At 70.4% G+C, this 106,492-nt stretch carries 97 protein-coding genes and 1 pseudogene (1 of these 98 running past the window's edge); 47 read left to right on the forward strand and 51 right to left on the reverse strand.

Annotation, left to right across the window (positions count from 1 at the left end):
* The 3 genes in view from FK268_RS17575 to FK268_RS17585 are tightly spaced (each overlapping or abutting the next) and all read right to left on the reverse strand, a layout consistent with a single transcriptional unit that may run on beyond the window.
* Positions 1-674, reverse strand: partial view of a glycosyltransferase family 4 protein gene (locus FK268_RS17575; protein ID WP_146436410.1) — the 5' portion only. The gene continues 394 nt to the left of window position 1, outside the view; only the first 674 of its 1,068 coding nucleotides appear in the window; the start codon lies at positions 672-674; its stop codon lies off the left edge, out of view.
* On the reverse strand, positions 671-2,011 hold the full coding sequence (locus FK268_RS17580; RefSeq protein ID WP_146436412.1) for a glutamate-1-semialdehyde 2,1-aminomutase: 1,341 nt from the start codon (positions 2,009-2,011) through the stop codon (positions 671-673). The genes FK268_RS17575 and FK268_RS17580 overlap by 4 nt, the downstream gene beginning before the upstream one ends.
* Positions 2,008-3,111 (reverse strand): methyltransferase domain-containing protein, encoded by a 1,104-nt coding sequence (locus FK268_RS17585; RefSeq protein WP_146436414.1) that lies wholly within the window; start codon positions 3,109-3,111, stop codon positions 2,008-2,010. The genes FK268_RS17580 and FK268_RS17585 overlap by 4 nt, the downstream gene beginning before the upstream one ends.
* Before the next feature lie 14 nt (positions 3,112-3,125).
* Here FK268_RS17585 and FK268_RS17590 point away from each other — a divergent pair, with 14 nt between their 5' ends.
* The gene (locus FK268_RS17590; protein ID WP_146436416.1) at positions 3,126-3,680 is read left to right on the forward strand and encodes a dTDP-4-dehydrorhamnose 3,5-epimerase family protein; all 555 of its coding nucleotides are present in this window, start codon (positions 3,126-3,128) and stop codon (positions 3,678-3,680) included.
* A gap of 35 nt (positions 3,681-3,715) precedes the next feature.
* Here the strand turns inward: FK268_RS17590 and FK268_RS17595 are convergent, their stop codons facing one another.
* From FK268_RS17595 to FK268_RS17610, 4 genes are read right to left on the reverse strand one after another with little or no spacing between them, the layout of a single operon-like run.
* Positions 3,716-4,732: an NAD-dependent epimerase/dehydratase family protein gene (locus FK268_RS17595; protein ID WP_146436418.1), complete on the reverse strand. Its 1,017-nt coding sequence runs from the start codon at positions 4,730-4,732 to the stop codon at positions 3,716-3,718.
* A complete protein-coding gene (locus tag FK268_RS17600; protein ID WP_146436420.1) occupies positions 4,729-5,382 on the reverse strand; it encodes a PIG-L deacetylase family protein in 654 nt (217 codons plus the stop codon). Before FK268_RS17600 ends, FK268_RS17595 begins: the two co-directional genes overlap by 4 nt.
* Positions 5,379-6,161, reverse strand: a complete 783-nt coding sequence (locus FK268_RS17605) for a glycosyltransferase family protein (protein WP_146436422.1) — start codon at positions 6,159-6,161, stop codon at positions 5,379-5,381. The genes FK268_RS17600 and FK268_RS17605 overlap by 4 nt, the downstream gene beginning before the upstream one ends.
* A gap of 2 nt (positions 6,162-6,163) precedes the next feature.
* Entirely contained in the window at positions 6,164-7,411 is a 1,248-nt protein-coding gene (locus FK268_RS17610; RefSeq protein WP_146436424.1) for a class I SAM-dependent methyltransferase, read from the reverse strand.
* A gap of 429 nt (positions 7,412-7,840) precedes the next feature.
* On the opposite strand from FK268_RS17610, the gene FK268_RS17615 reads away from it, so the two are divergent.
* The 3 genes from FK268_RS17615 to FK268_RS17625 are packed head-to-tail and all read left to right on the forward strand — an operon-like array spanning position 7,841 to position 10,196.
* Positions 7,841-9,406, forward strand: coding sequence for a sugar transferase (locus FK268_RS17615; protein WP_158636139.1), 1,566 nt, complete (start codon positions 7,841-7,843; stop codon positions 9,404-9,406).
* Positions 9,407-9,426: 20 nt separating this feature from the next.
* Positions 9,427-9,840 carry a hypothetical protein gene (locus FK268_RS17620; RefSeq protein ID WP_146436428.1) on the forward strand — a complete coding sequence of 138 codons (414 nt, stop codon included), beginning with the start codon at positions 9,427-9,429 and terminating at the stop codon, positions 9,838-9,840.
* Positions 9,837-10,196, forward strand: a complete 360-nt coding sequence (locus FK268_RS17625; protein ID WP_146436430.1) for a hypothetical protein — start codon at positions 9,837-9,839, stop codon at positions 10,194-10,196. The genes FK268_RS17620 and FK268_RS17625 overlap by 4 nt, the downstream gene beginning before the upstream one ends.
* Here FK268_RS17625 and FK268_RS17630 read toward each other — a convergent pair.
* The 10 genes from FK268_RS17630 to FK268_RS17675 all read right to left on the reverse strand — a co-directional run bounded on the left by FK268_RS17630 (position 10,174) and on the right by FK268_RS17675 (position 23,467).
* Positions 10,174-11,238, reverse strand: coding sequence for a threonine aldolase family protein (locus tag FK268_RS17630; RefSeq protein ID WP_146436432.1), 1,065 nt, complete (start codon positions 11,236-11,238; stop codon positions 10,174-10,176). The two genes, FK268_RS17625 and FK268_RS17630, sit on opposite strands and share 23 nt — an antisense overlap.
* Positions 11,235-11,939 (reverse strand): SDR family NAD(P)-dependent oxidoreductase, encoded by a 705-nt coding sequence (locus FK268_RS17635; protein ID WP_146436434.1) that lies wholly within the window; start codon positions 11,937-11,939, stop codon positions 11,235-11,237. Before FK268_RS17635 ends, FK268_RS17630 begins: the two co-directional genes overlap by 4 nt.
* The gene (locus FK268_RS17640; RefSeq protein ID WP_231707131.1) at positions 11,936-14,044 is read right to left on the reverse strand and encodes a DUF6421 family protein; all 2,109 of its coding nucleotides are present in this window, start codon (positions 14,042-14,044) and stop codon (positions 11,936-11,938) included. The genes FK268_RS17635 and FK268_RS17640 overlap by 4 nt, the downstream gene beginning before the upstream one ends.
* Before the next feature lie 107 nt (positions 14,045-14,151).
* Complete coding sequence (locus tag FK268_RS17645) at positions 14,152-14,712, reverse strand: YdcF family protein (protein ID WP_146436438.1); 561 nt, start codon at positions 14,710-14,712, stop codon at positions 14,152-14,154.
* 54 nt (positions 14,713-14,766) lie between these two features.
* Complete coding sequence (locus FK268_RS17650; protein WP_146436440.1) at positions 14,767-16,224, reverse strand: NAD-dependent succinate-semialdehyde dehydrogenase; 1,458 nt, start codon at positions 16,222-16,224, stop codon at positions 14,767-14,769.
* Positions 16,221-17,573, reverse strand: a complete 1,353-nt coding sequence (gene gabT / locus FK268_RS17655) for a 4-aminobutyrate--2-oxoglutarate transaminase (RefSeq protein ID WP_146436442.1) — start codon at positions 17,571-17,573, stop codon at positions 16,221-16,223. The genes FK268_RS17650 and gabT overlap by 4 nt, the downstream gene beginning before the upstream one ends.
* Complete coding sequence (locus FK268_RS17660) at positions 17,570-19,144, reverse strand: APC family permease (RefSeq protein ID WP_146436444.1); 1,575 nt, start codon at positions 19,142-19,144, stop codon at positions 17,570-17,572. Before FK268_RS17660 ends, gabT begins: the two co-directional genes overlap by 4 nt.
* Positions 19,141-20,007 carry a universal stress protein gene (locus FK268_RS17665; protein ID WP_146436446.1) on the reverse strand — a complete coding sequence of 289 codons (867 nt, stop codon included), beginning with the start codon at positions 20,005-20,007 and terminating at the stop codon, positions 19,141-19,143. The genes FK268_RS17660 and FK268_RS17665 overlap by 4 nt, the downstream gene beginning before the upstream one ends.
* Positions 20,004-21,989, reverse strand: a complete 1,986-nt coding sequence (locus FK268_RS17670) for a primary-amine oxidase (RefSeq protein WP_146436448.1) — start codon at positions 21,987-21,989, stop codon at positions 20,004-20,006. The genes FK268_RS17665 and FK268_RS17670 overlap by 4 nt, the downstream gene beginning before the upstream one ends.
* 50 nt (positions 21,990-22,039) lie before the next feature.
* Positions 22,040-23,467 carry an aminobutyraldehyde dehydrogenase gene (locus FK268_RS17675; RefSeq protein WP_146436450.1) on the reverse strand — a complete coding sequence of 476 codons (1,428 nt, stop codon included), beginning with the start codon at positions 23,465-23,467 and terminating at the stop codon, positions 22,040-22,042.
* 115 nt (positions 23,468-23,582) lie between these two features.
* On the opposite strand from FK268_RS17675, the gene FK268_RS17680 reads away from it, so the two are divergent.
* Entirely contained in the window at positions 23,583-25,091 is a 1,509-nt protein-coding gene (locus FK268_RS17680) for a PucR family transcriptional regulator (RefSeq protein WP_146436452.1), read from the forward strand.
* Here FK268_RS17680 and FK268_RS17685 read toward each other — a convergent pair.
* Entirely contained in the window at positions 25,062-25,700 is a 639-nt protein-coding gene (locus FK268_RS17685; RefSeq protein WP_146436454.1) for a TetR/AcrR family transcriptional regulator, read from the reverse strand. The genes FK268_RS17680 and FK268_RS17685 overlap by 30 nt on opposite strands.
* A gap of 119 nt (positions 25,701-25,819) precedes the next feature.
* On the opposite strand from FK268_RS17685, the gene FK268_RS17690 reads away from it, so the two are divergent.
* Both FK268_RS17690 and FK268_RS17695 read left to right on the forward strand, forming a co-directional pair.
* Positions 25,820-26,797, forward strand: coding sequence for a nitrilase-related carbon-nitrogen hydrolase (locus tag FK268_RS17690; RefSeq protein WP_146436456.1), 978 nt, complete (start codon positions 25,820-25,822; stop codon positions 26,795-26,797).
* Complete coding sequence (locus tag FK268_RS17695) at positions 26,794-27,813, forward strand: agmatine deiminase family protein (RefSeq protein ID WP_146436458.1); 1,020 nt, start codon at positions 26,794-26,796, stop codon at positions 27,811-27,813. Before FK268_RS17690 ends, FK268_RS17695 begins: the two co-directional genes overlap by 4 nt.
* Positions 27,814-27,819: 6 nt before the next feature.
* On the opposite strand, the gene FK268_RS17700 is transcribed toward FK268_RS17695, so the two are convergent.
* Positions 27,820-28,407, reverse strand: a complete 588-nt coding sequence (locus FK268_RS17700; protein ID WP_146436460.1) for a TetR/AcrR family transcriptional regulator — start codon at positions 28,405-28,407, stop codon at positions 27,820-27,822.
* 156 nt (positions 28,408-28,563) lie between these two features.
* Between FK268_RS17700 and FK268_RS17705 the strand changes: the two genes are divergently transcribed.
* From FK268_RS17705 to FK268_RS17715, 3 genes are all read left to right on the forward strand, one after another.
* Complete coding sequence (locus FK268_RS17705) at positions 28,564-30,627, forward strand: alkyl/aryl-sulfatase (protein WP_146436462.1); 2,064 nt, start codon at positions 28,564-28,566, stop codon at positions 30,625-30,627.
* Positions 30,628-30,693: 66 nt separating this feature from the next.
* A complete protein-coding gene (locus tag FK268_RS17710; RefSeq protein ID WP_146436589.1) occupies positions 30,694-31,413 on the forward strand; it encodes a sulfite exporter TauE/SafE family protein in 720 nt (239 codons plus the stop codon).
* 77 nt (positions 31,414-31,490) lie between these two features.
* A complete protein-coding gene (locus tag FK268_RS17715) occupies positions 31,491-31,700 on the forward strand; it encodes a sigma factor-like helix-turn-helix DNA-binding protein (protein WP_146436463.1) in 210 nt (69 codons plus the stop codon).
* Between the two features lie 3 nt (positions 31,701-31,703).
* On the opposite strand, the gene FK268_RS17720 is transcribed toward FK268_RS17715, so the two are convergent.
* From FK268_RS17720 to FK268_RS17730, 3 genes are read right to left on the reverse strand one after another with little or no spacing between them, the layout of a single operon-like run.
* Entirely contained in the window at positions 31,704-33,170 is a 1,467-nt protein-coding gene (locus FK268_RS17720) for a flavin-containing monooxygenase (RefSeq protein ID WP_146436465.1), read from the reverse strand.
* Positions 33,167-34,084, reverse strand: coding sequence for a patatin-like phospholipase family protein (locus tag FK268_RS17725; protein ID WP_146436467.1), 918 nt, complete (start codon positions 34,082-34,084; stop codon positions 33,167-33,169). The genes FK268_RS17720 and FK268_RS17725 overlap by 4 nt, the downstream gene beginning before the upstream one ends.
* A complete protein-coding gene (locus FK268_RS17730) occupies positions 34,081-34,962 on the reverse strand; it encodes an SDR family oxidoreductase (protein WP_146436469.1) in 882 nt (293 codons plus the stop codon). The genes FK268_RS17725 and FK268_RS17730 overlap by 4 nt, the downstream gene beginning before the upstream one ends.
* Before the next feature lie 60 nt (positions 34,963-35,022).
* Between FK268_RS17730 and FK268_RS17735 the strand changes: the two genes are divergently transcribed.
* A complete protein-coding gene (locus FK268_RS17735) occupies positions 35,023-35,640 on the forward strand; it encodes a TetR/AcrR family transcriptional regulator (RefSeq protein ID WP_146436471.1) in 618 nt (205 codons plus the stop codon).
* A gap of 7 nt (positions 35,641-35,647) precedes the next feature.
* Here the strand turns inward: FK268_RS17735 and FK268_RS24275 are convergent, their stop codons facing one another.
* Positions 35,648-35,794: a hypothetical protein gene (locus tag FK268_RS24275; protein ID WP_158636140.1), complete on the reverse strand. Its 147-nt coding sequence runs from the start codon at positions 35,792-35,794 to the stop codon at positions 35,648-35,650.
* Positions 35,795-35,956: 162 nt separating this feature from the next.
* Between FK268_RS24275 and FK268_RS17740 the strand changes: the two genes are divergently transcribed.
* Positions 35,957-37,255 carry a lipase family protein gene (locus FK268_RS17740; RefSeq protein WP_158636141.1) on the forward strand — a complete coding sequence of 433 codons (1,299 nt, stop codon included), beginning with the start codon at positions 35,957-35,959 and terminating at the stop codon, positions 37,253-37,255.
* Here the strand turns inward: FK268_RS17740 and FK268_RS17745 are convergent, their stop codons facing one another.
* Entirely contained in the window at positions 37,256-38,476 is a 1,221-nt protein-coding gene (locus FK268_RS17745) for an HNH endonuclease (RefSeq protein ID WP_146436474.1), read from the reverse strand.
* A 182-nt stretch (positions 38,477-38,658) separates the two neighbouring features.
* Positions 38,659-40,116 carry a hypothetical protein gene (locus FK268_RS17750; RefSeq protein ID WP_146436476.1) on the reverse strand — a complete coding sequence of 486 codons (1,458 nt, stop codon included), beginning with the start codon at positions 40,114-40,116 and terminating at the stop codon, positions 38,659-38,661.
* Positions 40,117-40,291: 175 nt separating this feature from the next.
* Here FK268_RS17750 and FK268_RS17755 point away from each other — a divergent pair, with 175 nt between their 5' ends.
* The 7 genes from FK268_RS17755 to FK268_RS17785 all read left to right on the forward strand — a co-directional run bounded on the left by FK268_RS17755 (position 40,292) and on the right by FK268_RS17785 (position 47,372).
* Positions 40,292-41,002 (forward strand): hypothetical protein, encoded by a 711-nt coding sequence (locus FK268_RS17755; protein ID WP_146436478.1) that lies wholly within the window; start codon positions 40,292-40,294, stop codon positions 41,000-41,002.
* Positions 41,003-41,082: 80 nt separating this feature from the next.
* Complete coding sequence (locus FK268_RS17760) at positions 41,083-41,835, forward strand: hypothetical protein (RefSeq protein WP_146436480.1); 753 nt, start codon at positions 41,083-41,085, stop codon at positions 41,833-41,835.
* 5 nt (positions 41,836-41,840) lie between these two features.
* Positions 41,841-43,181, forward strand: coding sequence for an O-antigen ligase family protein (locus FK268_RS17765; protein ID WP_368732151.1), 1,341 nt, complete (start codon positions 41,841-41,843; stop codon positions 43,179-43,181).
* A gap of 10 nt (positions 43,182-43,191) precedes the next feature.
* Complete coding sequence (locus FK268_RS17770; RefSeq protein WP_146436483.1) at positions 43,192-43,647, forward strand: hypothetical protein; 456 nt, start codon at positions 43,192-43,194, stop codon at positions 43,645-43,647.
* A 56-nt stretch (positions 43,648-43,703) separates the two neighbouring features.
* The gene (locus FK268_RS17775; protein ID WP_146436484.1) at positions 43,704-44,426 is read left to right on the forward strand and encodes a hypothetical protein; all 723 of its coding nucleotides are present in this window, start codon (positions 43,704-43,706) and stop codon (positions 44,424-44,426) included.
* A gap of 10 nt (positions 44,427-44,436) precedes the next feature.
* On the forward strand, positions 44,437-46,266 hold the full coding sequence (locus tag FK268_RS17780) for a cytochrome c oxidase assembly protein (protein WP_146436486.1): 1,830 nt from the start codon (positions 44,437-44,439) through the stop codon (positions 46,264-46,266).
* Positions 46,267-46,346: 80 nt separating this feature from the next.
* Positions 46,347-47,372, forward strand: a complete 1,026-nt coding sequence (locus tag FK268_RS17785; RefSeq protein WP_146436488.1) for a TPM domain-containing protein — start codon at positions 46,347-46,349, stop codon at positions 47,370-47,372.
* On the opposite strand, the gene FK268_RS17790 is transcribed toward FK268_RS17785, so the two are convergent.
* From FK268_RS17790 to FK268_RS17805, 4 genes are all read right to left on the reverse strand, one after another.
* Positions 47,369-49,606 (reverse strand): heavy metal translocating P-type ATPase, encoded by a 2,238-nt coding sequence (locus tag FK268_RS17790; protein ID WP_146436490.1) that lies wholly within the window; start codon positions 49,604-49,606, stop codon positions 47,369-47,371. The genes FK268_RS17785 and FK268_RS17790 overlap by 4 nt on opposite strands.
* Positions 49,607-49,843: 237 nt before the next feature.
* The gene (locus tag FK268_RS17795) at positions 49,844-50,923 is read right to left on the reverse strand and encodes an alpha/beta hydrolase (protein WP_146436492.1); all 1,080 of its coding nucleotides are present in this window, start codon (positions 50,921-50,923) and stop codon (positions 49,844-49,846) included.
* Between the two features lie 22 nt (positions 50,924-50,945).
* Entirely contained in the window at positions 50,946-51,551 is a 606-nt protein-coding gene (locus tag FK268_RS17800; RefSeq protein ID WP_146436494.1) for an FMN-binding negative transcriptional regulator, read from the reverse strand.
* Complete coding sequence (locus tag FK268_RS17805) at positions 51,551-51,943, reverse strand: DUF5313 domain-containing protein (protein ID WP_146436496.1); 393 nt, start codon at positions 51,941-51,943, stop codon at positions 51,551-51,553. Before FK268_RS17805 ends, FK268_RS17800 begins: the two co-directional genes overlap by 1 nt.
* Positions 51,944-51,979: 36 nt before the next feature.
* On the opposite strand from FK268_RS17805, the gene FK268_RS17810 reads away from it, so the two are divergent.
* The 4 genes from FK268_RS17810 to FK268_RS17825 are packed head-to-tail and all read left to right on the forward strand — an operon-like array spanning position 51,980 to position 55,142.
* Positions 51,980-52,612 (forward strand): TetR/AcrR family transcriptional regulator, encoded by a 633-nt coding sequence (locus FK268_RS17810; RefSeq protein WP_158636142.1) that lies wholly within the window; start codon positions 51,980-51,982, stop codon positions 52,610-52,612.
* Positions 52,609-53,106: a GNAT family N-acetyltransferase gene (locus FK268_RS17815; RefSeq protein ID WP_146436500.1), complete on the forward strand. Its 498-nt coding sequence runs from the start codon at positions 52,609-52,611 to the stop codon at positions 53,104-53,106. The genes FK268_RS17810 and FK268_RS17815 overlap by 4 nt, the downstream gene beginning before the upstream one ends.
* Positions 53,106-53,747: a 5,6-dimethylbenzimidazole synthase gene (bluB, locus tag FK268_RS17820; protein ID WP_146436502.1), complete on the forward strand. Its 642-nt coding sequence runs from the start codon at positions 53,106-53,108 to the stop codon at positions 53,745-53,747. Before FK268_RS17815 ends, bluB begins: the two co-directional genes overlap by 1 nt.
* 39 nt (positions 53,748-53,786) lie before the next feature.
* Positions 53,787-55,142 (forward strand): L,D-transpeptidase, encoded by a 1,356-nt coding sequence (locus FK268_RS17825; protein ID WP_146436591.1) that lies wholly within the window; start codon positions 53,787-53,789, stop codon positions 55,140-55,142.
* A 52-nt stretch (positions 55,143-55,194) separates the two neighbouring features.
* Here the strand turns inward: FK268_RS17825 and FK268_RS17830 are convergent, their stop codons facing one another.
* Positions 55,195-56,409, reverse strand: coding sequence for an MFS transporter (locus FK268_RS17830; RefSeq protein WP_146436504.1), 1,215 nt, complete (start codon positions 56,407-56,409; stop codon positions 55,195-55,197).
* 104 nt (positions 56,410-56,513) lie between these two features.
* On the opposite strand from FK268_RS17830, the pseudogene FK268_RS25280 reads away from it, so the two are divergent.
* Positions 56,514-56,687: pseudogene (locus FK268_RS25280) on the forward strand (ArsR/SmtB family transcription factor); the annotation flags it as partial.
* 10 nt (positions 56,688-56,697) lie between these two features.
* Here FK268_RS25280 and FK268_RS25065 read toward each other — a convergent pair.
* On the reverse strand, positions 56,698-57,438 hold the full coding sequence (locus FK268_RS25065; RefSeq protein WP_146436507.1) for a DUF998 domain-containing protein: 741 nt from the start codon (positions 57,436-57,438) through the stop codon (positions 56,698-56,700).
* Positions 57,439-57,447: 9 nt separating this feature from the next.
* Positions 57,448-58,332, reverse strand: a complete 885-nt coding sequence (locus FK268_RS17845; protein WP_146436593.1) for a cytochrome c oxidase assembly protein — start codon at positions 58,330-58,332, stop codon at positions 57,448-57,450.
* A 59-nt stretch (positions 58,333-58,391) separates the two neighbouring features.
* On the opposite strand from FK268_RS17845, the gene FK268_RS17850 reads away from it, so the two are divergent.
* The 7 genes from FK268_RS17850 to FK268_RS17880 all read left to right on the forward strand — a co-directional run bounded on the left by FK268_RS17850 (position 58,392) and on the right by FK268_RS17880 (position 65,963).
* A complete protein-coding gene (locus FK268_RS17850; RefSeq protein WP_146436509.1) occupies positions 58,392-59,096 on the forward strand; it encodes a response regulator transcription factor in 705 nt (234 codons plus the stop codon).
* Positions 59,093-60,019 (forward strand): sensor histidine kinase, encoded by a 927-nt coding sequence (locus FK268_RS17855; RefSeq protein ID WP_231707132.1) that lies wholly within the window; start codon positions 59,093-59,095, stop codon positions 60,017-60,019. The genes FK268_RS17850 and FK268_RS17855 overlap by 4 nt, the downstream gene beginning before the upstream one ends.
* Positions 60,020-60,107: 88 nt before the next feature.
* Positions 60,108-62,258, forward strand: coding sequence for a solute carrier family 23 protein (locus FK268_RS17860; RefSeq protein ID WP_146436511.1), 2,151 nt, complete (start codon positions 60,108-60,110; stop codon positions 62,256-62,258).
* 144 nt (positions 62,259-62,402) lie between these two features.
* The gene (locus FK268_RS17865; RefSeq protein WP_146436513.1) at positions 62,403-63,053 is read left to right on the forward strand and encodes a phosphatase PAP2 family protein; all 651 of its coding nucleotides are present in this window, start codon (positions 62,403-62,405) and stop codon (positions 63,051-63,053) included.
* Positions 63,025-63,714 (forward strand): winged helix-turn-helix domain-containing protein, encoded by a 690-nt coding sequence (locus FK268_RS17870; RefSeq protein ID WP_146436515.1) that lies wholly within the window; start codon positions 63,025-63,027, stop codon positions 63,712-63,714. Before FK268_RS17865 ends, FK268_RS17870 begins: the two co-directional genes overlap by 29 nt.
* Positions 63,711-65,150 (forward strand): sensor histidine kinase, encoded by a 1,440-nt coding sequence (locus tag FK268_RS17875; protein WP_146436517.1) that lies wholly within the window; start codon positions 63,711-63,713, stop codon positions 65,148-65,150. Before FK268_RS17870 ends, FK268_RS17875 begins: the two co-directional genes overlap by 4 nt.
* 9 nt (positions 65,151-65,159) lie before the next feature.
* Entirely contained in the window at positions 65,160-65,963 is an 804-nt protein-coding gene (locus FK268_RS17880) for a glutamate racemase (protein ID WP_146436519.1), read from the forward strand.
* A 151-nt stretch (positions 65,964-66,114) separates the two neighbouring features.
* Here the strand turns inward: FK268_RS17880 and FK268_RS17885 are convergent, their stop codons facing one another.
* The 5 genes from FK268_RS17885 to FK268_RS17905 all read right to left on the reverse strand — a co-directional run bounded on the left by FK268_RS17885 (position 66,115) and on the right by FK268_RS17905 (position 70,689).
* On the reverse strand, positions 66,115-66,618 hold the full coding sequence (locus FK268_RS17885) for a hypothetical protein (protein WP_146436521.1): 504 nt from the start codon (positions 66,616-66,618) through the stop codon (positions 66,115-66,117).
* A gap of 114 nt (positions 66,619-66,732) precedes the next feature.
* A complete protein-coding gene (locus tag FK268_RS17890) occupies positions 66,733-67,236 on the reverse strand; it encodes a hypothetical protein (protein WP_146436523.1) in 504 nt (167 codons plus the stop codon).
* Positions 67,237-67,261: 25 nt separating this feature from the next.
* Positions 67,262-67,981, reverse strand: coding sequence for an MspA family porin (locus FK268_RS17895; protein WP_158636143.1), 720 nt, complete (start codon positions 67,979-67,981; stop codon positions 67,262-67,264).
* A gap of 234 nt (positions 67,982-68,215) precedes the next feature.
* Complete coding sequence (locus FK268_RS17900; protein ID WP_146436526.1) at positions 68,216-69,796, reverse strand: ABC transporter permease; 1,581 nt, start codon at positions 69,794-69,796, stop codon at positions 68,216-68,218.
* Positions 69,793-70,689 (reverse strand): ABC transporter ATP-binding protein, encoded by an 897-nt coding sequence (locus tag FK268_RS17905; protein ID WP_146436528.1) that lies wholly within the window; start codon positions 70,687-70,689, stop codon positions 69,793-69,795. The genes FK268_RS17900 and FK268_RS17905 overlap by 4 nt, the downstream gene beginning before the upstream one ends.
* Positions 70,690-70,754: 65 nt before the next feature.
* On the opposite strand from FK268_RS17905, the gene FK268_RS17910 reads away from it, so the two are divergent.
* Both FK268_RS17910 and FK268_RS17915 read left to right on the forward strand, forming a co-directional pair.
* Positions 70,755-71,216 (forward strand): GbsR/MarR family transcriptional regulator, encoded by a 462-nt coding sequence (locus FK268_RS17910; protein WP_146436530.1) that lies wholly within the window; start codon positions 70,755-70,757, stop codon positions 71,214-71,216.
* Positions 71,217-71,337: 121 nt separating this feature from the next.
* Positions 71,338-72,219, forward strand: coding sequence for an aldo/keto reductase family oxidoreductase (locus tag FK268_RS17915; RefSeq protein WP_146436532.1), 882 nt, complete (start codon positions 71,338-71,340; stop codon positions 72,217-72,219).
* On the opposite strand, the gene FK268_RS17920 is transcribed toward FK268_RS17915, so the two are convergent.
* Positions 72,213-72,992, reverse strand: coding sequence for an ABC transporter permease (locus FK268_RS17920; protein ID WP_146436534.1), 780 nt, complete (start codon positions 72,990-72,992; stop codon positions 72,213-72,215). The genes FK268_RS17915 and FK268_RS17920 overlap by 7 nt on opposite strands.
* Positions 72,993-73,211: 219 nt before the next feature.
* On the opposite strand from FK268_RS17920, the gene gltB reads away from it, so the two are divergent.
* From gltB to FK268_RS17935, 3 genes are all read left to right on the forward strand, one after another.
* Positions 73,212-77,819 (forward strand): glutamate synthase large subunit, encoded by a 4,608-nt coding sequence (gene gltB / locus FK268_RS17925; RefSeq protein ID WP_146436536.1) that lies wholly within the window; start codon positions 73,212-73,214, stop codon positions 77,817-77,819.
* Positions 77,812-79,278: a glutamate synthase subunit beta gene (locus FK268_RS17930; RefSeq protein WP_146436538.1), complete on the forward strand. Its 1,467-nt coding sequence runs from the start codon at positions 77,812-77,814 to the stop codon at positions 79,276-79,278. Before gltB ends, FK268_RS17930 begins: the two co-directional genes overlap by 8 nt.
* Positions 79,279-79,365: 87 nt before the next feature.
* The gene (locus FK268_RS17935) at positions 79,366-80,619 is read left to right on the forward strand and encodes a cation:proton antiporter domain-containing protein (RefSeq protein WP_146436540.1); all 1,254 of its coding nucleotides are present in this window, start codon (positions 79,366-79,368) and stop codon (positions 80,617-80,619) included.
* An 18-nt stretch (positions 80,620-80,637) separates the two neighbouring features.
* Here FK268_RS17935 and FK268_RS17940 read toward each other — a convergent pair whose 3' ends face one another.
* The gene (locus FK268_RS17940) at positions 80,638-81,159 is read right to left on the reverse strand and encodes a DUF937 domain-containing protein (protein ID WP_146436542.1); all 522 of its coding nucleotides are present in this window, start codon (positions 81,157-81,159) and stop codon (positions 80,638-80,640) included.
* 197 nt (positions 81,160-81,356) lie between these two features.
* Here FK268_RS17940 and FK268_RS24280 point away from each other — a divergent pair, with 197 nt between their 5' ends.
* On the forward strand, positions 81,357-81,500 hold the full coding sequence (locus tag FK268_RS24280; protein ID WP_158636144.1) for a hypothetical protein: 144 nt from the start codon (positions 81,357-81,359) through the stop codon (positions 81,498-81,500).
* Here the strand turns inward: FK268_RS24280 and FK268_RS17945 are convergent.
* Positions 81,463-82,344 (reverse strand): alpha/beta fold hydrolase, encoded by an 882-nt coding sequence (locus tag FK268_RS17945; RefSeq protein ID WP_158636145.1) that lies wholly within the window; start codon positions 82,342-82,344, stop codon positions 81,463-81,465. The two genes, FK268_RS24280 and FK268_RS17945, sit on opposite strands and share 38 nt — an antisense overlap.
* A gap of 1 nt (position 82,345) precedes the next feature.
* Here FK268_RS17945 and FK268_RS17950 point away from each other — a divergent pair, with 1 nt between their 5' ends.
* Positions 82,346-82,573, forward strand: coding sequence for an RNA-binding S4 domain-containing protein (locus FK268_RS17950; protein ID WP_166443500.1), 228 nt, complete (start codon positions 82,346-82,348; stop codon positions 82,571-82,573).
* Positions 82,574-82,648: 75 nt separating this feature from the next.
* Here FK268_RS17950 and rraA read toward each other — a convergent pair whose 3' ends face one another.
* On the reverse strand, positions 82,649-83,140 hold the full coding sequence (rraA, locus tag FK268_RS17955) for a ribonuclease E activity regulator RraA (RefSeq protein ID WP_146436547.1): 492 nt from the start codon (positions 83,138-83,140) through the stop codon (positions 82,649-82,651).
* Positions 83,137-83,352 (reverse strand): hypothetical protein, encoded by a 216-nt coding sequence (locus tag FK268_RS17960; protein WP_146436549.1) that lies wholly within the window; start codon positions 83,350-83,352, stop codon positions 83,137-83,139. Before FK268_RS17960 ends, rraA begins: the two co-directional genes overlap by 4 nt.
* Positions 83,353-83,478: 126 nt before the next feature.
* On the opposite strand from FK268_RS17960, the gene FK268_RS17965 reads away from it, so the two are divergent.
* Positions 83,479-85,029 (forward strand): succinic semialdehyde dehydrogenase, encoded by a 1,551-nt coding sequence (locus FK268_RS17965; RefSeq protein WP_146436551.1) that lies wholly within the window; start codon positions 83,479-83,481, stop codon positions 85,027-85,029.
* 56 nt (positions 85,030-85,085) lie between these two features.
* Here the strand turns inward: FK268_RS17965 and FK268_RS17970 are convergent, their stop codons facing one another.
* Positions 85,086-85,439: a nuclear transport factor 2 family protein gene (locus FK268_RS17970; protein WP_146436553.1), complete on the reverse strand. Its 354-nt coding sequence runs from the start codon at positions 85,437-85,439 to the stop codon at positions 85,086-85,088.
* A 125-nt stretch (positions 85,440-85,564) separates the two neighbouring features.
* On the opposite strand from FK268_RS17970, the gene FK268_RS17975 reads away from it, so the two are divergent.
* Positions 85,565-86,326 (forward strand): helix-turn-helix domain-containing protein, encoded by a 762-nt coding sequence (locus FK268_RS17975; protein ID WP_193560301.1) that lies wholly within the window; start codon positions 85,565-85,567, stop codon positions 86,324-86,326.
* Here FK268_RS17975 and FK268_RS17980 read toward each other — a convergent pair.
* On the reverse strand, positions 86,309-87,235 hold the full coding sequence (locus tag FK268_RS17980) for an SGNH/GDSL hydrolase family protein (RefSeq protein ID WP_146436554.1): 927 nt from the start codon (positions 87,233-87,235) through the stop codon (positions 86,309-86,311). The genes FK268_RS17975 and FK268_RS17980 overlap by 18 nt on opposite strands.
* A gap of 85 nt (positions 87,236-87,320) precedes the next feature.
* Between FK268_RS17980 and FK268_RS17985 the strand changes: the two genes are divergently transcribed.
* Positions 87,321-87,812: a hypothetical protein gene (locus tag FK268_RS17985; protein WP_146436556.1), complete on the forward strand. Its 492-nt coding sequence runs from the start codon at positions 87,321-87,323 to the stop codon at positions 87,810-87,812.
* A 12-nt stretch (positions 87,813-87,824) separates the two neighbouring features.
* Here FK268_RS17985 and FK268_RS17990 read toward each other — a convergent pair whose 3' ends face one another.
* The 7 genes from FK268_RS17990 to FK268_RS18020 all read right to left on the reverse strand — a co-directional run bounded on the left by FK268_RS17990 (position 87,825) and on the right by FK268_RS18020 (position 97,938).
* Complete coding sequence (locus FK268_RS17990; RefSeq protein WP_306461496.1) at positions 87,825-88,454, reverse strand: VC0807 family protein; 630 nt, start codon at positions 88,452-88,454, stop codon at positions 87,825-87,827.
* Complete coding sequence (locus tag FK268_RS17995; RefSeq protein WP_146436560.1) at positions 88,451-89,311, reverse strand: glycosyltransferase family 2 protein; 861 nt, start codon at positions 89,309-89,311, stop codon at positions 88,451-88,453. Before FK268_RS17995 ends, FK268_RS17990 begins: the two co-directional genes overlap by 4 nt.
* A 78-nt stretch (positions 89,312-89,389) precedes the next feature.
* Entirely contained in the window at positions 89,390-93,478 is a 4,089-nt protein-coding gene (eccCa, locus tag FK268_RS18000) for a type VII secretion protein EccCa (protein WP_158636146.1), read from the reverse strand.
* 106 nt (positions 93,479-93,584) lie between these two features.
* The gene (locus FK268_RS18005) at positions 93,585-94,310 is read right to left on the reverse strand and encodes a lysozyme family protein (RefSeq protein WP_146436564.1); all 726 of its coding nucleotides are present in this window, start codon (positions 94,308-94,310) and stop codon (positions 93,585-93,587) included.
* A 299-nt stretch (positions 94,311-94,609) separates the two neighbouring features.
* The gene (locus FK268_RS18010; RefSeq protein WP_146436566.1) at positions 94,610-95,968 is read right to left on the reverse strand and encodes an EsaB/YukD family protein; all 1,359 of its coding nucleotides are present in this window, start codon (positions 95,966-95,968) and stop codon (positions 94,610-94,612) included.
* Between the two features lie 54 nt (positions 95,969-96,022).
* The gene (locus FK268_RS18015) at positions 96,023-96,319 is read right to left on the reverse strand and encodes a hypothetical protein (RefSeq protein WP_146436568.1); all 297 of its coding nucleotides are present in this window, start codon (positions 96,317-96,319) and stop codon (positions 96,023-96,025) included.
* Positions 96,320-96,366: 47 nt separating this feature from the next.
* A complete protein-coding gene (locus FK268_RS18020; RefSeq protein ID WP_158636147.1) occupies positions 96,367-97,938 on the reverse strand; it encodes a glycoside hydrolase family 183 protein in 1,572 nt (523 codons plus the stop codon).
* Positions 97,939-98,363: 425 nt separating this feature from the next.
* On the opposite strand from FK268_RS18020, the gene FK268_RS18025 reads away from it, so the two are divergent.
* The 6 genes from FK268_RS18025 to FK268_RS18060 all read left to right on the forward strand — a co-directional run bounded on the left by FK268_RS18025 (position 98,364) and on the right by FK268_RS18060 (position 106,011).
* Entirely contained in the window at positions 98,364-98,696 is a 333-nt protein-coding gene (locus tag FK268_RS18025; RefSeq protein WP_068627341.1) for a WXG100 family type VII secretion target, read from the forward strand.
* A 97-nt stretch (positions 98,697-98,793) separates the two neighbouring features.
* On the forward strand, positions 98,794-99,081 hold the full coding sequence (locus tag FK268_RS18030) for a WXG100 family type VII secretion target (RefSeq protein ID WP_074850883.1): 288 nt from the start codon (positions 98,794-98,796) through the stop codon (positions 99,079-99,081).
* A 51-nt stretch (positions 99,082-99,132) separates the two neighbouring features.
* Positions 99,133-99,726: a hypothetical protein gene (locus FK268_RS18035; RefSeq protein WP_146436572.1), complete on the forward strand. Its 594-nt coding sequence runs from the start codon at positions 99,133-99,135 to the stop codon at positions 99,724-99,726.
* Positions 99,727-99,823: 97 nt separating this feature from the next.
* Positions 99,824-104,032 carry a hypothetical protein gene (locus FK268_RS18050; protein ID WP_158636148.1) on the forward strand — a complete coding sequence of 1,403 codons (4,209 nt, stop codon included), beginning with the start codon at positions 99,824-99,826 and terminating at the stop codon, positions 104,030-104,032.
* A gap of 70 nt (positions 104,033-104,102) precedes the next feature.
* On the forward strand, positions 104,103-104,912 hold the full coding sequence (locus FK268_RS18055; protein WP_146436580.1) for a hypothetical protein: 810 nt from the start codon (positions 104,103-104,105) through the stop codon (positions 104,910-104,912).
* Positions 104,913-105,477: 565 nt separating this feature from the next.
* The gene (locus tag FK268_RS18060; protein ID WP_146436582.1) at positions 105,478-106,011 is read left to right on the forward strand and encodes a hypothetical protein; all 534 of its coding nucleotides are present in this window, start codon (positions 105,478-105,480) and stop codon (positions 106,009-106,011) included.
* The last annotated feature ends 481 nt before the right edge of the window (positions 106,012-106,492 follow it).

The raw sequence follows: 106,492 nt of genomic DNA on the forward strand, positions 1-106,492 counted from the left end.
ACCTCGGCGACCTCGCCGTCGCCGGCGAGCGTCAGGTGCAGCCGGTCCCGGACCTGCGGCGGGAGTGCCGCGACGGCGGCGACGAGGTCGTAGCTGCCCTTGCGCACGCCCAGCCGGCCGAGCGCCACGGCCTCGACCCGCGCGGGCCCGTCGGTGCCGCGCGACGGGGGGAGTGCCGTGGGCGGAACCGGGTTGTACAGGACCTCCACGCGTGCCGGGTCGAGCCGCAGCGCGGCGGCGTACTCGGCGGCGAGGCCGGTGCCCAGCACGAGCCAGCGGTCGGCGGGCAGTGCCGCGCGCACCAGCGCGCGGACGGGGGCCGGCAGCCGGGCCATCCAGCCGTCGAAGTCGAAGCTGTGCCCGTGCACCACGGCGGGGACGCCGCGCAGGCGCGCCGCCCACAGCAGCGGGGCCTTCCGCAGCACGCTGCCGCCGTGCGAGAGGTGTACGTGCAGCACGTCCGCGTCGCCCCGCACCACGGCGACGGTGCCGCGGGCCATCCCGGCGAGCCCCACCCGCAGGCGTTCGGTCGCGGGCGCGTCGACGTAGGTGGTCAGCAGCCGCACCTCGATGCCCGGATCGTCGATCGCGGCCATGTGCCCGATGACCGTCGCCATCCCGCCGCGGCTCGTCGGCCCGGGCGGCGCGGGGCCGACCACGAGGATCCGGGTCATCGCGCGAGCCGCCGCGGTGCCGCGGTCCGTCGCAGGGCGGGCGCCACGGGTCGCCCCTCCAGCAGGCCGTCGACGGTGCCCGCCTCCAACGCCTTCCGGTACGGGACCAGGGCCCGCGCGACCGCGTCGACGGTGTGGTCGACGTCGGCGTCGGTGTGGGCCGCGGAGATCACGAAGGACTGCCCGAGGACGCCGCGGCGCAGCAGTTCCTGCAGGAACAGGGTCCGGTAGGCCTGCGACGGTGCGCCGTCGGCGTCCCCGGTGGTGAAGACCAGGCACGAGGGCCGGCCGATCGCGCGCACCGCGTCGCCCACCCCCGCGGCCTCGGCGGCGGCGTTGACCCCGTCGGCGAGGCGGCGCCCCGCCCGCTCCATCGCGGCCACCGGATCGCCCTCGCGGTAGGCCCGCGCGACGGCACGGAAGGCGGTGAGCGAGACCGACTCCGGTCCGTGCGTGGTCGAGAGCAGGAAGACGCGGTCGTCGTCGGTGTTCAGGCCGCCGCGCTCCATGAACTCGCGCTTGCCGGCCAGCGCGGAGATCGGGAAGCCGTTGCCCATCGCCTTACCCCAGCACGACAGGTCGGGCGTCACGCCGTACACGGCCTGTGCGCCGTGCGGCGACCATCGGAATCCGGTGATCATCTCGTCCAAGACCAGGAGCGCGCCGTGCTCGTCGCACAGGGCCCGCACGGTCTCGAGGAAGCCCGGCTCGGGTTCCGCGAGCGCGGTGGCCGCCTCGAGGAAGACTGCGGCGATCCGGCCGGGATGCTCGGCGAACCGCGCGCGGAGCGAGTCGGCGTCGTTGTAGCCGAAGCGGACGGTCAGATCGCGGGTGGCGGCGGGGATCCCGGCCGCCATGTCGGTGGCGCCGATGAACCAGTCGTCGGTGGAGAAGAAGGGCTGCTCGCACACCGCCACCAGATCGCGGCCCGTCACCGCGCGCGCCAGGCGCAGCGCCGCGGTGGTCGCGTCGGAGCCGTTCTTGCCGAACTTCACCATCTCGGCGGTGGGCACGAGTTCGAGGAAGTCCTCGGCCGCGGCCAGTTCCGTCGTCGTCGGTCGACTGAAGCTGAGACCGTCGTCGAGGCACGCGCGCACGGCCTCCACCACGGGCGCGTAGCCGTGGCCCAGGGTCACGGCGCGCAGGCCCATGCCGTACTCGACGTACTCGTTGCCGTCGGCGTCCCAGACCCGGGCGCCGTGTCCGCGGGTGAGCACGGGCGGCATGAACTCGGGGTACTGGTCGGCGCCGCGGGCGTAGGTGTGCGCGCCGCCGGGCACCAGGTGGTGGAGGCGGTCCTGCAGCGCGCGGGAGCGGGTGAAGTCGGGTTCGGTCATGGCTGGGTCACCAGTCTTCCGCGGAGGGCGGGCCAGGCCTCGAGCACCTCGTCGTGCAAGTCGGGCAGGGTCAGCAGGACGGGGCCGTCGAGACTCGCGAGGTGCTCCGGCGCGACGATGGGGATGTCGGTGCCCGGCATCCGGCGCCCCTGCTTCGACGGGGAGGCGTCGGCGACGCAGGTCACGAGCGCGCGGTCCAGGCCCGCCAGCGCGAACAGCGCCACGGCGCGGGAGGCGGCGCCGTAGGCCGCGACGGTGCGGCCCGCGGCGGCGTGTCCGACGGCCCACTCCCGCAGGGCGCGGGCCTGGTCGGCGGGCGCGGCCGCGAGCGCGCGCAGGCCCGCCGGCGTACCGAGCCGGGCCTCCGACTCCTCGGCCAGGATCCGCTGGACCACCGGGTCGGCCGCGCCGGCGCCGGGCACGACGTCCGCATCGCCACGGCGTCGCACGGCCAGCAGGACGGTGCCGCCGTAGAGGTCGAACTCGAAGGCGCGGGCGGGTTCCAGGCCCGACGCGGCGAGCAGGTGCAGCAGGGACGTCAGGGTGTAGTAGCCGAAGTGCCCGTGCCGCAGCGCGGTCCACTGCAGCTGCCGGACGATGGCGCCGAGCGGCTGGTACTGCAGCAGCAGAACGCCGCCCGGTGCCAGCGCGGTCGCGCGCTCGGCGAAGGCGGCCCGCTGATCGGGCTCGTGCATGATGCCGAAGCTGTCGAGCACGACATCGGCGGACCCGCTCGTCTCGTCGAAGCCCAGCTCCGCCAGCAACGGCACCCAGGTACCGCCGTGCGGGCTGCCGAACTCGCGCACCGTCGAACCGCGGAGGAGGCCGGCGGCGGCGACGCGGGCCACGGCGTCCGCGGCCTGATCGCGCAGAGCCCGCGGTTCCACGCCGCGCGGCTCGTCGGCCACGGTGTCGTCGTCCGCCAGCTGGGCGAGACCGCACGCCGCGCACAGGTCCATCGCGAGCGGATGCGCCGATTCGGCGGGGTCGACGGGAGCGCCGGCGGGTGGGAAGGCGTCCGCCGCGGGGGCACGGCCCAGGTCGAGCACCCGGGTGAGCTTGGGGGAGCCGCAGCCGCGGCACGTGCGGGCGTGTCTCATGGCAGCATGTCCCCATGCGCATCGAGCAGACAGACCTGGCCGACGTTCTGCTTCTCGTGCCGACCCCGCACGCGGACGACCGGGGCCTGTTCACCCGCACGTTCGACGCGGCGATCTTCGACGATCATCTCGGGGAGCCGGGCGCCGCAGCACGATTCGTGCAGGACTCGCAGTCCCGCTCGGTGCGCGGCGTGCTCCGCGGGATGCATGGCCGCTCGGGCCGCGGAGAGGCGAAGCTGGTGCGGTGCGCGCACGGCGCGGTGCACGACGTGCTGGTGGACGCGCGCCCCTACTCGCCCACCTTCGGCCGGAGCCAGGCCTACCGCCTGGACGACGAGGCCTTCCACACGCTGTACGTTCCGCCGGGCTTCCTGCACGGCTTCCAGGCCCTGACGGAGGTCGCGGACGTCTGCTACCGGATCGACCGGCCGCACGATCCGAGCGAGGACCTCGCCGTGCACCACGCGGATCCGGAGCTGGCGCTGCAGTGGCCGTTGGCCGCGTCGATCGTCTCGCCGCGCGATCGGGCGGCGGGTTCCTGGGCGGATCTCCGCGGCCGCCTGGGCTGACGCGGACCGTCCGCCGGCGGGGATGGGGCGCACCGTCATCGCCGGCGCATCGACGCGTCGATGGCGCCGTCGGCCTGCAGGCCCTTGAGGACGGCGAGCCGGGTGAAGTCGTCGTGGAAAGCGCGCTCGGTGAGCCCGTACTCGGTGTAGGCCTTGTGCAGTTCGACGGCACCGTCCGGCACCGTCCACTGCGCCTCGAAGCCCAGTTCGTCGCGGGCGCGCGAGAAGTCGACCCGGTAGGAGCGCGGATCGGCTCCGGCCTCGCCCGTGATCCGCACGGCGGCACCGGGCACCACGTCGACCACGGCCTGCGCGATCTCGGCGACGGTGACGTTGTTGCGTTCCGTGCCGATGTTGTACGCGCGTGCCGAGACGGTCTCCTTCGGCGCCGTGAGGCACGTGGCGAACGCCTGCGCGATGTCCCGGGCGTGCACGAGCGGCCGCCACGGCGTCCCGTCGGAGAGCACCAGGACCTCGCCCGTGAGCACGGCGTATCCCATCAGGTTGTTCAGCACGATGTCTGCGCGCAGGCGCGGCGAGAAGCCGAAAGCCGTGGCGTTGCGCAGGAAGACGGGGGTGAAGTCGGCGTCCGCCAGGGCCGCGGCGTCGTCCTCGACCCGCACCTTGCTGATCGCGTACGGCGTGATCGGATTGAGCGGCGCCTCTTCGTCGACCAGGCCGTCGCCCGCCGCGCCGTACACGGAACACGTGGAGGCGTAGAGGAACCGGGACACGCCGGCGTCCTTCGCCAGGCGAGCGAGTCGGCTCGACGCGGCGTGGTTGATGTCGTAGGTGATCTCCGGCGCGAGGGAGCCCAGTGGATCGTTCGAGAGCGCCGCGAGGTGGATCACCGCGTCGAAGCCCTGCAGTTCCTCGACGGTGATGTCGCGCAGGTCCGTGGTGAGCGTCGGCGGATCCGTGACCGCCGGGCCCAGGACCCGGTCGGCGAAGAGCCCGGAGTCGAGGCCGGTCACCTCGTGCCCGGCTGTCCGCAGGATCGGCGCCATCACCGTTCCCAGATATCCCTGACTGCCCGTCAGCAGGACCTTCATCGGTTTCCTCCGAAATCTACGAGAGCCTTCTCCAGCATGAATCCCTCGGCGTAGGTGGAGCGGCACTGGATACCGCGCAGCCGCGCCAGGCCGAGGAAGGATTCGTCGTCGAACCAGTCGTGCGCCACCTGCGACGGGTAGTGCTCCGTCAGCAGCCGCGCCTTCGCCATCGCGGCGTACGCCGAGAGCGGGTTGAAAACGGTGGGCCGCGGGGTGTCGGTCTCCCACTTGAGGATCTCGTAACCGAGGATCAGGTGGTCGCGGAACTCCGTGGGCACCAGCTCCGCGAGCTGGCGGTGGTCCTGGTGCGCGTCCCCGCGATGCGGAGCGAAGACGATATCGGGCGAGGTGGATCGCTTGAACTGCGCCAGAAGCGATTTCTGCCGCTGCCAATGGGCGGGGGCCCGGCCGTCGGGAAGGTCGAGCACCGTGACGTGCAGTTCGGCCTCGGGGGCGAAGGCGGCCAGCGCCGCCCGCTCCTCCGCCTCGCGGGGCGTGCCCGCTCCGCTTCCGACGAAGGCCCGCACCCGGAGCCCGGGGTTCGCCTCCGAGAGCTGCAGCAGGGTTCCGCCCATGCCGATCGCGATGTCGTCGCAGTGCGCGCCGAGCACCGCGATCTCGGAGATCCGGCCGGGGGAGAGCCCGATCATCCGACGGGGGCCTTCCACACCATCCAGGGGCGATCGCCGCGCGCGTAGCCCGCGTCGAGATCCGCGCGCTCCTTGAAGGTGTCGGCCGGCTTCCAGAAACCGCTGTGCTTGTAGCCCAACAGCTTCCCCTGCTTCGACAGCGCGGTGCAGGCGTCGGCCACCAGGTCGCCGCCGGGCGGCAGGTGGTCGAAGACCTGCTGGGTGAGCACGAAGTAGCCGCCGTTCTCCCAGATCGGGAACTCGGAGACGGGGGTGATCCCGGTGACCTTGTCGTCCCCGTCCACGTCGACGCAGTGGAAGGAGGACTGCGGCGGTACCAGGAGCATCGAGGCGGCGGAGCCGGTCTCCCGCACGCGGTCGATGATGGTGTTCATCGGGGCGTCGCTGAGCACATCGGCGTAGTTCGCGAGGAAGTACTCGTCGCCGTCGAGGTAGGGCCGCACGCGCCGGAGTCGCTCTCCGATGGCCGATTCCAGGCCGGTGTCGACGAAGGTGATCGACCAGTCACGCATGTCGGCGCCGAGCAGCTCCACCTCGCCGCCGCGGATCACGAAGTCGTTCGACTCGGTCTCGCGGTAGTTGAGGAAGTAGTTCTTGATGTGCTGCGCGCCGTAGCCCAGGCACAGGATGAAGTCGGTGTGCCCGAAGTGGGCGTAGTACCGCATCACGTGCCAGATCAGGGGCCGCGGCCCGACGAGCTGCATGGGCTTGGGCACCATGTCGTCCGCCGTGTTGCGCATGCGCATGCCGTAGCCGCCGCAGAACAGGACAACCTTCATCGTCAGACCTCCTCGGCGACGGCCTGCGGCCGCGCGGTGTGCAAGTGGGGCATGGGATAGACCACCTCGGTGCCACGCTCGATCAGGGGACGCAGCTGCTCGGTGATCTCGGTCTCGAGGTTCCAGGGCAGCACGACGACCACGTCGGGCCGGTCCGCGTCGAGTCGTTCCGGGGCGTGGATCGGGATGCGCGTGCCGGGGGTGAACCGGCCGTGCTTGTACGGATTGCGGTCCACGGTGTACTCGAGCAGATCGGGCCGGATTCCGCAGTAGTTCAGTAGCGTGTTGCCCTTGCCCGGGGCGCCGTAGCCGGCCACCCGCTTGCCGGCGGCGCGGCACTCGAGCAGGAAGCGCAGCAGGTCCTGTCGGGCCCGATCGGCCAGCGCCTGCATCCCGGTGTAGCCGGACACCGTGTGCAGCCCGGCCTCCTCCTCGATCCGCAGCACCTCGCGCACGCGGTCCGACGGTGCCTGCGCCACCCCGTCGGGCCGGGCCCAGACGCGGATGGAGCCGCCGTGCGTGGGGATGAGCTCGACGTCGACGACCGTCAGGCCCGCGGTCGCGAGGGCCCGCTGCGCGCTGAGCACGGTGTAGTACTGGAAGTGCTCGTGGTAGATCGTGTCGAACTGGCCCTCGGCGACGAGCGCGAGCGCGTGGTGCACCTCGATGCTCAGCCAGCCGTCGTCGGCGAGCAGCCCGCGCAGGCCCTGGGTGAAGCCCAGCAGGTCGGGGATGTGGGCGTAGACGTTGTTGGCCACCACCAGATCGGCGGGACCGTGTTCGGCGCGGACCTGCGCGGCGGTCGCCGGTCCGAGGAAGGCGGTCACCGTCGGGACGCCGCGGTCGCGGGCGGCCTGCCCGACGTTGACCGAGGGCTCGATGCCGAGACAGGGCACGCCGGCGGCGACGGCGTGCTGCAGCAGGTACCCGTCGTTGCTGGCGACCTCGACGATGAGGCTGTCGCCGTTCAGTGCCAGGCGGTCGATGGAAGCCTCGACGAAGCGCCGGGCGTGATCGACCCAGCTCGCGGAGAACGAGGAGAAGTAGGCGTACTCGGAGAAGGTCTCCTCCGGGAGGATCAGCGCGGGGATCTGCAGCAGGAGGCACTCCTCGCAGATCCGCAGATGGAGCGGGTAGGTGGGCTCGGGTGCGTCCAACTGCTCCGCCGTGAGGAACATCTCACACGGCGGTGTGGCGCCGAGGTCGACCACGCTCCGCAGCTGCGACGAGCCGCACAAACGGCATTTCATGATGGGTTTCCGTAACTGTCGACGGGGCTTCGATGGATGAGCATAGACCTTCACAGCTTTTCTGGTTGCAAATGGTTAATGGGCTTGCGATCGCAATCATCAACGTCTACGGTGACAACCGATGATCAGTCGGATCCGACGCACGGAGCCGTGAAGACGCCGCGGCCCGGGTGTGGAAGGGCTCCAGTCCGAAGGTCGGCGAAGGACCTTGTGAACTGGGAGGATGTGGTTCCTCTCACAGGTGTTCCAGCGCCGCCCCCGAGGGCGGTCGTGAGTGTCGGTACACCCCGGCGTGCATCGCGGCCAGGAGGACCGTGACGGGTTCGATGCGAAGCGCGTTGGAGTCGGAGATTCGCAACTGCAATATGCAAATGGGCGATTCTCAATCGGCCTCGAATGCGCATTGCGGACGGATGTGAGGAGCGGGACATGTCGATCGACGTTTCGGCGACGACGCCTGCTCGCCCGGCGGAGGCACTCCCGGTGACCGTGCTCGCGTCCGAGCCCCGGCGCGCACCCGCGGTCGCCCCGATACCCCCGGCCACCTCCCCCGGCGAGGTCGCCTCTCCCGCGCCGGCGACAGCGCCCGCGCGGGCCGTCGCGCAGGCGCATCGTGCGCTTCTCGCGCGCCGGATCGCCGTGGCGGACGCCGTCGTCGCGGGTGCGGCCTCCGCTGCGGGATTCGTCGTCGGCTACGAGATGGGCGAGAGCGCCCCCGAACTGGCGGCCCTCGCGATCGGTGTGAACCTGCTCTGGTTCCTGCGGCTGTGGCGGTCCCGGCCACTGTCGGTGCCGCTCCTGCGGCTCGGCCCACCGGAACTGCGCCGCGTGCTCTCCACCGCCCAGCTCGTCTACGGACCGCTGCTGATCCTGGCCCTGCTGTTCCCCCAGCTGCTGCCGCACTCCCTCTTCTTCGCCTCGGCCCCCGTCGCCGTGCTCGGAGCGCTGCTCGTCCGCCTCCGGTTCCGCCGCCGGGCCGCCGCGGTGGCGCCCGTGCCGACGCTCGTCGTGGGTGGCTTCGCCTCGGCGAGCGCATCCGTCCGGGGTCTGCTGGCCGACGAGACGGCGGGAGCGCAGGTGGTGGGCGCCTGCCTGCCCGCGAACGACGCCGTCCTCGTCGACGTCCTCGAGGTGTCGGGGGTCCGTGTGCCCGTGGTGGGCACCGACCGCACGGTGCTGGAGGCGGTGCGTGCGACCGGGGCGGGCCTCGTAGTCCTCACCGCTACCGACGCACTCGGCCCCGACGACGTCCGAGAACTGCTGTGGAGCCTCGCCGCCGACGGCGTCGAACTCGTCGTCACCGCGGCGCTCCCCGACGTCGCGGGCACCCGTATGACGAGTGGGTCCGTCGGGCGCACGCCCATGACGCACGTCGCCGCGCCGCGGCCGGACCGGTCGCACGGCGCCGGGAAGCGCCTGCTCGACCTGACCGTCGCCACCGTCGGACTGCTGGCGACAGCGCCCGTGATGCTCGCGATCGCGGCCGCGGTCAAGCTCGACAGCAGGGGACCCGTCTTCTACCGGGCCGAGCGCGTCGGCGCCGGCGGCGAGACCTTCGCCATGATCAAGTTCCGCAGCATGTACGTCGACGCCGACGCCCGCCGCGCCGTCCTGGCCGAGGAGAACATGGGCGCGGGCCCGCTGTTCAAGGTCAAGAACGATCCGCGCGTGACCCGGGTGGGCCGGTTCATCCGCCGCTACAGCCTCGACGAGCTGCCCCAGTTCTTCAACGTGCTCGGCGGCTCGATGTCCGTGGTGGGGCCGCGCCCGGCGCTGGCCCACGAGGTGGAGCAGTATCCGCCGGTCATGCTGCGGCGCATGCTGGTCAAGCCGGGCGTGACCGGCGCCTGGCAGGTCAGCGGTCGGTCGGACCTGAGCTGGGACGAGTCGATCCGGATCGACGTGGGCTACGTCGAGAACTGGTCCCTCGGCACCGATGTCGGCATCATCGCCCGGACGGTGCGGACGGTGCTCACCTCGGACGGGGCGTACTGACGGGCCGTATCGTCGACGGGGTGCAGGAGACCCTTCCGGAGCGTCCGGAACCCGTCGGAACGAGGTTGCCCACCGACCGTCGCACCCTGGGGTGCGTCGCGCTCGGTGGCGCACTGGTCGCCGTCGCCACCACCGCGTTGTCCAACGCACCGGCGTGGCGGGCGCTGGAGTTCGACGTCCGCACGGCGGGCCTGTTCGTGGTCGCGGTGCTGGCCGGTGCGCTCTTCACCGTGCGCGCCGCCATCGGCGACCGGTGGTTCGCCTTCCTGGTCTTCGGGGTGCTCGCCGGGTTCGGCTCGGTGGGCGTCTACTGTCTCGTCTCGCTCCTCGGCATGCCGCCGTCGGCGGGCGTCCGCTTCCTGGTGAGCGCGCCGATCGCGGCGACCCTCGGCATCGGGGCCGGCCGAGCGATCGGCAGGAGGCTACGGCGATGACGCTGCTCGTCGCCCTCGCCGGAGCGTGCGGCTCGGTGCTCGGCTATCTGCTGCTCGCGCGCGGTCCGCGGTGGACGACGATGCTGTGCGTCACCGCCGGGGTCGCTCTCGTCCTCGGCGGCGTCGCGCGGATGGCGCGGATCGTCGGCGACGCGGGCTACGCCGCCGTTCCCGTCGCGCTCCTCGGCCCCGTCGTGACCTTCGTGGGCATCGGCTGGTGGCTCACCGAGAATCCGCGGCGGGACTGGTGGCGAGCCGTCCTGGTGGTGGGCGGGGGCGTCGCCGCCGCGGTGCTCGGTTACCTCTCGATCGACCTGCTCGGCCTCGCCTACATCAAATTCCCGCGGTTCGGGTGAGCTCCTCCGCGACCAACGCGGCGAAGGCGCGCACGTCGTCCTCGGTGGTGTCCCAGGCGCACATCCAGCGGACCTCGCCGCGGGCCTCGTCCCAGAAGTAGAAGGGCACCCGCTCCATCAGGGCCTCGGACGCGGCGTGCGGCAGCTCGGCGAAGACCGCGTTGGACTGCACGGGCTGGGTGAGCGTCACCCCGTCGACGGCCCCGACGAGCTCGGCCAGCAACCGCGCCATCGCGTTCGCGTGCCCCGCGACCCGCAGGTACCGGTCGTCGTCGAACAGCGCGAGGAACTGCGCGGCGAGGAAGCGCTGCTTGGACGCGAGCTGCATCGACAGCTTGCGCACGTACTCGATCCCGGGCGCCGCGTCGCCGCCGAGCACCACCACGAGTTCCGCGCCGAGCAGGCCGCTCTTGGTGCCGCCGACGCTCACGATGTCGGCGCCGACGTCGGTGGTGATCGCCCGGAGGCTCACGCCGAGGCTCGCGGCGGCGTTGGCGAGGCGCGAGCCGTCGATGTGCAGGAGCCAGCCGCGCTCGTGCGCGTACGCGGCCAGCGCCCGCAGCTCGTCCGGGGTGTAGACGGTGCCGAGCTCGGTGGACTGAGCGACCGACAGTACGCGCGGCTGCGCCCAGTGCACGTCGCCGGCGCGGTCCGGTACGGCGGCGCTGATCGCCTCGGGCGTCACCTTCCCCTCCGCGGTGGGCACGAGCAGGAGCTTGAGCCCGGCGAGCTTCTCCGGGGCGCCGCCCTCGTCGACGTGGATGTGGCCGGTGTCGGCGCAGACCACCGCGGACCAGCGGTCGGAGACCGCCGACAGCGCGACGACGTTCGCACCGGTGCCGTTGAAGACCGGGAAGGCGCGCGCCCCGGCGCCGAACAGCTCGACGACGCGCTCGCCGAGCGCCGCGGTGTAGGTGTCGGCGCCGTACGCGCCCTGGTGCCCGAGGTTCGCCTCCGCGATCGCCTCCAGGACCTCGGGCAGGACGCCGGCGTAGTTGTCGCTCGCGAAGCCGCGGTGGGCGGGATCGTGCAGGCGGGTCATGCGGTCACCTCCGGTACCAGGGTGTCGACGGTGCCGTTGACCTCGGCCGCGGGGGAGTCCCACAGCGCCACGAGGCGGTCGGCCACGTCGTCGATGGGCGTGTAGCGCGGGAACTTCCGCTGAGGGGAGTCGGCCTTCATCTGCGGGGTGAGCAGTGCCATGACCCGCAGGATCGTCGCGGCGGCTCCGGTGCCGCTGAAGCCGTCGGCGAGCGCGAGGGTCCACGCTTCGGCGGCGGCCTTGGCGGAGGCGTACATCGCGTTCGACGCGGTCGGCTTCGCCACCGAGACCGAGGAGATCACCGCCACGCGGGCGTCCGCGCTCGCGGCGAGCGCCGGGAACAGCGGCTGCGAGACGTTCTGCAGGCTGCGGATCAGGCCCGCCTCCAGGAACTCCCAGTCCGCGGGGTCGGCCTCGGCGATCGGGCTACCCCCGCGCCAGCCGCCCACCAGGTGCAGCAGGCCGTCGGCGCCGTCGTGCTCGGTGACGATGCGCCGCACCGCCTCCGCGGTGGCCTCGCGGTCCGCGAGATCCGCGCGGTAGGCGCTGACCCCGTCGAGGGCGGCGATCCCCTCCGCGGGGGTGCCGCGGGTGATGACGGCGACCTGCGCGCCCGCGCCGACGAGTCGCCGTACGACTTCTTGGCCCAGCGCCCCGTTCGCGCCCGTCACCACGACGGTGCGCCCTGCCACCCCGCTCATGCCGGGACCTCCGTCGCCGACGCGGCGGTAATGCCCTTCGCGCTCTCGATCACGGGTGCCATCTTGCGCCGTAGCGCCTCGTAGAACATGTTGAGGGGGAACTCGTCGGGGAGGACGAGGTCGACCAGGGCCTTGGGCGGACCGTCGAGCGGCAGCGCCTGCGGGCCCTTCGCCCAGGTGGAGCCGGGGCCCGGCGCGACGTACGAGGAGACGAAATCGTAGCTCGCGAGCCACTGGCCGACCTTCGAGCGATCGATGCCGGTGCGGTAGAGCTCCTCGATCTCCTCGGTGAGCCGGATCACCTGCAGCGGCAACTCCTTCCAGTCGAAGGCCAGCCGGTTGTCGCGCCACCGCAGGGCGCCGTGCCGGTGCAGGTAGGCGAAGAGCAGCTGCCCGCCGAGCCCGTCGTAGTTGCGCACCCGGTCACCCGTGATGGGGAAGCGGAAGAGGCGGTCGCAGAGGATCGCCAGCTGCACGGGCAGGCCGTACGGGTGCCCCTCCTGCTGCAGCCGGTAGGCCTCGCGGAAGGTGGTGAGGTCGCAGCGCAGCTCCTCGAGCGCGTACTGCCAGAAGGGCATCCGCTGCTTGATCATGAACGGATCGAAGGGCAGGTCGCCGCGGCTGTGCGTGCGGTCGTGGATCAGGTCCCACAGCGCGAAGGTCGACTGGGCCAGCGCCTGGGAGGCGAGGAGCCGGTCACCGTCGGGCGGGAGGCGGAGGGAGAGGATCTCGCTCGCCGCGCCGGTGACGCGGCGGAAGCGCGCCGCCTCGCGGTCGCAGAAGATGGCGCCCCAGTGGAACTCCGGCGTCCGGGCGACCGTCACGGTCTCCGGGAAGAGCACCGCGGAGTGGGTGTCGTAGCCGGGGGTGAAGTCCTCGAAGGCGACGGCGAGGAACTGCCGGTTGTCGAACCGCCGCTCCGTCTCCGAGAGCCACTCGGGCCAGACGACGCGGAGCAGTACGGCCTCGAAGACCTTGCCCGCGTTGCCGTTCTGGGTGTACATCGGGAAGACGACGAGGTGCTCGGCGCCCTCGACGCGCTCCAGGTCCGGCCGGAAGGCGGCCAAGGACTCGTCGAACTCGGGGCGGCCGAAGCCGCCGTCCGCCCAGCGACCGAAGTCCCGCGGCAGCGCCGCGAGGTACGCGGCGTCGTGCGGGAAGCGCGGTGCGAGCGCGTCGATCCGGGCGATGATCTCGTCCACCAGCTCCGCGGCCCGCGGACGGTCCTCGGGCGCCGCGACCGCGCCGTCCTCGGCCTGGAGGGCGCGCAGGTCCTCGACCGCGCCCTTGAGCGCGATCCAGTCGGCGCTGCCCGCGGCGCCGGTGCGGGCCTCGGTGGGAGCGTCCTCGTGCGTGCCGGCGGCCCACGTGACCGCATTGGTCCACAGCGTGCGCTGGTCGAGGTCGTCGATCGAGTCGTCGCCGAAGAGGTCCGAATCGGCGAAGACCACGACGCGGCCGCGGTCGACCTGCAGGGCGGCGGCCAGGGCGCGGCTCGCGGGGGCGGCGGTCTCACTGGTCCTCGCGAGGACGGTCGCGTCCGGCGCGCCCGTGAGGTCGAGGACGCCGGTGCGGTAGAAGCACGCGCCGTCGACGGCGGCGACGATGCCCTGCCCGTCGAGCTCGGGGGCGATCACGGAGCGGATCCAGGTCGCGTTGCCGCCGTGCCGCCGCTCGCCGGCGGCCTCCTGCACCACCACCGATTCGACGTGCACGCCGAATCGGCCGAGGAGCTCGTCGAGGTTGTTGCCCGAGGTCGCGGTGTCGCACTCCGCGAGGACGACGAGGCCGCCGCCGTCGCGCACGTACCGCTCGATCGCGTCCAGCTCGTCCGGCGCGTAGACGGGCGGGAGATCGCCGGTGACGCGCTCGATGCCCGGCCGCGCGAGGTGCGGGATGACGTAGACGTCGGCCGTCGCCAGCTCCTCGGCACCGAGGTGCAGGGCCTGCGCATCGGTCACCGTCATGCCGCGGCGCCGCAGCGCGTCGACCGCCTGGGCGAGGCTCGCGTCCGCCGGGTTCGGCGGCACCATCTCCTGCGCGCGGTCGAGCGACGTCGCCCACGCGCAGCTCCGGGCCTGCTCGATCTGTACGCGCGTGAACACCGCATCGTCTGACATAACCGTACCGGCCTTTCACCTCTTACGTCGATCTTGACGCAATCTTAACGCCCGAGAGCGTGCTGGGAAAGCGGAACGGCGGTCTTGGGCGATCAGCCGCAGCTGCCCTGGACCGCCGCTTTCGCGGTGCCCACGAACTGGTAGAGGTAGATCAGCTCCCAGTCGGCGGGGCCGTACCGGTACTCCCGCGGGACGGCGCGCATGAAGGTCTCGCCCGAGTAGCAGTTGTCGAAGATGTAGCGGGACCGGGTGAGGTGATAGCTCCAGCTGATCACGATCACCGACTTCCACCCGCGCTCGCGCGAGAGACGCTCGGTGAACATCGCCTCGCCGCGCGTCGTGCTGGGGGTGGGGACCTCGCAGGTCACGCTGATGTCGCCGACCCTGGTGTCGCACAGATCCCGCACGGTGGCGTCCCGGGGGCCGTACGGGTTCGAGAGGACGACGTTCGTCGACCAGCCCTCCTGGGCCAGGCGGATGCCGTACTGCTCGCGGCCGTCGTGCTCGCCGCCGAGCACGACGATCGCGTCGACCTTGCGCAGCGCGTCCTGCCGGTCGACGCCGAACAACGCGTATCCGGCACCGCCGACCGCGGCCAGCACGACGACCACGACGAGCGTCATGCCCCACAGGAGTCTTTGCAGTCGCCGCACGGCGCCACCCTACCGTCGAGGGTGACGCCGCCGGCCGTCGTGACCGGGCGACCGTCAGATCGCGGGCAGCGCGATGTACTTGGTGTTCAGGTACTCCTCGATGCCCTCGCTGCCGCCCTCGGAGCCGAGGCCGGACTGCTTGATCCCGCCGAAGGGTGCGGCCGGGTCGGAGATGACGCCGCGGTTCACGCCCACCATGCCGGCCTGGAGCCTGCGCGCGACGCGCTGCGCCCGGCCCACGTTCTCGGTGAAGAAGTACGCGGCGAGGCCGTACTCGGTGTCGTTGGCCATGGCGACGCCCTCCTCCTCGGTGTCGAAGCCGACGATGGCGGCGACGGGGCCGAAGATCTCGTCGCGGCGGATGCGGGCACCGTCGGGGATGCCGTCGAGGACGGTGGGCGCGTAGAAGAAGCCGGCACCGTCGACCTGCTTGCCGCCCGTGCGCACCGTGGCGCCCGCGGCGACCGCCTCGTCGACGAGCGCGGCGATGGAACCGCGCTGCTTGGCGTTGATGATCGGCCCGATGGCCGACGATTCCTCCCAGCCCGGTCCGGCGGTCATCGCGGCGACGCGCTCGGTGAGCCTCGCCGTGAAGGCCTCGCGAATGCCGTTCTGCACCAGGATGCGGTTGGCCGCGGTGCAGGCCTCGCCGCCGTTGCGCATCTTGGCGAGCATCGCACCGTCGACGGCCTTGTCGAGGTCGGCGTCGTCGAAGACGAGGAAGGGTGCGCTGCCGCCGAGCTCCATCGAGGTGCGCAGGACGTTGTTCGCGGCCTGGGCGAGGAGGATCCTGCCGACGCCGGTGGAGCCGGTGAAGGAGACCTTGCGCAGGCGGTCGTCGTCCATGAGTTCCTTGACCACGGCGGGCGCGTCGAGCGTCGGGAGCACCGACAGGACGCCGGGCGGCAGGCCCACTTCGGCGAAGACCTGCGCGAGCAGCAGCATCGTCAGCGGCGTGTCCTCGGCGGGCTTGGCGATGACCGTGCAGCCGGCCGCCAGGGCGGGCCCGATCTTGCGGGTGCCCATCGCCAGCGGGAAGTTCCACGGCGTGATCGCCAGGCACGGCCCGACGGGCTCCTTGACGACGGCGATCTCGCCGGTGCCGGCGGGAGCGGTCGCGGTGCGGCCGCCGATGCGCACGGCCTCCTCGGAGAACCAGCGCAGGAACTCCGCGCCGTAGGACACCTCGCCGCGGCTCTCGGGCAGGACCTTGCCCATCTCCAGCGTCATGAGCAGGGCGAAGTCGTCGGCGCGGGCCGTGACGGCGTCGAACGCGGCGCGCAGGACGTCGGCCCGGCGGCGGGGCGGGGTCGCGGCCCATTCGTCGGCGACGGCGGTGGCCCGGTCGAGTGCCGCGCGGGCATCGGCGGGGGTGGCGTTCGCGACCGCGGCCAGCGCCTCGCCGGTGGCGGGGTTGAGCACGTCGAAGGTGCGGCCGGACTCGCTCGGCGTCGAGCGGCCGTCCAGCCAGAGGCCGGTCGGGACGGAGTTCAGGAGGTCGGAGAAGTTCACGCCGCCGCCTCGCGGACCGCGGTCTCGAGCACCGACAGGGCGTCGTCGAGCAGCTCGTCGCCGATCACCAGCGGCGGCAGCAGCCGGATGACGTTGCCGTAGGTGCCGCACGTCAGGATCACGACGCCGGCGGCGAGGGCCTTCGCGGCGACGGCCTTGGTCAGGTCCGCGTCGGGCTCCGAGGTACCCGGGTGGACCAGCTCGATCGCGATCATCGCGCCGCGGCCGCGGACGTCGCCGATCACGCCGGTCTCCTCGGCGAGGGCCCGCAGCCGGGTCACCGCGCGCTCGCCGATGGCGCGGGCGCGCGCCGGCAGCCGGAGGTCCTCCATGGTGTCCAGCGCGGCGAGCGCAGCGGCGCAGGCGACGGGGTTGCCGCCGTAGGTTCCGCCGAGGCCGCCGGCGTGCACCGCGTCGAGCAGGTCTGCGCGGCCCGTGATCGCCGACAGCGGCATGCCGCCCGCGATGCCCTTCGCCATGGTGATGATGTCCGGCACGATGCCCTCGTCCTCACACGCGAACCAGGCGCCGGTACGGGCGAAGCCGGTCTGCACCTCGTCGGCGATGAAGACGACGCCGTTCTCCTTCGCCCAGGCCGCGAGGGCGGGCAGGAATCCCGGTGCGGGCACGATGAAGCCGCCCTCGCCCTGGATCGGCTCGATGATGACGGCGGCCACGGCGTCGCCGCCGATCTGCTTCTCGATCTGGCTGATCGCGCGGGCCGCGGCGGCCTTGCCGTCGGCGTCGAGTCCGGCGGCGGCGTCGCGGTACGGGTACGACATCGGCATCCGGTAGACCTCGGGCGCGAAGGGACCGAAGTCCTTCTTGTACGGCATGGTCTTCGCGGTCAGCGCCATCGTCAGGTTGGTGCGGCCGTGGTAGGCGTGGTCGAAGGCGACGACCGCGTCGCGGCCGGTGGCCAGGCGCGCGACCTTGATCGCGTTCTCCACGGCCTCGGCGCCCGAGTTGAACAGCACCGTGCGCTTGTCGTGGTCGCCCGGGGTGAGCGCGTTGAGGCGCTCGGCGACGGCGACGTAGCCCTCGTACGGGGTCACCATGAAGCAGGTGTGGGTGAAGTGGCCGGCCTGCGCGGCAACGGCTTCCGCCACCCGGGGATCGGAGGCGCCCACGCTGGTGACGGCGATGCCGGAGCCCAGGTCGATCAGCGAGTTGCCGTCGACGTCCACGATGACGCCGCCGTCGGCGTCCGCGGCGTACACGGGTACCGACGAGCCGACGCCGCCGGCCACGGCGGACCGCCGGCGCTCGGCGAGCCGGGCGGACTCCGGGCCGGGAAGGGTGGTGACGAGATTGCGCACCTGGGGGAGGCGGTAGCTCGGGGTGGTCACTGGAGGGTCTCCTTGTCGACGTCGACGGGGGCGGTGGTGCGGCGCAGGGTCTCGCCGCGGAAGAAGGCGGGGTGGGTGGCCCGCCGGATCAGCATCAGCACGGCGCCGAGGAGCAGCAGGCCGAAGCCGATGTAGAAGACGAGCCCGATGCCGAACAGCGAGGAGCCGCTGCCGTTCGCGGGATCGAGGCTCTCCTGGACCGAGATCACGAAGACCACGGCCAGGATGGTCCCGCCGAGCAGCGGGAACAGGAACTTGTAAACGATGTTGTGCGGGCCGGTGAAGAGCTCGCGGCGGAAGAACCACACGCACGCGAAGGCGGTGATCCCGTAGTACCAGCAGATCATGATGCCCAGCGCCGCGATGGTGTCGAGCAGCGCGCGGTCCGAGAGCAGCTTGACCACGGCGTAGAAGACGCCGGTCACGATGCCCGAGACCACCGTCGCGTAGGTCGGGACGAGGTAGCGCGGATGGATCGCGGCGAGCTTCGCGGGGAAGGCGCCGTAGGAGCCCATCGCCAGCATCGTCCGGGCGGCGGGCAGGAAGGTGGTCTGCAGGCTCGCGATCGACGAGGCGAAGATCGCGAGGAACAGCAGCAAGCCACCCGTCTCGCCGAGCACCGGCGTCGCCAGCGGCCGGAAGACGTTCTCGGAGTTGTCCGGATTGCCCAGGCCCACGCCCGCGGTACCGACGCCCGCGTACATCATGACGGCGACCGCCACGAGCAGGTAGGTGATGAGGATCGAGACCACCGCGAGCAGCCCGGCGCGGCCGGGGACCTTCGTCGGGTCCTTCGACTCCTCGCCGAGGGTGAGGCAGGTGTCCCAGCCCCAGAAGGCGAAGATGGAGCCCGTCAGGCCCACGACGAAGGCCGCGATGGTGATGCCCGTGAACGGGTTGAACCAGTCGAGTGAGAAGGACAGCCCGGTGGGCACGCCGCCGGACCGCACGATCGCGGTGACCGCGAAGGCCACCAGGACCACCATCTGGAAGCCGACCAGCGCGTACTGCACCTTGGCACTGGTGGTGATGCCGCGACCCGCGATGACGGTGGCGACCACGAGGAAGAGCAGCGTCGTCGCGATGTTCACGGGCTTGTTCGCCGCGAGGTCCGCGAGGGACTCCTTGCCCGTCACCTGGGCCAGGAACAGGTAGAAGTAGTCCACGGCGATCGCCGCCAGGTTCGACAGCACGATGATCGTCGCGAGCACCATGCCCCACCCGCACATCCAGCCGATGTACGGCCCGAAGGCCTTGGTGGACCACGTGAACGAGGCGCCGCAGTCGGGCACCCGCGAGTTCAGCTCGCGGTAGGCGTACGCGGTGAGGAACATCGGGATGAACCCGGCGATGAAGATCGCCGGCATCTTCAGGCCCACCGACGCGACGATGAGGCCGATGCTGGCCGTCAGCGTGTAGCCGGGCGCCACCGTCGAAATGCCGAGGATCGCGCCCGCGAGGGTGCCGATGCTGCCCTGCGCGAGTCCCTTGTCGACGATGTCCGCCGCACCCGCCGAGGTCGCGGGTGTCGCGTCCCCGGGGTCCTCGCGGCCCGTGCCGGCGGTGGTCATGCGAGGCCGGCTCGGGGGACGACGACCATCGGGACGTCGAGCACGCGGAGCATCCTGGCGGCGGTCGAGCCGAGGAACAGGCGCTTCGGCGCGGCGAGGCGGCTGGAGCCGACCATGATGAGATCGCCCGGCTGCCACTCGAGGCCGTTCACCGCGTCCTCGACGGTGTCGCCGAGGACGACCGTCGAGGTGACCTCGACGGTGCCCGACAGGCGGCCCGTGGCCTCCTCGAGCACGGCGGCCGAATGCGCGCGCGCCTTCTCGAGCGCTTCCTGATCGGCCTGGTGCACGCCGGGCATCAGGTCCACCGCGATGAGCGAGACGAGCCGCAGCGGGACGCCGGCGCGCTCGGCCCCGGCGATCGCCGCGTCGAGCAGTTCGTCGGCGCCCGCACGGGAACCGACGGCGCAGGTCACGGACCGCACGCGGTCGGCCTTGCTGTGCCGCTGCCCGCGCGGGGCCAGCGCCACCGCGACGGGCGAGGAGTGGATCAGGTCGTTGACGACGGCCCCCAGCGAGTGCCGGCCGAGGAGGCCGCCGCCGGTGCCTCCGGCGACCACGACGGTCGCCTCCAGGCGCTCGGCCTCGGCGATGATGCCGCCCGCGATCGAGTCGTAGACGCCGATGTGCGTGGTGACCTCCACGTCGTCCGGCACGAGTGCCTCGGCCTGCTTCAGCCAGGTCCGGGCCTGCGCGGTGAGGACCTGATCGACCAGGTCACCGGAGACGAAGGCGCCGGTCTGGTCGGGCGGGACGACCATGCCGAGGGCGAGTTCGGCGTCCAGGGTCCGGGCGAGCTGCACGCCGAGGGCGACCGCGTCACGGCCGCCGTCGGTGGCGAGGTAGGCGACGTAGATCTTCATTGTTCTCCCTCACAACAGGACGACGGTGCGGCACCGTCGGTTTCGGTGGAACAGCAGGACCCGGTCTTGGCGGGCGTGGGCGCGACGTCGATCGACGGGTTGCGGTCGAAGAAGCCGAAGGGCTTGAGCCAGAAGTTCACCGTGTCCGCCGGCATGATCGGCCAGTCCTCGGGGCGGGTGATGTGATGGATGCCGAACGTGTACCAGAGCACCACGTCGGTGTTCTCGATCGAGCGGTTCTGCGCGGTCCACGCGGGCAGGCCCATGCCGCCGCCGCCCTGGTTGACGAATTCGCCGGCGGGCCAGCGCTCCTCGCGGTCGTTCGGGGTGACCCACAGGGTGTGCTCGATGGCGCGGCAGCGGTCGAGGATCGGCGAGGCCGGGTCGAACATCGCGGGCACGTTCGCCGAGGCGACCAGCTTGTACGCCGGGGACGTGCCGAGGCCCGTCTTCACGTTGTCGTTGACCACCTTCCACGACCGCTGCGTGGGGTAGTGCGGGTCCTGCTTGCCCTCGGACTCGGTGCGCAGCGGGGTGTTCACCTGCTGCAGCGAGAGGCCGTACGGGTTGTCCGGCCCGGTGGGCACCATCCGCGTCTCGGACTGGTAGACGGTGTTGTTCTCGCCGTCCACGTCGAGGTCCATCCGCGCGACGATGAAGTGCTGGTGGAAGGGCGCGTAGGTGCGGTTGTCGACGAGCGTGCCGTGCGGGTGCGAGCCGCCCTCGGGGAAGTGGCTGACCACCATGATGCCGGTGGCGCGCACCTCGCACTCGATGTTGCCGTCCTCGTAGAACCGCCAGTAGGTGAGGTACTCGTAGTTGGCGACGGTGACGTGGAAGGAGACCGTCAGGCGGCGCATGCGGCGCACCTCGCCGCCGGCGTGGTGATCGACGTGCTTCCACAGGACGGCGTTGTCCTCCTCGTGGATGCAGATCGCGTTGGCGATGTCGTAGGGCTCGCCCTTGCTGTTGTGGAGGGTGGCGTCCAGGTACCGGATCTCACCGAGGCAGTCGCAGCCGAGCGCGAGCGAGGTGGTCATGAAGCCGAGGCCCCACTCGCCGATGTCGAAGGCGGTGCGGCGGTAGTGGTCCTCGCAGTGGTCGCGGTAGGGGACCATCATCTCGGCGAAGGAGAGCCGGTGCGCGATCTTGCGGACGTTCCCGTTGTCGTTGTAGGTGATCGCGTGCAGGGTCATGCCCTCGCGGTAGTTGAAGCCGACGCGCAGCGACCAGTTCTGCCAGGTCAGCCGGTTGCCCTCGAGCGTGAAGCCGGGACCCTCGGGCTGGGTGATCTCCAGGGGCTTGCGCTCCGGGCGGGTGGAGGCCTCGCGGATCTCCTTGGGCAGCATCCGCGGCACGTACTCGCCCATGATCTGCGGTCGTTCCACGTGGAACACGTCCTCGATCTTCAGCAGCTCCATGGTGTTCAGGTCGATCACGCAGTGGAAGCCGTTGACCGGCCCGGCGTAGGGGTTGGCACCGTCGGACGCCCGGACCCAGGTGTCGGACCAGCCGATCCGGCGGCCCGCGAACTCCTCGGGGATGAGCACCGCGCCGTAGGTCCAGGTGTCCATGAAGACCAGGGACATGTCGGTGATGCCCCGCGCGGCGAGCGCGGCGATCACGTCGGGGTGCGCGCGCAGGGCCTGATCGGCCTCGTCCCACTCGTCGACGGTGACGTTCGCCTGCACGTCCGGGATGTGGTCGAACGCGGTGACGGCGCCGTCCGTCAGGGACAGGCGGGCCTTGTAGGTGCGGTTCGTCGTGCGGTCGAAGAGGACGGCGATCGCGACGCGCTCGCACGGCGTCCCGTCGGTGTCGAAGGCGGCGATCTCGGCCTTGCTCGGCTCGAACATCTCGATCGAGGCGTAGCGCCAGTCGTCGTTCACGCCGTGCTCCTGTGCGAGAAGGGCGGTGACGGCGCGGATCTCGTCGGCGGTGAGCGGGTCGAGGGGGTGAGCGGTGGAAGCGGGGGTCGGCATCGCGGGGAGGGCCTTTCTCGGCGGGTGGTGATCGGCGGTCGGGCGGAGGGTCAGTCGTTGCTGCTCATGACGTGCTTGATTCGGGTGTAGTCCTCCAGGCCGTACGCCGAGAGGTCTTTGCCGTAACCCGAGTGCTTGAATCCGCCGTGCGGCATCTCCGCGACCAGCGGGATGTGGCAGTTGATCCACACCGCGCCCGCGTCGATCCGGATGCTCATCCGGTTGGCGGTGGCGTGGTCGGTGGTCCACACGCTGGACGCCAGGCCGTACTGCACGCCGTTCGCGAGGGCCACGGCCTCGTCCTCGGTGGCGAAGGACTGCACCGTGATGATCGGTCCGAAGGTCTCCTCCTGGACGATCGGATCGTCCTGTCGCACCCCCGTGATCACGGTCGGCGCGACGTAGAAGCCCACCTCGCCGACCCGCTCGCCGCCGGTCGCGACGTTCGCGTGCGCGGGGAGCGCGGCCAGTTTGTCGAGGACGGCGGCGAAGTGGCGGCTGTTGTTGAGGGCGCCGTAGAAGGCGTCGGGGTCGTCGGGCGCGCCGGGCCGGAGGGTCTGCGCCTGCGCGACGAGGGCGGCCAGGAAGTCGTCGTGGACGGACTCGTGCACGATCGCGCGGGTCGCGGCGGTGCAGTCCTGGCCGGCGTTGAAGAACGCGGCCTGGGCGATGCCCTCGGCCGCGCGGGCGACGTCGGCGTCGGCGAAGACGACGGCGGGCGCCTTGCCGCCGAGTTCGAGGTGGGCGCGCTTGACGTCGGCGGCGGCCGCGGTCGCGACGGCCATGCCGGCGCGGACCGAGCCGGTGATGGCGACCAGGCCCATCGCGGGGTCGCTCACCAGCCGGGAGCCGACGGCACCGTCGCCGAGGACGACGTTGAAGACGCCCGCCGGAAGGATGTCCTGCGTGAGCCGGGCGAGCACCAGGGTGGACTCGGGCGTGGTGTCGGAGGGCTTGAGCACCACGGTGTTGCCCGCCGCGAGGGCGGGCGCGATCTTCCAGATCGCCATCATGAACGGGTAGTTCCACGGGGTCACCTGCCCGACGACGCCGATCGGCTCGCGCCGCACGTACGAGGTGAAGCCCTCCATGTACTCGCCCGCCGAGCGACCCTCGAGCATCCGGGCGGCGCCCGCGAAGAAGCGCACCTGATCGGCGCAGACCAGCACCTCCTCGGACTTCACCAGGGCGGCGATCTGCCCGGTGTTGCGCACCTGGGCCGCGACGATCTCGTCGGCGTTCGCCTCGATGGCGTCGGCGAGCGTGAGCAGCGCCGCCTGTCGCGCGCTCGGCGTGGTGCGGCCCCAGGTGAGGAAGGCGCGCTCCGCGGCGGCGACGGCCGCGGCGATCTCGGCCTCGGTCGAGACGGGGGAGACGGCGACCACGGTCTCCGTGGCGGGATCGACGATATCGATCGAGTCGGGGGAGGCGGAGTCGACGAAGGCGCCGTCGATGTAGTTCTGGAGGCGGTCGGACATCGAGAGCTCGTTCCGGTCGGCGGTCAGGGGTCTTCCCACTGTGCGCTGGGTCACTGCGCCCCGCATCTGCCATAATGGCGAAATCATCGACGATGGTTCGACGAAATGGAGCGGCATGGCGGTCACGGTGCGCTGGCTGCTCGCGCAGCGCGACCTCGGGCTGGGCCTGCGCGCGGGGGCCGCGGCGATCGACGTCCCGATCTCCTTCGTCATGACCACCGAGCTCGCGGATCCCACGCCGTGGCTCACCGGCGGCGAGATGCTGCTGACCACCGGCATCGGCATTCCGCCGGGCGACGAGGGCTGTCGGGACTACGTACGGCGGCTCACGGGGCGCGGCGTCTCCGCGGTGGGCTTCGGCGTGGGCGTCTCGCGGGAGAGTGCCCCGTCGGCCCTGGTGGCGGCGGCCGACGAGGCGGGTCTCCCGCTCGTCGACGTGCCCCTGCCCACGCCCTTCGTGGCCGTCGCGCGCACCGTCATCGACGAGATCGCCCGGCGTGCGAACCGCTCCCAGGTGGCCGCGGGCCGCGCGCAGCAGAGGATGACCCGCGCGGCGGTGGCGGGCGGACCGTCGGCCACGCTGCGCGAGCTGGCGGTGGGCTGCGGCGGCGCGGCCCTGCTCCTGGATCGCGGCGGGAGGGTCGTGCAGTCGCACCCCGCCGACGTCGACGCCGTCGCCTCGCGCGAGGTCGGCGCGCAGGCGCGGACCCACCCCACGGCGTCGGCGGTCGGTCCCGGGACCTCCGGCGGCCGCGGGACGATCGTGACCCAGCCGATCCGCGTGGGCGACCGGGGGCACGGGCACCTCGGTGTGGTGCTGCCGCACGAGCCGCTCGCGACCGACCACGTGCTCATCGGCCACGCCAATTCGCTGCTCGCGCTGGACTTCGAGCGACCGCTCCGGCTGCGGTTCGCGCAGTGGCGGATGAACGCCGCCGCGCTGCGGCTCGTGCTGTCCGCGGGGACCGAGCTCGACGAGGCCGCGCAACTCGTGGCGGAGGCCGCGGACCCGTCGGGCGTGCGGGCGTTGGTGATCCGCGGCGGCGCCCCGGACGTCGTGGTCGCAGCGGTACGGGCGGCGCTGTACGACGCGGGCCGCCCGGTCTTCGTCGCGGACGCGGAGCGTGCGGGCGGCGTCGTGGCGCTGCTCGGCGGGGGCGACGGTCCGGGCTTCGCGGACGGGCTGGTCGCGGGCCTGACGCCCGCCGAACGCGGCCGGCTGCAGCTCGGCCTCGGGCCGTCGCATGGACCGGGCGCCGTCGCCGAGGCCGTCGCCGCCGCCGAGCTCGCGGCCCGCGCCGCCCGGCCGGGCGGCGGCACCGTCGACGCCTCCGCGCTGGCCGGGCGCACCCTCGTCACCGAGCCGGGCACCCGGGAGGCGCTCGCGCGGCTCGACCGGGCACTGCTCGAGCCGCTGCGCGCGCACGACGGCGGGCTGGTGGAGGCGCTGCGCGCCTATCTCGACCATCACGGGCAGTGGGAGGGCACGGCCGCCGCGCTAGGCGTGCACCGGCACACCGCGCGGGCCCGGGTGGCTCGGGCGGAGGAGCTCCTGGGCGTGGACCTGAAGTCGGCCCGGGTGCGGGCCGAGCTGCTACTGGCGCTGCTGCTCGGCGACGAGTAGCGCCCGCAGACCGTCGATCAGCGCCGCGAGACCCAGGTCGAAGGCCTGCAGGGACCGTTCCGGGCCCGACGGTGCCGCCGCCACCGCGCGCCGCAGGTCCTCGGTGCCGGCCTCGTCGTCGACGCGGATCGGCTCGTCGGGCGCCGAGACGTCGAGCGCGGCGCCGAGCAGGAAGTTCTCGACGGCCACGACGATGCCCATGACCAGTCCCTCGGGGAAGCCCGCGCGGAGCAGGCCCGACGTGGCGGCGCTGTACATCGCCAGGTTCTGATGGCCGCCGATGGTCTCGGTCGCGAGCAGCCGCACCGCGGACGGGTGGGCGGCGAAGGCGTCGCGGTAGGTGCGCGCCCAGGTGTCGAGCGCCTGGTCCCACGGCAGCGCGTCGAAACAGGTGGCGTCGATGTCAGCGGTCACGAGGTCGCGGACGAGGCCGATCACGGCGGCGCGGCCGTCGGCGTGGTGGTAGATCGACGAGACCGTCACGCCGAGCCGGCGGGCGAGGTTCGGCAGGCTGAAGTTGCCGTCGCGATCGACGAGTTCCAGCGCGGCCGCGCCGATCGAGGCCCGGTCGAGCTGCGGGGTGCTCGGGCGGCCGGCGCGTCTGCTCACCTGCGTGAACCTACCGGATCCCGGCACTAATCGAAAGGTTGTCGATTGAGGTCTTGTGGCGACGGCCACACCGGTCTATCTTTAATCGAAAGCCTATCGATTAAGCCTCAGGAGACGAGATGGAGCTCATCCTCGCGCCCGGTGTCCCGGTGTCGCCCGCCCGCGTCGAGCAGCCGGAGCGCGCCCCGCTCCGGGTGGGACTGGTGCAGCACCGCTGGCACGACGACGCCGCCCTCCTCGCCCGGGAGCTCACCGACGGGATCGGGCAGGCGGCCGCGGCGGGCGCCGAGGTGGTCTTCCTCTCCGAGATCACGCTGATGCAGTACCCCGCCTTCGAGCGCGGCGGCGCGCAGCCGAGCAGGCTCGCCGAGGACCTGCTCACCGGGCCGACGTTCACCTTCGCCGCCGCCGCGGCGAAGCAGCACGGCGTCGTCGTGCACGCCTCGCTGTACGAGCGGCATCCCGACGCCGAGCCGCTCGGCTACAACACCGCGATCATGGTCTCGCCGTCCGGTGAGCTGCTCGCGAAGACCCGCAAGCTGCACATCCCCGTGACCGCCGGCTACTACGAGGACACCTACTTCCTCCGGGGTCCGTCCCAGGCGGACGGCGCCGAGCCCTACCCGGTGCACACGCCTCCTGAGCTGGGCGGCGCGCGCTTCGGCCTCCCGACCTGCTGGGACGAGTGGTTCCCCGAGGTGGCGCGCGCCTACTCGCTCGGCGGCGCCGAGGTCCTCGCCTATCCCACGGCCATCGGCTCCGAGCCCGACCACCCCGAATTCGACACCGCCCCGCTGTGGCGGCAGGTGATCGTGGGCAACGGCATCGCGAGCGGCACCTTCATGGTGGTGCCCAACCGGTGGGGCGACGAGGGTGCGATCACCTTCTACGGCAGCTCGTTCATCTCCGACCCGTACGGCCGCATCCTGGTCGAGGCGCCGCGCGACGCCTCAGCCGTCCTCGTCGCCGACCTGGACCTGGACCAGCGCCGCGACTGGCTCACGCTGTTCCCGTTCCTCGCGACCCGCCGCCCCGACACCTACGGCGCGCTCACCGAGCCCGTCGAGGCCAACGGCCCGCTGGGAGGTGCGAAGTGAGCTGGCGCATGCCGTCGGAGACGGCCCCGCAGACCCGCACCTGGATGGCGTACCCGTCCGCCGGCTACTCGCTCGGCGACACCGCCGAGGAGCACCACGCCGCGCGCGCGACCTGGGCGGCGGTGGCGAACGCGATCGTCGACTTCCAGCCCGTGACGGTCGTCGTCGACCCCGCGGAGCGCGAGGCCGCGGGGCGGTACCTCTCGGACCGGGTCGACGTGGTGGAGGCGCCGCTCGACGACGCCTGGATGCGTGACATCGGCCCCACCTTCGTGGTCGACGAGGCGGGCCGGCTGGGCGCCGTCGACTGGGTCTTCAACGGCTGGGGCGGCCAGGACTGGACGCAGTGGGACCGCGACGGCCGGATCGGGCGGTTCGTCGCCGAGCTCGCCGGGGCCGAGTACATCGGGTCCGAGCTGGTGGGCGAGGGCGGCGGCATCCACGTCGACGGTGCCGGAACGGTCCTGCTCACGGACACCGTCCAGCTCGATCCGGGCCGCAATCCGGGGTGGACGAAGGAGCGGGTCGAGGCCGAGCTGGAGCGGACCATCGGCGCAACGCACGCCGTCTGGCTGCCGTACGGGCTCACCCGGGACTACGACACCTTCGGCACCCGCGGCCACGTCGACATCGTCGCGACGATCCCGTCGCCGGGCACCGTGCTCCTGCACGACCAGCGCGATCCGTCGCACCCCGATCACGAGCGCTCCACACACCTGCGCGACGTGTTGGCGGGCTCGACCGACGCCGCGGGGCGCTCCTTCGAGGTCGTCCCCGTTCCCGCGCCGACGGTGCTCCGCGACGACGAGGGCTTCGTCGACTACAGCTACATCAACCACGTCGTGATCAACGACGCGGTGGTGGCGTGCTCCTTCGACGACCCCAACGACGCCGTGGCCGTGGAGGTGCTGGCCGCGGCGTACCCGGGGCGCGAGATCCGCACCGTCGACGCGCGGCCGCTGTTCGCCCGCGGCGGCGGCATCCACTGCATCACGCAGCAGCAGCCCGCGGTCTGAGCGGGCTCAGTGGCCCGCGGAGGCCGCGAAGACCGCGCTGAGCAGGTGGGCCTGGATCCGCGTGCACTCGGCGTCCGGCAGGTGGAGCCGCTCGGCGAGGTGGAAGAGGGTGCTCCAGGCGAGGACGGTGTCGATCGCATCGAGCAGGCCGGGGTCGGCGGGACCGTCGAGCTCGGGGGCGAAGGTGCGGGCCCAGTTCGCCCGGATCCGCGACTCGGTGCCGGCCATGGACGCGTCGATGGCCGGCACGCGGGCGGCGGAGACGAGGCCCACGGCGCGGACGTGTCGCTGCAGCTCGTAGATCGCCGCGCTCTGCGCGACGGCGGCGTCGATCCGGAGCGCTAGCGGCTGGTCGGGAGCGATCTCGGCGATGCGCGCCCGGACGCGGTCCGCCTGGACGGCGGCCGCGGCGGTCTGGAGATCGTCCAGGGTGGGGAAGTGCACGTAGAGGGTGCGCTCGGAGGCGCCGGCGTGGGCCGCGATCTCCCTGGCCGTGGGATTCGCTCCCCCGTCCGAGAGCAGCGCGAGGGCGCTGTCCACGAGCGCAGCGCGCGTCTCCTCCGGGTTGCGGCGACGGCGCGCGGCCCGTGTCATCCGATGCTCTCCTCGTGGTGGATCCGGCGGGCGCGGTGCGCCCGGTCGCCACCATTGTGGCGGAATGCTGCTCGGATCGAGCTTATTGCAGGCATACTGCAGTAGTGACGTAATGCAGTGATACTGCAATATCCCTCGAGCCGAACCAGGACAGACATGCGCGACCGCAGCACCCCGCCCGCCGATCCGACCGTCGTCTCCCGCCGCCGCGTGGTGGGGCTCGGCGCGGCCGCCCTCGCCGCCCTCGGTGTGGGGGCCACCGCCTCGTGCTCGTCGGACAGCGGCTCGGGCGGTGCGGGCGGGAGAGTGGAGCCGTCGGCGAACCGGACGGAACCCACCACGTACGTCGCCGAGGCCAACCGGAAGGTCCGCGAGACCCTTCCCTTCTCCGACACCGCCGACTTCGCGAACGCCGACCGCGGCTTCCTCCGCGCGCTCGAGCCCGGCGTGATCAAGGACGCGCAGGGCAGGACCGTGTGGGACGTGAACGCCTACGGCTTCCTCCGGGGCGAGTGCCCGGATTCGGTGAATCCCAGCCTGTGGCGGCAGTCGCAGCTCAACACGCGGCAGGGCCTCTACGAAGTGGCTCCGGGCATCTACCAACTGCGCGGACTGGACCTCTCGGTGATGACGGTGATCGAGGGCGCGACCGGCATCGTGATCATCGACCCGCTGATCTCGAAGGAGACCGCGGCGGCGGGCCTCGCGCTGTACCGGGCGCAGCGCGGCGCCGAACGACCCGTCGTCGCCGTCGTGTACAGCCACTCGCACATCGATCACTTCGGTGGCGCGCACGGCGTCACGACGGCCGACGAGGTGGCGGCCGGGCGGTGCGCGGTGATCGCGCCCGCGGGGTTCATGGAGGAGGCCGTGGCCGAGAACGTCTACGCGGGAACGGCGATGACCCGCCGCGCCACCTACATGTACGGTGCGGCGCTGCCCAAGGAGGCGCGGGGCACCGTCGGGTCCGGTCTGGGGCAGACGACGTCCCTGGGCGACAAGGGCCTCATTCCCCCGACGGTGTCGATCGAGCGGACCGGGCAGACGGAGACGGTCGACGGCATCGAGATGGTCTTCCAACTGACCCCGGGGACCGAGGCGCCGGCGGAGATGAACATCCACCTGCCCGCCCTGCGTGCGCTGTGCATCGCCGAGAACGCCTCCCACACCATGCACAACGTGCTCACGCTGCGCGGCGCGCTGGTCCGCGACGCCCGGGTGTGGGCGCGCTACCTCACCGAGACGATCAACCTCTACGGCCGCCGGGTGGACGTGTGCTTCGGCCAGCACCACTGGCCCACCTGGGGCACCGACGAGATCGTGAAACACCTGACGGCGCAACGCGACATGTACTCCTACCTGCACGATCAGACGCTGCGGATGCTCAATCAGGGATACGTCGGCAGCGAGATCGCGGAGCGGATCGAGTTGCCGCCGGCGCTCGAGAAGACATGGTCGACCCGCGGCTACTACGGCTCCGTCAGCCACAACGTGAAGGCGATCTACCAGCGGTACATGGGCTGGTTCGACGGCAATCCCGCGCACCTGTGGGAACACCCGCCGGTGGAGGGCGCCAAGCGACACGTCGAGGCCATGGGAGGTGCGGACGCCGCGCTGCGCGTGGCGCAGAAGGCCTACGACGACGGTGACTTCCGCTGGGCCTCCCAGGTGGCGAACTACGTAATCTTCGCCGACGACCGGAACGAGACGGCGAAGCGGTTGCAGGCGTCGACCTTCGAGCAGCTGGCCTACGGCACCGAGAACGCGACCTGGCGGAACTTCTACCTCATGGGCGCGTACGAGCTGCGGCACGGGAAGATCCAGCCCTCGGCCGCCGCCGCGACGCCGAGCCTCACTGCGGCGCTGACGGTCCCGCAGCTCTTCGACTCCGTGGCCCTGCGGATCGACGGACGCAAGGCCTGGGACGTGGTGGCCGTCGCCGATTGGCGGATCACCGACGGCTCCGGCGAGATGTACCGGACCGAGCTCCGCAACGGCGTGTTCACGCACTTCCCGACCGCCGGGTACGAGGGCCTGCCCGCCGCGGGAACCACCGTGGAGGTCACCAAGCCGGCACTCGTGCAGCTGCTCGGCGGGAAGGACCCCGCAGATCTGGTGAAGAGCGGGCAGCTGACGATCACCGGGGACTCCGCGCCGCTCGCCGCCCTGCGCACCGTGACCGACAAGCCCGACCCGAGCTTCTCCATCGTCACCCCCTGACTGCGGTGTTCTCGCAGGTAGTGTGCGAGAGGTGAGGAGTCGAGGACGGTGCTGACGCTCGCCGCGATGGTGCTCGCCGGCTTCGGCGCCGGACTCATCGGTTACATCACCGGGCTGGCCTCGCTCGTCTCCTACCCGGCGCTGCTGGCTTTCGGCCTGTCCCCGGTCTCCGCGAACGTCACGAACACCGTGGCCATGGTCGCGGTGGGTGGTGGCTCGATCGCCTCGTCGGCGTCGGAGTTGCGGAAGAACCCCGCGCAGGTGCGCGTCCTGGCCGGCCTCGCGATCGCCGGTGGCCTGGTCGGCTCGGCGCTGCTCCTGCTGGCGCCGGGCAGCACTTTCGAGAACGTGGTCCCCGTGCTCATCGCCGTCGCGGCGATCGCCATCCTGCTGCAGCCACGCCTGCGCGAGCACCCCGACGTGGCGCGGCTGGCGCGGTTCTACCCGGCGGGCGTCTTCCTCGTGGCGGTGTACGGCGGCTACTTCGGTGCCGGTGCCGGCGTGATGATCCTGGCCCTGACGCTGCTGGCGACGAGTGAGCCGCTGTGGCGCGCGGCGATGCTCAAGAGCTACGTCCTCGGCCTCGCGAACCTGATGGCCGCCATCGGATTCGCGATCTTCGGTCCCGTGCACTGGCCCGCGGCGATCGCGATGGCCATCGGCGGCTTCGCCGGCGGCTGGTGCGGACCGCCCGTCGTGGCCCGGATCGATGCGGCTCGCCTGCGCGTCATCGTCGCCGTGTGCGGGCTCGGCCTCGCGGCGTGGCTCGCCCGGGTCTGGTTCTGACGGACTGCGACACGATCGCGACACGGCCGTGACGGCACGGAGGGGAGACCGCCGCACGCCTCTCGGAGGATCGGCGCATGATCGACTCCGACGCCGGACCCCGCCGCGGCCGGGGGTCCGCGGTGGACCGCCTCCCCGACGAGCTGCGGATCGTGCTCGTCCTACGGATCCTGCAGGGGCGCAGCGTGGCCGACTGCGCCGAGGTCCTGCTGATGACGGAGGACCAGGTGCGGCTCGTGCAGCACCGGGCCCTGTCCGTCCTCCGCGCCCACCTCGCGACGCCCTGAGCCTCAGGTGCGGTCTGCGGACCGTCGGACGTGGAAGTCCGCATCGTCGGGCGCGGAGAGCATGCGCACCATCGTCTTCCGATCGAAGGGCCACAGGTCGATGGATCCGCCCTCGGTGAAGTACCAGGAGTTGCAGCCGGTGTTCCAGACCGTGGGGCCCATCGCCTCGGCCACCTGCTCGTTGAACGTCTCGGTCGCCTCCTCGGTGACCTCGACCTCCGTGACCTCGCCACGACGGAACCGGTCCAGCCACTGCGCGATGTACCGCGCCGTGAGCTCGGCGGAGAACTGCAGGGAGATCGAGCCGGTCGGAGAGTTGGGGCCGAGCACGGTGAACAGGTTGGGGAAGCCCGGGATCGCCGTCATCCGGTAGGCACGCGGACCGTCGGCCCAGGCGTCGTCGAGCTTGCGCCCGTCGCGGCCCGTCACGCGCATGGGACGCATGTAGTCGTGCGCGCGGAAGCCGGTGGCGAGTACGAGCAGGTCCGCCTCGTGCAACCTTCCGTCGGTCGTCCGGACGCCGTCGGCCTCGATCCGCTCGATGCCCTCCGTCACCAGGGAGGCGTTGCGCGCCTTGAGCGCCGAGTAGTAGGTGCCGGAGACCACCTGGCGCTTGCAGAGCGGCTCGTAGTCGGGTGTCAGGTCCTCCCGCATCGACGACGGGACCTGGGCGCGCAGCGACAGCCGGGCGTAGGCCTGCACGGCACGACGGCGCCACGACGGCGTGGTCACGATGTCCGCGAGAATGCCCGAACCCCAGAGGAGGCCCTGGTGCACCTGGTCGAGCACCTTCGGCGCGCGGGAGAAGAGCTCGGAGATCAGTCCGAGCTGGGGCAGGCGCATCGGGGCCCACAGCACCCACTGCGGGGAGCGCACGAAGTGCGTGAGGTGCTTCGCCTTCGGCTGGAGCGCCGAGACCACCTGGACACCCGTTGATCCCGTGCCGATGACCGCGATCCTGCGGCCCTCGGTGCGGAGGGAGTCGTCCCAGCGGGCGGTGTGCACCACGTCGCCGTCGAAGTCGGCGAGGCCCTCGATGTCCGGGATCGCCGGGTTGTGCAGGACGCCGGTCGCGCAGACGACGACGTCGGCGCTCATGGTTTCGCCGGTGTTCAGTGTCAGCGTCCAGGTGGAGGTCGCGTCGTCGAACTCGGCGGCCAGAACCTCGGTGTTGCAGCGGATCCGGTCCGTCAGCCCCAGCCGGTCCACGACGTCGCGGTGGTACTGCTGGATCTGCGGGCCGGTGGCCCAGATCTTCTCCCAGTCCGGCTTCGGGGCGAAGGCGAACTGGTAGATCTGCGAGGGCACGTCGCAGGTCAGGCCGGGGTAGTGGTTCCAGAACCACACGCCGCCCACGTCGGCGCCCTTCTCCAGCACCACCCAGTCGGTGAAGCCCTGCTCCTGCAGCACGTACGCGGTGGAGATGCCGGCGACGCCGGCGCCGATCACCACGATGCGGGGCTCGGTCATCGTGCCTCCTCCAGGCCGCGGCGCACGGCGAGCGGGGCGGTGCGCCGCGCGGCCGCGAAGGCCGCCGCGCGCTTGCCACGGGCCATGAAGTTCGCGCCCAGGCCGGCGAGGTCGGCACCGTCGGGCGAGACGACGGTGACCTTCTGCCCCCGGGCGCGGGCCACGGCCACCTCGGACCAGAAGACCTGCGACATGGGGCGGCGCAGCACGGCGTACTCGAGCAGGCCCCCGACACCGGGGCCGCGGACGCCGGGCGCCGAGGCCATGGACACGACGGCGATGATCTCGTCCGCGTCGGCGGGCGTCACCAGGTCGACCGAGGCCGTCGAGGCAGCACCACCGTCGACGAAGGTGCGGCCGTCGATCTCGACGGGCGGCATCCACGCGGGGATCGCCCACGAGGCCCGGAGCGCCTCCCCGGCAGTGGCCTTCGGCGCACCGGGCGCGCCGAAGGCGACGCGCTCCCCGGTCGCGGGCTCGTAGGCCACCAGGCGTGCCTTGGGCGGCACGAGGGCCCCGGGCCCGACGGTGGCGTCGGCCAGCTCCTGCAGCCAGGTCGCATCGCCGCGGCCGCGCGGCGCTACGCCGGTGAGCGGGGCGTGCCCGCCGCGGCGGGTCCACAGTGTCGACGGATCGGCGGGCAGCGAGAACGGAATCCGCGGCAGCGGTGCCGGCGTCGCCGCCAGATGGTGCCGCAGCACGGGCGATTCCGCGCGGCCCTCCTGCATCGCGACGAGGTCCTGCACCGAGAAGGACTGCAGCGCCGTGATGATCTCCGAGCCCGCGGAGGTGCCCTGCAGCACGTCGAGGTCGCGGACGTCGATGCCGAGCTGTTCCTCGAGGGCGGCGAGCGCGGCGATGGTCCACGCCCCGCCGATGGTGCCGCCGCAGCCGATGACGAGCGCGCGGGTCACCGGGCCGCCTCCCCGTCGGCGAGCGCGGCGTGCTCGGAGGCCTGGCGGGCGATGCGGTCGGTGTAGGCCTTGCGGGCCTGCGCGTCGAGGTCGAGCGTCCGGCGGTCGTCGAGCAGCCTGCGGGCGAGCCGCTCGATCGGCTCGGGGACGAAGGCCTCGACGAGGCTCCAGCCCGGCGCGACCCACTTCGGCACCGAGGTCCGGGCCGCGCGGGTGCGGAGGGTGTCGAGGATCGCGGCGGCCACGTCCTCCGGGTCGACGGTCGGCATGCCCCCGCCGAGCTGTGCCCCGGAGGAGAGCTCCGTGCGGACCGCCGACGGCAGGATCGCACAGACGGTGACGCCGGTCCCGTCGTACTCGCGGCGAGCGGCCACGGACGCGCCGAGCGCGGCGAACTTGCTGGCGTTGTAGGTGACCATGCCGGGGATCGGGATCATCCCGGCCATCGACGCGACGTTGACGACGTGGCCGCGGCCCCGCTCGACCATGCCGGGGATGCCCGCCCGCATCCCGTTGAGCATGCCGCGCACGTTCACGTCGAGGATGAGGTCGGTGGTGTCCTCGGACTCCGCGTCGAAGGCGCCGAGCGGCATGACGCCGGCGTTGTTGACCAGCACGTCGATCGGCGCGTCGAGGTCGCCGATCAGCGCAGCCCAGGAGGCGCGGTCGGTCACGTCGAGATGCGCGGCGCGCGAGCCGGGGATAGTTGCCGCGGTGGCCTCCGCGACGTCGAGGTCCACGTCGGCGAGGACGACGCGGGCGCCGTGCTGCGCGAAGAGACGGCCGGTGGCGGCGCCGATCCCGCGCGCGCCGCCGGTGACGACGACGAGCGCACCGTCGAGTCGCGCGAGGTGGTCGGTGGAGGAGAACAGGTTCATGCGACCGACAGTATCCGAATACTAGCGGTTTTTGAATACCCTCTGACGTATTCTTCTCGCGTGGCCAGGCTGACGAGGACGGAACAACGCGCGCAGACGCGCGCCGACCTGCTCGTCGCCGCGCGGGACCGCTTCCTCGAAGTGGGGTACGCCGCCGCGAGCCTTGAGGACATCGCCGATCGCGCCGGGTATTCCAAGGGGGCCGTCTACTCGAACTTCGTCGACAAGCCGAACCTGTGCCGCGAGGTGCTGCAGGCGATACACGAGGAGAAGGCGGCCGAGATCGAGGCGCTGGCGACCGCGCCGGGGCAGGTCTCGGAACGGATCGACCGGTTCTCCGACTGGGTGGAGCGGACTCTCGGGGACGTCGGCTGGACGATGCTCGAGCTGGAGTTCATGGTGGTCGCGCGGAACGATCCCGAACTGCGCGCCATGGCGGTGGCGCTGCGGAACTCGCTGCGGCAGGCGGTGGTCGACGGGCTGACGGGCCTGCTCGATGTCGAGAACGCCGGGGCCGTGGACGGCGAGCAGATCGCGTACGCGGCCGACCTGATGCTGAGCGCGGGCGTCGGCATGGGCATCCACCGCGCGCTGGACCCGACCATTCCGACGGAGTCCCTGGTGGCCTCGTTGCGGACGACGCTGGCGCTCATGGGCGTCCAGTCGGTCTCCGGGTAGTGCGGGGTCAGAGCAGCACCAGTGCCTCGCGGTGCACCGCGACGGCGCGCCCGTCGTCGAGCTTGACCGAGACCGTCTCGTCGTCGTCGGCGAGCAGCACCGTTCCGTAGGTCAGCGCCTCGTCGCGGAGCTGCACTCGATCGCCGGGGGTCATGGCGTCACCTCTTCTGCCGTGTGAATGTGCAAACGTAGCCCGCCGGCCCGGATCTTGAGGCCGGTTCATCGGATGTTCACGAACGGCGAATGGGACAGATTCTTCAGATCTGTCCCAAATGCGTGTAGGGTCGCTCCGAACGCCCGATCAGGAGGACGCGACATGACGGCTGTGCAGAACCGCACGGACCTCGCCGAGCAGTGGCCCGCACCCGCGGAGCCGCAGATGGTGGGCTCCGACCCGTTCTTCGACGCCCCGTCGGGCTTCGAGGACGCCCCCGAGGGCACCGTGCTGCGGTACCGCGACGTGAGCATCGGCTTCCTCGGCCGGATCAAGCAGAAGGTGCGCGCGACGCAGCTGCTGTACCGCACGGTCAATATGCACGGCGTCCCCGAGGTCACCGTGACCACGGTGATCAGCCCGCTGCGCGGCGCGAAGGCCGGGGCCCCACTGGTCTCCTACCAGTGCGCGATCGACTCGCTGCACCCCAAGACCTTCCCCTCCTACGTGCTGCAGCACGGCGTGCGCACCGAGGACGCCTCGTTCCCGCAGATCGAGTACCTCTTCATCGCCGCGGCCGTCGCGAAGGGCTGGACCGTCTCGGTGCCCGACCACGGCGGCCAGGCCGGCCGCTGGGGCATCCCGCGCGAGCCCGGCTACATGGTGCTCGACGGTCTGCGCGCCGCGCTCTCGCACGAGCCGCTCGGTCTCGCCGCCGATACCCGCCTGGGTGTCTGGGGCTACTCCGGCGGCGGCCTGGCCACCTCCTGGGCTGCGGAGATCGCACCGTCGTACGCGCCCGAGCTGAACCTGATCGCCGGGGCCGTGGGCGCGCCCGTCTCCGATCCGGGCAATGTCTTCGTCTACCTGAACAACACCTTGTTCACGGGCCTGCCGACGCTGGTGATCGCGGCACTGGCCCGCGAGTACCCGACGCTGCGTGAGGTGCTCGCCGAGCACGTGAACGACAAGGGCCGCAAGCTCTTCTACGAGGACGCCCTCGACTGGTCGCCCGAGCGCGCCATCCGCAAGATGGCGCACAAGGACTTCGGGTACTACTGCGACATCCCCTTCGAGGACATCGCCCGGCTGCCCAAGCTGCTCGAGATCTTCGACGACATCCGGCCCGGCCAGTCCGCGCCCACGATGCCGATGCTCGTGGTGCAGTCCACCAAGGACCAGATCTCGCCGGTCACCGACGCCGAGGCGCACGTCGGGCGGTACTCCGCCGGCGGCACGCACGTCGAGTACGTGACCGACCAGTGGAGCGACCACTTCTCGATGCACTTCCTGTCGGCGCCGATGCTGCTCGGCTGGCTCGCCGACCGGCTCGACGGCAAGCCCGTCGCCGCCGCCGGGCACCGGCACAAGCGCACCATCATGGCCTCGCCGCAGCAGCTTGGCCGCACACTGCGCCTCGTCGGCACGCTGACCCGCGTGGGGCTCGGCCGCCGAATCTGATCACGCCGCCTGTCGCGGTGCCGTGGACCGGTGCACATGCCCCGTGGGTGTGCGGGTTTCGACGGTGTGCCGTCCGCTCGGGTCGGGGGTGACGGTGCTGTGCCAGCCGGCGGCTTCTTTGGCGTAGTTGCATGCTGCGCAGAGGCCTTGGCCGTTGTCGAACTCGGTGGGACCTCCCGCGGCGTGGGGGACGATGTGGTCGGTGTGGGCGATGGGTGCGTCGCAGTACGGGGTGCGGCAGTACCGGTCCCGCGCCCGGATCATCTCCGCCAGTCCGTCCGGGAAGCAGCGTTGCCGCGAATCCATCGCCACGACCGCACCGGACTCCGGGGCGATGTAGAGCCGTGTGACCCAGGCGATGCCGGCGGCGGTGGCTTTGCCGACGAGGTTGCGGGCGATCTCCGCGGGCATGGTGCCGCCGCCGTCGAGCTGCGCGGTGCCGGGCCGATCCCCGAGGAGCACGGTGGCGGGGATGGTCAGGTTCACCGTCACCGGCTGCCCGGCGGCTGCCTCGCGGCCGGTGATCCGCGCGAACGCGGTATCCGCCATGATCTGCCCGCGTGTGCGCAGGTCCACTCCGACGCCGAGGAGCGTGGCGGCGTGCTTGCGCAGCGCCGCATAGACGCCGACGCCCTGCGCGACGGGTAGCAGCAGCGACACCCGCGCCATCCCGTCCGGCAGCGGCAGGATGGTGACGGTGCGGTCCTTCTCCGCGGCGGCGTTGCGGTCGAGGGTCGCCTGGGCGTCGAGCTCGTAGGCGAGCTTCTTCACCAGATCCGAGATCCGGCCCAGCCCGCACCCGGCCAGAGTGGCGGGGTCGGCGCACAGCAGCTCGTCCGCCCGCTCCCGATCCGAGACGTTCAGATGAGACAGACCCGCCACCAGGATCGGGATCGCCTCCGGGGCCAGGTCACCGGCGTACAACCGTGCCCGGGTGTGCGGCAGGTGCTTCTCCAGCTCCACCGCCCGCGCCAGGAACCGAGCGGCCGTGTGCGGCGACATCCGCAGTGCCAGCCCGACCTCCGCCGCCACACCCTGCCGCCACCGATCCTGCGGCAACCCGGACGCAGCCCGTTCGCACACCCGCTCCCGCAGCAGATCCACTGCGAGCTCGTACTGTTCGAAAGCGAGCCGACACCGCCGCACATGACTCGAACGCAACCGTTCCGCCACTAGCGCATCAGGAGGCGGATCCACCTCTACCGCAACATCTTCTTCCATACCCGAACGCTACGCCGCCCCACCGACAAGTTTTCGATAGTGTGTGACGATTCGAATATTTCGTGAGTCGTGAGTCGTGAGTCGTGTGGCAGGTCAGAGGTGAACCGCGCCGACCCACGGTGACGCTCGGCTGCGGCTCGAGCCGGTCCGTCGCCCGGCCGGATGGAGAGCCCGCCGTCCGGTCAGCGCGCCGGAGTCGTCGTGGTCGTCGTGGCGGCCGCCGCGGTGGTGGTCCGCTTCGGCCGCGTGGTCGTGGTGGTCGCCGGCGTCTCCGCCTTTGTCGTGCTGGCCGGGGCCTCGGTCGTGGTCGTCTTCGGTGCGGTGGTCGTGGTCCGCGTCGCCGGAGGTGCCGAGGTCCCGGGGTTCGTCGTGGTGGTCGTCGTGGGCTTCGTCGTGGTGGTGGACGGCGCCTGAGAGGGCGTCGTGGAGGTCGTGCGATCGGTGGTCTGCGTGGTCGTCCTGGATTCCGTGCCGTCGGATTCGGTGCTCCGCGCGGCCGATGTCGCGGAGGTGCTCGCGTCCGTCGTCTTCGTCTTCGCCGTGGTGGTCGTCGTGGTCGTCGACGGTCGGGCGCGGCTCGCCGGGACGCTCACGTCGACGTCCTCGCCGAGCGCCCGCACCACGTCTGCGCGGGTGCCGTTGTAGACGCTCGCACCGGCGATGGCCCGGGCGGACGGGGCGAGAACCGTCTTGTCCCGGTTCGGGTTCCACTCCCCGTCGCCGCCCGGGAGCGCCGTCACGACGTCCGCCCGGCCCGACGCGGGCATCGCCGCGAGGACCGTGCCCGGGTAGACGGGCGGCGCGATGTAGCGGACCGTCGGCGTGGCGTCGTAGGCCAGCCAGGGCGTGACCACCCGGGCCTGATCCCGTGCCGCGACGGGGCGCCCGGGCGTGACCGCCCACACCGGCACGAACGGATCGTCCTGGAACCGCGGATTCGGCCGGGCGTGCGGATTCCGGGGAACGTTCAGGCCGATCGAGACGGAGATGATCGGCTGCAGCCGCGGACGTTTCCAGTCGCGCGGATACACCCACATCAGCGGGACGTCGGCGCGGAACCCGGAGTCGAACCAGGGCTTGGGCCACGACGGCCGTTCCCAGGGCTTCGGCTGGCCCGGGTACCACGGGCGCACGCCGAGCTGGCGCCCGTACAGCGTCCAGCAGGTCTGCGACTGCACCTCCGTACCCGCGACCCAGTCGTTCCACCGGCCGGTCTCGCAGATCTGCCGGTAGGCGGCGATCTGGTGCGGCGTGTAGTTCCACGGCCGCGTGTTGACGGGCCGCGTCAACTGCGGAGGCGGCGGCGCGACCTCCGGCGGCGCGACCGGCAGCCCGGGCACGGCGGGCGCCTTCGGGTAGTAGACGGTGGTCCCGTCGGAAGTCGCGGTGACGGTGCCCTGCTCGAGCCCCGCGTTCGCGACCGCCTGCGCGGCGACGGGGTCGCCGACCACCGCTACGTTCTTCTCCGGCACCGGGACACCGTCGGTCTGCCAGGCTCCCGGATTGGCGGAGAAGTCCTCGCCCTTGATCTGGGAGAAGGCGACGGAGCTGTCCTGGTGATCGTCGCTCGAACCGCAGGCGGTGAGCGAGGTCGCGGTGAGGAGGGCGGCGGCCACCGCACCCAGATGCTTCGCGTTCATGACGGATCCCGTTTCGATCGGTCGGAGCTGCAAGCGCTGGTTTCGTAACGCCGATTACCTGGGGCCAGTCGATCACGAGCGCCGGAGAGGGGTCAAGCGACGCGGGTTGGGCGCAGCCGCCGGCCGCGCTAGAGTCGGTTGCGATCGCGAAGACCGACAGAGGTGCTGAGGAAACGTGTGGACTGATCTGGCGCGGTGGCTCCGCGGATTGCGCGCCGGACTGGTGGCCACCGGAATCGTGCTGGTCGCGGCCGTCGCGGGCGGGTGCGTCGGATACACCACGACGCACCCGTACTACGCGACCCAGGGCGCGGTCGTCGTCCTGCCTCCGGGGGCGGGGAACCCGGACGCCGGGCAGAACCCCTTCGCGAACCTGTACAACTCGACCCAGTTCGCCGCCGTCGTCGCCACCAACATCACGTCGGAGTCGACCCGCGACCGCGTCGCCGCCGCGTCCGGGGCCCGCCGCGACTACATCATCGAGACCGTGGCGCGCGAGGTGCGGGCGAACTTCGCGCAGAACGCGGCGCAGATCGAGTACACCATCAACGCTCCCGACCCGGATTCCGCGAAGCGCGGCGCCGAGGCCCTGACCGAGGCCACGCGCGAGGCGGTGCGAACCATCCAGCTCGACAGTGGAGTGCCCGCGTCCAGGCTCGCCCAACTGCAGGTCACCGTGCCCGCGCCGCCGGCGCACGAGGTCACCGGGGGCAGGGTGATCGCCGCGATGACCGATGCCGGCATCGCCGCCGTGATCGCCGCCGCTGCGATGGTCTCCTGGCGACTGTTCCGACGGGCCCGCGCAGACCGAGCGCGGTCGTCCGCCGCACGCCGCTCGCCCCCGCCCATGGTGAACCGCGAGGTCGCGGGAGCGCGGTCGGACTGAGTACCGGCCGGACCCGGCTATCATTGCGATCGCATCGAGCAGTGGTCTACGCCCTGGAAGGGCGGCGGAGAGGAGATCGGATGGACATCGCGGGCATGGTCCGCGCGGTCTTCCTACGCCGCGTCGTGGTCGCCGTTGTGATCATCGCCGCACTCGTCGGCGGTGCCGCGGGGTGGAAGTCGGTGACCGTCGAATACGAATCGGTGGGCGCGGTCGTCGCGATCCCGCCGGGCGCCGGTAACCCGAACCCCGCGCTCAACCCGTTCACCAACCTGTCGAACACTGCTCAGCTCGCACACGTGTTGGCGACGGTCGCGTTGAGCGAGGACGCGCGCCGCGTCGTCGTGGCGAAGGGCGGCTCCCCGGACTACGTCGTCTCGACGGTGGCCGGTGAGGGCTCGTCCGCCCTGCTGTCGCCGCAGGTGCTGTTCGCTGTCCGGGCGCCGGACCAATGGGTCGCGCGGGAGGCGGCAGTCGCGTTGATCGACTTCTTACGCGCCCGTCTGCAGTCGATGCAGCGGGAAGCGGGTGCGCTCGAGGGCACCCTCGCCGACCTGCGCGTCACCGTCGAGCCGCGCGCAGGCACCCTGAGCGGTGCCGATCCGAAGCGGGCGGCCGTCGGATACGCGATGGGCGGCGTGCTGCTGACGTTGTTCGTCTTCGTGCTGATCGCCGGGCTGCGGAGCGCGGTCGCGGGCGCCGCGAGCCGCGATCCCGGGCCGGACGGGGAAGAGCCGGGCGGTGACGGCCCGGACGGGGATGAGCCGGGCGGTGACGCGGCACCGTCGGGTGGGACGGCGGAGATCCGGCGTCCGGACCGGGTCCGGCTGTGAACAGGATGCGCGACGCGCTCCCGACGGTGGACCCCGTCGAGGTCGGCTCGACGGTGACGCGGCGGATCGCGACGACGATCGGTCCGCCGGGAGCGGTGTTCGTGGCGGTCTGCGGCTTCGCGCTGCTGTCGATGCGACAGTCGATCCTCGTGCCCGCGACCTACGGGCTGACGCTGGCGCAGACGCTGTTCGCGGTCGGCGCGGTGGTCTGGGGCATGGCGGCGTTCACCGGCTACGCGCCGATGGTGCGCGACCGGACCGTCATCGCCGCGGTGCTCGCCTACGCCTTCGCCTCGTTCGTCTCCTACGGCGGGGCGATGGCGCGCGGGGTTCCCAGCGGCATCACCGTCGACGCGATGGACCGCTACGTCCTGGTCGATCTGCTCCTCGTCGGGATGGTGCTGCTGATCCTGGCGGTGGTGCGTTCGGAGCACGCGCTGCGCATCGTGCTCGCCGGGCTCGTCCTGGGGGGAACGGTCAGCGCCCTGTTCGGCCTGCTCTACGCCGCGACGGGCCTCGATCTCGCGCCGAACTTCCGGATCCCGGTGATCACCAAGGCGAGCGACTTCGTCCTCATCAAGAACTTCACGCGCGCCGGTCTCAACCGCCCGCAGGGCAGTGCGGGGCACGCGCTGGAACTGTGCGCGGTGCTCACGGTACTGATCCCGCTGGGTGTGGCACTGATCCTCAGCGCCCGTAAGCGCGGTGTGAAGACCTGGCCCTGGTCGCTGTGCACCGCGATCCTCGTCGCGGCGGACCTGGCCTCGCTGTCACGGTCGGCCATCGTCGGCGGCGCGGCGGCGGTCGCCGTCATGTGCTGGCGCTGGCCCGTTCGCCGCCTGCTGGTGATCGTCACCGGCGCGGTGACACTCTTCCTCGTCGGCACCGTCTTCCAGATCAAGATCATTCTCGCGCTGATCAAGACCTTCGCCGGATCGGGCAACGACTCGTCGCTGCAGTCGCGGGCCGTCGGCCAGGCCTTCGTCGCCGAGAACGTCTGGAAACGCCTCTGGTTCGGCCAGGGCGTGGGCGCGTACCCGACCCTCAAACAGCCCGTGCTCGACAACCAGTACCTCTCCCGGCTCATGGAAGCGGGCGTCTTCGGGCTGGTCACGTTCATCGCCGCCCTGGCACTCGCCCTCTATCTCGCGGTCCGGGCGTCGGCGCGGGCCACCGGCGTCACGGCGGAGCTGGCCAGCGGCATCAGCGGGTCCATCGCCGCGCTGATCGTGATCTGCCTGATCCTCGACACTTCCGGCTTCCTGCAGATCTGGTACCTGACCTGGATTCTCGCCGCTCTCGCGGGCGCCGTGTACCGACTTTCCGGTGCGGAACCACCCGGGTAGGATCGCGGGCGTGAACCACGCGCACGCCGACGCCGCCGGAACGTCCCGGACCATCCGCATCTGGGGGTGGGTCGGCGCCGCCGTCGCGCTCGCCACGTCGCTGGTGCACCTGCCGATGCTCGGCGACAACAGCTGGGTGGTCTCGCTGATCGTCGCGGCGATGCTGATCGGTTGCGCGCACTGCTCGGTGTGCCTGTTCCGCAACCCGACGGTGAGCGCCTGGGTGCGGACCGCCGCGATGGGCGCGATCATGATCGCGCTGCACCCGGTGCTGATGTCGGCGATGGACTCCGGCATGGCGGGTATGGACCACTCCATGCCCGGGATGGACATGGGTTCGATGGGCCATTCGATGAGCTCGATGCAGCCCTGGATGACCCTCATGATCGTCTTCGCCGCGGCGGAGATCGTGGTGGCCGTCGCGGCGCTCGGCACGATCGCGCTGCGCAAGCGGGCCGTGCGGTGACCACCGTCACCGTCGTCGCCCGTAACGAACGGCTCGAGACCGGAGATAGGTGAAGGATGAACGCGAAGACTGACCTCAAGCGAGCGGGCCTGCGTCGTGCCGCCACCCTCACCGCCGCGACCTCGCTGGTCGTCGGCCTGACCGGTGGTGTCGCCGTCGCCGACCCCGATACCACCACCAAGCCCACCGCATCGTCGGCGGAGCTGCTGCTGAACTCGAGCGATTTCCCGGGCGGCTACATCGTCGTGCCGTCGCCGCAGCAGCGGCTGGCGAACGAGCTCGGCGCCGACCCGCTGACCCTCGCGAGCTCGGCGAAGGTCACCCCGCCGGAGTGCAAGAACATCCTCGCCGCCGCCAAGGGCGGCCAGGGCGAGGGCGACACCGTCGCCGGCGTGCACGATCAGGACCGCAAGAGCCTGAGCGAGACGCTGGTCGCCAAGGACGTCGACGTGGACACCGTCAAGGTCGGCCTGCTCAAGATGTGCTCGGACGTGACCATCGAGACCAACGATCCGCGGGGCGGCACCATCAAGGTGCGCGCCATCACCAAGGAGGTCTCGTCGGACAAGCAGAAGGCCACCTTCGAGATCGCCCTCGACGGCACGCGCGCCAAGGGTGACGATTCCTTCCCGATCCACCAGAAGGTGCTCGTGGGCGTGGCCTCGCTGCGCGGCTACACCGTCGCGGTGCAGGGCACCAAGCTCGGCGGCGATCCGGACCGCGGCGAGTTCAACGGCTTCCTCGACAAGGCCGTGAAGAAGATCAAGGACGCGAAGTAGCTTGACCACGGTGGCGCAGGAGTCCGACGCCGCTGCGACCGAAGGATCTCCGGGCGCCCCCCGCGTGGGCGGCATCGCAGCGCTGTTCGTCGGCTCCGCCGCCGCCCTCGCCGTGGTGATCTGGCTCATCGCCAGTGAGGGCGAGCTGCGCTACCTCGTCAACGGCAACGCCTACCCCGGTGCGCTCACCGCCTACGGCGCCGCCGCCGGACGCCTCGTCGGCACCGTCGCCGCGGCCCTGACCTTCGGCGCGGTGGGCTACGCCGTCTTCCGCACCAGGGCGCTCGATACGGGCGAACTCGGCCTGCGCGGTTACCTCTCGCAGATCCAGGCCCGACGGTACGCCGCCGCCTGGGCGATCGTCTCCGTCCCGATGGTCTTCCTCGCGGCCGCGGAGAGCGCCGCCCAGGACCTCGTCACCACCTACCGGGTCGGCGGCCTCACCACCCTGATCTCGGCGTCGGACACCGCGAAGGGCTGGATCGTCTCACTGATCTGCGCGGTGCTCGTCTACGCGGGCCTGCGCACCGCGCTGTCCTGGGTCGCGCACCTGTGGATCCTGCTGCCCGCGGTGGTGGGCCTCCTCGCCACGGTCGTGACCGCCAACGAGGCCCAGAACTGGGATCACGACTACACCACGGCCGCGCTGACCACGCTCGCCGTCGTCGCCGCGCTGTGGCTCGGCGGCCTGTGGTCGGCCGTGCGGCTGCCGGCGCGGACCGAACGGCGATGGGTCGGCCCCTTGTACGCCGCGCTGGTGCTCGCCAACGGCGCCGTCATCGCCGTGGTCATGGCGCCCGGCTCCGACCTCTGGGTCACCTGGTACGGCCTGCTGCTTGTCGCCACCGGCGTCCTGCTGGCCGCGGCGGGAGCGGCGCACTGGCTGCGGGCGCTCCCCGCGGCCGCGGCGCTGCTGACGGCGGCGTTCGGCACCGCGATCGCGGCGTCCGAGCTGACGCCGCCGCCCTTCCTCCGCAGCAGGCCCACGGTGGGCGAGAACTTCCTCGGCTACAACCTGCCGGACCCGCCGAGCGCGATGGCCTTCCTCGGCAACTGGCGTCCCGACCTGAACCTGGCGCCCTTCGCCATCGCTCTCGCCGTCGGCTACCTGGTCCTGGTTCGCCGCACCCGGAACTGGCCCTGGTACCGCACGGTGCTGTTCGTCCTGGGCTGTGCCGCCCTGCTCACCCTGACCAGTTCCGGGCTGCGCACCTACTCCAACGCGATGTTCAGCGTGCACATGGTGGTGCACATGCTGATGACCTCGATCGTCCCCGTGCTCCTGCTGCTGGGCGCGCCCGTCACGCTGATGCGTCAGACGCTCACCGGGGCGCCCGCGCGGTGGTTGTCGATGATGCTCCAGTCGCGGTCCTTCGCGGTGCTCATGCGCCCTGCGGTGCAGCTCGCGCTGTTCGCTGCCGTGCTCTACGGCCTGTACTTCACGCCGCTGTTCGACGCCATCGGCCGGTACCACTGGGGCCATCTGGCCATCTACTCGGCGCTGCTGTTCACCGGTTTCCTATTCTACTGGCGCGTCTTCCAGATCGATCCCGTGCCCGGTGAGCTGCCGTTCATCGGCCGCATCGGCATGCTGCTCGCGATGATGCCGATCACGATGGTCTTCGCGCTCATCGTCATGACGATGGACGGTCTCGTCGGCTCGCGCCTGTACCTGTATCTCGACTTCCCGTGGATGACCGACCTGCACCGCGACCAGTTCGTGGGCGGTGTCGTCGCCTGGGCCACGGACGAGGCCGCGATCGCGCTCGTCACCCTCGGCCTCGTCCTGCACTGGGCCTGGCGCAACCGCGACGAGGACTCCGAGCCCGAACTTCTCTGAGACTCGCGGTTCCCGGCGCGCTACGGCGCGGTCTGTCGATAGTGTAGCGCTGCGTCGCGATCGTTAACTACGATCCGATCATGAAACGGATCTTCGCCATCCTGGTGGCAGCGGTGCTCGCGCTGCTGGCCGGCACGGGCGTGGCGACAGCGGACCCGGCCGGCGTCGTCGACCGGGCCGGGTTGTTCGGCGATCGGGCCGCCGACGTCGAGGTGGCGCTGGACGACTTCCAGTCGCGCACGGGGATGGTCGGCACGGTCGTCACCGCGAACGGCATCGGCGGCCAGGACATCCGGGCGTTCGCCACCACTGCGGGCGCGGTGCTCGGCCGGGACCGGGGCGAGGCCGTCGTGATCGGCGTGGACCTGCAGACCAGGAAGGTCGGCGTCTACACCACCCCGGCGGCGATGGCGCGGATCCCCGACGCCGAGATCACCCGCCTCATCGGTACCGTCATCACGCCGCCCTTCCGCGGGGGTGACTACGCGAACGGGGTCGTCGCCGGTCTGCGGGGCCTGGCCGACGTCGCAACCGGAGGAGCCGCGACGACGACTGCGCCCACGACGGTGCAGGGGGACGGGATTCCCGACACGGACGGGCTGGTGCCGGGCGGTTCGACGATCACCGTCGAACCCGGGTACGGCACCAACCGCGGGACGTACACCGTGACAGGCCCGGGCTGGCCGAACACCGAGAAGTCCGACGACGGACCGCCGGGGATCTTCATCGCGTTCATCGTTCTCATTGCCGTCGGCGGGGTGGTCTCGATGGTCGTCTCCGGCTCCCGGGACCGCGACGCCGACACCCCCGAGCTGCGCTCGCAGCTGGCCGATCTCGTCGCCGCCGAACCCGGCTACGCCACGTGGTCGAACCGCCGCCGGTTCGCGCATGCCCAGCGGCACACCGGGGTGCGACGCGGGACCTGGAACAGCATCTACCCGGATTGGCGGGTCAGCGAGTCGGACGCCCGGTCGGGCTCCTCGTCCTCGGGCGGATTCTTCGGCGGGGGCGGCTCGAGTTCGAGCTTCTCCTCGGACAGCGGATCCGGCTCGTCGGGCTCCTCGGGAGGCTTCTCGGGCGGCGGCGGGTCGTCGGGAAGCTTCTAACGTGCGCCGAACGCGCGCAGGCGCAGGCTGTTCCACACCACGAAGAACGAGCTGAAGGCCATGGCCGCGGCGCCGATCAGCGGGTTCAGCAGCCCGGCGACGGCGACGGGGATTGCGGCCACGTTGTAGCCGAACGCCCACACCAGGTTCGTCTTGATGGTCTTCAGGGTCGCCCGCGCGAGTCCCAGGGCGTCGGGGACGGCGGAGAGTTCTTCGCGCATGAGGACCACGTCGGCGGCGCTCTGCGCCACGTCGGTGCCGGTGCCCATCGCGAGGCCCAGGTCCGCCGCGGCGAGCGCGGGGCCGTCGTTCACGCCGTCGCCCACCATCGCGACCTTCCGGCCCGCGGCCTGCAGCTCCCGAACCGCCGCGACCTTGCCGTCGGGCAGCACGTCGGCGCGCACGTCGTCGATGCCGACGAGCGCCGCGACCTTGGCCGCCGCGGCGGCGTTGTCGCCGGTGAGCAGCACCGTCCGGATCCCGGCCTCGTGCAGCCGCGCAACGGCGGCGGCGGCGTCGGCCTTGATCGTGTCGGCCACCTCGAGGACGGCGGCGACGGCACCGTCGACCTCCACCACGGCGACGGTGCGGCCCGACTCGGCGGCAGCCTCGACCGCCCCCACGAGCACGCCCGGCGCGACGAAGCGCGGCGATCCGACGCGCACCGCGGCGCCCTCGACGACGCCCGTGGCGCCCAGGCCCGGCACGGCCCGGAAGTCCTCCACCGAGGGCAGCTCGCTCCCGGCGCGCGCGACGACGGCCCGCGCGACGGCGTGCTCGGAGGCGGCCTCGACCGCGCCGGCGAGCCGCAGTACGGCGTCCTCGGTGAAGCCCGGTGCGACGCTCACGCCGGCCACCGAGAGCACGCCGGTGGTCACGGTGCCGGTCTTGTCGAAGACGACGGTGTCGATGGTCTCGGTGGCCTCGAGCGCCTGATGCCCGCGGACGTAGACGCCCAGTTGCGCCCCGCGGCCCGACGCGACCATGAAGGCGACGGGAGTCGCGAGGCCCAGCGCGCACGGGCAGGCGATCACGAGCACGGCGATCGCGGACTTCACCGCGCTGTCGATGCCGCTGCCGAACAGCCAGCCCGCGAAGGTGAGCGCGGCGATGGCGAAGACGCACGGCACGAAGACGGCGGAGACCCGGTCGGCGAGGCGCTGCATCCGCGCCTTGCTCGCCTGTGCGTCCTCGACGAGCCGGAGCATCGCGGCGAAGGTGGTGTCCTCGCCGACGGCGGTCGCGCGCACCGTCAGGCGGCCGTCCTGGCAGACGGTGCCGCCGACGACACGGTCGCCGGGGCCGGCGGGCACGGGACGGGACTCGCCGGTCATCGCCGAGTTGTCGACGAAGGCGGTGCCGGACTCGACGACGCCGTCGGTGGCGATCGTCTCACCGGGGCGCACGACGAAGAGCTGCTCCTCGCGCAGCTCGCCGACGGGGATGCGGAGCTCGGAACCGTCGCGGACCAGGACCGACACCTCGCGCGCGCCGCGCGTGGCGAGCTCCCGCAGCGCCGACGCGGCCTTCGCCCGCGCCGACGCCTCGAAGTAGCGGCCCGCGAGCACGAAGACGGTGACGCCCATCGCGACCTCGAGGTAGATCGGGTCGGACTGGATGATCGCGTTCCAGAAGCCGTGCGGATCGGGGCGCTGCCGGCCGGGCGTGAGCACCGTGACCACCGACCATGCGGTGGCGGCGATGATGCCGACCGAGACCAGGGTGTCCATCGTCGCGGCGCCGTGCCGCGCACCCAGGAAGGCCCGCTTGTGCAGCGGCCAGGCGCCCCAGGTCACGACGGGCAGACTCAGCGCGAGCAGTACCCACTGCCAGCCGGTGAACCGCGTCGACGGGATGGTCGCGAGCACGATCGAGAGGTCCGCGGCGGGCACGAACAGCACCAGGGAGACGATCAGCCGGCGCAGCACGTCGCGCCGCTCGCGCTCCTCGGCGAGGATCGCGCGACGCGGGTTCGGTGACTTGGGTGCGGCGGTGTACCCCGCGGCCTCGACGGTGCCGGTCAGCTGCTCGACGGTGACCGTCGGCGCGTGCTCGACAGTGGCCGTCCGCGTCGCGAGGTTGACCACGGCGCGCACCCCGTCGAGCTTGTTGAGCTTGCGCTCGACCCGCCCGACGCACGCGGCGCAGGTCATGCCACCGACGTCGAGGAAGGTGCGTTGAGCCTGCTCCGGCTGCGTGGCGGCCGGAGCGGGGGCCTGGTCGAGATCCGTCACCCCTCCAGTATCCACCTCGCCCGACCGGGGCTGAAAACGTGAAAGGCCTTGATACCGGCTCCCGGAATGGGGGGAGGAGGGGGAGCCGGTATCAAGGCTCAATCACGCAGCCACCGACGTGGGGGGAGACGTCATATGGCGGCCGCAAGACCTACGATACGGGGTATACGCGTACGGGTGCCACCTTTCGTGACATGCGTGTTCGTGCGCGAAGGCAACTTCCAACGATTGTTGTCGCTAACGTTGCGCGAGCGCAGCGCGAAGGACGTCGAGCGCGGCGTCCACGTCGACCCGCGCGTCGGCGCTCACTCCCACGGTGTTCAGGAAGCCGTGGAGCGCGCCAGGGGCCAGCTGCGTGGTGGCGTCGACGCCCGCGTCGCGCAGCCGCTGCGCGTAGGCCGCGCCCTCGTCGCGCAGCGGGTCGAAGCCCGCGACCACGACGTGCGTGCGCCCGATGCCTTCGAGGCCGTCGGCGTGCAGCAGGTCGAACTTCGGGTCGGTGTCCTGCCCGGGCTCCGGCGTGTAGAGCTCCCGGAAGAAGTCGATGTCGGCCTTCGTGAGGAAGTAGCCGCTGGCGAAGGTGTCGCGGCTGCGGTTCTCCGGATCGGCACCGGTCACGGGGTAGAAGAGGAGCGAGAACGCCGGCTGCGGGCCGCCGGCCAGCGCCAGCTCGCGCGCGGCGACACCCGCGAGGTTGCCGCCCGCGCTGTCGCCCGACACCGCCACCCGGGACGGATCGGCGCCCAGCTGATCGGCGTGCGCGATGGCCCACGCGGTCGCGGCGACGGCGTCGTCGGCGGCCGCGGGGAAGATCGCCTCGGGGGCCAGCCGGTAGTCGACGGCGAGCACCCGCACGCGCGCCCGGTCCGCGATGTACCGGCACGGCGCGTCGTGCGAGTCGAGATCGCCGAGGACGAAGCCGCCGCCGTGGAAGAAGACGACGAGCGGGGAGCCCGCGTCGAGCCCGGCCGGCGTGTAGAGGCGCGCCGGGAGGGGGCCGGCCGCACCGTCGACCATGAGGCCCCGCGCGCCGACCGACGGGGCCGTGCCCGCGCCGACCGCCCGGCTCAGCTGCAGCATCGAGGCGCGGGAGAAGGCGATATCGCGGGCGCCGGAGAGGCCGTCGACGCCCTGCAGGCTCAGCAGCCGCAGAATGATCTGCGAGTCGAGGTCCAGCTCGTTGCCCTCGACGGTCTGCGGCGTGCCGAGCCGCTGCTTGACCGGCAGGGGGAGGCTGAAGAGCAGCTTCGCAGCGCCCGCGACGAGCGGGGTGGGGATCTGCAGGGCCAGCTTCTGGAGGACTTCGGTGAGCGCCATGTCACTGATAGTAGGACGCGGGTCACATATCAGCGCGGGTGCGTCGCATCTCCTCGGCCGCCGCGGGCGCCACCCCGTCCAGGGCGGATTGGACGCCGTCGATGTCGCGCGCGGCGCGGCCGCGACTCCACTTCTGCTTCGCCGTCACCTCGCGCACGGCGATCTGCACCCCCACGATCGCCTTGAGCTGCTGCTCGATGTACCCGGCGGGCGCGTCGTCGACCGACCAGGGAGCCGGTCTGGAGGCCTCGTGGCGCCGGGTCAGTCGTTCGACGATCCCGCGGGTCGCGGCCGGGTCGTCGAGGATTCGGGCCGTTCCCCGGATGTGGACCTCACTGTAGTTCCAGGTGGGGACGGCGCGGCCGTGCTCGTCCTTCGACGGGTACCAGCTCGGCGAGACGTAGGCGTCCGGACCGGTCACGACGAGCAGGACGTCGGCGCCGTCGAGCGCGCGCCAGTGGCGGTTCGCCCGTGCCAGGTGGGCGATGACGAGGTCGCCGTCCCACAGCACCGGCAGGGTCGTCGCGTCGAGTCCGCCGGCCGCGGAGAAGAGAGTGCCGATGCTGGCCGCGGCCACGATGTCGCGGGCCCGCGCCTCGCCCGCCCGGTCCGGTGCCGCGACGTACATCAGTGGTCCCGCGGGCCGTACTTGGCGAGGTAGTCCGCGTGCAGGTCGGCCTCGCGCTCGCGGGCGATCACGTCGACGAGGTCGGGGTCCAGGCCGTGGTGCCGCAGCCGGGCGCGCCGGTAGATCTTGTTCAGCGCGATCGCGAAGTAGACGAAGGGGATGAAGATCGGCAGCGTCATCGTCGCCTTGTTCAGCACCGAGGTCGGGAAGAACCAGAACGGGATCAGGATGATGAAGCAGGGGATGGCGAACCGGACCACGGTGCGCCACGCCGCGCGGGGGCCGGCGAGGTCGTTCGCCACCCACTCGTGCATCGACGGCGGCAGCACCTTGCGCCCGTAGGCGTAGGGGATGAACTGCCACGGCGTGGGCTTGCTCCGGTCCTCACTCATGCCTCCATGATCCCACTGCGCATAGAATCGGACGTTGTGAGTCCCGGCAGAAACGATCAGACCGCGCAGAGCATCCTGTCTGCAGCGGTGTCGAGCATCGGCAGCGTCGGCATTTCGCGGACCACGATGGAGAACGTCGCCAACCTCGCGGGCATCGGCGTGGCCACCGTCTACCGTCGGTTCAACCGCAAGGACAACCTCGTCCAGCAGGCCATCCGCTACGAGGCCGAGCAGCTGCTCAAGACGGTGGAACAGCAGGTCCAGGGGCTGAGCACGGTCGAGGAGGCGCTGACCGAGGGCTTCGTCGCTTTCCTGCGAGAGGCGCATCGTCGGCCGCTGATCCGCGGCATCGGCGACGGCAACGTGGTCGTGGGCCTGCCGATGATCGCGCAGGGCGGCGGCATGGTGATCGAGATCGGCCGGGAGTTCGCGGCGAACATCATCGCGGGCTTCCAGGCCGGCGGCACGCTGCCGGAATTCGATCCCAAGCCGATCGCGGAGATCTTCGCGCGCGTCGGGCATTCGGTGCTGCTCGCCCCGGACGGCCTGATCAGCTTCGACGATCCGTACACCGCGGGCCGCGTGGTCCGCGAGTGCCTCATGCCCGCGATCGCGGCGCAGGCCGCCGCCGCGAGCGGCGGCGCGAGCGAGCAGGGCGGCGCGCAGTGATCCGGCCCGCTGTACCTGCCGACGTGCCGGAGATCCTGGCGATGATCGCCGAGCTCGCCGCGTACGAGAAGGAACCCGAGTCCGCCGTCGCGACCGTCGAGCAGCTGGAGGCCGCGCTGTTCGGTCCCGCGCCCGCGGTCTTCGCGCGGATCGCCGTGGAGCAGGGGCCCGACGGTGCCGAGAGCGTCGTCGGGATGGCGATCTACTTCCGCACCTTCTCCACCTGGACCGGCACCCACGGCATCTGGCTGGAGGATCTGTACGTCCGGCCCGGCGTCCGCGGCGGCGGCCACGGTAAGAACCTGCTGGCGGCGCTGGCGCAGGAGTGCCGGGACAACGGCTACGAGCGACTCGAGTGGACGGTGCTCGACTGGAACGCGCCCGCGATCGGCTTCTACCGCTCGATCGGCGCGGTGCCGATGGACGAGTGGACCACCCAGCGGCTCACCGGCGATGCGCTGCAGTCCCTCGCAGCGCAGGCCGGCGGCGCCTGATGGACGTCTTCGAGGCGATCCTGCGCCGCCGCGACGTCCGCAACGAGTTCTCCGGCGAGCGGATCGACGAGGAGCGCCTGGTGCGGATCCTCGAGGCCGCGCACCGCGCGCCGAGCGTCGGCAACACCCAGCCGTGGGACTTCGTGGTGGTCCAGGATCCGGCCACACTCGCGCGGTTCGCCGGGCACGTCGGCGAGTGCCGGGAGGACTTCGCGCGGTCGCTGCCCGAGGATCGGAAAGACACCTTCAATCCGATCGTGATCGAGGGCATCGAGTCGTCGCGGACCGGTGTCGTCGTCACCTACGACCCGACGCGCGGCGGGACCCACATCCTGGGCCGTCACACCATCGACGAGACGGGCCACCTGTCGGTGGCGCTCGCCATCCAGAACCTGTGGCTGGCCGCGACGGCGGAGGGCGTCGGGGTCGGCTGGGTGTCCTTCTACCGGGAGCCCTTCCTGCGCGAGCTGGTCGGCGTGCCCGAGCACGTGCACGTCGTGGCGTGGCTGTGCGTCGGCCCCGTGACGGCCCTGCAGACGGTGCCCGACCTGGAGCGATTCGGGTGGCGCGAGCGCCGCCCGTTGGCCGAGGCGATGCATCGGGAGCGCTTCGCCGACGGGGATGTCGGCACTCATCGTTAGACTCGCATGTAATCAGCGAGGGGACGATCTGCAGTGAGCATGTTCAACGAGCGCGTCGGCCGGCGCGCGGTCCTGGCCGGTGCCGCCGCGGCGGTGCCCCTGGTGGCGGCCGGCTGCACGATCGGCGATCTGACCGGTGGCGGCACGAGCGCGGGGCCCTCCACGCCGCCGAAGGATCCCGCGGAGGTCACCGTCGCGCCGGCCGACGGTGCGCAGGCCGTCAGTCCGATCACCCCGGTCACGGTGTCGATCGCCAAGGCCGTCCTGGGCTCGGTCACCCTGACCGACGCGAACGGCACCGCGGTCGAGGGCACGCTGTCGACGGACATGCTGAGTTGGAAGGCGTCGAAGCCGCTGGCCTACAACGCGCAGTACACACTGGTCGCGAAGTACGAGACGCTGGGCCAGCAGCGCGAGAAGCGCACCACCTTCTCCACCGTCGCGGTCGACGAGACGAACAAGACGGCGCCCTACTTCGAGAACACGGGCGGCATGTCGCTGACCGACGGCGCGGTCTACGGAGTCGGGCAGGTCGCTGTCGTCCACTTCGACGAGGCGATCAAGGACCGCGCGATGGCGCAGAAGCTGCTCAAGGTCACCACCACCCCGTCGGTGCCGGGCGCGTGGATGTGGACCACCGACAAGACGGTGGCGTGGCGGCCCAAGGACTACTACCCGTCGGGTACCAAGGTCTCCATCGAGGTCAACGCCTTCGGCAAGGAGGTCAGCCCCGGCCTGTGGGGTGAGAAGGACATCGCGATCTCGTTCTCGATCGGCGAATCGCACGTCTCCATCGCCGATGACAACACCAAGCAGGTGCAGGTCTTCGTGAACGGCCAGATGGTGCGCTCGATGCCCACGTCGATGGGGCAGGGCGGTGAGCAGGTGATCAACGGCAAGTCCTTCCACTTCTGGACGCAGCGCGGCGTGTACACGGTGCTCGACAAGGCGAATCCGGTGATCATGGACTCCTCCACGTACGGCCTGCCGATCAACTCGCGCCTCGGCTACAAGCAGTCCATCGGCTGGGCCACCCGCATCAGCAACGACGGCATCTACCTGCACGCCCTCGACAACATCGGCGCGCAGGGCGTGCGGAACGAGTCGCACGGCTGCCTCAATCTGAGCCCCGCGAACGCGCAGTGGTTCTTCGGGCTCTCGCAGCCGGGTGACGTGGTGGAGGTGCGCAACACCGGCGGCCCCGCGCTCGAGCAGTGGCAGAACGGCGACTGGTCCGTGCCCTGGGCGACCTGGATCGCAGGGAGCGCCATCCCGGTCGACGGCAACGGGACACCCCTGACGACCTCCGCCGCCCCCACGACCTCGGCCGCCCCCACGACGACGCCTGCGGTCCCGCCGACGGGTGCGCCCGCCTCCGGTACCCCGGGAGGCTGATCCCGCGGCGGTACCGGGGCGTACCGGCGGCGTCGGCCGCCCTCGGCTCGACCTACGCGACGGCGGACCGTCGGCCCCGCATGCCGATCGCGGCGGCGGCGAGGCAGGCGGCGGCCACGGCGAACGCGAACCAGGGAAAGATCGTCGCGGTGCTGTACTGCGTGGCGAGGTAGCCCGCGATCACCGTGGGCACGCCCATCGCGAGGTAACCCAGCAGGTAGTAGGCGCTCATCACCTGGCCGCGGGCGTGGGCGGGCGCGACGGACGCGAGGTGCCGCAGCGAGCCGCCGAAGGCCAGCCCGAAGGTGGCGCCGAGCAGGATCGTGTCGGCGACGATGAGCCAGGTGTGGCCGTACTCGACCGCGACCACGGCCAGCGCGAGCGAGGCGGCGAGCCCGATGTCGCCGACGATCGCCATCGGCCGGGCGGGATAGCGCCCGCCGAAGTACTGCGAGACCGCCGAGGCGATCGCCATGACGGCGACGAGGCCGCCGGTGAAGATCACCGAGTGGTGGCCCGTGACGTGCTGCACGAGCGCGGGGTAGAGGCTGAGGAAGACGCCCAGCACCGACCAGGCGGTGATGATGCCGATGCCGGAGAACCAGAAGTCGGACGTGATCTCGCCGGGCACGCTCGGGCGGCTGAGCCGGACGCGCTCGCCCGTGCGGCCGACATGGGGCTCGATCAGCGCGATCACGCCGAGCAGGATCGCGAGCACCACGACACCCATGGTGATGAACGGCGTGCGCAGCGGGTGCGGCGCGTACTGGGCGACGGCCGCGGCGCCGAGCGCGGTGGCGGCGATCCCGACGTTGAGGAAGACGCCCGACAGCATGCCGTTGCGGGCCCCGTCGGTGGGCCGTACGTCGAGCAGGGCGGCGCCCGCGACCACGGTGATCGAGCCGATCGCCGCGCCGTGCAGGAAGCGGGCCAGGATCAGCTGCCATTCCGCGCCCGCGAACAGGAACAGCACCAGCCCGACGAGGATCGTCACGACGGCGGCGAGCAGTACCGGCTTGCGGCCGACGGCGTCGGAGATCGGCCCGACGGTCAGTGCCGCGCCGAGTGCCCCGATCGCGTAGACCGCGAAGACGACCGTGGTCGACAGCGCCGACATGTGCCACTGCTGCTGGTAGAGCGGGTACAGGGGCGACGGCAGCCCGGAGACGCCGAGCGCCAGGGCGAGCAGGGTGAGCAGGAGGGCGAAGGACCAGCGCTGCGGGTGGACATGGGTCGACGGTGTCGCGACCTGCTGCGCCAGGCTCATCTTCGCCTCCGGGTGTACGGTGGTGGTTCGACGATCGTCGAACCACTGGCCACGGTACACCCGGTTCGACGAAGATCAAACCGTTGTCTCAGGGAACGAGAAACATGACCGACGCCATCGCCACCGTCCCGCTGCACACCGTGCTGAGCGCGCTGGCCGATCCCGTGCGCCTGGAGATGGTGCGTCGCCTCCATCGCGAGCAGCGCCCGCTGGCGTGCGCCGAGCTGTACGACGGGGTCACCAAGGCCACGGCCAGCCACCACTTCAAGGTGCTGCGCGAGGCGGGGCTCACCCGCCGTGATGATCTGGGTTCCACGGCCCGGCAGCTGCTGTTGGTGGACGAGGTGAATGCGGCGTATCCCGGCCTCCTGGATTCGGTGCTGGGGGCCGCTGAGCGCGAGGCGACATCGCGATCCACGCCAGCCACAGCGTGAGCGTGACGACCTGCGTCCGCTGCGCCAGGCCGAGGTAGAGCGCCGGCTCCAGCATCGCGGCCAGCGTCCACGCGGTCGACAGTAGGAACAGCACGCCCAGCCCGAGCGCGAGCCGCGCGCCGTCGAACCCCGTGCCGCCGGCGCACGACCGGCGCCACAGCGCCCAGGCGAGCACCGCGACGACCCCGCCGAAGCCCGCGATCCCGGACGAGACCGCATGTCCGACGTGGGTCCAGGGCACCTCTCCGGCGAGCTCGCGGGCGGCGCAGGCCGCGTCGGTGGTGGGTGTGCAGGACAGGGGGAGGAGAGCATCGCCCACGGTCGCGGCCCCGAGCAGTGCCAGTCCGGCCAGGCCAATCACGGCGAGGCGGGACGTGGGCCGGCCGGCGCGGTGGGCGAGGGCCGCGGCGAGCACGAAGGTGGTTCCGGCGAGGACGTCGGTGGTGCGGAAGAACCTGGCGTGGGGTTGGCCGACGGCGCCGATCTCGCTGAGGTAGGACGTGAGCGGACTCAACTGCGAGCCCAGCAGCGGCGCGATCAGCCACGCGGAGTAGAGCACCGTCCCGGCGAGCAGGATGAGTCGGGCGCGGCGCATGGCCCCACGCTACCGAGAGCGGAGTTCGCGCAGGTACGCGTTGTAGGCCTCGCGTTCGTCCTCTTCCCGACGGTCCGCGCCCGCCCGCGCCGCGTCGCGCCGCTCGGACCGGCGCCAGCGCAGCGCGAACAGGCAGGTGGTGATCATGGCGATGGGCTCGCCGTACGACCAGGCGAGTGCGCCGGCGATGGATTGATCGCGCAGCGGGTCGATCCCCCACGAGGCCGGCGGTGCGGCGAAGAGCGCGACCATCGGCGTGGTCGCCATCATGAGGATCACGCCGATGAAGACGTGCAGGGGCATTTCGATGAAGATGTCGAAGAAGCGCATGAGCCAGGAGTCGCGGCCGGGGAGCGGCCCGATCGACAGGATCGGGATGATGAACAGCAGTCCCGCGCCGAGGAAGAAGACCTGGAGGGCGGTGTGGCCGAGCCAGGTCCCGCCGATCGCGTCGACGACGCCGCCGAGGTAGACGCCGTAGTAGCTCGCCAGGAACAGCGGAATGGTGAAGCCGGAGTGCAGCACGATCCGCGGTCCGCGGCTGCGCAGGAGGCCGAGTGCCGCCGCCAGCACGATGCGACCGAGTCCGCGGTGCGGCGTGGCCCGGAGCAGGAGTACGCCGGGCGCCCCGCCGACGAGCAGCGGCGGCACCAGGATCGACAGTGTGAGCTGCTGGAACATGAACGCGCTGAACAAGTGCCAGGAGTAGGCCTCGATGCGCAGCCCGGTGACCGCGGCCAGCACCAGGCAGCCGAGGAGGAAGCTCACGACGCGGGCGGCGGGCCACCGCCGGCCCCGGCGGCGCACCGTGCGCACCCCCGACAGGTACAGCGCGGCCGCGATCGCCGCCGTCAACGGGAGTACGGGCAGCGCCGGCGGATCCCAGGCGAGCATGCCCAGGATCGACGGTGCGTCGACCGGCGGATCAGGAACAATCACATGCGCATATTACTATGTATGGAATGAACACTCACAAGGTCCTGGTGATCGAAGATGAACCCGCCCTCGCGCGGCTCATGCAGGAGTACCTCTCCCGCGACGGTTTCGACGTGACCACGGCCGCGGACGGGGAACGCGGACTCGCGCTCGCGCGGGAGCTGGATCCGGCGGTGATCCTGCTCGACATCGGGCTGCCGCGCATCGACGGGCTCGAGGTGTGCCGCGCCGTCCGCTCCTTCAGCGACGCCTACGTCATCATGCTCACCGCGCGGGGCGATGAGCTCGACAAGATCGTCGGCCTGTCCGTCGGCGCCGACGACTACCTGGTCAAGCCCTTCAGCCCGCGTGAGGTGGTGGCGCGGGTCCGGGCCATGCTGCGCCGTCCGCGCACCCTGCCCGACGGTGCCGGCGCCCCCGCGGCCCGCCGGTTCGGCGCGCTCACCGTCGACCCGCTGGCCCGTGAGGTGACGGTGGGGGAGCGGGTCGTGGAGCTCACGGCCACCGAGTTCGACGTGCTCTCTACCCTCGCCCGCAGTCCCCACGTCGCCTTCTCCCGCGGGCAGCTCATCGAGGCGATCTGGGGCGCCGGCTGGGTCGGCGACGAGCGGCTCGTCGACGTGCACGTGGGGCGGGTGCGCCGCAAGCTCGGCGACGACGCGGCGGATCCGCGGTACGTGCGCACGGTGCGGGGTGTGGGCTACCGGATGGGGCCGGGGTGAGGCGCGCCCGCGGCCCGGGCGTGCTGCTCATGGCCGTGGCGCTGGGCACGCTCGCGGTCACGGCCTTCGTCGACTTCGTGATCTGGCCGCTGGTGCTCACGCGGGAATCGGCCGAGCGGGTGAACGTGCTGGCGGCGCTGCTCGGCTTCGTCGGCGCGCTGGTGGTCTCCGTCGCGGTGAGCGGCGTGCTCGCCCGCCGGCTCGATCGCTCGGTGGCGGCCAGGCTCGAGTACAGCGACCGCGAGCGCCGCAGGCTCCTCACCGATCTCGCGCACGAGATCCGCACGCCGGTCAGCGTTCTCGACGGCTACCTGGAGGCCATCCAGGACGGGGTGGTGGAACCGGACGCGGCGACGCTCACCGTGCTGCGGGCGCAGACGACGCGGCTCGCTCGGCTGACCGACGACGTGCAGTCCGTCTCTCACGCCGAGGAGGGCGCGCTCGACCTGCGGCCCGTCTCCGTCGACGTGGCCGAGCTCCTCGACACCGCCGCGGCGGCGGCCGGTCGCGCCTACGCCGAGCGGAACGTGGAGCTGCGCGTCCGCGTCGCCGCCGCGGCACGCAGGAGCATCCGCGCCGATCGGCACCGCCTCGACCAGGTGCTGGCGAACCTGCTGTCGAACGCGCTGCGGCACAGCGAGCCCGGCGGTGTCGTCGAGCTCGAGGCGGCCCCCGCCCCGCATCGACGCGTCCTGATCCGCGTGGTGGATCACGGCGACGGCATCGCCGCGCACCACCTGGAATCGATCTTCGAACGCTTCTACCGCACCGACATCGCGCGCGATCGCGATCACGGGGGCAGCGGGGTCGGCCTGACGATCAGCCGGGCCATCGTCGCCGCCCACGACGGTCACATGTGGGTGGAGTCCGACGGGCCGGGCCGCGGCGCCGTCTTCTCCTTCACGCTGCCCGCACCCTGGTAGCCGGGACCCCGACGTGCCCGGGGCGTCTTCACGGAACCTTCACGACGCCGCGGCGGAGCGTCCACACGCCACCACCACAGTGGTGCCCATGCAGGAGAAACTCAGAGACATAGCGCGTTTCGACGGTCCCTCGTCGATCGTCGTCTTCCTCGTCGCGCTGCCACTGTCCCTCGGGATCGCGCTGGCCTCGGGCGCGCCGCTCATGGCCGGCCTCATCGCGGGTGTGGTCGGCGGCATCGTCGGCGGCCTCCTGGGCGGCTCGCCGCTGCTCGTCAGCGGCCCGGCCGCGGGCCTCACGGTGGTGGTCGCCGAGCTCATCGCGACCTTCGGCTGGAAGGTCACCACCGCGATCACCGTCGCCGCCGGACTGGTGCAGATCGGGCTCGGTCTCAGCCGCATCGCCCGTGCGGCGCTCGCCATCTCGCCGGTCGTGGTGCACGCCATGCTCGCCGGCATCGGCGTGACGATCGTGATCCAGCAGGTCCACGTACTGCTCGGCGGTTCCTCGCGCAGCTCGGTGCTGCAGAACCTCGCGGAGCTGCCCACCCGGATCGGCGCCCTGCACTGGCCGGACCTCGCCGTCGGGCTCGTGGTGATCGTCGTGATGGTCGCGTGGCCGAAGCTGCCCGCGGCCTGGCGACGCGTCCCCGGTGCGCTCGTCGCCGTCGCCGCGGCCACGATCCTGTCCCTCGTCGTCCCGATGAACGTCGAGCGGATCCGCCTGAACGGCTCCATCATCGACGCGATCGGCCTGCCCGCGATGCCCACCGGCAACTGGGGCGCCGTGGCGCTCGGCGTGCTCACCGTCGCGCTGATCGCCAGCGTCGAGTCCCTGCTCTCCGCCGTTGCCACCGACCGCATGCACGACGGCCCGAAGACGAACCTCGATCGCGAGCTCGTCGGCCAGGGCGCGGCCAACACCGTCTCCGGCCTGCTCGGCGGCCTGCCCGTCACCGGCGTCATCGTGCGCAGTGCGACCAATGTCGCCGCGGGTGCCCGCACCCGGTATTCGGCGGTGCTGCACGGCGTCTGGCTCCTCCTGTTCTCCGTGGCGCTCTCCGGCGTGGTCGAGAAGATCCCGACGTCCGCCCTCGCCGGCCTGCTCATCGTGATCGGCGTCCAGCTGGTGAAGATCTCGCACATCCGCTCCGCCCGGCGCACGGGCGATCTGCTGGTCTACGCCGTCACGATCGGCGGCGTGCTGTTCCTGAACCTGCTCGGGGGCGTGCTCGCCGGACTGGTCGTCGCACTGGTCCTCGTGCTGTGGCGCGTCGCGCGGGCGCACATCGAGGCCGTGGTCGACGGTGCCGGGCGCTGGCACGTCACCGTCGACGGGACCCTGTCCTTCTTCTCCCTGCCGCGCCTGACGCGGGTGCTCGCCACGGTCCCGCCCGGCCAGGACGTCGCGGTCGAGCTGACCGTCGACTTCCTCGACAACGCCGCGGCGGAGGAGATCCAGGAGTGGGCGCGCCGCTACCGCGCCGCGGGCGGCACCGTCACCGTCGACGATCTGGGCGGCGCGGCGCTGGACGCCGCGGCGACCCGGACGCCCCGTCGGATCACGGAACGCCCGGCCGAGCGCGGCCTGCTGCCGTGGCGCGCGCACGCCCGGGGCGGTCTCGCGGACGGGATCGCCCGTTACCACCGCCGGCACGCGCCGCTCCTCAGCGACGACTTCGACCAGCTCAGCGGCGGGCAGCGACCCGAGGCCCTGTTCCTCACCTGCGCCGATTCGCGGGTCGTGCCGAACGTCATCACCGGCAGCGGGCCGGGGGACCTGTTCACCGTCCGCAACGTGGGCAATCTCGTGCCACGCGCGGGAACGGATCCGTCGCTCGAGGCGTCCCTGGCCTTCGCCGTCGAGGAGCTCGGGGTGCGACAGATCATCGTCTGCGGGCACTCGGCGTGCGGCGCGATGGGCGTCGCGCTCGACGCCCCGGAGGTGCCCCCGACGATCGAGCGCTGGATCGAGCACGCGGCGCCGTCGACCGACGCCTACCGCACCGGTCACCCCGTGCGCCGGGCCGCAGCGGACCTCGGCTTCGGTGACGCGGATCAGCTCTCCCTGGTCAACGTCGCGGTCCAGGTGGCGGCGGTGGCCGCGCATCCGCTGGTGCGGGAGGCGGTCGCCGCGGGCCGGATCGAGGTGATCGGGCTGTTCTTCGACATCGCGTCCGGCCGGGTGCTGCGCGTGACGGACTCGGCGGTCGTGGAGGCGGACACCCTCACCCACGCCTGACGACACGCCGGCGCGGCGTCACGGACCTCACCCCGTGACGCCGCGCGTTCTGCACGCCGGCGAGCGTTTTTCGCGACACGGTTGTGACATTCGTGGGGCGAAACGGAGGCAGGCTGACGACGATGGGGGACAATGCTCGGCGTCATGTTCTCTTCCACTCGCCCCTGGACCGCCGCGACGGTGGCCGTCGTCACCGGGCTCGCTTTCGCTGTGCTGTACCTGGCGGTGGTCGCCACGCCGTGGGGCCAATCCGCCGACCACGAGCTCATGCGGATGATCTCCGCGGCCTTCGGGGTGGAGAATCCCGTCGAGGGGGCTCTGGGCAGGTACCAGCTCCCGCTGCTCGCGGTGGGCGGCCTGGTCGTCGCCGCGGTGGTCGCCAGCCGGCGGTCGAAGGCGGTCGCCGTCTCCGCCGCGCTCGTGCTCGGCTCGACCACGGCGAGCGCCTTCGTGCTCAAGGCCCTCCTGGACCGTCCCTCGTTCGGCGTCGGTCCGGAGCTCAACTCCTTCCCGTCCAACACCGTCGCGGTCGTGGCCGCACTGGCCGTGATCCTGGTCGGCTCCGCCGCACAGCCCTACCGGGGCCTCGCGGTCCTCGTCGCGGGCTCCGCGGGCACCGTCGTCTCCGTCCTGGTCGTGGCCCAGCAGTGGCACCGCCCGGGCGATGTCCTGGGAGCATGGCTGATGGCGGCGTGCCTCGCCGCGGTGGTCCGGCTCGGCCAGGCGGCCTGGGCATGGACGTCGGACGTGGAAGGGAGCCTTTCCGGTGGTCAGCCTGCTGCTCATCGAGGATGATCCGGCGATCGTCGATGCCCTGGCGTTGTCCCTCGGCCGGCTCGGGCACACCGTCGATCACCTCGCGGCCGCCCCGGAGGACCTCGAGGACCGGGTCGCCGCCGCCGATGCGGTGATCCTGGACGTGGGGCTCCCGGGGGATGACGGTTTCGCCGTCTGTCGCCGCATCCGCCGGTCGAGCTCGGTCCCGATCCTCATGCTCACCGCGCGCTCCGACGACATCGACACCGTCGCCGGGCTCGAGGCCGGGGCGGACGATTACGTGGTCAAGCCGGTCAGTCCTCGTGTGCTCGACGCGCGGATCAAGGCCGCGCTGCGCCGGACCTCCCCGGCGGAGAACGTTCCGCCGGAGACCGCGGCACCGTCGGCCGACGGTCCGCTCACGGTCGACCGGGCGGGCGCGGAGGTGCTGCGCGACGGTGCGCCCCTGCCGCTCACGCCCACGGAGAAGCGGCTGATGTACGCCTTCGCCGACCATCCCGGACAGGTGCTCAGTCGCGAGCAGTTGCTGTCGATGGCGTGGAACCAGGACTTCCTGGGCGATTCGCGGCTGGTGGACAATGCGATCCTGCGGCTGCGCCCCAAGATCGATCCGCCCGACGGGACCAGTCACATCGAGACGGTGCGCGGCTTCGGCTACCGGTTCCGGCCGGCGCCGTGACGGCGCGCGGCGCCCGGCGCCCCCTGCTCGCGGGCCTGCGCGCCAGGATCCTCGCCATCATCGTGGTGGTGACCTGCCTGACGGCGGGCGTCACCGGCGTCGCGGTCACGGTCGTGGTCCGGGACTGGGTCTACCAGGACGCGCAGGACGCCGTGCTCACCACCTTCCGGCACGACATGGAGAACTTCGAACGCAACCCGGGGCGGGCGCGGACCTGGCCGCGGGAGAACCCACCGGCGGAGGCGCCGCCGGGTGCGACCCCGCCGCCACCGTTCGTGGGATTGTCGAGCGATTACCTCGTCGAGGTCGACGGCGAGACGGAGCAGTGGGGGAACGGGATCCGGCCGCAGGACATCCCCCGGTCCATGCGCGAGGAATTGGTGGCGGTGCCCTCCGTCTACCGCTTCCAGCGGCTGTCGGACGGGCGGCTCCTCGTCGCGCACAGCATGAACCGGCCCGCGAACCTCGACGCCACCAGTGTCGTCGTGTACGGCGTGCAGCCGCTCGAGGACGTCGGCGCCCGGCTCAATCGGCTGACGGTGCTGCTGATCGTCGCGGTGGCCGGCAGCGCACTCCTGGGTGTTCTGGTCGCGCTGCTCGTCGCGCGGACCGTGATCCGCCCGCTCAGCCGGGTCCAGGCCGTTGCCGCCCGGGTCACCGACGGCGACGTCGAGGCCCGCCTGCCGGCGACGAACGTCGCCGAACTGCGCGACCTCACCGAGACCTTCAATTCGATGCTGGACCGGCAGACCGAGTCGATCGACGTCCTGCGAAGGCAGGACGCGCGCTCGCGTCGCTTCGTCGGCGACGTCTCGCACGAGCTCCGCAGCCCGCTCGCCGCGCTCGTTCCCGCGGCCGAGGTCCTCCGGGAGGAGGCCGCCGCCCTGGAGCCCGGCGCCGACCTGCGGCGTGCATCCGAGTTGGTCGCCTCCGAGGTGGACACGCTCGCCGGCCTGGTGGAGGACCTGCTGGAGATGACCCGGCTCGATGCGGGCGCCGCCGAGGTCCGGCGGGAGCCCTTCGAGCTGGCCGGGGCCCTGCGCGAGGCCCTGGACGCGCGCGGGTGGCCGTCCGTCGTGGTCGACGGTGCGCCGCTCACCGTCGATTCCGATCGCCGCCGGGTGGTCGCCGTGGTGACCAACCTCGTCGGCAATGCCGTGCGGCACGGCGCGCCGCCGGTCACCGTGACGGTCGATGGTGCGCCCGAGGGCGCCGTGGTCGAGGTGCGAGACCACGGGCCGGGGGTGCCGCCCGGCGATGAGGAACGGGTCTTCGGCAGGTTCGCGAAAGCGCAGGAGGCGCGTTCGCGCGGCGCCGGAGGGGGCGCGGGCCTCGGGCTCGCGATCGCCCGGGACAACGCGCGGCTGCTCGGCGGCGACGTCGACTACCGGCGCGACGGTGCGACCACCGTCTTCCGGCTGCGCCTCGCCCGGTAAATTCGAGGCATGCGCATCGCGGTGATCGACTCGGGTTTCGGGATGGTCAATTACGCCGACGCCCTCTCCCGCGTGCGCCCCGACACCGAGCTGGTGCTGGCCCGCGACCCCGACAACATGCCCTACGGCCTGCTGGAACCCGCGCGGATCTCCGAGTGCGTGGTGGCCATGGCCGGGGCGGCCGCGAAGTTCGACGTCGATGCGATCATCGTCGCCTGCAACACCGGATCGATGTACGCGCTGGAGGCGGCTCGCGCCCGGTTCGAACCCGCGATCCCCGTGGTCGGCGTGGTGCCCGCCATCCGTCCCGCGGGGTCGACGGGGCGCCCCTTCGCCGTCTGGGCCACCGCCGCGGCGACGGTGAGCGACTACCAGACCTCACTGATCGACGCCTTCGCCGACCCGGCGTTGGCGCATCGCATCCCCTGCTACGGGCTGGCCGAGGCGATCGACTCGGGTTCACCGGAACGGGTGGCCGCGGCGATCGAGTCGGCCGCCGCGGCGACGCCCGAGGACATCGAGTCCGTGGTGCTCGGATGCACCCACTACGGCCTGGTCAGGGAGCCCGTCCTCGCGGCCCTGCGCGAGCGCACCGGACGGGAGGTCGCGGTCTTCGATTCGCCGGAGCCCGTCGCCCGGCAGGCGCTCCGACGGCTCGGTGCCGAGCCCGGCGGACCGTCGGAACTGGGCGCGGTGGTGGCGGTGCTGGAGTCCGGCAGGCCGGGGACGCTGCCGGAAACGCTGGCGGCCTATCCCGCGGGCCGGCTCCTCCTGGAGCGCTGCGCGCGCACCCCGCGGCACGCGGGAAAATAATCGCGATGAGATATATGCACGATCGCAACTGTCCTGTTATCCTGAGAGAGCACTGACCGCAGCTGACTCGCTCGCTGCGGTCAGTAGTCATTTGCAGGGCTTTTGATCTCTCAAGTTAGCCCAGCGTCTCTCAGGTGAAACGTCAAGCGTCTCAGTCAATGAGACGCGCAAGATCCGGATCCGTCAGGATCGACTCGAGCAGGGCGACAGGAATCGCGAAGACCTCGCCCTCACGAAGCCGGAGCACGAAGAGACTGCCGACTCGTCGGAAACCCTCGATGTTCTCGCGGGCGATGATGATCGTGTTGATCTGGTTTTCGATGCGGATGCGCTTGGCATCGCTACCCGCAGCCCAACGCGTACCGGCCCGCAGGACCTTGCGGTTCTGGCGCCATGCAGCGAACAGGCAGAGCAGGATCATTTCGAGGCTGAGGCCGAGGAAGAAGCATCCGCCGATCAAGAGCCCCAACGGCCAACCGCTACCGGTGGCGATGCAGACCGCGGCGACGATCACGCCCACGACCATGCCGATCACGAGCGACCTCATCCAGAAGCGCCGTTGGCGCAGCGCGGAGAGGGTCGCGCGGCGCACGTCGCCCGGTTGCGCCACCCACTCCACGGCGATCGGGGGCATGGAGTCCGTCGTCTCGGTCACTGATGCAGTATCACACGGCGCGTGTTCGATTTCCTGCGCCGGGACACCGACTGCGCGAGCCGATAGCGGCGGGGTCTCCGTGCCGCCGCTCCGGGGTCGACTCTCAGGGAACGCCTACCGGGGTGCTGCCGCAGTGGTGGTGCGCCCGCCCGCGGGCGGGCCGAGGGTGTCGACGCCGTAGTCCCAGGACTTGCCGTTCGGGGCGCCGACACCGGCGAAGGGCGGGTTGGGTGCCTGCGGGAGGTTCGGCGGGTTGCCGCCGATCCGGGGGGTCGGCGATGCCGAGGTCGTGCTCGTGGGAGGTGTCGACGACGAGGTCGTCGGGACGCCGGTCGGTGGGCACTCGTAGCCGGGCTGTACGTAGACCGCGCCTTGGTCGTAGCCCGGGCCGCTCATGGCGCTGCACCAGGTGTAGCCGCCCGGCAGGGTCCAGGGCGGAAGGCTGCCGTCCGTCGGGTACGGCACGCGGGTGGTCGGTGGCAGGCCGCCCGGATCCGCCGATGCCGGAGACGAGGTGGTGGGGAACAGGAGGGAACCCACGAGCGTGAGCGCCGCGAATCCCGCGGCCGCGTACCAGGACCGCCGGGAGGGGGTGGGGACGGAGGTGTTGTCGGTCATCGAATCGATTCCTTCGTGTGCGGGATCAGATCGGCAGCGAGCCGGAGTAGGTGAACACCTCGTTGTCGAACTCGCTGGAGGACATGGTGATCCCGGCGCCGAGGCGTACGCCGACGTTGCCGACGCAACCGTCGACCTTGACGTGCACGCCCTCGACGGACACGCCCGCGCGGTTCTTCGAGATCTTCTTCGTCCGGACGATGGAGGTGGCGATGCCGCCGGGCTTGATGGTGGTGGAGACGTTCGCGGCTGCGCCGAGGCCGGCGCCGATGCCTGCGCCGACATTGAGTGTGCCGCCGGTGATCGACAGCGCAGGGCTGACGGAGACGCTGGGGCCGAGCGTCGCGGACACGCCGCCACCCACCGAGACGCCCGAGGCGACGTCCACGGCGCAGCCGATCTGCACGATGAGCGCCATGTCCGCGCCCTGGAGCTCGCTGCTGCCGGCACCGTCGACGGTGCCGATCGCGGTGGCCTTGAAGAACGCTTCCCGGCTGGTGGGGGTGCCGGCGAGGTTGGAGACGGGGTTGATCTCCACGTTCTCGAGGCGGATCTTCAGTCGCCATTCGTCCTTCGCTGCGCGGGAGATCTCCGAATCCTTCATCGTCGTGGGCGCCGCGATGGCGGGCGCGGAGGTTGTGCCGGCAAGGCAGGCGACGGCGAGGGCGGGGCTGAGGATCCGGGTTGCGAGGAGGCGCCGGCGGATGCCGGCGGGGCGCCGGACGGTGGCGTCGGGGGGAGTCATGACGGGGAGCATTGCACGATCGAAGGCACTTTCCAAGCCGCGTGGTGCGGATGTTTCACATGTGCAGTGAACTCTCGAATCGCTACTACCAGTGGATGATTCGATGCCGCCGATAGTTCGGAGAGCTGCCTCCGAAAGGCTGGTTCAGCGCCCCGCCGACCGGTTGGGTGATTCCCCGCCAGTCGGACGGGTGCGTGGAACGAGGAGCGTCGGCGGCGGGTCGGCGCAGGGCCGCTACGAGGCCAGGTCCCGCCGGGACTCGGAGACGGCGGCGAGCAGGAGCGCCGCTGCGGCGATCGCCAGAAGAGCTAGGCTCGCACCGGTGAGCACGGTGGCCCCGGGCTGTGTCGCGACGTGCTTGAAGGGCGAGATCTTCGCGACCCAATCGGGCAGTTTGAGCACGTCCGCCACCATCGTGGTCACGCACAGGGCGAGCACGATCCAGCCGATCGACGCCCACCGCGCCGAGATGCCCCCGGCGAGAGCGGCGATCGCCGTGATCACCCACACCGCGGGGAGTGCGGCGAGCGCGGGCACGATGAGTTCGCGGCCGGCCGTGAGGGAGACGCCGACGCCCAGCGCGAAGCTCGCGATCGACGTGGCGACCACGGCTGCGACCAGGTGGGAGACGTACCAGCGCACCCGCGGCACGGGAGCCGACAGCAGGTACTCGGCGCGGCCGGAGGTCTCCTCGGAGCAGGCCGTGTTGACGATGGAGATGCCCAGCGCGGCGATCGCCATGCCCATGATGGAGAACTCGGCGCCGAAGAAGACGTCGAGCAGATTGGAGCCGGATCCGCCGAGTCGCTCCAGCATCTCGCGCGTCCCGGTGTTGCCCACCAGTGAGTCGATCGCGCTGCCCATGCCGCCGAAGGCGAGGCCCACCGCGAGCATGCCGACGCTCCATCCGATGACCTGCCCGCGGTGCAGTCGCCAGGTGAGCGCCTCCACGGAGCCCAGCAGTGCGCTGCCGCGTTCGCGGCCGCGGCCCACGGGGATCAGGCCGGCACCCAGGTCGCGCTGGGCGGCGAGCCGCAGCGCCACCGCGGTGAGCACCACCGAGGCCGCGAGCAGCAACAGGATCGGCCACGGCCGGTCGTCGGCGAACGGGCGGATCTGCTGCGCCCACCCGAGCGGAGAGAGCCAGGACTCCCAGCCGGGCTCGGCGGGGAGCGTCCCGTCACTGCGGATGACGGAGACGTCGCCGACGGCTCGGAGCAGGTACGCCGCACCGAGACCGACGGCGAACAGGCCGCGCGCGGCCCGCGCTCCCTCGGTGAGCTGTGCGCAGAGCACCGCGAAGGCGGCGAAGACGATGCCCGTGCAGGCCCAGAGCGCCCCGAACATGATGCTGCCCTGCGCATCCGCGCCCATGCCCACCAGTACCAGCGCGCTGAGTACGCCGATCGAGAGGCTGAGCACGGTCGATTCGATCATGGCCGCGATCGGGGGAGCGGTGCGGTCGATGGCGGAGGCGCCCAACATCTCCCGGCGCCCGGACTCCTCGTCGGCGCGGGTGTGCCGGATGACGAGCAGGCCCGTGAGCAGACCGAGCGCGGCCGCCATCATGACGACCATCTTGATCATGCCCACCGCGCCCGTGGTCGCGGAGTAGACGGGACCGAACATGGCTACGAGTGAAGGGTTCTCGCTCGCGGCACGGGCGGCGGAGTCGAGCGATGACTGGTCGGCGTAGTTGGTCTTCGCCGTCGAGTACGCCGACGCGGCCATCGCCACGTACAGCAGCAGCCACACCACCAACTGGATGCGATCGCGCCGCACCACGAGCCGGAGTGTGGGGGCGAGCCCCGTCATCGCACGGCCCCCGCGGTGTCGTAGTGGCGCAGGAAGAGTTCCTCGAGCGTGGGCGGACGGCTGGTGAGCGACGTCGGGCCGGCGGCCGCGAGCTCGGTGAGAACCCTTCCGAGATCGGAGGATTCGACGCTGAACGAGATCCGGGCACCGTCGGCCTGCAGATCGTGCACGCCTGCGGTTCCCGCGAGGTCGACGGGGCGCGAGAGGGTCGCCTCGACACGCGTGCGCGAGAGGTGCCGGAGCGAGTCCAGCGAGCCGGTCTCGACGGTGGCGCCGTCCTTGATGATGGTGACGCCGTCCGCGACGCGGTCCACCTCGGAGAGGATGTGGCTGGAGAGCAGGATCGACGTGCCGGCGGCCTTGGCCTCGGCGAGGCACTGGGTGAAGACCTCCTCCATGAGGGGATCGAGGCCGGAGGTGGGCTCGTCGAGGATCATCAGCTCGGCACGGGCCGCGAACGCCGCGACCAGCGCCACCTTCTGCCGGTTGCCCTTGCTGTAGGTGCGGGCCTTCTTCGCGGGATCGAGGGCGAAGCGGTCGATGAGTTCCGCCCGTCGAGCTTCGTCGAGGCCGCCGCGCAGGCGCCCCATGAGATCGATGATCTCGCCGCCGGACAGGTTGGGCCACAGGGTCACATCGCCCGGTACGTAGGCCAGCCGGCGGTGCAGCGCGGGAGCCTGGGACCACGGATCGCCGCCGAGTAGTTCGACGGTGCCCGAGGTCTTCTTCAGCAGGCCGAGGAGGACGCGGATGGTGGTGGATTTGCCGGCCCCGTTGGGTCCGAGGAAGGCGTGGACCTCTCCCGGCGTCACGTGGAGGTCGAGCCCATTGAGCGCATGTGCGCTGCCGAAGGTCTTGGTGAGGCCCTCGACGCGGATGACTTCGGTTGTCATGGCGCAGACGCTACGCTCAGTTCACAAATTTGTGAAGTGTCTGAATTTTGGCTATCGTGACCTGCGTGGACGCGCCGAACTTCGTGGAGAACATGGCCGCCGCGTTCGTCGACGCGGGGATGCAGCGCATGGCTGCCCGTGTCTTCGCCGCCGTCCTGGCCTCGTCGGAGGGCGCCCTGACGCCGTCGCAGATCGGCCAGCAGCTGCAGGTGTCCGCGGGCGCGGTCTCGGGCGCGGTGGGGTATCTCGAACAGACGGGGATGATCCGCCGCACGCACGTCCCGGGGTCGCGGCACAGCCTCATCACGCTCGCCGACGACATCTGGTACGAGGTCTTCGCTTCCCGCAACCCCTTCCTGGAGCGCTGGCGCGACCTTGCGGACGAGGGGATCGACGAGTTGCCGGGAGGCAGCCCGGCCGCCGAACGCCTGTCCGTGATGCGCGACTTCTTCGACTTCATGATCACCGAGCTTCCCGAGATGATGGAGCGCTGGCGGAAGGTCCGTGAGAGCAAGCACGGGCACTGAAGGGCGACGCGACAGCGGGATTCGGGCAACACGGACTCGTCATGAGCGCAGCGCGGTGCGCGGGAGTGATCGGCGGGATACTGGACGCGGCACGTCGTCCCCCGCACGAAGGAGTCCCACCATGACCGCACCCACCCCGCCCGGAGGCACCTTCGACCTCGGCGGCGACCTGACGGTGACGCGATTCGGCTACGGCGCCATGCAGCTCGCGGGCCCGCACGTCTTCGGCCCGCCCGCAGACCGCGAGGCCGCGATCGAGGTGCTGCAAGACGTGATCGACCTCGGCATCACGCACATCGACACCAGCGACTACTACGGCCCGTTCGTCACCAACGAGATCATCCGTGAGGCCCTGCACCCGTACCCGGACTCGCTGCACATCGTCACCAAGGTCGGCGCGCGACGCGACGACACCGGCGGCTGGCCGCCGGCGCTCGAGCCCGACGACCTGCGTCGCGCCGTCGACGAGAACCTCGAGCGTCTCGGCCTCGACGTGATCGACGTGGTGAACCTGCGCGTCGGTGATTTCGACACCCCGGCCCCCGGATCGATCGCGGAGCCCTTCACCGTGCTCGCGGAGCTGCAGCAGCAGGGCCTCATCCGGCACCTCGGCGTGAGCACGGTGACGGCGGAGCAGGTCGCCGAAGCGCAGTCGATCGCGCCCGTGGCGTGCGTCCAGAACTTCTACAACATCGCCCACCGCGTCGACGACGAGCTGGTGGATTCGCTGGCGGCGCAGGGCATCGCGTACGTGCCCTACTTCCCCCTCGGCGGGTTCAGCCCGCTGCAGTCGGAGGCTCTAGACGCCGTCGCGAACCGGCTCGGCGCCACCCCGATGGCGGTGGCGCTCGCCTGGCTGCTGCAGCGATCGCCGAACATCCTCCTGATCCCGGGTACCTCGTCCGTCGTGCACCTGCGCGAGAACATCGCCGGCGCCGCGCTGGAACTCCCGGAGGACGCGCTCGCCGAGCTGAACGCCATCGCCGGTTCGGGAGCTCAGTAGTTCCGCGGCCCGGTCTCGTACCGCCCGTCGGCGACGAGCCAGGTCACGGCCACCACCGCGATCGGCGTCACGCAGAGGATCGCGACCAGTACGTACAGCTGCATCACGGCCGCCGCCAGGGGTGAGGCTCCGCCCAGCACCATGCCGACGAACGCGCCGGGGATGGTGACCAGCCCGACGGTGCGCGTCTGGTCCAGCGCGGGGATCAGCGCCGTCGCCGCCGCGGCCCGGGCGAGTTCCAGCCGGATGAACAGCGGATCGAGGCCCAGGGCGAGACCGGCCTCCAGCTCGCCGCGGCGGGCGCTCAGCTCCTCCAGTGCCCGCTTCCCGGCGAGTCCCGCACCGGCCATGGCGGCGCCGATCGCGCTGCCCGCCACGGGAATCACTGCGATACCGCGCGCCGGGAGCACGCCGGTCGCGATGAGGGCGACAGCGAGGAGGGCCGCCGGGCCCGCGACGGCGATCGCCGTCACCGCGAGCTCGGAGCCCCGGGGGCGCCGCCCGACGATACGACGAGCCGCCGTCCAGCCCGCGGTGGCGCCCATGACCAGCACGAACGCCGCCGTGAACCACAGGCTCCGGACGATCAGGCTCAGCGCCATCCCGAGGGCGGCCAACTGCACGACGGCCCGCGCCGTCGAACCGAGGATCGCCGGGCCGTAGCCGGTGCGCCCGAGCCACGCCACCGCGGCGCCCGTGAGGGCGAGCGCGACGAGCGCGACCGCGAGTCCAGGGCCCACCGTGAGCAGCTCGCTCGGATCACTTCCGGTCACGTTCCGGAAACCTAGTCGAAACGAGCCCGATTCGTGCGCACGGACCGGAATCGGTGCTGGTCACAGCCGGTAAGGTTGACCTTTCATTTGGTGATCGCGGGGTGGGAAACTACAGTTTCGGGTACAGCCAACGATGCCTGAGGTGATCCGCCGTCCCTGGATCGCCGAACCTTGAAGAACCCGTTCCGCCGTGAGGCGCTGCGTAGAGGCAGGTATTCGATGAGCCGTTTCGTCCCCCCGGGCCCGCAGGGCCTGTACCACCCCGCCAACGAGCACGACGCCTGTGGTGTCGCCTTCGTGGTGGACATGCACGGACGCAAGTCCCGGGACATCGTCGACAAGGCCATCACCGCTCTGGTCAACCTCGAGCACCGTGGCGCCGCGGGCGCCGAGCCCAACACCGGTGACGGCGCCGGCATCCTGATCCAGGTTCCGGATCGCTTCTTCCGCGAGGTCGTGGACTTCGAACTGCCCCATCAGGGCGCCTACGCCACCGGCATCGCCTTCCTGCCGCAGGCCGCCGCCGAGGCGACCGCGGCCGCCGAGGGCGTCGAGCGCATCGTCGTCGAGGAGGGCCTGAAGGTTCTCGGCTGGCGCGACCAGCCCACCGACGACGGCTCGCTGGGCGCGCTCGCCCGCGACGCCATGCCCACCATGCGCCAGATCTTCATCGCCGGTACGGATTCCGACGGCGCGCCCCTCTCGGGCATGGACCTCGAGCGCCGCTGCTTCGTGATCCGCAAGCGCGTCGAGCGCGAGCTCGGGACCGACGGTGCCGGCGCGGGCTCGCAGGGCGAGGAGTCGGTGTACTTCCCGTCGCTGTCCAGCCAGACCTTCGTCTACAAGGGCATGCTGACCACGCCGCAGCTGCGCGGATTCTTCGTGGACCTTCAGGACGAGCGCGTGGAATCCGCTCTCGGCCTGGTGCACTCGCGCTTCTCGACCAACACATTCCCGAGCTGGCCGCTGGCTCACCCGTACCGGCGCGTGGCGCACAACGGTGAGATCAACACCGTCGGCGGCAACGAGAATTGGATGCGCGCCCGCGAGGCGCTGCTCGACGTCTCGGCCTTCGGCGAGGGCGCCGAGGACAAGATCTTCCCCATCTGCACCGAGGGCGGCTCCGACACGGCGCGTTTCGACGAGGTGCTCGAGCTGCTGCACCTCGGCGGCCGCAGCCTCCCGCACGCCGTGCTGATGATGATCCCCGAGGCGTGGGAGCGGCACCAGGACATGGATCCGGCCCGCCGCGCCTTCTACGAGTACCACTCGTCGCTGATGGAGCCGTGGGACGGACCGGCATCGGTCTGCTTCACCGACGGCACCGTCATCGGCGCGGTCCTCGACCGTAACGGCCTGCGCCCGTCGCGCATCTGGGTGACCAAGGACGGCCTCGTCGTGCTCGGCTCCGAGGTGGGCGTGCTCGACATCGACCACTCCGAGGTGGTCTACAAGACCCGCCTGCAGCCCGGTCGCATGTTCCTCGTGGACACCGCGCAGGGCCGTATCGTCTCCGACGAGGAGATCAAGAGCGAGCTGGCCGCGGCCGAGCCCTACCAGCAGTGGCTCGACGAGGGCCTGCTGCGCCTGAAGGACCTCCCGGACCGCCCGCACCCCGTGATGCCCCACGACCGGGTCACCCAGCGCCAGCAGATGTTCGGTTTCACCACCGAGGAGCTGGACATCCTGCTCGCCCCGATGGCGAAGACCGGCGCCGAGGCGATCGGTTCCATGGGCACCGACACCCCGGTGGCCGTGCTCTCGCTGCGCCCGCGCCTGCTGTTCGACTACTTCCAGCAGCTCTTCGCGCAGGTGACCAACCCGCCGCTGGACGCCATCCGCGAGGAGATCGTCACCAGCCTCGGCGGCACGATCGGCGGCGAGGGCGACCTGCTGAACCCGGTGGCGGGCAGCTGCCGGCAGATCCACCTGGACCAGCCGATCCTCAACAACGACGAGCTGATCAAGCTGGTCAAGGTCAACGACGACGGCACCCTGCCCGAGTTCCGGTCCGTGGTGATCCCGGGCCTGTACCACGTGGCCGAGGGCGGCAAGGGCCTGCGTGAGGCGCTCGACACAGTGCGTACGCAGGTCTCCGAGGCCATCGCCGGCGGCGCGCGTCTGATCATCCTGTCGGACCGCAACTCCGACCGGCTGCTGGCGCCGATCCCGTCGCTGCTGCTGACCTCCGCCGTGCACCACCACCTGGTGCGCGAGCGCAGCCGCACCAAGGTGGGCCTCATCGTGGAGTCGGGCGACGCCCGCGAGGTGCACCACATGGCCGCGCTCATCGGCTGCGGCGCCGCCGCGGTCAACCCGTACATGGCCTTCGCCACCATCGAGGACATGCACCTGCGCGGCGAGCTCAACGGCACCCCGCTGGAGAAGCTCAACGCGAACTACGTCAAGGCCGCCGGCAAGGGCGTGCTCAAGGTGATGTCCAAGATGGGCATCTCGACGCTGGCCTCGTACACCGGCGCCCAGCTGTTCCAGGTGATCGGCCTCTCGCAGGAGGTCGTCGACGAGTTCTTCACCGGCCTGCAGAGCCAGCTCGGCGGCATCGGCCTCGACGAGATCGCCGCCGACGTAGCCGCGCGGCACAAGCGGGCCATGAACGATCGCCCCGAGGAGCTGGCGCACCGCGAGCTCGAGGTGGGCGGCGAGTACCAGTGGCGCCGCGAGGGCGAGTACCACCTGTTCAACCCGGACACCGTCTTCAAGCTCCAGCACGCCACGCGCACCGGGCAGTACAAGGTGTTCAAGGAGTATACGAAGCTCGTCGACGACCAGAGCGCACGCCTCGCCTCGCTGCGCGGCCTGTTCCGCTTCCAGAGCGATCGTCCGTCGATCTCCATCGACGAGGTCGAGCCCGCCAGCGAGATCGTCAAGCGGTTCTCGACCGGCGCGATGAGCTACGGCTCGATCTCCGCCGAGGCGCACGAGACGTTGGCCATCGCCATGAACCGGCTCGGCGGCCGCTCGAACTCCGGTGAGGGCGGCGAGGATCCGGCGCGGTTCACGCCCGACGAGAACGGTGACTTCCGTCGTTCGGCGATCAAGCAGGTCGCCTCGGGCCGGTTCGGCGTCACCTCGCACTACCTGAGCAACTGCACCGACATCCAGATCAAGATGGCGCAGGGCGCCAAGCCCGGCGAGGGCGGCCAGCTGCCCCCGCACAAGGTGTACCCCTGGGTCGCCGAGGTCCGTGGTTCGACGCCGGGCGTCGGCCTGATCTCGCCCCCGCCGCACCACGACATCTACTCGATCGAGGATCTGGCGCAGCTGATCCACGACCTGAAGAACGCGAACCCGCAGGCGCGGATCCACGTGAAGCTGGTCTCGGAGATCGGCGTGGGCACGGTCGCCGCGGGCGTCTCGAAGGCGCACGCCGACGTGGTGCTCATCTCGGGCCACGACGGCGGCACCGGCGCCACCCCGCTGACCTCGGTCAAGCACGCGGGTGCGCCCTGGGAGATCGGCCTCGCCGAGACCCAGCAGACGCTGCTGCTCAACGGTCTGCGTGACCGGATCGTGGTGCAGGTGGACGGCCAGCTCAAGACCGGCCGCGATGTCGTCGTCGCCGCGCTGCTCGGCGGCGAGGAGTTCGGCTTCGCGACCGCGCCGCTGGTGGTCTCCGGCTGCATCATGATGCGTGTCTGCCACCTGGACACCTGCCCCGTGGGCGTGGCCACCCAGAACCCGGTGCTGCGGCGCCGGTTCACCGGCAAGCCCGAGTTCGTGGAGAACTTCTTCCTCTACATCGCGGAGGAGGTGCGCGAGCTGCTCGCCGAGCTGGGCTTCCGCACCCTGCAGGAGGCCGTGGGCCAGTCGCAGATCCTCGACACCACGGCGGCGCAGGCGCACTGGTCCGATGCCAAGGCCGGCAAGCTCGACCTCTCGCCGATCCTGGCGCAGGTCGATTCGCCGTTCATGAAGCAGGATCCGTTCTGCAGCCAGCCGCAGGATCACGGCCTGGAGAAGGCCCTGGACCAGCAGCTGATCGCGCAGGCGCGGGTCGCGGTGGATACCGGTGCGCCGGTGACCATCGAAACGCCGATCTCCAACGTCAACCGCACCGTGGGCACGATGCTGGGCCACGAGGTGACCAAGGCGCACGGCGCCGACGGCCTCCCCGAGGACACCATCGACATCACCTTCAAGGGCAGCGCGGGCAACAGCTTCGGCGCTTTCGTCCCGAAGGGCATCACGCTGCGCCTCGAGGGCGACGCCAACGACTTCGTCGGCAAGGGCCTGTCCGGCGGCAAGATCGTCGTGCGCCCGGCGCGCAACGCCCCGGAGGAGTTCGTCGCGGGCGAGAACATCATCGCGGGCAACGTGATCCTGTTCGGCGCGACCTCCGGCGAGGTGTACCTGTGCGGCAAGGCGGGTGAGCGGTTCGCGGTGCGCAACTCGGGCGCTGTCGCGGTGGTCGAGGGCGTGGGCGACCACGGCTGCGAGTACATGACCGGTGGCCGTGTCGTGGTCCTCGGCGACACGGGCCGCAACTTCGGCGCCGGCATGTCCGGCGGCGTGGCCTACGTCTACAACGCCGATGGCCGGTTCGAGCGCGACCTCAACACCGAACTGGTGGAGCTGGAGTCGCTCGACGAGTCCGATCTCGAGTTCGTTCACAGCGCCGTGACGAAGCACTACGACTACACGGGTTCCGCGGTCGCGGAGCGCGTGCTGGCCAACTGGCCGCGGGAGCGCCAGCTCTTCGCCAAGGTGATGCCGCGCGACTACAAGCGCGTCCTCACCGCCATCAAGCGCGCCGAACTCGACGGCCGCAACATCGACGACGCAGTGATGGAGGCCGCTCGTGGCTGATCCGCAAGGCTTTCTGAAGAACAACTCGCGCGAGCTGCCGGTCCGCCGGCCGGTCCCGCTCCGGCTCCTCGACTGGAACGAGGTCTACAAGCCCTTCGACGGGACCACCCTGCGCAAGCAGGCGTCCCGGTGCATGGACTGTGGTATCCCGTTCTGCCACAACGGCTGCCCGCTGGGGAACCTGATCCCCGAGTGGAACACGCTGGCGTACAAGGACCGCTGGCAGGACGGCATCGAGCGGCTGCACGCGACGAACAACTTCCCGGAGTTCACCGGGCGGCTGTGCCCCGCGCCCTGCGAGGCCTCGTGCGTGCTCGGGATCAATCAGGACCCCGTCACCATCAAGCAGGTCGAGGTCGAGCTCATCGACAAGGCCTTCGACGAGGGCTGGGTCTCGCCGCAGCATCCGACCAAGCTGACCGGCAAGAAAATCGCGGTCGTGGGCTCCGGTCCGGCGGGGCTCGCCGCGGCGCAGCAACTCACCCGTGGCGGCCACACCGTGACCGTCTTCGAGCGTGCCGATCGCATCGGCGGCCTGCTCCGCTACGGCATCCCCGAGTTCAAGATGGAGAAGCGGCACATCGACCGCCGCCTCGCCCAGATGAACGCCGAGGGCACCGTCTTCAAGACCGGCGTCAACGTGGGTGTGGACGTCACCGTCGAGCAGCTCCGCGAGGACTTCGACGCGGTCGTGCTCGCCAACGGCGCCACCCTCTGGCGTGACCTGCCGATCCCCGGCCGCGAGCTGGACGGCATCCACCAGGCGATGGAGTTCCTGCCGTGGGCCAACCGGGCCGCAGTGGGCGACGACGTCGTCGACGAGGACGGCCTCCCGCCGCTGCACGCGAAGGACAAGAAGGTCGTCATCATCGGTGGCGGCGACACCGGCGCCGACTGCCTGGGCACCTCGCTGCGCCAGGGCGCGACCAGCGTGCACCAGTTCGAGATCATGCCGATGCCGCCGCGCGAGCGTGCCGAGTCGACCCCGTGGCCGACCTACCCGCTCATGTACCGCATCAGCTCCGCGCACGAGGAGGGCGGCGAGCGTGTCTTCTCCGTGAGCACCGAGGAGTTCGTCGGCGAGGACGGCAAGGTCACCGGTCTCAAGGCCTACGAGGTCAGGATGGAGGCCGGCCGGTTCGAGAAGGTCGAGGGCACCGACTTCACCCTCGAGGCCGACCTGGTGCTGCTGGCCATGGGCTTCGTCGGCCCGCAGCGCGACGACCTGCTGGACAAGCTGGGCGTCGAGTACAACGAGCGCGGCAATGTCGCGCGCGGCGACGACTTCCAGTCGACGGTGCCGGGCGTCTTCGTCGCCGGCGACGCCGGCCGCGGCCAGTCGCTCATCGTGTGGGCCATCGCCGAGGGCCGCAGCGCTGCGGCCGCCGTCGACCGGTTCCTCATGGGCGATACGGCGCTGCCCGCCCCGATCGTCCCCACCGCTGCCCCGCAGCGCTAGTCGCCTCCGCCCGACGGTGCCGCGCACCGTCGGGCGGGCCGGCGCAAGGCTAGGCTCTTCGACCATGACGCACCGCCGGATCGTTCCGTGAACGCCGCCGTCCTGACGGTGATCGGGGCGATCGTCCTGCGATCGCTGTTCGCGACGGGACTGGCGCGCTGGAACGTCGGCGCGCCCGTCGCGATGGTCGTCGCCGGTGCCGTCGTCGCGGCGTTCTCGCCCGGTTCCTTCGGGGTGGTGGGCACCGATACCGTCTTCGTCCAGCACGCGGCCGAGATAATCCTCGCCGTGCTGCTCTTCGTGGACGCCACCGAGGTCAAGGGGCGGCGGCTGTGGGGCCGGTGGCCGGGACTGGTGGGGCGCACCCTGTTCGTGGCGATGCCCGTCGCGCTCGCGCTCGCCGTGGGCGCGGGCGCGCTCCTGTTCCCCGGCCAGGCCTTCGGGGTGCTGCTCATCCTGGCGTGCATCGTGATCCCGATCGACTTCGCCCCGGCCGACAACGTGGTCCGCGATCACGCGCTGCCTGCGAAGGTGCGCAGCGTCCTCAACGTGGAGAGCGGCTACAACGACGGACTCGTCTCGCCGGTCTTCCTGTTCGCGCTCGCGCTGATCGGCGGGCGGCACGCGGAGGCGCAGTCGCCGCTGGGCGCCCTGGGCTCGGCGCTGCCCTCCTCGGCGATCGCCCTGGTGGTGGGCGTGCTGATGGGCGCCCTGCTGGCGGTGGTGATGGACTGGGCCACCGAGCGCGATCTCACCACGGTGCAGTCCCGGCGGATCATCGTGCTGCTCATGCCCGTGATGGTGTACTTCACGACCGTCGCGGTGGACGGCAACGGCTTCGTCGCCGCCTTCGCCGCGGGCACCGCGTACCGGTACGTCTACCGCGGTTCGGTCGCGCGGCGACTCCGGCGGCTCGGCCCGGGCCAGTCGCCGCGTCAACCCGTCGCGGATTCGCTCAACGCGGGGTTGCTCGAGGACGTCACGCTACTGCTGACGATGGTCATGTGGTTCGTGGTCGGTCTCGCCACCGCGTACCTGTTCGTGGTGGGGATCAGCTGGCAGCAGGTGCTCTACTGCGTGCTCGCGCTCACGGTGATCCGGGTGCTATCGATCCTCATCGGCCTCGCGGGCTCGTCGATGAGCGTGCGGGAGCAGCTCCTCGTCGGAGCATTGGGGCCGCGCGGAACGACGTCGATCGTCTTCGGCCTGCTCGCCTTCAACAGCCTGCCCGACGGCCCCATCTCGGAGCTCGCGCTCTCGGTGACGGTGCTGTGCGTGCTGGGCAGCGTGTTGCTGCACGGAATGGGCGCCGGCCCGCTCACGCGGAAGGTCTCCGAGTAGCGGACCGGCTCCGGGTTCCTACTTGCCCTTGAGCAGGCCGCCCAGGATGCTGCCCAGGACGTTGCCCGCGGCGTTGCCGCCGGCCTGCTGGTTGCCGCCGCCGAGCATGTTGCCCAGGATGCTGCCGAGCACGTCGCCGCCGCTCTGCTGCGGGGCCGGGGCCTGCTCCTGCTGCGGGGCGGCCGCGCCGCCGCCGGCCAGCTTCTTCATGACGAAGCTGATCACGATGGGCGCCAGGATCGGGAGCAACTGCTTGACCAGGCCGTCGGTGACGCCCGAGGAGAGCGGGGCCGCGGCAGCGGCCGCCACGTCGTCCGTCTTCTCGCCGAACAGGCTGGCCACGATCTCGTGGCCGTCGCCGTTGTCGGCGGCGTCGATGAGCTGGGCCTGCGGCTCGGTGGTGTCCTGCGCCTGCAGGCCGGCGAGCAGCGTCGGCACCGTCTGCTGGACGGCCTCAGAGGCGACGTCCTCGGAGACGCCGAGCTGGGCGGCGATGTCGGCGAGCGGGATGGACTTGATCAGGTCGTCGAGATCGGACACGGTTCTCCTTGGAGGATGTGTGAGGACGCAAATTGCGGGCGAACCCCCACAGCGTAGCCGCGGTGCGCGAGGGTGCTCGCGGGAACCCGGATGTGAGGAGCAACACGCGCGGCGCCTGAGCGCTGGACCCGGTCGCTGTGAGGGAATACAGTATCTGTAACCCACCGTTCCGCATCGAGATCGCACCGGAGACCGTCGTGAAGCTGCACCGCCGCCCCACCACCCTGCTGGGCTCGAAGGCGATCTCCCGGCTGCGCAATCGCCGGCTCGTGCGGATGCTGGCCGAGGACGGCGAGCGTCTGGTCACCCCGTCGGACCTGCGGTCCCTCCGGGCGGGGTAGTCGCGTCCAGGATCAGCGCCGCCACCTGCGCGGGCTGATCGATCATGGCGTGATGCCCGCTCGGCGCGATCACCGCGTACCGCCCGTGCAGGATCTCCGCCAATTCCTCCTGCTGCCCGAGCCAGCTCGTGTTCCACGGCGTGCGCCTGCCGGTGAAGGCCGCGGCCACCGTGACCGGGACGTCCGGTGGCAGGGGAGTCTCCTGACGCAGATCCGCCAGCTCGTGCGCCAGTACCGGATAGCGGCCGTTCTCCAGGAAGGCCGCGCGGAAGTAGTCCTCGGAGGAGAGGATCGATGCGTACTCGGGTGGCGGGTCGCCCGCGCCCAGGAGCCGGTGCGCCGCCGGACCGGCGCGGTTCATCCCGACCGCGGTCGCCGCGTCCGCGGACCGCAGTAGCAGCGCATCGCGCAGATCGCCGGGCAGCACCCAGCGCGGCGACGCCTCCACGCTCCCGTCGAGGATCACCGCTGCCGCTGTCCGGCTGGGGAATTCGCGGAGGAAGGCCTCGACGTAGAAGCTGGCCATCGAGTGGGCGACCATCACCGCGGACTCGATCTCCAGAGCGTCCAGCAGATCCCGCAGCCGGGTGACCTCGGAGTCCAGGGTGGGGACGGCGCCGTCGGGCCAGGGATCGGACAGGCCGTACCCGGGCCGGTCCAGCCGGACGACGGTGCGGCCGGGCGTGAGGAGCTCCGTCACGGCGTCCCAGTCGAACCAGTTCCCGGCCAGTCCGGAGCTCAGCACGACGGGCGGTCCGGTGACGGGGCCGGTCGCCGCGTCGACCACCACGTGGGTGCGGGTACCCGCGAGTTCGAGCAGCACTCCCCGAGAATAGTCGGGCATGATGAGGAGCGTGAGTGAGGCGATCGACGTGACCATCAGCGACGAGGTGATCCGGCTGGGGCAGTTCCTCAAGCTGGCGGGTCTCATCGACTCCGGTGCCGAGGCGAAGGCGGTGATCGCCGACGGCGAGGTGGAGGTGAACGGCGAGGTGGACCTGCGGCGCGGGCGGCAACTCGCCGTCGGCGACGTGGTGCAGGTGTTCGGGCGGTCGGCCCGCGTCGCGCGCTGAGCGCTCAGCCCGCGGGGTGAGGCGCCACCTGCCCCGAGGACGCTTCCGCGTGGTGACGGCCCCGGGGGATGTGGATCAGCGGAGGACGATGCCGTCGTCGTCGCTGAAGAGGATGTCGCCCGGGTTGAAGGTCACCCCGCCGAAGGTGACCGGAACGTCGCGCTGCCCCTCGGCGGTCTTCGTGGACTTGCGCGGGTTGGTGCCGAGCGCCTTCACACCGATGTCGAGCGTGCCGATCACGGCGGCGTCGCGGACGGCGCCGTAGGCCACGATGCCCGCCCAGCCGTTGGACCGGCCGAGCTCGGCGATGAGGTCGCCGACCAGGGCGGTGTGCAGCGAGGGCACACCGTCGGCGTCCGAGCCGTCGATGACGAGCACGCGGCCCTCACCCGGCTCGCCGAGGACCGACTTGAGCAGCGCGTTGTCCTGGAAGCACTTCACGGTGACCACCTCGCCGGCGAACTGCCGACGTCCGCCGAACTGGCGGAACTGGGTGTCGCAGCTGCGCACGTCGGGGCCGATCTCGTCGACCAGGTCAGCGGTGGGGGTGAACTGCACGTGACTCATGGCCGCCAGGGTATCCGGCTCGAGGATTCCGCCGATGACGAGGTGGCGATCGATATGTGCGGCGCCGCGCCGGTAGCAGCGGATTCCACGACGTGTACGCCCCCGCGATGGCGGCCGGCACGCACGATGTCGAGGATCTCGGCGAAGATCGCGGGCCCATTGCCGGTCACTTCCGTGTAGTCGAGTCGCATCACGAGGTAGCCGCCGCGCATCGCGGCACGGTCACGCCGGTTGTCCTCCAGGCGCTGCGGCCCGGTGTGGTGTGCGGCGCTTGGTTCTCCGCCTCGGGGATCGGGAACGCTATTGAGGCACCGTCAACAAGCGGGTATTCTGGCGTCATGCCAGCACCTACCCAGGCCACGTTCGACCGTCTTCGCGCCCTCTCGGCGTTCGACCACCCGGAGCAGCGGGACTCGCGCGATGTGCTCGAGGCGTTCTCGGGTGAGAAGGTCACCACCATCCCCGTCGGCACCGTCGAGGATGTGGAGAAGGCCTTCGAGCGCGCGCGCCTGGCGCAGAAGCAGTGGGCAGCGCGCAGCGCGAAGGACCGCGCCGCGGTGCTGCTGAAGTTCGCGGACCTGGTGAACGACCATCGTGCCGAGCTGATGGACATGGTGCAGCTGGAGACCGGCAAGGCGCGACAGTACGCCCAGGAGGAGGCGCTGGACGTCGCGATGACGGCCCGCTGGTACGGCAAGAACGCGCCGAAGATCCTGGCGGAGAAGAGCACCGACGGCATGATCCCGGTGTTCACCAAGACCCGTGTGCGCTACCAGCCCAAGGGCGTCGTCGGCGTCATCGCGCCGTGGAACTACCCGATCACCCTCGCCGTCTCGGACGGCATCGCCGCCCTCGCCGCGGGTAACGCCGTCGTGCTCAAGCCCGACTCGCAGACGCCGTACTGCGCGCTCGCGGCCGTCGAGTTGCTCTACCGCGCGGGCCTGCCGCGCGACCTGTTCGCCGTGGTCCCGGGCCCGGGCGGTGTCGTCGGTACGGCCATCGTCGAGCGGGCCGACTACCTCATGTTCACCGGCTCCTCCGCCACCGGCGCGACCCTGGCCGAGCAGTGCGGCAAGCGCCTGATCGGCTTCTCCGCCGAGCTCGGCGGCAAGAACCCGATGGTGGTCACCAAGGACGCGGACATCGCGCACACGGCCGACGGTGCCGCCCGCGCCGCGTTCTCGAACTCCGGCCAGCTGTGCATCTCGATCGAGCGGATCTACGTCGAGCGGGAGATCGCCGACGAGTTCGCGCGCGCCTTCGCCGAGCGAACCGCGAACCTCGCGCTGGGCGCCGGTTACGACTTCGAGAACGAGATGGGCTCGCTGGCCAGCAAGTCGCAGATCGACACCGTTGCCGCGCACGTCGACGACGCCGTCGCGAAGGGCGCCACGGTGCTCGCCGGCGGCAAGGCCCGGCCCGACCTGGGTCCGTTCTTCTACGAGCCGACGGTGCTCAAGGACGTCCCGGAGGAGGCGGTCTGCTTCAAGTCCGAGACCTTCGGTCCGCTCGTCTCGATCTACCCGGTGGACTCCATCGACGAGGCCGTCGAGAAGGCGAATGACACCGAGTACGGCCTCAACGCCAGCGTCTTCGCCGGGTCGACGAAGCAGGCGCACGAGATCGCCGAGCGGATCAACGCCGGCACCGTCAACATCAACGAGGGCTACGCCGCGGCGTGGGGTTCCACCGCGGCGCCGATGGGCGGCATGGGCATCTCGGGCGTCGGTCGCCGCCACGGCGCCGAGGGGCTGCTGAAGTACTGCGAGTCGAAGACCATCGCGCAGCAGCGGGTCATCGGCATCGGCGGGATCAAGGGCGTGCCCCGCAACGTCTTCCTCAACGTGATGCCCTCGGCGGTCAAAGCGCTCAAGCTGATCGGCCGGTAGCCCGACGGACCGCGACGGCCCCCTCCGGTGCGGAGGGGGCCGTCGTTGTTCTCCGGTCAGGACGGGACCCGGTCCAGGAATCCGGCGACGGTGGCGATGCGTCCGTCGCCGTCGACGGTCACCACGTCGAAGCCGATGACCGGCGGCTCCGCGCCCGTGGGACCGAGGCCCCACTGGAACCGGACCTGGCGGTGGTGTCCGTCGGGCTCGCCGATGAGGGTGAACTCGAAGCCGGGGAACTGCTCGTGCACGCCGGCCACGACGGCGCCGATGGCCTCCGTCCCGGCGACCTCGGCCATCGGATCGGTGTACGTGGCGCTCGGCGACCAGTGCTGCGCGAGCAGATCGCGGCGGGCCTGGCCGTCGGTGCAGTTCCAGGTGGCGAGGTAGGCGTCGACGACGTGGTTCATGGTGCCCTCCAGGGGATCTCGGTAAGGTCGATTCGAACGGTTCCGAGCATGCCGCCGATCCCGATGCGTGGCGATTACCTCGGAGGTAATGGTGGCACCTCCCCGACGCGGCTACATTCGCGACCATGACGACGATCGAGGTGGGACCGCTCCTGCGCACCTGGCGGCAGCGGCGACGGCTGAGCCAGCTCGAACTCGCCAGCCGCGCCGAGGTCAGCGGGCGGCACCTGAGCTTCGTCGAGACGGGACGGTCGCGTCCCAGCGCGGAGATGATCCTGCGGCTCGCGGAGCACCTGGAGGTACCGCCTCGAGAGCGCGACGCCCTCTTGGTGGCGGGCGGCTTCGCCCCGCGGTACGACCGGACCGCGGACGCGGCGGGCGTCCTCGCCTCGTTCCGGACGCTGCTCGACGCACACGCGCCCTACCCCGCGGTGCTGCTCGACCGCTACTGGGATCTGGTGGACGCCAACGACGTAGTGCCGCCGTTGCTCGCCGGGTGCGCCCCGCACCTGCTGGAGCCGCCGATCAACGTCGTGCGGCTCAGCCTGCACCCGGACGGACTCGCGCCGCGCATCGTCGAACTCGGGGCCTGGCGGGAACACCTGTTGCACCAGGTGGCGGCGCGGGCCGACCGCACCGCCGATCCGCGGCTCGCCGACCTACTCGCCGAGTGCGGGGAGTACCCGTCCGGCGGGCCTGCTCCCGCGCCGTCCGGCCCCGTCGTCGAGCTCGTCCTCCGCATGCCCGACGGTGCGCCGCCCCTGCGGCTGTTCAGCGTGGTCAGTACGGTGCTCACCCCGCAGGACGCCACCGTCGACGAGCTGCACCTGGAGACCTTCCTCCCCGCGGACGAGGCTACGCGGAGACGGCTACAGGCGGGGGCCTGAGGCGCGCACCGCCGCGGTGACGGCCGCGGCGACCGCCTCGCCCTCCTCGGGGAAGGGGTGCAGCGCGGCGGCACGGGGCACCTCGTGCACGCCGTTGATCCACGGCTGCGCGGTGCACAGCTCGTGTCCCCTCGAGGCGGGCTCCATGTCGATGTACTCGACGTGTTCGGTGGCGGCGGCGCGCTGCACTGCTCGGTTGAGCCGCTCGGTGAGAACGCTGCGCATCCACGGGATCGAGATGGAGCGGAAGGGCGAGATCGTGCCGCAGGTCCGGTCGCCGGCGAAGACGGAGGGGTAGCCCACCACCAGGATTCGCGCCCGCGGCGATCGTTCGCGCACCGCGCGGATGATCCGCTCGTTGGATGCCGTGATCTGTGCGAGCCGGGACGTGACCGCGTTGTCGGACAGGCGCGCCGGGCGCGTGCGCTGATCGTCGGTGCACCGCGCGGCGGCCGACGTCGGGCCGACCGCGCACGATTCGAGGATGCTCGAGTAGAGGTCGCCGTCGTTGCCGCCCAGCGAGATCGTGACGAGGCGGGCTGCGGGCGTGATCCCGTCGAGCTGCGGCGCGGCGCGGTAGTAACCGGTCTTGGCGGACCCGGCGCGCTGACTCGTGAAGGCGTCCTGAGTCTTGGCGCCGCCGCAGGTGTTGTCCCGCAGCGCGTTCGGAGCGATGCCCAGGGAGGCGGCGACCAGCTTCGGGTAGTTCCGCGTGGATCGCCCACAGGAGCGCTCCTGCTGCGTCGGGCCGACGGTGGCGTCTGCGGGCAGGGAGGAGTACGAGTCGCCGAGTGCGACGTACACGGGTGCGGCCGGGGCGGCCTGCGCCGGAGCGGCACCGATCGCGGCCGGCGTGGCGAGGACCGCCGCGCCGAGCAGGGACAGGGACCGGCGGGCTCGCATCGACATGCGGTCACTGTATTGCCTGACGGCGACCTCCGCAGGCCGGCGAAAACCCGTTGCGCTACGGCGCCGCCGACGACACCCTGGAGGTATGGAGGTCACGTTCGTCAAGCGCCGGAACGGGTACGACGTGCGGATCAGCCGTGCGAAGGGCCCGGAGCTGGCGCCTCGCGGCGGCCCGGGAGGCCGGCCGCCCGTGCCGCATGATGCGGCGCACCTCATCGTCGAGGCCGAGGCGGGCCTGCGCGGCGGAGTCTTCGGCCGGATCGCCGATGCCAATGGGCTTGACGGGCTCTTCTGGCCCGCCGATCCCGCGGAGCGGCGCAAGGCCTCGCGGCGGAATCGGCAGCCGACCGCAGCGCAGTCGGCGGACATGGCGCGGTCGGAGTACCTCGCCTCGCTCACTGCAGCGCTGTGGGAGGTCGAGCGCGGCCACCGTGCGCCCGATCCCGCCTGGCCCGGCGCGCTCGACGACGCGGACATCGACCCCGTCATGCTCGAGCGGATCTTCGCGCGGTACGACGACTTCGCTCCACGGTGGGCAGCCCTCGCCGATGGAGGTGAGCTCACGCTGCGGTGGTGATCGCTCTCGGTCTCAGGCAGGGCGGGGGCTCGCCCGACGGCGGAGTTCCATGCGGAGGGGCTGGTCAGCCAACTTGATGACGAGCAGCGCCAGCGGTACGAGAACGAAGCCGATGACCGGCCCGACCAGAACCACGGTGTCGATGGGGTAGTGCAGCGCGAGATAGAGGCCGGCAGATGACCCGGTGACTGCAGTGATGGCGCAGACCACGCTCATCCAGCGGATCCGGAGGCGGAATCGCGGCGATTCGTCGAGGCACCGGTCCCACGCCGTTGGTTCGACTTTGAGTGCCTTCACGTACATCGGTTCGAGAATGCTCGCAACGAGTGGCCTGCGGGTGAAGGCCGAGACGAGGAAGTATGCCGCCGCGAAGAATCCGTCGATGGACTGCGCGGCGAGCGCGATCCGTGGTTCGCCGGTGACGAGCGACGGTATGAGAGCTACCGCGAGGATGGCCGTCGTGAACAGCTCCAGCTGACCGACCTGGCGGGTCGCCAGCATGCGCCAGGCGACGATCACCAGACCGGTGACGATGCCGAGCACGACGCCGGTCAGTTGCGAGAGGCCAGCCAGCCGGGTGGCGCTGAAATAGGCGATCACCGGGAGGAGCGCGCCCAGGATCGCCGGCGGTGGTCTCCTCATGGCCGTTCCCGCTCGGTCCCGGTGCCGTGGAAGACGCTCCGCAGGGCGAACCCGCCGTCGCCGGTTCCGCGCAGGATCGCGAGCCGTACCGCATGGAATCCGACAGTGAGCGGCAGCGCCGCGGCCAGCCAAGCAGCCGTTGCACGACGTTGATGAAGCCAGAACGTGCGGGGCAGGTACGCGGCGTACGTCGCGTAGCTCCTGACGCCGGTGTAAAAGCGGCGCGGGGAGACCTCGACGACTACGTCGCGGATCAGGGCGCACTGCCCGCCGGAGTCCTGGATGCAGAGGGCGATGTCGACGTCCTCGAAGACGTCTCTGCGCATCGCGACGCGGGGACGGATCCGGCGCCAGGTCTCGGAACGGAAGGCCATGCTCGGGCCGAAGCAGTAGCTCACTCGCTGCGGACGGTTCTCGTTGCGACCCAACGGGTCGTTCCACCTGTTCAGCGCGGATTGGAACCGGCGTCCGGGGAGCCCGCGGAACTCCCCGAGGGTCGAGACGACGTCGAAAGTGCGGCCGTCGTCGGTGTCGAAGAACGTGCGAATGCGGTGGGCCCACCCCGGTGCGATGACGGTGTCCGCATCGATGCGGGCGATCACCGAGGAGGTTGCTGCGTCGAGCCCCGCGTTCCGGGCCCACACCAGTCCCTGGCGCGTCTCGCGGATGAGCTTCACGACGGGGTTCGACGCGGCGGTTGCCTCCACGAGGGCGACGGTCCTGTCGGTCGAGTTGTTGTCGACCACGATGATCTCGTCGATCTCCGAGCCCTCGGCGAGCAGCCGCTCGAGGCATTCCTCGATGACCTCGTCCTCGTTGTAGGCGGGAACGACAACGGTTAATGTGCTCTCTGCCATGGCGAAACGCTACGTCCGGCCCGTGGTGGTCGCAGCGCGGCGGCCGGTGAGACTACTCACAGGCACGGCGAGAACGGCCTACTCGGGAGCCAGGAGCAGGGTCTGGGCGTGCACAGGCGCCGAGTGGGGCCGGACGATGCGGACGCGACCGACAGGCTGATGGGTGAGGTGGATCCCGGGGGCCAGGCTGCCCTCTTGACGGTCGCCCGAGAACAGCACCATCGTTGCGTTGTGCTCGCGGATGCCGCCGACCACGCTGTCGTACAGCGCGCGGCTGATCCCCGCCGAGCGGCGCACGACGACGAGGTGCAATCCGATGTCGGCGGCGTAGGGCAGGTAGGGGATCAGCGGTGTCAGGGGATTGTTCGACGTGCTGGACGCGAGTAGGTCATAGTCGTCGACGATGAGGTAGATGTGGGGCCCGGTGAACGGCGCTGCCTGCTGTTGTAGATCCTCCGGCGGCAGCCGGCGTTGTAGTTCCTCAGCGATCCCCGCCGCGAGTGCTCCGGCCGCCGGTGGCGAACCCGCGTACCCGCCCAGGTAGTCGTCGGGGACGAAACCCTGCAGCGTGCGCCGCGGGTCGAACAGGCCGATGACCAATTGGTCGTCGGTGTGTGTCGAGACGAGCTCCTCGATGATCACGCGGAGGAGGTTCGTCTTCCCGGAACGGGATTCGCCGATCACGAGTAGGTGCTGGTCGGTCGTCGTGGGATCCAGCACGAGGGGTGCGAGGTCGGTCTCATTGATGCCCACGAGGAGTGGCTCGCGCTCGGGGAAACCGGAACGGAATCCGCGGTAGGCGAGGGCGTCGGGGAGGGTGGGGACCGGCGGCATGCTCTGCCCTGCGGCGCGCTTCCGCGCCGATTCGACGACCCCGTCGAATCCCGAATCCGAGGAGGCGCGGGGAAGGGCGATCTGGGCTTGCGCACCGAGGGGATCGGTGGTGATGACCCGGCCGGGCTGATCCGCGCGGATCAGCGTGTTCTGTGCGCGGCCGATCGTCGAATCGAGCGGGTCGTTGAGTCGATGTTCGATCTTGGTGCCGATCACCGCCTGCATCGACATTCGGAGATCTGCCCAGCGCCCGCCGGTGAGGACGATGTGGACGCCGAGTGCGAGGCCGCGGTTGCCGATGTCCTGGATCACGTCCACGAGGTCCTCGTGGGTCTCCTTGAACGACGCCCACCCGTCGATCGCGAGCACGATGTCTGTGGTCTCGATCTCCGGGAACTGCTCGCCGCGGTCGATGCGCGCTCGGAGGTCTGCGACCCCTTGGATGCGACGGGAGGCGAAGAACTGCTCGCGGGAATCGAGGCTGCCATGGAGGTCCGCCACGATCCGGCGTGCGAGGTCCCCGTCGTAGCGCGTCGCGATGCTTCCCGTGTTGGGGAGCCGTTCGAGGTCGGCGAGCGCCGTCCCGTTCGCGTCGATGATGTGGAAGCCGAGCGCCGCGGGCGGATGGCTGATCGCGCTCGCCGCCACGATGGTCCGGAGCGTGGTCGTCTTGCCGGTCTGGGGCGCGCCCGAGATGTAGACGTTGCCGGAGGTTCCCCGGAAATCGACGGTGAGCGGTGACTGTCGCTGTCGCTTGGGCTCGTCCGCGAGGCCGATGGCGACCGTGAGGTCCGTCGCGCGCGGGTGAGTATCCGTGCCGATCTCAGCGAGAGACAGCGCTGCCGGAAGCGGGGGCAGCCAGATGCGGCGCGACTGGAGTGCCGGCGCATCGAGGGCATTGAGGATGACGTCGAGGGTGGTGGTGTCGGATGGCGCGACAGTGGCCGCGGCGGAAGCATGGCGCCCGTGTTCTTCCGCAGGGGGAAGGAACTCGAACCGAGTCACCTCGGGGGCCGCCTCGCTCTGTACGCGTTCGACACTGGGCCGGTACGGGCCGGAGACGAATGCGGCTTTGAACCGGGTGAAGACGTCGGGATCCACCTTGAGGATCGCGGAACCGGGCACGGCGGGCAATGTGTGCGCGTCGGAGACGCCGAGCGCCGTACGGGATTCCTGCGCCGTGAAGGTCCGCAGTCCGATCCGGTAGGAGAGGTGCGATTCGAGACCGCGGAGCCGCCCTTCCTCGAGACGTTGTGTGGACAGCAGAAGATGCACACCGATCGATCGGCCGATCCGTCCGATCTGGACGAACAGGTCGATGAAGTCGGGCTTGGCCGAAAGGATCTCGCCGAACTCGTCGATCACGACGAAGAGCGCCGGTAGCGGCGCCAACTGCTCCGCCGCGGGATCGGCGAATCGGGCCCGACGCAGTCGCTGGTACTCGGTGACGTTGGGGAGATTTCCGGCGTCGGCGAGGACGCGCTGGCGCCGTTGGAGCTCACCGAGGAGCGCGTCGTGGAGGCGGTCGACCAGTCCCAGGTCATCGGCGAGGTTGTCGACCGAGGCGCTTGTGTGGGGGAGACGCTCGAATCCCGCGAACGCGGCGCCGCCCTTGTAGTCGACGAGGACGAACGAGAGCAGGTCCGGCGGATGCGCGATCGCCATCGATGTGAGGAGGGTTCGTAGGAGCTCGGACTTGCCGGATCCCGTGGCGCCGATGCAGAGTCCGTGCGGTCCCATGCCGTTCTGCCCGGACTCCTTGATGTCGAGGCGGACCGGGGCTCCCGCGGCGTCCGCGCCGATCGGGACGTTGAGGTGATCGCTGAGCGGCCGGGGTCTGCTCCACAGGGTCGCGGGATCGAGGTCGGCGGGATCACCGATGTCGTGGAGGGACGGAAGGTCGAAGGTCGACTCGAGTGCGCTCGACGGAATCGGATCCGCGACGAGGCGCAGCGGCGCGAGTCGCCTGGCGCAGACGGTGGCGAGCTCGAGAGTCCACGCGTCGACGGTGCCGCGATCCGTCCCCAGGATGAGGCGTTTGACCCAGACCGGACCTGCGTCGAGGTCGATGCCGTTGATCGAAGCCGCGGAGATCCTGCCGTCGTCACCGTCGAGAGCCGATCTCGAGCTTCGCGCGGTGGTGGCGTTCTCGGCAGCGTCGCCATCGCTGTCCGCGTCCGAATCGTCTCCACCCAGGAGCCGGGTGAGGACCCCGGTCAGGTCGGTGACGTCCACCTCCCCCGTGGGAGAGACGCGAACGCGGGTGTCGACGTGCCCCGGCTCGTCGACGCGGCGCTGGGTTTCGGTCACGAAGCAGATGCCGAGCTGCTCCGGTGAGACTCCAGGTGGAAGCAGATCTGCGGGGTCGGTACCCGCCCCGATACCGCCGCCGATCCGCGCGGACTCGGTCATCACTACGACGAGCGTGGGTCCGTCCCAGGCCGACTCGGAGCGCGAGCGGTGCCCACGGTCGCTGAGCGCGGTGAGTCGTGCGGAGATGATCTCGACGAGTCGCGCACGCATCTCATCGAGATCGGTGGTGATGCGGCGGGCGGGGAAGGGGCCGTCGAAGCGGCCGGGATCGGCGGTGTGCGGCAGCCACTTCATCCAGTCGAACCTGCCCGCCCCGGTGACGGGATCGGGCGGGGTTCCGATGTCCTCGGGCGTGGTGCACAGCATGATCTGGAGGTCGGCGGGGGCGTGCAGAGTGGCGGCGCCGAGAACGATCGCAGTGATCGTGCGGCCGGTCTCGTGTCCTTCGCCCAGCACCGAGACAGTTCCGCGCAAGCGCACGGCGACCGGCACTCCGGTGACGGAATCGGCACGTTGGAGGAGCCGGTCGGCGTGGGCAGCTGCGACCGGATCGGGCGGCGCGGCGGAGCCTGCAGGGCCGGGGAGGCTGATGGACCGCGCTATCGGTCCGATGCCCTCGCCGATGCGGACGACCAGGAAGTCGATGTCGCCGCGTCGGCGTTCGAACAGCCGCAGCCGGTTGACCGCGATCTGCGGTAGGGCCTCGGGCACCGGATGCCGCCACGCCATCGCGGCGCGGTAGTCGAGGATGTCCTGGTCGATACCGAGGCGCATCCGGCCGATGTAGTCCACATAACCGAGGCGAGCCTCGCGGGCTTCGCGACGGCTGCCGGTGCGCGCGAAGACGACACTGGCGATGGCGGCGAGCACCATGGAGGCGATGATCGCGACACCGGCGAGCATCCGGATCGGATTGTTGCCGGAGAACAGCATCGCGCCGGCCCCGATGGCCGCACCGAGGGGGAGCACCGCGCGAACGACCGTGGAAATGCCGCCGGCGCCGCGCGCGGTTGCAGGCACTGCCGGGATATCGAGGGGAGCGACGTTCAGCTCAGGACCGCGCCCGCGCGCGGGCCGACGGAAAATGGTGACCGACATGGAGGTTCGATTCTTCCGCGGTGATGCTTCAGTCGGTGAACGACTTGGCCTGGACGTTGACGGCCTCGATGAACTTGGGATCCTGGTTGTACGAGGAGACCGCCTTCTGCCACCCCTCCGGCGTCGACATGTCGGCGCCGGCACCGCAGAGCAGGCGCGCGAGGGTCAGGGCCGCATCGTCGAGGTTGTCCGGGTTGGGCGGCGCATTGGTATCGGAGCTCGCGGTGATCGCCCACTGCTCCCATACGGTGGGGCTGAACAGGAGTGGGCCCATCAGCAGGTCCGCGGAGCGGTCGCCGTCGTAGAAGCCGCCGTCGGTGTCCTTCGCGGCAGGCTTCTGTGCTTCACGGAAGGTGGGCCGGACGACGGCGTCGTCGCCGAGGCGGTGACCTCGGGTCGTGCCGTGGTCCGAGGTGAGGCGCCCGATGGCCGCCAGTGTGGCCCAACCGAGCTGACAGCGGGGAGCGTTCTTCCCCATGACCAGGGCGGCCCAGGAGTAGGACTCGAGGGCCGTCGTCGGGGTGAGGTAGGGCCCACTGTGGATAGTGGCCCACTTGGCCATCGCCGCGGCGGCCCGGGGGGCCGACGGCTTGGCAGCGGCAGAGGAGGCCGCGGCATCGGGGCTTCTCGTCAGGCGCGCGGAGCATCCGGACAACAGAACGAGGATCGCGAGGGCGACCGTGACACCGCGGAGGACGGCTCGAGGTCGACGCGGGATCTCTCGGTACGACGGGCGCCCTGTCGATTTCGTCACGGAGTGGCCTCTCGAGGTCGTGCGCGCGATACCGTTGCGGCATGCAGGTCGATGAACAAGCGGCGGGTTCGGCTCGTCAGCCGGCGCATTGGGAGCGGTCCGAGCGACAGCGGATCCTTCAGGCGCATGCGCTTCGCACCAGGCTGACCACCGCTGCGGTATTGAACGGCAAGCTTCCCCCGAGGTCGACGGCATCGGTCGTGATGCTGGTGCTGTGGTCGGTCGCCATCGCGGCGATCGGAGCGGCAGCTGTGCTGGCGGGGGTGTGGGTCGCCGGTTGGATGGGCTCGAAGTCACAGTCAACGCCCCACGTCGGTACCAAGTATGTACTGGTAGATGCCCTGAGCCCAGAACAGCATGGGGATCAGGCCCAGTAGCACGAGCGCGTCGAGGACGTTCCAGACCTGTGCCAGTCGGGCGCCGGTGACGGTCGGGAGTTCGAAGTAGCCTAGGAATAGGATCATCACTCCTAGGAGGAGAGCGATGACCATCGTCGCCGCGGCCGTGATGAACGGCGCCGAGTCGCCGATGCGCTGACCGATCAGCGCGACGGGCACGATGAACGCACTGGTCACCGCGACCCCGATGATGGGTGCGACGTGGCGGACCTCGGAGAAACTGCGACTGCGCAGGAGGAAGGCCAGTCCGATGTACGCGCCGAACGCCGCCTGCTCCCAGACGCCGGTGATCGCCAGCACCAGAACGGCTCCCACCGCGCTTGCACAGCACGCCCAGACGATTCCGTCGAGGAGATCGGTTGCGATGACGGTTCGTCGCACGATCTCGGGCCGGCCGGGGCGCTCACGCCCCGCCTGATAGGAGGCGGCCGGAGACTCCTCCTCAGTCCTGGCGACGACCGCTCCGAGTCCCGACCAGGCCACCGAAAGCCTTCCGGCGCAAGCGAGCCCGATGATGAGAATCGGAGAGATCCAGGCGGCCAGCGCGGTCGCATTGACTCCCAACCGAATCGCGATCACCGCGGCGATGGAAGCGGCGCCTGCGATCGCGGACGAGGCGACGATCGCCCAGCGCGCCGGCGAGAGGACGAAGGTGGTGACGGCAATGCCGCACAGAGCGCCGCCGACGGTGGCGAGGACGACCTGGGGCCACGGGGCCGAGTGGAAGACCGCAGCCAGCGCTGCGGCGAAGCAGATCGGGGTGATCCAGACCAGGTGCCGGGCCGGTTCGGGTGCTGCATAGGTCGCGAGGATGAAAGCTCCCATCGCCGCGGCGCAGGCACCGGCGACGAGGCCGCCAGTGACCGCGAACGCGATGGCCGCGACCACGACCAGCATTCCCGCGTACCCTACAACGACCGAGTGCCGGGCGCTGCCCGTCCACATCCGTCGATCGTCCTCGACGTGATCCGCGACGACGTCGATCGCAGAGAAGATCTCCGGTGCGGCGATCTCGCTCGCGGCGGGAACGATGTAGAGCATGTCGCCGTCGACGACGTCGTAGTCACTGAGTGTGCCGTGCGCGGCAAGGGGACCGGCCGCAACGGACGCGAACCGCCATCCCGACTCGTCGGACGGATCAAGACCGAGGACGGCGGCGACCTGGTCGACGACTTCGGCGATCGGACGTCCGAGCGGGGCGGTCACATCCGCAGCGGAGTCCTCGGGGCCCACGACGGTGACTCGAGCGAACTCAGCCATCAAGTGCTCCCGACTGCGGGGCGGCAGGGTTTGCCGCCGTCGGCGCGAGGCGCGTCACGGCTGCACGCGGTCGAACAGTGCCCTACCGGCGATGTCCGAGGCGGACGCCCGGGCCGCGATGCCGTCGGCCGCGGTCCCGAACTCGGCGATGTTGCCGATCAGCTGCCTGGTGAAGACTCCGCCCACCTCGGCGTGACCGGCCATGGCTGCGTTGACTGCAGCGCCGGCCTCGGTGCCCGAGCCGGAGACGACGGGGCGTGCCGGGGCGGACAGCGATGCGGAGACCGCTCGCAGGCTGCTGCTCGCGTCGAGCAGGTCGTCGAGCGGGAACTGAGAGAACGAAGAGGTCATCGGATTCGGTCCTTCCGGGGCGTGACGACGGATTCGGCGCAGGAAGATCAGGCGCCGGTGCGCGCGGTCGCGGTGGCGGCCGTCGAGGTGGGCTTGGCGGGGTTGGGAGGCAACTGGCTGGTCGGCCCGTTCGGTGCGCCCTGGGCCGGTCCCGGCGGTAGGAAGGGGGCGGTCGGCAGCGGACTCTGGCCCACGTCGGGGACGGGGATCGACGGTACCTGCGCGCCACCGGGAAGCGTGATCGGCGCCAATTGCGCCGGGGCCTTGGGGTTCTGCTTGGTGACGTTGGTGTGCATCAGGTACGTGTTGTACGAGTTGAACTGGGACACCACGAAGTACAGGTCGTTTCCGGAAGAACCGGGCAGGACGCGAGGCGCGTAGAGGCTCGGGTAGTCGGTGCCGGACGCGATGATCTCGGGGTCCGACCAGGGGCCGAGAGCTGACGGTGACTGACGCATGACGATCGCGTTGCGCACCATGTCTGTATTGACCATCACGAAACGCTGGACTCCCGGGTGGTACGCGACGTTGAAGTCACCGAGCGCACCCCAGGCGAGAGGCGAGGGTGCGGTCCGTTCCGCGGCCGAGAACTCGCCGCCGTTCCAGACCTTGTACTTGGACGAGTCGAGGACGTCCTTGGTCTTGGCCTTCGAGACGAAGACGCCGCCGACGCGGCCGGGCGGACTGCCGTAGAGGTAGACCTCGTCGCCGACGACCACCGCGGACGTCATCTGGAAGGCGGTGTTCCGCTCGGAGTTCCGCCACACCGCCTTGGGGTCCTTGAACCAGGTGGAGCCACCGTCGTCGGAGTAGGCGATGCCCGAGTAGTTGGACATCCACTGGCCCGAGGAGGGGCCCCAGTTCCGAATCGATGTGTAGGTCAGGAAGGTCCGGTCGCCGATGGCGAATCCGGATGTGGGGATGACAGTCTCCTCCGCGCCCTTGGCCTTGGCGCTCTGCAGGATCTCCTTGGCGTGTCCGGGGCGATCCGTGACGAAGGAGGTGATCTTCATTCCCGCCGACGGGTTGGACACGTCAGCTACGGCGAGCGTGTTTGAACGCCAGTCGAAGCCGGTGGGACCCGAGGTGCCCGTCCACCCGACGCCGGGGCTCTGCTGTCCGGAGCCACCACCGGAACCCTCCGAGGAGTTGCCGGAGCCGCCGCTGTTGCCCGATCCGGAACTCTGTTGGCCACCGGCACGGATGTTGATGAGTGGAATGTCCGGAACGGGCAGCTTCACAGCTGACGGGATGATCGGCACGTTCAGTCCGCTACCGTCAACCAGTGGCGGGGTCGTGGCCTGTTCGCCGGTCGCACGGGGGCCACCGAAGGTGTCCCCGAACGCGACGAGGGTACGTCCCCGCGAGTCAGCGAAAGGCACGGCCCACGCCGCGCCGGCGACGCCCCAGTTCTTGTCGGTGTGGGAGTACGACTGGGCGCCAGTGATCTTCGAAACAAAAGCGTTCGTCACAGATCGCCCCTGCGGCAGAGCGGGTTGGCCTGCGCCCGGCGGCTCGGGTGCCGGCGCCGTCGGCTTCGCCTGCGTGCCGGGGCCGCCCGGGCCGTTCGGCGCGGTGGCGACGACGGGGAGCCCCGGAACGCCCGGGGCGGGCGGCACGGCGTAGGGAAATGAACCCTGGGCGCTGGCCTGGGACGGCTGCGCACCCCCTTCAGCCGTCTGAGAGGGGGCTGAGGAAGTGGAGCAGGCGGCGACGGTGCACACCGCGACCGCACCGACCGCGGCGGCACGTGCACGCGATATGAGCAGCGACGCGTCGCGAGACCTGTTGTGACGTACAGCATGTTTCGCCACTGCGCGTTCCCCCGTTGATCACGGTCGAGGAGTATTGCCTCCAACGAACCTGAGATTTTGATATGGATCGCGGCGACAATATCCTGCGGATCCGACTCCCGCTAGTTCATGTGACGAAGGGTACGTTGGTTGCGGTAACTGTTGCGAAGGTCGGTAACCGGTTGTAGTGTCCTGCCCAAATTCAACCAGGGGTGTCTTGCCCCTGGATCTCCGGGGAGGTACGTCAGGTCATGGGTACTCGTTTCTCGGTCGCCAATCATGCGGTGACCACGCATGCGACCAACATCGAGCAGGTGTCGGGGGCGTTGAACGCTCAGGGTAAGCGGTTCGTTTCTGCGGTGGAGGCGTTGCCGGCGTCGTGGAAGGGGCAGTCGTTCATCGCGTGGGATCAGTTGACGACGCGGTGGGATGCGTCGTTCAAGGAGCTCAATGCGGCGTTGACGACGATTCGTGAGTCGGTGGGTCAGGCCGGGCAGCTGTACACCTCCGGTGAGCAGCAGCAGGCGGCGAACCTTGAGCAGGCGGCCCGCGGTATGGCGTGGGATCAGGCGAAGTTCCGCTGACCCTTGTCGAGCTGTCGGGCTCGACTCGTTTTCTGCAGCCACGGACTGTCGTGGGCTGCTTCCAAGCTTTGCCTGTGAGGAGATGATCGTGTCTGAGATGTATGCGTACGACGAGGGTGGCGCGGAGACGGCCGGTGATGATCTGGCGTCGATCGTGGCGGCGTTGGAGGCGAACCTGGAGCAGTTGCAGGGGTACGTCGCGTCGGTGGAGTCGCAGTGGAACGCCGATGAGCAGGTGCTGTATCGGGGTGTGCAGACCAAGTGGAACAACGCTGCGGCGTCGGTGAGCGAGATTCTGGGGCAGATGAAGACGGCGCTCGGTACGAACACTGAGCAGGTGCGTGACATGCGCTCGCAGGTCCGCTCTGCCCTGTCTCGCAACTAGCCGTCGCGAAGCCACATCGATAAGTCGCTCGTTCCAGACAAGGGACCAACCATGACTTCGCACAATTCTTCACTCACTGCGCTGACGCGGCGCCTTGTGGTCGCCGCCGTCGCTACCGCCGCCATCGCGGCTTCGGTAGTGACTGCTCCCGCTGGTGCCACGCCGACCACCCACGGGTGCCCGGCGCAGGGAGCTCCGACTCTGACGCTGGGGAAACCCGATGGTGTCAGAGTCGAGGTTCCAGCCGTACCGGGATGGCGGCATGCAGCGTCAGAACCAGAGGGCAGCGGAATTCGGCTCGGCCGCATTGAGAGCAGTGACGACACCGACTCGTTCTACGCGACGTTCGGTGTGATCAAGGAACCACAGCGCTACGGCACGTCCGAGAAGTTCGCTGCGCTCATTACTCGCGGCGTCGCCAGTCGTCACGCTTCGTCTGGGCCGTGCGGGCTCCCCTCGATGACCGTGGCCACCCACTACGTCGAAGCGACGACGAAGCGACCTGTTGCAGATATCAAGAAGCTCACCGTGTTCGAGCTTGGTGGCCAGACCGTTGCCCTGACCGTCACCGTCGCCACCTATGACGAGTCCCGTCTTCCGCAACTCGAGCGCGACCTACTCAACCGCTACGGGATCACTCTGTAGGTCCCGTCTCAGTGGCCGCCGTCCCGAACTGATCGATGTGCCGATACCACCACCGGGTGGAGGCCAAGCCGTTTACCAGCCTAGGAAGGGCGCCCGCATGAGTCTCGACATCACTCCTGGTGACGGCATCGTCGGGGAGTTGGAGCTGCTCGGTGATCTGATCGTCGGGGGGTTCCCGGAGGCGGTGTTCACGCTGCCGGGGGTGAGCGTTGATGAGGTGCTCGACCATGCACGCCTGTATCTGGGGTTCGCGGAGGCAGCGCAGGCGGCACATACCCGGGTTCGTGGGCTCGAGATCCCAGAGTTCGTGGGTGTGGAGGGTGAGTTCTTCCGCGGTCGAGTCCCCGGCGAGCTGGCGATGCAGCTCGGCGCCGCCGTCGAGTCGTATTCCCGGGTCGGTTCGGGGATCAAGGAACTCGCCCGTGAACTCGATGCTTCCCAGGTGGCGTTGAAGCCCCTCGAAGCGCGGGCGCGGGCGGTCTTCGAACACATGCAGAAGGTGTGGATCAAGGTCAACGTCCCGTTCACCGAATACTCGGGGCTGCGCAGCGAGTGGGATGAGCTCGTCCGTGCTGCGGGTGTGGTGCACGAGCGGGTGGCGGTGGCCGGTCAGCAGGCGGCCGCGCAGATCAACGCAGGCACCGAGGCGATGGTCCCGGTCAATGACTACTTCTCCACGCTGCCTGGCGGAGTAGTGGCGGGTGGTGTTGTGGCGCAGGGTGTTCGGTCGACCGCCTCGCGGGCGGCCTCCGCCGCCGGTGGCGTGACCGGGGCGCCCGGTAGGGCGCTGAAGGCCGGGGTCGATGGAGTGGGTGCCGCCGCCGGCGCGGTCACCTCGACTGTCCAGCAAGTGGGCGCTCGAGGGCAGCAGCTCGCGACGGAGGTCACCCCGGACGGGATCAAGGTCGGCGACCAGATTCTCACTGACCCCGCGAGCCCTGAAGCACAGAAGCTCGTTCGGGCCGGGCTGGCGACGAACATCCTAGGGCTCGATCCGACGGGTGTGCCGACGGCGATGATGATGCTCGCCTCCCCATCCACCCTGCTCCGAGAACAGCCACGCAAGAAGGCTGCAGGGCGTAGATGGTCGGGCGAGGACTCGAAGGCGCAGTCGATCGCGGAGAGCGCTGTCGGTCAGGTGGTCTCGGTGCCGGGGCGGTTCGTCGGCGGTGCGGTTGACCGCCTCGGTAACACCATCGCCGGCAATGCCGCCCTCATTGGCGTCGGCGGTGACCCCGTCCGCGCCTGGACAGGACTGCTCTCGAACGTCACCAGCCCCGTCGCTGGTGCAGGTCGTGCTGTGGCGTCTGCGACACCCGAACAGATCCTGGCCGACCCGATCGCCGCCGCCGGGTCAGCAGCGACCCATGCACCCGCAGTGGTGCCCTTCGTCGGCTGGGCGTACGGGATCGTCGAAGCGCTCTCCAAGCCTGGTGAACTTGCCCGCGAAGGCGCGAAAGAGACACTCACTTACGCCCTCGATGCCCGCACATTGAAGAACCTCGAAGCTGGTCATGTGGTCGCCAACACCGGCGAAGTGCAAGTCACCACCTCCGATGTGGATGTGCACGCCGACAACGGCGGATACGTCACCTTCACCCTCCCCGACCTCGAAGGCGGAGAGCCCAAAGCCTGGTACATCATGGCGACCCCTGACAGTCCTGGTCACTTCACCGCTCAGGTGCCCACAGGTCCTGACGAGGAATTGGTTGAACGGGCGGACGGTGCTGTTGTCCTGGCCAACACCCGCACGGGTGAGACGGTGCGGACGATCAAGACTCCGTGGGCGAAAGACGCACTGGGGCGGGAGCAACCCACCTGGTACAGCATCGAGAAGATTGACGAAGCTACCTCGGCGGTCACGCAGCATATTCAGCCGAACAAGGGCGCATTGTATCCGCTGATCGCGGATGGTCCTGATAACGGCAACGGGGCCGATGGTAAGCCGATCACGGTGCAGCGGTTGCCTAATGGGCAGGAGGTCGTCCACGAGAATGGTGTTGATAGCGTCATCGGCAATCCCAAGCCGGGTGAGGAGCGTGCTGCTGCGCCTGCTCCGAGGGTTGCGCCGAGTCAGACGTATCAGCCTCAGACTTCTACCGCTGACAACGGTAACGGGACGACTACGGTCACTACGACGGATCATTCGGGGAAGACGAGTACGCGGATCGCCCCGACGCCTGAGGTGGACAACGCGCTCGGGCAGCGCGCGGAGAACGAGCGCCAGCGGCAGCAAGACATCAACTCGCGGCTTCGGGGCCCATGGCATCCCGCGCCCGCGCAGGATGTGCCGGAGGCGGAGTCGCGGGACACACCAACTGCTAGCGCACCTGTTGATGCGAGTTGGGGCAGTGTCACCAACCCGAACGCTGTGGCGCACGACCTCGCCAACACTGCTCTGCGTGGCAGCGTCGCTGCACCTGTGACCAGCACAAGTTCAGGTACGAGTTCGGGTATCGAGTACGGCAAACCCGATGCCGGTCAGGAAGCGATCGACGCAGCGAACCGGATCAACTCGTGGGCGGTACCCGCTCGGGAGAAGCTGCAACAGGAAATCGCCGCGAAATCCGCTGAGCTACAGGCCGTGAAGGATCGCCCCATCGACTACTCGAAGGGGACAATCAGCATGCCGTACCCGGTGAATGCTGAGCCGATTCCAATGGATGTGGCCAAGAAGATGGCGGACTCACAAACACTGGAACAGCAGCTAGCCGCACTCGTCCAGCGGTACCTGTCGATTCCCGTTGTCGATGTCACCAAGGCGATTACTCAGATCCTCCCGAACGGATCACGCAGCTACACCGCCCCCCTGATCGGTGTCGACGGGAAGGCAGCTTCCTCCACCAAGGGCGAAGCGGTCCAGGTCGAGTTCGGTGGAGCCCGCAGCGGTCCGACCAATAACCTCGTCGGCAACGACGGCGCGTACATCCGAGGAACGTCCGTCCAGACCGAACACTGGGCTGACACCGGCAAGATCACCTCCCGCAGCATCGACCCAGGCTCGGTCCAAGACCTCAGCTTCGAAACGTCGATGACAATCCTCGACGTCGTCGGCATTGCCGCAGGAGTCCCCGAAGCAGGACGCCTCATCAGCGGACTCACACGCGGAGCAGCATCACGAATCAGCACCCGTCTCGGCGAAGGCGCAGCCGCCCAAGACGCCCGTGCGGTAACAGACCTCCCCAAACCTGACGCCGCCGCCACGAAGATCACCACCGCCGGTGAACCCCCTTCCGTGACTGCCCCTAAGATCGCCGACACACCACACGGCACACCCGCCCCGCCCGCTACCACCGCAGGGGCAGCAGACAGGCTCGGCGCGGAAGCAACCGCACCCACCAAACCAGCAGCGCCGACCGCGCCCGCGCCCGGACCGAACTACAAACCCTTCACCACCACACCCGCAACCGATGTAGCCGCAGCAGGCGCGAAAACACCCGAGATCCCCAAAACCCCAGCAACCACAGCGGCGACCGCCGAGAAACTGGGCGCTGACACTGCTAAGACCATCGACACACCCACCACCGCGGACAAAGCCTTCACCACGATGCCCGCAGCGGAGAAGGTGGGTGGGGACGCGGCGAAGACCGCTGAGGGACCGAGCAGCACCGTCGGGCGCGTCACCACCAAGGCTGAATCGCCCACACCGAAACCCGACACCAACGGCACGAAGTCAGTCGGCGGAATCGAAGGACGCCCGCACCAAAAACCGCTCATCAACGACCCGACTACACTGTCGCGACGCCCCGACGACATCGGACAATGGGGTAAGGCTGGCGAGGGTATAACTAACAAAAACACCGGCGGAAAACGCTTCTGGGCAATGTTCCAAGAATGGACTAGCAGAGTCCCAGCCGAATACGCCTACAAAGTTGACGGCGTACCTGAAAGGATCGCCAACAGCGGTGTCGTCAAGCTCGACATCGCAGGATACGCAGGCAAGCAACGCATCTACGGCGATGCCAAACTGGGATATTCAGAAGCGCTCGAAAGTGCGCTTAAATCGGTGGCAAAGAACCCCAACGTCAAGTCATTGCCACCACAGGTAAAGAGCCTCATCGAAAGCATCACAAAGCAAACGGAAACATTGCAAGCTAAGGGTGTTCAGTTCGGGGTCGGAACAGACAACCGCTACGCCGTCGTTTTCAATCGGACCGATACACCCGCTCTGACAAGAAGGATTCTGAACGCACGCTCGGATCTTCCGCCAGAGATCCTTCGGAAGATTGATTTCGTGTCGCTGGACGAGTTTAAGAAGCGATTCCCGGACTTCACCCCGATTCGCCCTCAGAATTTCGGTCGGTAGAATAAGGTAGAATGTTGTTGCACGTGCAGCCGATACAGGCGGCATCCAGTAGATTCGTTCAGGAGCACATATGAGAGTCCGTATCGAGGTCGCCGGCGCCCCAGGAAATTTCGACGCAGGCGTGTCTCAGATAGCCTCATTCCTTTCAGTTCTTTACTCGAACGGCTGGACTCGCCCGTGGGAGCTGAACGGCGAATTCGGTGACCACTTGCTGCCTGGCATTGACAACGACGGTGTTGCCGCAGCCCTCCTCTTGGAGGACAATAAGGAGTATCGCGGCAACTGGAACTTCTACTCTGTCCCCGAGGGCTATGGTTTCACGGCATGGACAGGAATCATTAGCAAGCAACACTCCGATCGAAACGGCAACGGCCCAGTGTGGGATGACTCGGCGAACTCACGTTTCGAGGTCGCGATCTCCCAACTCAACGATGGTACTGTTCCGCCTGAACACCAGACAACCAACTCGTACCTCAGCCTAATCGATTCGCTTTCGCAAGCAGTCAAGGTCAATCGCGTTAGAGCGGGGCTTGTGGATCACAAGTCAAGTGAATATTGGTTTGAACTAGATGAGCGGAGCCAGGCTGTTGATTTGGCAGCTAATCAGCTAGTAGTATCTGCCGACACCGTACAAGTCGACTGGATCTTCTCCGTGGGCGATGTCCCATTTGATGAGGAGAGGCTGCCCTCGTCCGCGTCTGTCTTCATTGAGCCTGGTAGCGGGTTGAAATGCGTTCGTCTATGCGAGAACCCTGCGGATGTGACCGTGGAGATGATCGATGACACGCGCGCAGCTTTCGGCTTCCCGAGGTTGCGTCAGATCGTGGACGTGAGCACGGTGCCGGACGATTACGACGGTCCCTACATCCTGCCTGAGTAGGAGTAGCGTACAGGGTGTCTGACATCAACGCACCTGCGTGGAGCAGTTCGGCGCCGTCAGTGCTGACGATTCGGGTAGCTTCCGGGGAGTCTGCTGAATGGATCGCGGAGCGGACCGAAGCACTACTTCGTCACCTTCAGGTCGACTTTGAAGTGCCAGTCTGGAACGTGCCGATGGAAGCCGCGTGGGATGGATAACTGGACGCGCTGAACGGACTGATTCGGCGAAATGCTGTGCGAGGAATGGTGTCCGAAGATCAAGTGGACGAAGCGAGCCCAGGCGAAGGGTACTCGTTCACTGTGTCCGGCGTCGGTCCGCGTGTTGCTCCGCGGGTTAGTATCGCAGCGGGAAGTGATGTCGTCGGTAGGCGTTTTCCAGCGCGCCAGTTGAGTGTCCAGCTACACGAGACGGCAGTCGGCGGAACTCGATGTTCGTGCCGCGAACGCCGGTGTGCGCAGCGGTGATAACCACCTGGAAACCTGCAAACGGCTGAATTTGCCGATCTTCTTGTTCGTCGTCTCGCACGGCGAGGTAACTGGAAAATAGGCGTCGGCTACCGCCGGATATGACGCAGATTTCCGATCACACCGGTCCCGCGTCGAAGGCACGGACGGTCACCACCACGGACCTGATCACTGGTGCGGTGAACTCGGTCCGCACCGATCCGAAGACGCAGATCACCGAGAAGTGGACTGTCGACGGCAACGGCACGGGACAGGTGGTGCTCACCAAACCCGGCGTGCCGACGCAGAACTATCGCGTCGCGGGTGACCGCATCATCGAAGCCGGACCCGCGCAGCCCTCAGCCGCCGGCAGAGGATGGGGCAAGTTCACCGCCGGTGACTGGATCACCAACCGCCCACTCAACGCCATCTTCCGCTTCGAAAAGGGTGTCGCGACCAACCTGTACGGCATGCTGCAGGGAATCTCGTCGTTGACCCCGCAAGGTCAGATCGAAGCGGCCGTGAAGCTCCTCAAAATCCTGAAGCACGCAAAGCCTTCAATGAGAACCGTTGGAACGACTTGTGGCATCAATCGGGCACCCTCGCACCCATCGGACTCGTTCAGTAGGGCTGGGAGATCGGGAAATCGGGTGTGAACACCTCCACCGCAGGATACGCTTACCTCAATTACGTGATCAACGGTCGCCCTACAGAAAAGTCGCGCGAAGAATACTTTAGTCGCGGGCGTGCCTACGGAAACAACTGGTCGAAAACTCATCGGGACCGACTTCCAAGACCCCAACAAAACGCTCGCTGAGAAGCTCGGCTCGGCGTTCGCAGGAGGTGTCACGTTCCTCGCGCCCGTGAAGGGTGCAAGCGCAGTCAAGGGCACGACGACCGCAGGTCGCCTCGAAACAGGAGCGGCCCGCGCAGAAGCCGGTGCCGCCGCGCACTCCACCGAAACCCTCACCCCATCCAGTCGCACCACACCCGAACTACACAGCAGCACCCCTGGCTATGACAGCTTGAAGAGGCCCCGGCTCGACGGCTAGACCTGGCCCCGTTTGCGACTCGCCGGTGGTGTTGCGACGGTTTGATCTGGCCCCACCTGATGGTTGCTCGTGAACATCGTTTCCG

The sequence above is a fragment of the Tsukamurella sputi genome (genome assembly GCF_007858445.1).
GTDB lineage: Bacteria > Actinomycetota > Actinomycetes > Mycobacteriales > Mycobacteriaceae > Tsukamurella > Tsukamurella sputi.

Excerpts from the sequence above, each read along its gene's own strand:
- FK268_RS17825 (WP_146436591.1), top strand. The coding sequence starts at position 53,787 with ATGTTCAACGAGCGCGTCGGCCGGCGCGCGGTCCTGGCCGGTGCCGCC.
- FK268_RS18010 (WP_146436566.1), bottom strand. The coding sequence starts at position 95,968 with ATGGCTGAGTTCGCTCGAGTCACCGTCGTGGGCCCCGAGGACTCCGCT.
- FK268_RS17775 (WP_146436484.1), top strand. The coding sequence starts at position 43,704 with ATGAACGCGAAGACTGACCTCAAGCGAGCGGGCCTGCGTCGTGCCGCC.
- FK268_RS17585 (WP_146436414.1), bottom strand. The coding sequence starts at position 3,111 with ATGAGACACGCCCGCACGTGCCGCGGCTGCGGCTCCCCCAAGCTCACC.
- FK268_RS17690 (WP_146436456.1), top strand. The coding sequence starts at position 25,820 with ATGGAGCTCATCCTCGCGCCCGGTGTCCCGGTGTCGCCCGCCCGCGTC.
- rraA (WP_146436547.1), bottom strand. The coding sequence starts at position 83,140 with ATGAGTCACGTGCAGTTCACCCCCACCGCTGACCTGGTCGACGAGATC.
- FK268_RS17975 (WP_193560301.1), top strand. The coding sequence starts at position 85,565 with ATGACGACGATCGAGGTGGGACCGCTCCTGCGCACCTGGCGGCAGCGG.
- FK268_RS17900 (WP_146436526.1), bottom strand. The coding sequence starts at position 69,796 with ATGACGGGGCTCGCCCCCACACTCCGGCTCGTGGTGCGGCGCGATCGC.
- FK268_RS17665 (WP_146436446.1), bottom strand. The coding sequence starts at position 20,007 with ATGAAGATCTACGTCGCCTACCTCGCCACCGACGGCGGCCGTGACGCG.
- FK268_RS17590 (WP_146436416.1), top strand. The coding sequence starts at position 3,126 with ATGCGCATCGAGCAGACAGACCTGGCCGACGTTCTGCTTCTCGTGCCG.
- FK268_RS17625 (WP_146436430.1), top strand. The coding sequence starts at position 9,837 with ATGACGCTGCTCGTCGCCCTCGCCGGAGCGTGCGGCTCGGTGCTCGGC.
- FK268_RS17610 (WP_146436424.1), bottom strand. The coding sequence starts at position 7,411 with ATGAAATGCCGTTTGTGCGGCTCGTCGCAGCTGCGGAGCGTGGTCGAC.
- FK268_RS17990 (WP_306461496.1), bottom strand. The coding sequence starts at position 88,454 with ATGAGGAGACCACCGCCGGCGATCCTGGGCGCGCTCCTCCCGGTGATC.
- FK268_RS17860 (WP_146436511.1), top strand. The coding sequence starts at position 60,108 with ATGCAGGAGAAACTCAGAGACATAGCGCGTTTCGACGGTCCCTCGTCG.
- FK268_RS18035 (WP_146436572.1), top strand. The coding sequence starts at position 99,133 with ATGACTTCGCACAATTCTTCACTCACTGCGCTGACGCGGCGCCTTGTG.
- FK268_RS17595 (WP_146436418.1), bottom strand. The coding sequence starts at position 4,732 with ATGAAGGTCCTGCTGACGGGCAGTCAGGGATATCTGGGAACGGTGATG.
- FK268_RS17720 (WP_146436465.1), bottom strand. The coding sequence starts at position 33,170 with ATGACCGAGCCCCGCATCGTGGTGATCGGCGCCGGCGTCGCCGGCATC.
- FK268_RS17715 (WP_146436463.1), top strand. The coding sequence starts at position 31,491 with ATGATCGACTCCGACGCCGGACCCCGCCGCGGCCGGGGGTCCGCGGTG.
- bluB (WP_146436502.1), top strand. The coding sequence starts at position 53,106 with ATGGACGTCTTCGAGGCGATCCTGCGCCGCCGCGACGTCCGCAACGAG.
- FK268_RS17800 (WP_146436494.1), bottom strand. The coding sequence starts at position 51,551 with ATGTACGTCGCGGCACCGGACCGGGCGGGCGAGGCGCGGGCCCGCGAC.
- FK268_RS17705 (WP_146436462.1), top strand. The coding sequence starts at position 28,564 with ATGCGCGACCGCAGCACCCCGCCCGCCGATCCGACCGTCGTCTCCCGC.
- FK268_RS17805 (WP_146436496.1), bottom strand. The coding sequence starts at position 51,943 with ATGAGTGAGGACCGGAGCAAGCCCACGCCGTGGCAGTTCATCCCCTAC.
- FK268_RS17580 (WP_146436412.1), bottom strand. The coding sequence starts at position 2,011 with ATGACCGAACCCGACTTCACCCGCTCCCGCGCGCTGCAGGACCGCCTC.
- FK268_RS17845 (WP_146436593.1), bottom strand. The coding sequence starts at position 58,332 with ATGCTCGCCTGGGATCCGCCGGCGCTGCCCGTACTCCCGTTGACGGCG.
- FK268_RS17635 (WP_146436434.1), bottom strand. The coding sequence starts at position 11,939 with ATGAGCGGGGTGGCAGGGCGCACCGTCGTGGTGACGGGCGCGAACGGG.
- FK268_RS17785 (WP_146436488.1), top strand. The coding sequence starts at position 46,347 with ATGAAACGGATCTTCGCCATCCTGGTGGCAGCGGTGCTCGCGCTGCTG.
- FK268_RS17895 (WP_158636143.1), bottom strand. The coding sequence starts at position 67,981 with ATGACTCCCCCCGACGCCACCGTCCGGCGCCCCGCCGGCATCCGCCGG.
- FK268_RS18015 (WP_146436568.1), bottom strand. The coding sequence starts at position 96,319 with ATGACCTCTTCGTTCTCTCAGTTCCCGCTCGACGACCTGCTCGACGCG.
- FK268_RS17680 (WP_146436452.1), top strand. The coding sequence starts at position 23,583 with ATGGCGGTCACGGTGCGCTGGCTGCTCGCGCAGCGCGACCTCGGGCTG.
- FK268_RS17950 (WP_166443500.1), top strand. The coding sequence starts at position 82,346 with ATGAGGAGCGTGAGTGAGGCGATCGACGTGACCATCAGCGACGAGGTG.
- FK268_RS17880 (WP_146436519.1), top strand. The coding sequence starts at position 65,160 with ATGCGCATCGCGGTGATCGACTCGGGTTTCGGGATGGTCAATTACGCC.
- FK268_RS17745 (WP_146436474.1), bottom strand. The coding sequence starts at position 38,476 with ATGGAAGAAGATGTTGCGGTAGAGGTGGATCCGCCTCCTGATGCGCTA.
- FK268_RS17675 (WP_146436450.1), bottom strand. The coding sequence starts at position 23,467 with ATGTCCGACCGCCTCCAGAACTACATCGACGGCGCCTTCGTCGACTCC.
- FK268_RS17740 (WP_158636141.1), top strand. The coding sequence starts at position 35,957 with ATGACGGCTGTGCAGAACCGCACGGACCTCGCCGAGCAGTGGCCCGCA.
- FK268_RS17615 (WP_158636139.1), top strand. The coding sequence starts at position 7,841 with ATGTCGATCGACGTTTCGGCGACGACGCCTGCTCGCCCGGCGGAGGCA.
- FK268_RS17915 (WP_146436532.1), top strand. The coding sequence starts at position 71,338 with ATGACCGCACCCACCCCGCCCGGAGGCACCTTCGACCTCGGCGGCGAC.
- FK268_RS17830 (WP_146436504.1), bottom strand. The coding sequence starts at position 56,409 with ATGAGCCTGGCGCAGCAGGTCGCGACACCGTCGACCCATGTCCACCCG.
- FK268_RS17945 (WP_158636145.1), bottom strand. The coding sequence starts at position 82,344 with ATGCCCGACTATTCTCGGGGAGTGCTGCTCGAACTCGCGGGTACCCGC.
- FK268_RS17965 (WP_146436551.1), top strand. The coding sequence starts at position 83,479 with ATGCCAGCACCTACCCAGGCCACGTTCGACCGTCTTCGCGCCCTCTCG.
- FK268_RS18030 (WP_074850883.1), top strand. The coding sequence starts at position 98,794 with ATGTATGCGTACGACGAGGGTGGCGCGGAGACGGCCGGTGATGATCTG.
- FK268_RS17795 (WP_146436492.1), bottom strand. The coding sequence starts at position 50,923 with ATGGCGCTCACCGAAGTCCTCCAGAAGCTGGCCCTGCAGATCCCCACC.
- FK268_RS17710 (WP_146436589.1), top strand. The coding sequence starts at position 30,694 with ATGGTGCTCGCCGGCTTCGGCGCCGGACTCATCGGTTACATCACCGGG.
- FK268_RS18055 (WP_146436580.1), top strand. The coding sequence starts at position 104,103 with ATGAGAGTCCGTATCGAGGTCGCCGGCGCCCCAGGAAATTTCGACGCA.
- FK268_RS17995 (WP_146436560.1), bottom strand. The coding sequence starts at position 89,311 with ATGGCAGAGAGCACATTAACCGTTGTCGTTCCCGCCTACAACGAGGAC.
- FK268_RS17760 (WP_146436480.1), top strand. The coding sequence starts at position 41,083 with ATGGACATCGCGGGCATGGTCCGCGCGGTCTTCCTACGCCGCGTCGTG.
- FK268_RS17970 (WP_146436553.1), bottom strand. The coding sequence starts at position 85,439 with ATGAACCACGTCGTCGACGCCTACCTCGCCACCTGGAACTGCACCGAC.
- FK268_RS17630 (WP_146436432.1), bottom strand. The coding sequence starts at position 11,238 with ATGACCCGCCTGCACGATCCCGCCCACCGCGGCTTCGCGAGCGACAAC.
- FK268_RS17660 (WP_146436444.1), bottom strand. The coding sequence starts at position 19,144 with ATGACCACCGCCGGCACGGGCCGCGAGGACCCCGGGGACGCGACACCC.
- FK268_RS17905 (WP_146436528.1), bottom strand. The coding sequence starts at position 70,689 with ATGACAACCGAAGTCATCCGCGTCGAGGGCCTCACCAAGACCTTCGGC.
- FK268_RS24275 (WP_158636140.1), bottom strand. The coding sequence starts at position 35,794 with ATGACCCCCGGCGATCGAGTGCAGCTCCGCGACGAGGCGCTGACCTAC.
- FK268_RS17890 (WP_146436523.1), bottom strand. The coding sequence starts at position 67,236 with ATGACCGACAACACCTCCGTCCCCACCCCCTCCCGGCGGTCCTGGTAC.
- gltB (WP_146436536.1), top strand. The coding sequence starts at position 73,212 with ATGAGCCGTTTCGTCCCCCCGGGCCCGCAGGGCCTGTACCACCCCGCC.
- FK268_RS17600 (WP_146436420.1), bottom strand. The coding sequence starts at position 5,382 with ATGATCGGGCTCTCCCCCGGCCGGATCTCCGAGATCGCGGTGCTCGGC.
- FK268_RS18025 (WP_068627341.1), top strand. The coding sequence starts at position 98,364 with ATGGGTACTCGTTTCTCGGTCGCCAATCATGCGGTGACCACGCATGCG.
- FK268_RS17985 (WP_146436556.1), top strand. The coding sequence starts at position 87,321 with ATGGAGGTCACGTTCGTCAAGCGCCGGAACGGGTACGACGTGCGGATC.
- FK268_RS17605 (WP_146436422.1), bottom strand. The coding sequence starts at position 6,161 with ATGAAGGTTGTCCTGTTCTGCGGCGGCTACGGCATGCGCATGCGCAAC.
- FK268_RS25065 (WP_146436507.1), bottom strand. The coding sequence starts at position 57,438 with ATGCGCCGCGCCCGACTCATCCTGCTCGCCGGGACGGTGCTCTACTCC.
- FK268_RS17670 (WP_146436448.1), bottom strand. The coding sequence starts at position 21,989 with ATGCCGACCCCCGCTTCCACCGCTCACCCCCTCGACCCGCTCACCGCC.
- FK268_RS17865 (WP_146436513.1), top strand. The coding sequence starts at position 62,403 with ATGTTCTCTTCCACTCGCCCCTGGACCGCCGCGACGGTGGCCGTCGTC.
- FK268_RS17980 (WP_146436554.1), bottom strand. The coding sequence starts at position 87,235 with ATGTCGATGCGAGCCCGCCGGTCCCTGTCCCTGCTCGGCGCGGCGGTC.
- FK268_RS17850 (WP_146436509.1), top strand. The coding sequence starts at position 58,392 with ATGTATGGAATGAACACTCACAAGGTCCTGGTGATCGAAGATGAACCC.
- FK268_RS18060 (WP_146436582.1), top strand. The coding sequence starts at position 105,478 with ATGACGCAGATTTCCGATCACACCGGTCCCGCGTCGAAGGCACGGACG.
- FK268_RS17750 (WP_146436476.1), bottom strand. The coding sequence starts at position 40,116 with ATGAACGCGAAGCATCTGGGTGCGGTGGCCGCCGCCCTCCTCACCGCG.
- FK268_RS18050 (WP_158636148.1), top strand. The coding sequence starts at position 99,824 with ATGAGTCTCGACATCACTCCTGGTGACGGCATCGTCGGGGAGTTGGAG.
- FK268_RS17960 (WP_146436549.1), bottom strand. The coding sequence starts at position 83,352 with ATGCGCGGCGGCTACCTCGTGATGCGACTCGACTACACGGAAGTGACC.
- FK268_RS17765 (WP_368732151.1), top strand. The coding sequence starts at position 41,841 with ATGCGCGACGCGCTCCCGACGGTGGACCCCGTCGAGGTCGGCTCGACG.
- FK268_RS17730 (WP_146436469.1), bottom strand. The coding sequence starts at position 34,962 with ATGAACCTGTTCTCCTCCACCGACCACCTCGCGCGACTCGACGGTGCG.
- FK268_RS17700 (WP_146436460.1), bottom strand. The coding sequence starts at position 28,407 with ATGACACGGGCCGCGCGCCGTCGCCGCAACCCGGAGGAGACGCGCGCT.